104 protein-coding genes, 1 tRNA gene and 2 riboswitches (1 of these 107 running past the window's edge) are annotated in these 115343 nt (G+C 67.0%); of the genes, 73 read left to right on the top strand and 32 right to left on the bottom strand.

Annotation, left to right across the window (positions count from 1 at the left end; all coding sequences use genetic code 11):
- On the top strand, positions 1–186 hold a 186-nt coding region (locus AC1DBX_RS12065; RefSeq protein ID WP_476931835.1), incomplete at its 5' end, for an L-serine ammonia-lyase, iron-sulfur-dependent, subunit alpha.
- A gap of 108 nt (positions 187–294) precedes the next feature.
- On the opposite strand, the gene AC1DBX_RS12070 is transcribed toward AC1DBX_RS12065, so the two are convergent.
- On the bottom strand, positions 295–864 hold the full coding sequence (locus tag AC1DBX_RS12070; RefSeq protein ID WP_230007213.1) for a TspO/MBR family protein: 570 nt from the start codon (positions 862–864) through the stop codon (positions 295–297).
- Positions 865–978: 114 nt separating this feature from the next.
- Here AC1DBX_RS12070 and AC1DBX_RS12075 point away from each other — a divergent pair, with 114 nt between their 5' ends.
- Complete coding sequence (locus AC1DBX_RS12075; protein WP_476858012.1) at positions 979–2052, top strand: lipid II:glycine glycyltransferase FemX; 1074 nt, start codon at positions 979–981, stop codon at positions 2050–2052.
- A gap of 30 nt (positions 2053–2082) precedes the next feature.
- Positions 2083–3579 (top strand): threonine/serine exporter family protein, encoded by a 1497-nt coding sequence (locus AC1DBX_RS12080; protein ID WP_476858013.1) that lies wholly within the window; start codon positions 2083–2085, stop codon positions 3577–3579.
- An 82-nt stretch (positions 3580–3661) separates the two neighbouring features.
- Here AC1DBX_RS12080 and AC1DBX_RS12085 read toward each other — a convergent pair whose 3' ends face one another.
- Positions 3662–4501 (bottom strand): siderophore-interacting protein, encoded by an 840-nt coding sequence (locus tag AC1DBX_RS12085; RefSeq protein ID WP_476931836.1) that lies wholly within the window; start codon positions 4499–4501, stop codon positions 3662–3664.
- Positions 4502–4552: 51 nt separating this feature from the next.
- On the bottom strand, positions 4553–5359 hold the full coding sequence (locus tag AC1DBX_RS12090) for a uracil-DNA glycosylase (RefSeq protein WP_476931837.1): 807 nt from the start codon (positions 5357–5359) through the stop codon (positions 4553–4555).
- 203 nt (positions 5360–5562) lie between these two features.
- Here AC1DBX_RS12090 and AC1DBX_RS12095 point away from each other — a divergent pair, with 203 nt between their 5' ends.
- The 6 genes from AC1DBX_RS12095 to AC1DBX_RS12120 all read left to right on the top strand — a co-directional run bounded on the left by AC1DBX_RS12095 (position 5563) and on the right by AC1DBX_RS12120 (position 11363).
- Positions 5563–5826 carry a DUF3263 domain-containing protein gene (locus tag AC1DBX_RS12095; RefSeq protein ID WP_223915291.1) on the top strand — a complete coding sequence of 88 codons (264 nt, stop codon included), beginning with the start codon at positions 5563–5565 and terminating at the stop codon, positions 5824–5826.
- 93 nt (positions 5827–5919) lie between these two features.
- Positions 5920–6558, top strand: coding sequence for a LytR C-terminal domain-containing protein (locus AC1DBX_RS12100; RefSeq protein ID WP_476931838.1), 639 nt, complete (start codon positions 5920–5922; stop codon positions 6556–6558).
- A 158-nt stretch (positions 6559–6716) separates the two neighbouring features.
- Entirely contained in the window at positions 6717–6920 is a 204-nt protein-coding gene (locus AC1DBX_RS12105; RefSeq protein WP_230008017.1) for a cold-shock protein, read from the top strand.
- A 59-nt stretch (positions 6921–6979) separates the two neighbouring features.
- Entirely contained in the window at positions 6980–8248 is a 1269-nt protein-coding gene (locus AC1DBX_RS12110) for an ABC transporter substrate-binding protein (RefSeq protein ID WP_476931839.1), read from the top strand.
- Between the two features lie 295 nt (positions 8249–8543).
- Complete coding sequence (groL, locus tag AC1DBX_RS12115) at positions 8544–10181, top strand: chaperonin GroEL (protein ID WP_079555368.1); 1638 nt, start codon at positions 8544–8546, stop codon at positions 10179–10181.
- A gap of 135 nt (positions 10182–10316) precedes the next feature.
- Complete coding sequence (locus AC1DBX_RS12120) at positions 10317–11363, top strand: RNase H family protein (RefSeq protein WP_476931840.1); 1047 nt, start codon at positions 10317–10319, stop codon at positions 11361–11363.
- A 13-nt stretch (positions 11364–11376) separates the two neighbouring features.
- Here AC1DBX_RS12120 and AC1DBX_RS12125 read toward each other — a convergent pair whose 3' ends face one another.
- The 6 genes from AC1DBX_RS12125 to AC1DBX_RS12150 form a co-directional block, all read right to left on the bottom strand.
- Positions 11377–11664 carry a WXG100 family type VII secretion target gene (locus AC1DBX_RS12125; RefSeq protein ID WP_026538909.1) on the bottom strand — a complete coding sequence of 96 codons (288 nt, stop codon included), beginning with the start codon at positions 11662–11664 and terminating at the stop codon, positions 11377–11379.
- A gap of 190 nt (positions 11665–11854) precedes the next feature.
- The gene (locus AC1DBX_RS12130; protein WP_476931841.1) at positions 11855–13321 is read right to left on the bottom strand and encodes a sensor histidine kinase; all 1467 of its coding nucleotides are present in this window, start codon (positions 13319–13321) and stop codon (positions 11855–11857) included.
- 2 nt (positions 13322–13323) lie between these two features.
- Positions 13324–14034, bottom strand: a complete 711-nt coding sequence (locus AC1DBX_RS12135; protein ID WP_018775770.1) for a response regulator transcription factor — start codon at positions 14032–14034, stop codon at positions 13324–13326.
- A gap of 78 nt (positions 14035–14112) precedes the next feature.
- Positions 14113–15759 (bottom strand): DNA repair helicase XPB, encoded by a 1647-nt coding sequence (locus AC1DBX_RS12140; protein ID WP_476931842.1) that lies wholly within the window; start codon positions 15757–15759, stop codon positions 14113–14115.
- Positions 15756–18248 (bottom strand): helicase-associated domain-containing protein, encoded by a 2493-nt coding sequence (locus AC1DBX_RS12145; RefSeq protein ID WP_476931843.1) that lies wholly within the window; start codon positions 18246–18248, stop codon positions 15756–15758. The genes AC1DBX_RS12140 and AC1DBX_RS12145 overlap by 4 nt, the downstream gene beginning before the upstream one ends.
- 10 nt (positions 18249–18258) lie before the next feature.
- On the bottom strand, positions 18259–18492 hold the full coding sequence (locus tag AC1DBX_RS12150) for a hypothetical protein (RefSeq protein WP_079555362.1): 234 nt from the start codon (positions 18490–18492) through the stop codon (positions 18259–18261).
- Between the two features lie 177 nt (positions 18493–18669).
- On the opposite strand from AC1DBX_RS12150, the gene AC1DBX_RS12155 reads away from it, so the two are divergent.
- From AC1DBX_RS12155 to AC1DBX_RS12165, 3 genes are read left to right on the top strand one after another with little or no spacing between them, the layout of a single operon-like run.
- Positions 18670–19053, top strand: coding sequence for a cold-shock protein (locus AC1DBX_RS12155; protein ID WP_018776003.1), 384 nt, complete (start codon positions 18670–18672; stop codon positions 19051–19053).
- A gap of 8 nt (positions 19054–19061) precedes the next feature.
- Complete coding sequence (locus AC1DBX_RS12160) at positions 19062–19694, top strand: DUF3027 domain-containing protein (RefSeq protein ID WP_476931844.1); 633 nt, start codon at positions 19062–19064, stop codon at positions 19692–19694.
- 44 nt (positions 19695–19738) lie between these two features.
- On the top strand, positions 19739–21058 hold the full coding sequence (locus tag AC1DBX_RS12165) for an MFS transporter (RefSeq protein ID WP_223914288.1): 1320 nt from the start codon (positions 19739–19741) through the stop codon (positions 21056–21058).
- Positions 21059–21118: 60 nt separating this feature from the next.
- On the opposite strand, the gene serC is transcribed toward AC1DBX_RS12165, so the two are convergent.
- Positions 21119–22249 (bottom strand): phosphoserine transaminase, encoded by a 1131-nt coding sequence (gene serC / locus AC1DBX_RS12170; RefSeq protein WP_476931845.1) that lies wholly within the window; start codon positions 22247–22249, stop codon positions 21119–21121.
- A 359-nt stretch (positions 22250–22608) separates the two neighbouring features.
- On the opposite strand from serC, the gene AC1DBX_RS12175 reads away from it, so the two are divergent.
- The 9 genes from AC1DBX_RS12175 to AC1DBX_RS12215 all read left to right on the top strand — a co-directional run bounded on the left by AC1DBX_RS12175 (position 22609) and on the right by AC1DBX_RS12215 (position 33384).
- Positions 22609–23304 carry an iron-dependent transcriptional repressor DtxR gene (locus AC1DBX_RS12175; RefSeq protein ID WP_079555358.1) on the top strand — a complete coding sequence of 232 codons (696 nt, stop codon included), beginning with the start codon at positions 22609–22611 and terminating at the stop codon, positions 23302–23304.
- Between the two features lie 150 nt (positions 23305–23454).
- Positions 23455–23669, top strand: a riboswitch (cyclic di-AMP (ydaO/yuaA leader).
- A 4-nt stretch (positions 23670–23673) separates the two neighbouring features.
- Positions 23674–24495 carry a M23 family metallopeptidase gene (locus tag AC1DBX_RS12180; RefSeq protein ID WP_476851273.1) on the top strand — a complete coding sequence of 274 codons (822 nt, stop codon included), beginning with the start codon at positions 23674–23676 and terminating at the stop codon, positions 24493–24495.
- Between the two features lie 136 nt (positions 24496–24631).
- Positions 24632–24801, top strand: a riboswitch (cyclic di-AMP (ydaO/yuaA leader).
- A 295-nt stretch (positions 24802–25096) separates the two neighbouring features.
- On the top strand, positions 25097–25855 hold the full coding sequence (locus AC1DBX_RS12185; protein ID WP_230009730.1) for an NlpC/P60 family protein: 759 nt from the start codon (positions 25097–25099) through the stop codon (positions 25853–25855).
- 219 nt (positions 25856–26074) lie between these two features.
- Positions 26075–26575 (top strand): HNH endonuclease, encoded by a 501-nt coding sequence (locus AC1DBX_RS12190; protein ID WP_026266867.1) that lies wholly within the window; start codon positions 26075–26077, stop codon positions 26573–26575.
- Positions 26576–26669: 94 nt separating this feature from the next.
- Positions 26670–27341 (top strand): molybdenum cofactor guanylyltransferase, encoded by a 672-nt coding sequence (gene mobA, locus AC1DBX_RS12195; RefSeq protein WP_476931846.1) that lies wholly within the window; start codon positions 26670–26672, stop codon positions 27339–27341.
- A 21-nt stretch (positions 27342–27362) separates the two neighbouring features.
- Positions 27363–27650, top strand: coding sequence for a DUF6457 domain-containing protein (locus tag AC1DBX_RS12200; protein WP_476873484.1), 288 nt, complete (start codon positions 27363–27365; stop codon positions 27648–27650).
- The gene (locus tag AC1DBX_RS12205; protein ID WP_476931847.1) at positions 27647–29251 is read left to right on the top strand and encodes a molybdopterin molybdotransferase MoeA; all 1605 of its coding nucleotides are present in this window, start codon (positions 27647–27649) and stop codon (positions 29249–29251) included. Before AC1DBX_RS12200 ends, AC1DBX_RS12205 begins: the two co-directional genes overlap by 4 nt.
- A 134-nt stretch (positions 29252–29385) precedes the next feature.
- Complete coding sequence (fdhD, locus tag AC1DBX_RS12210; protein WP_223914284.1) at positions 29386–30258, top strand: formate dehydrogenase accessory sulfurtransferase FdhD; 873 nt, start codon at positions 29386–29388, stop codon at positions 30256–30258.
- Positions 30259–30348: 90 nt separating this feature from the next.
- Positions 30349–33384 (top strand): alpha-mannosidase, encoded by a 3036-nt coding sequence (locus AC1DBX_RS12215; protein ID WP_476931848.1) that lies wholly within the window; start codon positions 30349–30351, stop codon positions 33382–33384.
- Positions 33385–33642: 258 nt separating this feature from the next.
- Here the strand turns inward: AC1DBX_RS12215 and AC1DBX_RS12220 are convergent, their stop codons facing one another.
- Genes AC1DBX_RS12220 through AC1DBX_RS12230 form a run of 3 tightly spaced genes read right to left on the bottom strand, consistent with a single transcriptional unit; the run spans position 33643 to position 35904 of the window.
- The gene (locus AC1DBX_RS12220; protein WP_476851277.1) at positions 33643–34386 is read right to left on the bottom strand and encodes a hypothetical protein; all 744 of its coding nucleotides are present in this window, start codon (positions 34384–34386) and stop codon (positions 33643–33645) included.
- Positions 34387–34429: 43 nt separating this feature from the next.
- A complete protein-coding gene (locus tag AC1DBX_RS12225; RefSeq protein WP_476931849.1) occupies positions 34430–35161 on the bottom strand; it encodes a hypothetical protein in 732 nt (243 codons plus the stop codon).
- The gene (locus AC1DBX_RS12230) at positions 35158–35904 is read right to left on the bottom strand and encodes a hypothetical protein (protein ID WP_476851279.1); all 747 of its coding nucleotides are present in this window, start codon (positions 35902–35904) and stop codon (positions 35158–35160) included. The genes AC1DBX_RS12225 and AC1DBX_RS12230 overlap by 4 nt, the downstream gene beginning before the upstream one ends.
- A gap of 278 nt (positions 35905–36182) precedes the next feature.
- Between AC1DBX_RS12230 and AC1DBX_RS12235 the strand changes: the two genes are divergently transcribed.
- Both AC1DBX_RS12235 and AC1DBX_RS12240 read left to right on the top strand, forming a co-directional pair.
- Entirely contained in the window at positions 36183–37850 is a 1668-nt protein-coding gene (locus AC1DBX_RS12235) for an ABC-F family ATP-binding cassette domain-containing protein (RefSeq protein ID WP_223914280.1), read from the top strand.
- On the top strand, positions 37847–39760 hold the full coding sequence (locus AC1DBX_RS12240; protein ID WP_476858031.1) for an ABC transporter ATP-binding protein: 1914 nt from the start codon (positions 37847–37849) through the stop codon (positions 39758–39760). Before AC1DBX_RS12235 ends, AC1DBX_RS12240 begins: the two co-directional genes overlap by 4 nt.
- Positions 39761–39806: 46 nt before the next feature.
- On the opposite strand, the gene AC1DBX_RS12245 is transcribed toward AC1DBX_RS12240, so the two are convergent.
- The 3 genes from AC1DBX_RS12245 to AC1DBX_RS12255 form a co-directional block, all read right to left on the bottom strand.
- On the bottom strand, positions 39807–40214 hold the full coding sequence (locus tag AC1DBX_RS12245; RefSeq protein ID WP_223914278.1) for an NUDIX hydrolase: 408 nt from the start codon (positions 40212–40214) through the stop codon (positions 39807–39809).
- Positions 40211–40822, bottom strand: a complete 612-nt coding sequence (locus tag AC1DBX_RS12250) for a DUF6314 family protein (protein WP_476931850.1) — start codon at positions 40820–40822, stop codon at positions 40211–40213. The genes AC1DBX_RS12245 and AC1DBX_RS12250 overlap by 4 nt, the downstream gene beginning before the upstream one ends.
- 1 nt (position 40823) lies before the next feature.
- Positions 40824–40896 (bottom strand) — tRNA-Arg (locus tag AC1DBX_RS12255).
- Between the two features lie 82 nt (positions 40897–40978).
- On the opposite strand from AC1DBX_RS12255, the gene AC1DBX_RS12260 reads away from it, so the two are divergent.
- Positions 40979–41776, top strand: a complete 798-nt coding sequence (locus tag AC1DBX_RS12260; protein ID WP_476931851.1) for a DUF998 domain-containing protein — start codon at positions 40979–40981, stop codon at positions 41774–41776.
- Between the two features lie 75 nt (positions 41777–41851).
- Here AC1DBX_RS12260 and AC1DBX_RS12265 read toward each other — a convergent pair whose 3' ends face one another.
- A complete protein-coding gene (locus AC1DBX_RS12265; RefSeq protein ID WP_476931852.1) occupies positions 41852–43453 on the bottom strand; it encodes a chitinase in 1602 nt (533 codons plus the stop codon).
- A 519-nt stretch (positions 43454–43972) separates the two neighbouring features.
- Here AC1DBX_RS12265 and AC1DBX_RS12270 point away from each other — a divergent pair.
- The 3 genes from AC1DBX_RS12270 to AC1DBX_RS12280 are packed head-to-tail and all read left to right on the top strand — an operon-like array spanning position 43973 to position 48034.
- Positions 43973–46006 carry a glycosyltransferase family 2 protein gene (locus AC1DBX_RS12270; RefSeq protein WP_476860156.1) on the top strand — a complete coding sequence of 678 codons (2034 nt, stop codon included), beginning with the start codon at positions 43973–43975 and terminating at the stop codon, positions 46004–46006.
- A complete protein-coding gene (locus AC1DBX_RS12275) occupies positions 46003–46512 on the top strand; it encodes a DUF7793 family protein (RefSeq protein ID WP_476931853.1) in 510 nt (169 codons plus the stop codon). Before AC1DBX_RS12270 ends, AC1DBX_RS12275 begins: the two co-directional genes overlap by 4 nt.
- Positions 46502–48034 carry a putative bifunctional diguanylate cyclase/phosphodiesterase gene (locus tag AC1DBX_RS12280; protein WP_476860158.1) on the top strand — a complete coding sequence of 511 codons (1533 nt, stop codon included), beginning with the start codon at positions 46502–46504 and terminating at the stop codon, positions 48032–48034. The genes AC1DBX_RS12275 and AC1DBX_RS12280 overlap by 11 nt, the downstream gene beginning before the upstream one ends.
- 103 nt (positions 48035–48137) lie before the next feature.
- Here the strand turns inward: AC1DBX_RS12280 and AC1DBX_RS12285 are convergent, their stop codons facing one another.
- Entirely contained in the window at positions 48138–48287 is a 150-nt protein-coding gene (locus AC1DBX_RS12285; RefSeq protein WP_476887448.1) for a hypothetical protein, read from the bottom strand.
- Positions 48288–48606: 319 nt separating this feature from the next.
- Between AC1DBX_RS12285 and AC1DBX_RS12290 the strand changes: the two genes are divergently transcribed.
- On the top strand, positions 48607–49527 hold the full coding sequence (locus AC1DBX_RS12290; RefSeq protein WP_476931854.1) for a hypothetical protein: 921 nt from the start codon (positions 48607–48609) through the stop codon (positions 49525–49527).
- A gap of 258 nt (positions 49528–49785) precedes the next feature.
- Here the strand turns inward: AC1DBX_RS12290 and AC1DBX_RS12295 are convergent, their stop codons facing one another.
- The gene (locus AC1DBX_RS12295) at positions 49786–50436 is read right to left on the bottom strand and encodes a hypothetical protein (protein WP_476931855.1); all 651 of its coding nucleotides are present in this window, start codon (positions 50434–50436) and stop codon (positions 49786–49788) included.
- Between the two features lie 101 nt (positions 50437–50537).
- Between AC1DBX_RS12295 and AC1DBX_RS12300 the strand changes: the two genes are divergently transcribed.
- The 4 genes from AC1DBX_RS12300 (at position 50538) to sucD (ending at position 56779) form a co-directional block, all read left to right on the top strand.
- Positions 50538–51395, top strand: coding sequence for an inositol monophosphatase family protein (locus tag AC1DBX_RS12300; RefSeq protein ID WP_476857096.1), 858 nt, complete (start codon positions 50538–50540; stop codon positions 51393–51395).
- A gap of 361 nt (positions 51396–51756) precedes the next feature.
- The gene (pcrA, locus tag AC1DBX_RS12305; protein ID WP_476931856.1) at positions 51757–54300 is read left to right on the top strand and encodes a DNA helicase PcrA; all 2544 of its coding nucleotides are present in this window, start codon (positions 51757–51759) and stop codon (positions 54298–54300) included.
- A gap of 394 nt (positions 54301–54694) precedes the next feature.
- Positions 54695–55864 carry an ADP-forming succinate--CoA ligase subunit beta gene (gene sucC / locus AC1DBX_RS12310; protein WP_018776032.1) on the top strand — a complete coding sequence of 390 codons (1170 nt, stop codon included), beginning with the start codon at positions 54695–54697 and terminating at the stop codon, positions 55862–55864.
- 12 nt (positions 55865–55876) lie between these two features.
- Positions 55877–56779, top strand: a complete 903-nt coding sequence (sucD, locus tag AC1DBX_RS12315) for a succinate--CoA ligase subunit alpha (protein ID WP_028275595.1) — start codon at positions 55877–55879, stop codon at positions 56777–56779.
- A 183-nt stretch (positions 56780–56962) separates the two neighbouring features.
- Here sucD and AC1DBX_RS12320 read toward each other — a convergent pair whose 3' ends face one another.
- Positions 56963–57445 (bottom strand): SRPBCC family protein, encoded by a 483-nt coding sequence (locus AC1DBX_RS12320; protein ID WP_476873499.1) that lies wholly within the window; start codon positions 57443–57445, stop codon positions 56963–56965.
- Positions 57442–57804, bottom strand: coding sequence for an ArsR/SmtB family transcription factor (locus AC1DBX_RS12325; protein WP_223914265.1), 363 nt, complete (start codon positions 57802–57804; stop codon positions 57442–57444). Before AC1DBX_RS12325 ends, AC1DBX_RS12320 begins: the two co-directional genes overlap by 4 nt.
- A 245-nt stretch (positions 57805–58049) precedes the next feature.
- On the opposite strand from AC1DBX_RS12325, the gene AC1DBX_RS12330 reads away from it, so the two are divergent.
- The 9 genes from AC1DBX_RS12330 to AC1DBX_RS12370 all read left to right on the top strand — a co-directional run bounded on the left by AC1DBX_RS12330 (position 58050) and on the right by AC1DBX_RS12370 (position 68574).
- Positions 58050–58454, top strand: a complete 405-nt coding sequence (locus AC1DBX_RS12330; protein ID WP_223914264.1) for a tautomerase family protein — start codon at positions 58050–58052, stop codon at positions 58452–58454.
- A gap of 244 nt (positions 58455–58698) precedes the next feature.
- Complete coding sequence (iolC, locus tag AC1DBX_RS12335) at positions 58699–59700, top strand: 5-dehydro-2-deoxygluconokinase (protein ID WP_476931892.1); 1002 nt, start codon at positions 58699–58701, stop codon at positions 59698–59700.
- Entirely contained in the window at positions 59697–60647 is a 951-nt protein-coding gene (locus AC1DBX_RS12340; protein ID WP_223914262.1) for a Cgl0159 family (beta/alpha)8-fold protein, read from the top strand. Before iolC ends, AC1DBX_RS12340 begins: the two co-directional genes overlap by 4 nt.
- Positions 60648–60686: 39 nt before the next feature.
- Positions 60687–62615 carry a 3D-(3,5/4)-trihydroxycyclohexane-1,2-dione acylhydrolase (decyclizing) gene (iolD, locus tag AC1DBX_RS12345; protein ID WP_476931857.1) on the top strand — a complete coding sequence of 643 codons (1929 nt, stop codon included), beginning with the start codon at positions 60687–60689 and terminating at the stop codon, positions 62613–62615.
- Between the two features lie 47 nt (positions 62616–62662).
- A complete protein-coding gene (locus AC1DBX_RS12350; protein WP_476851294.1) occupies positions 62663–64171 on the top strand; it encodes a CoA-acylating methylmalonate-semialdehyde dehydrogenase in 1509 nt (502 codons plus the stop codon).
- Between the two features lie 91 nt (positions 64172–64262).
- On the top strand, positions 64263–65174 hold the full coding sequence (locus AC1DBX_RS12355; RefSeq protein ID WP_230010006.1) for a sugar phosphate isomerase/epimerase family protein: 912 nt from the start codon (positions 64263–64265) through the stop codon (positions 65172–65174).
- 16 nt (positions 65175–65190) lie between these two features.
- Complete coding sequence (locus AC1DBX_RS12360; RefSeq protein ID WP_476931858.1) at positions 65191–66204, top strand: Gfo/Idh/MocA family protein; 1014 nt, start codon at positions 65191–65193, stop codon at positions 66202–66204.
- Positions 66205–66286: 82 nt separating this feature from the next.
- On the top strand, positions 66287–67162 hold the full coding sequence (locus AC1DBX_RS12365; protein ID WP_476931859.1) for a sugar phosphate isomerase/epimerase family protein: 876 nt from the start codon (positions 66287–66289) through the stop codon (positions 67160–67162).
- Positions 67159–68574 carry a sugar porter family MFS transporter gene (locus AC1DBX_RS12370; RefSeq protein WP_476931860.1) on the top strand — a complete coding sequence of 472 codons (1416 nt, stop codon included), beginning with the start codon at positions 67159–67161 and terminating at the stop codon, positions 68572–68574. Before AC1DBX_RS12365 ends, AC1DBX_RS12370 begins: the two co-directional genes overlap by 4 nt.
- Positions 68575–68676: 102 nt before the next feature.
- Here the strand turns inward: AC1DBX_RS12370 and AC1DBX_RS12375 are convergent, their stop codons facing one another.
- Positions 68677–69126, bottom strand: coding sequence for a MarR family winged helix-turn-helix transcriptional regulator (locus AC1DBX_RS12375; protein WP_223915289.1), 450 nt, complete (start codon positions 69124–69126; stop codon positions 68677–68679).
- Positions 69127–69290: 164 nt separating this feature from the next.
- Here AC1DBX_RS12375 and AC1DBX_RS12380 point away from each other — a divergent pair, with 164 nt between their 5' ends.
- Complete coding sequence (locus AC1DBX_RS12380) at positions 69291–70556, top strand: MFS transporter (protein ID WP_476872068.1); 1266 nt, start codon at positions 69291–69293, stop codon at positions 70554–70556.
- Positions 70557–70602: 46 nt separating this feature from the next.
- The gene (locus AC1DBX_RS12385) at positions 70603–71430 is read left to right on the top strand and encodes an aldo/keto reductase (RefSeq protein ID WP_476931861.1); all 828 of its coding nucleotides are present in this window, start codon (positions 70603–70605) and stop codon (positions 71428–71430) included.
- A 27-nt stretch (positions 71431–71457) separates the two neighbouring features.
- On the opposite strand, the gene iolB is transcribed toward AC1DBX_RS12385, so the two are convergent.
- The gene (iolB, locus tag AC1DBX_RS12390; protein ID WP_476931862.1) at positions 71458–72354 is read right to left on the bottom strand and encodes a 5-deoxy-glucuronate isomerase; all 897 of its coding nucleotides are present in this window, start codon (positions 72352–72354) and stop codon (positions 71458–71460) included.
- A gap of 59 nt (positions 72355–72413) precedes the next feature.
- Complete coding sequence (locus AC1DBX_RS12395; RefSeq protein ID WP_223914252.1) at positions 72414–73154, bottom strand: GntR family transcriptional regulator; 741 nt, start codon at positions 73152–73154, stop codon at positions 72414–72416.
- A 348-nt stretch (positions 73155–73502) separates the two neighbouring features.
- Between AC1DBX_RS12395 and AC1DBX_RS12400 the strand changes: the two genes are divergently transcribed.
- The 6 genes from AC1DBX_RS12400 to AC1DBX_RS12425 are packed head-to-tail and all read left to right on the top strand — an operon-like array spanning position 73503 to position 79493.
- A complete protein-coding gene (locus tag AC1DBX_RS12400; protein WP_028275612.1) occupies positions 73503–74498 on the top strand; it encodes a substrate-binding domain-containing protein in 996 nt (331 codons plus the stop codon).
- Positions 74499–74550: 52 nt separating this feature from the next.
- Positions 74551–75600 (top strand): ABC transporter permease, encoded by a 1050-nt coding sequence (locus tag AC1DBX_RS12405; protein ID WP_028275613.1) that lies wholly within the window; start codon positions 74551–74553, stop codon positions 75598–75600.
- 15 nt (positions 75601–75615) lie between these two features.
- A complete protein-coding gene (locus AC1DBX_RS12410) occupies positions 75616–76533 on the top strand; it encodes an ATP-binding cassette domain-containing protein (protein WP_476851300.1) in 918 nt (305 codons plus the stop codon).
- A 31-nt stretch (positions 76534–76564) separates the two neighbouring features.
- On the top strand, positions 76565–77668 hold the full coding sequence (locus tag AC1DBX_RS12415; RefSeq protein ID WP_476851301.1) for a Gfo/Idh/MocA family oxidoreductase: 1104 nt from the start codon (positions 76565–76567) through the stop codon (positions 77666–77668).
- Positions 77668–78462, top strand: a complete 795-nt coding sequence (locus AC1DBX_RS12420) for a TIM barrel protein (protein WP_476931863.1) — start codon at positions 77668–77670, stop codon at positions 78460–78462. The genes AC1DBX_RS12415 and AC1DBX_RS12420 overlap by 1 nt, the downstream gene beginning before the upstream one ends.
- Positions 78459–79493, top strand: a complete 1035-nt coding sequence (locus AC1DBX_RS12425) for a Gfo/Idh/MocA family oxidoreductase (protein ID WP_476851303.1) — start codon at positions 78459–78461, stop codon at positions 79491–79493. The genes AC1DBX_RS12420 and AC1DBX_RS12425 overlap by 4 nt, the downstream gene beginning before the upstream one ends.
- A 21-nt stretch (positions 79494–79514) precedes the next feature.
- On the opposite strand, the gene AC1DBX_RS12430 is transcribed toward AC1DBX_RS12425, so the two are convergent.
- The gene (locus AC1DBX_RS12430; protein ID WP_476931864.1) at positions 79515–80288 is read right to left on the bottom strand and encodes a gamma-glutamyl-gamma-aminobutyrate hydrolase family protein; all 774 of its coding nucleotides are present in this window, start codon (positions 80286–80288) and stop codon (positions 79515–79517) included.
- A gap of 39 nt (positions 80289–80327) precedes the next feature.
- Between AC1DBX_RS12430 and AC1DBX_RS12435 the strand changes: the two genes are divergently transcribed.
- The 5 genes from AC1DBX_RS12435 (at position 80328) to AC1DBX_RS12455 (ending at position 85156) form a co-directional block, all read left to right on the top strand.
- Positions 80328–80822: an SRPBCC family protein gene (locus tag AC1DBX_RS12435; protein WP_230008250.1), complete on the top strand. Its 495-nt coding sequence runs from the start codon at positions 80328–80330 to the stop codon at positions 80820–80822.
- A 14-nt stretch (positions 80823–80836) separates the two neighbouring features.
- On the top strand, positions 80837–81544 hold the full coding sequence (locus AC1DBX_RS12440) for a FadR/GntR family transcriptional regulator (RefSeq protein ID WP_079550394.1): 708 nt from the start codon (positions 80837–80839) through the stop codon (positions 81542–81544).
- 192 nt (positions 81545–81736) lie between these two features.
- Complete coding sequence (locus tag AC1DBX_RS12445; protein ID WP_476851305.1) at positions 81737–83110, top strand: MFS transporter; 1374 nt, start codon at positions 81737–81739, stop codon at positions 83108–83110.
- 27 nt (positions 83111–83137) lie between these two features.
- Positions 83138–83914 (top strand): SDR family NAD(P)-dependent oxidoreductase, encoded by a 777-nt coding sequence (locus AC1DBX_RS12450; protein WP_476873511.1) that lies wholly within the window; start codon positions 83138–83140, stop codon positions 83912–83914.
- A 108-nt stretch (positions 83915–84022) separates the two neighbouring features.
- A complete protein-coding gene (locus tag AC1DBX_RS12455; RefSeq protein ID WP_476857110.1) occupies positions 84023–85156 on the top strand; it encodes an LOG family protein in 1134 nt (377 codons plus the stop codon).
- A 4-nt stretch (positions 85157–85160) separates the two neighbouring features.
- Here the strand turns inward: AC1DBX_RS12455 and AC1DBX_RS12460 are convergent, their stop codons facing one another.
- Together AC1DBX_RS12460 and AC1DBX_RS12465 are read right to left on the bottom strand one after the other, a co-directional pair.
- On the bottom strand, positions 85161–86120 hold the full coding sequence (locus tag AC1DBX_RS12460; protein ID WP_223914243.1) for a matrixin family metalloprotease: 960 nt from the start codon (positions 86118–86120) through the stop codon (positions 85161–85163).
- A complete protein-coding gene (locus tag AC1DBX_RS12465) occupies positions 86120–87412 on the bottom strand; it encodes a VIT1/CCC1 transporter family protein (RefSeq protein WP_476931865.1) in 1293 nt (430 codons plus the stop codon). The genes AC1DBX_RS12460 and AC1DBX_RS12465 overlap by 1 nt, the downstream gene beginning before the upstream one ends.
- A 234-nt stretch (positions 87413–87646) precedes the next feature.
- Between AC1DBX_RS12465 and AC1DBX_RS12470 the strand changes: the two genes are divergently transcribed.
- A complete protein-coding gene (locus AC1DBX_RS12470; RefSeq protein WP_079550403.1) occupies positions 87647–87883 on the top strand; it encodes a hypothetical protein in 237 nt (78 codons plus the stop codon).
- Positions 87884–87991: 108 nt separating this feature from the next.
- On the opposite strand, the gene AC1DBX_RS12475 is transcribed toward AC1DBX_RS12470, so the two are convergent.
- Entirely contained in the window at positions 87992–89515 is a 1524-nt protein-coding gene (locus AC1DBX_RS12475; RefSeq protein ID WP_476931866.1) for a sodium:solute symporter family protein, read from the bottom strand.
- 273 nt (positions 89516–89788) lie between these two features.
- Between AC1DBX_RS12475 and AC1DBX_RS12480 the strand changes: the two genes are divergently transcribed.
- From AC1DBX_RS12480 to AC1DBX_RS12545, 14 genes are all read left to right on the top strand, one after another.
- Positions 89789–90364 (top strand): helix-turn-helix domain-containing protein, encoded by a 576-nt coding sequence (locus AC1DBX_RS12480; RefSeq protein WP_018775913.1) that lies wholly within the window; start codon positions 89789–89791, stop codon positions 90362–90364.
- Positions 90365–90466: 102 nt separating this feature from the next.
- Positions 90467–91243 carry a hypothetical protein gene (locus AC1DBX_RS12485; RefSeq protein ID WP_476931867.1) on the top strand — a complete coding sequence of 259 codons (777 nt, stop codon included), beginning with the start codon at positions 90467–90469 and terminating at the stop codon, positions 91241–91243.
- A gap of 240 nt (positions 91244–91483) precedes the next feature.
- A complete protein-coding gene (locus AC1DBX_RS12490; RefSeq protein ID WP_476859695.1) occupies positions 91484–92929 on the top strand; it encodes an ammonium transporter in 1446 nt (481 codons plus the stop codon).
- Positions 92926–93267, top strand: a complete 342-nt coding sequence (locus AC1DBX_RS12495; RefSeq protein WP_230007931.1) for a P-II family nitrogen regulator — start codon at positions 92926–92928, stop codon at positions 93265–93267. Before AC1DBX_RS12490 ends, AC1DBX_RS12495 begins: the two co-directional genes overlap by 4 nt.
- Before the next feature lie 89 nt (positions 93268–93356).
- Entirely contained in the window at positions 93357–94436 is a 1080-nt protein-coding gene (gene speB / locus AC1DBX_RS12500; RefSeq protein ID WP_476851378.1) for an agmatinase, read from the top strand.
- A complete protein-coding gene (locus AC1DBX_RS12505) occupies positions 94433–96109 on the top strand; it encodes a thiamine pyrophosphate-binding protein (protein ID WP_476931868.1) in 1677 nt (558 codons plus the stop codon). Before speB ends, AC1DBX_RS12505 begins: the two co-directional genes overlap by 4 nt.
- Positions 96110–96324: 215 nt before the next feature.
- A complete protein-coding gene (locus AC1DBX_RS12510) occupies positions 96325–96810 on the top strand; it encodes a MarR family winged helix-turn-helix transcriptional regulator (protein ID WP_079550568.1) in 486 nt (161 codons plus the stop codon).
- Between the two features lie 103 nt (positions 96811–96913).
- Positions 96914–98917, top strand: coding sequence for an MDR family MFS transporter (locus AC1DBX_RS12515; protein ID WP_476931893.1), 2004 nt, complete (start codon positions 96914–96916; stop codon positions 98915–98917).
- A gap of 308 nt (positions 98918–99225) precedes the next feature.
- Entirely contained in the window at positions 99226–100959 is a 1734-nt protein-coding gene (locus tag AC1DBX_RS12520; RefSeq protein ID WP_028275633.1) for an ABC transporter ATP-binding protein, read from the top strand.
- Positions 100956–103031: an ABC transporter ATP-binding protein gene (locus AC1DBX_RS12525; RefSeq protein ID WP_476859698.1), complete on the top strand. Its 2076-nt coding sequence runs from the start codon at positions 100956–100958 to the stop codon at positions 103029–103031. Before AC1DBX_RS12520 ends, AC1DBX_RS12525 begins: the two co-directional genes overlap by 4 nt.
- Positions 103032–103180: 149 nt before the next feature.
- Positions 103181–103612, top strand: coding sequence for an acyl-CoA thioesterase (locus AC1DBX_RS12530; RefSeq protein WP_230007937.1), 432 nt, complete (start codon positions 103181–103183; stop codon positions 103610–103612).
- A 59-nt stretch (positions 103613–103671) separates the two neighbouring features.
- A complete protein-coding gene (locus AC1DBX_RS12535) occupies positions 103672–104016 on the top strand; it encodes a hypothetical protein (protein ID WP_476857119.1) in 345 nt (114 codons plus the stop codon).
- 68 nt (positions 104017–104084) lie between these two features.
- Positions 104085–106316 (top strand): McrB family protein, encoded by a 2232-nt coding sequence (locus tag AC1DBX_RS12540; protein ID WP_476931869.1) that lies wholly within the window; start codon positions 104085–104087, stop codon positions 106314–106316.
- Complete coding sequence (locus AC1DBX_RS12545; RefSeq protein WP_476931870.1) at positions 106309–107676, top strand: McrC family protein; 1368 nt, start codon at positions 106309–106311, stop codon at positions 107674–107676. Before AC1DBX_RS12540 ends, AC1DBX_RS12545 begins: the two co-directional genes overlap by 8 nt.
- On the opposite strand, the gene AC1DBX_RS12550 is transcribed toward AC1DBX_RS12545, so the two are convergent.
- The 3 genes from AC1DBX_RS12550 to AC1DBX_RS12560 form a co-directional block, all read right to left on the bottom strand.
- Positions 107673–107999, bottom strand: coding sequence for a hypothetical protein (locus tag AC1DBX_RS12550; protein ID WP_476931871.1), 327 nt, complete (start codon positions 107997–107999; stop codon positions 107673–107675). The genes AC1DBX_RS12545 and AC1DBX_RS12550 overlap by 4 nt on opposite strands.
- Positions 108000–108160: 161 nt before the next feature.
- On the bottom strand, positions 108161–108634 hold the full coding sequence (locus AC1DBX_RS12555) for a very short patch repair endonuclease (RefSeq protein ID WP_476931872.1): 474 nt from the start codon (positions 108632–108634) through the stop codon (positions 108161–108163).
- 71 nt (positions 108635–108705) lie between these two features.
- Entirely contained in the window at positions 108706–109140 is a 435-nt protein-coding gene (locus AC1DBX_RS12560; protein ID WP_223915503.1) for a pyridoxamine 5'-phosphate oxidase family protein, read from the bottom strand.
- Positions 109141–109407: 267 nt separating this feature from the next.
- On the opposite strand from AC1DBX_RS12560, the gene AC1DBX_RS12565 reads away from it, so the two are divergent.
- A complete protein-coding gene (locus tag AC1DBX_RS12565; RefSeq protein ID WP_476931873.1) occupies positions 109408–110001 on the top strand; it encodes a DUF6318 family protein in 594 nt (197 codons plus the stop codon).
- 440 nt (positions 110002–110441) lie between these two features.
- A complete protein-coding gene (locus AC1DBX_RS12570) occupies positions 110442–110942 on the top strand; it encodes a PKD domain-containing protein (protein ID WP_476873520.1) in 501 nt (166 codons plus the stop codon).
- A gap of 7 nt (positions 110943–110949) precedes the next feature.
- Here AC1DBX_RS12570 and AC1DBX_RS12575 read toward each other — a convergent pair whose 3' ends face one another.
- Entirely contained in the window at positions 110950–112287 is a 1338-nt protein-coding gene (locus AC1DBX_RS12575; protein ID WP_476931874.1) for a helix-turn-helix domain-containing protein, read from the bottom strand.
- Positions 112288–112492: 205 nt separating this feature from the next.
- On the opposite strand from AC1DBX_RS12575, the gene AC1DBX_RS12580 reads away from it, so the two are divergent.
- Together AC1DBX_RS12580 and AC1DBX_RS12585 are read left to right on the top strand one after the other, a co-directional pair.
- Positions 112493–114283, top strand: coding sequence for an NAD(P)-binding domain-containing protein (locus AC1DBX_RS12580; RefSeq protein ID WP_476931875.1), 1791 nt, complete (start codon positions 112493–112495; stop codon positions 114281–114283).
- 147 nt (positions 114284–114430) lie between these two features.
- A protein-coding gene (locus AC1DBX_RS12585) for a 2,3-butanediol dehydrogenase (RefSeq protein WP_476931876.1) crosses the window boundary here: on the top strand, positions 114431–115343 show its 5' portion. It continues 143 nt past the right edge of the window; the window shows 913 of its 1056 coding nt (coding positions 1–913); it begins with the start codon at positions 114431–114433; its stop codon lies off the right edge, out of view.

The following is a 115343-nucleotide window of genomic DNA, read 5'->3' on the forward strand; positions in this document are numbered from 1 at the left end:
GAACGCAACGCGATCGCCGCCGCCAAGGCCATCAACGCCGCCAAAATGGCGCTCTGGGGCGACGGCACGCACCGGGTCTCCCTGGACGAAGTTATCGTGACCATGCGCGAAACCGGCAAGGACATGAGCTCCAAATACAAGGAAACCGCTATGGGCGGCCTCGCCGTCAACGTCGTGGAGTGCTAGGAAGCTGACCGCCGCTGGCCGGGGCTGACGTGGCGCTGGCCGGCGGCTCCGGCTGTGCGGCCTACAGCCATGCGGCCTACAGTTGTGCGGCCTGCAGCTGTGCAGGCGCTAGTTGTGCAGTGCCGCCCACAGGTTCAGCGAGGATGCGTACACGATCCACGACAGGTAGGGCAGCATCAGCAGTCCTGCCGCCCGGCTGATCGGTCCGAAGAGCACCACCGTCGCGGCCACGGCCACGGCCAAAGCCACGATGATCCCGAACGCGATCCACAGCGCCGGCGTCCCGAGCGCCGGGTACAAGGCGAAGAAGACCGGCGTCCAGAGCAGGTTCAGCCCCAACTGCACGCCGTAGGCTGTCAGGGCCGCTTTGGACCCCGGGGCGCGGCTGCGCCAGACCAGCCACGCCGCGACGGCCATGGCGGCGTACAGGACCGTCCAGACGGGCCCGAAAACCCAGTTCGGCGGGGACCACGGGGCCTTGTCCGCGGTGGCGTACCAGCCGTTGACGTGGTTGGCCGTGGCCAGGCCGCCCAAGGCCGCAACGAGCGCCGACGCGCCGAGGAACAGAAGCAGCGCGACCACCTGGGACAAGCCGCTGCCCGCGCCGCTTCCGACGCCCTTAGAGTGGCCGCCGGGCGCCCCGGGACGGCCTTCCAGCGGTTGTTGCTGAGCCTGCATGAGACCAGCCTAACCGCCTGACCCGGACCGGCGGCAGGGTGCGGACCGATAGACTTGGGGCTGCATGTCCGCATGCCGCCGAAGCTCGTACCGCAATGATTGGATACCGCACCCTTGCGAGAATTCACTGCCCGTTTTGCCTCTGCCGAAGAGATTGCCAACTGGGATGCCCACGTCACGGCGAACCCCAACGGCGGCAATCTCCTGCAATCGGAAGCCTTCGCCGAGGTCAAACAGCACTTTGGCTGGAAGCCCTTGCACCTGGTGTACGAGTCGGCCGATTACACGAGCTACAACCTGATCCTGGAGAAGTCCTTTCCGGTCCTCGGCAAGCTCTGGTACCTGATCAAGGGACCCGACGTGGCGTCGGTCGAGGACATCCCCGGGATCGTCGCGGCGAACGCGGACTTCGTCAAAAGGGCCAAGCTGGGCGTCTTCGCGATCAAGATCGAACCGGATGTTGTCTTGTCCGACGACGCCGCGCGGATCCTTGAGGCCGCCGGACTGGTCAAGACCCACAACCTGCAGCCGAACGACTCCACGGCGCTGCTCGATATTGCGCCCGAGGAAAACCAGCTGCTGCGCAACCTGCACTCCCGGGGCCGCAACGCCGTGCGCCGCGCCATCCGCGAGGGCGTGGAAGTCCACAACGTCGAGCCCACGGAAGAGAACTTCCGGGCCATGTATGCCCTGATGACCACCACGGTGGAAGCCAAGTCCCAGGTCCGGGTGCGCGAGTACGAGTACTACCGCCAGTTCTGGACCAACTTTCTGAAGCGGGATCAGGGCAGGCTGCTCTTCGTGTACGAAAACGGGGTGCCCTCGGTGGGCGCATTCGTGATCAACTACGGCCGCAAGGGAACGTACAAGGACGGCGGCTCCCTGCAGAAGCGTGGCCAGTACGGCGACTCGCACCTGGTGCAGTGGACCGCAATCAACCAGGTCAAGGACCTTGGCTGCACCGAATACGACTTCTGCGGCACGCCGCCGAGCGACAAGCTCAAGGACACCTCAAACCCGTTCCATGGCCTGGGCCTGTTCAAGACCAGCTTCAGCAAAACCGTGACCGACTTTGTCGGCTGCTATGACCAGGTCCTGAGCCCGCTGAAGTACAAGGCCTGGATGATGGCGGGGGAGCGCGTGGCCCGCCAGGTCTACACCCGGCGCACGGGCCAGCAGTTTTACTAAACAGCCGACGAGGACAGTGAGGAGGCCGGAATGAATAACGGATACAGCGGCCACCGCAGGCCGCCCACGGACGGCCTGCCCCGAACGCAGCCGATGTCGCCGGTGGAGGTGCGCCAGAACGCCGCCGCGAAGCGCATGTTGCGCAGGTTGGTACAGGGCGAGAACCCGCCGACGGCGCCCATGAGCATCGTTGACCGGCTCGCCGGCAGCCCCTATGCGAACCCGATGATCCAGGTCGGCGGCGTCGACGCCTCGGCCCGCAAGACGATCGACTTTGCCTTGCATCTGGCGGAATCGATGTTCCGTTACGGCGCCGGAGCCCTGGAAGTTGAGACCAGCATCATCGCCATCACGGCCGCCCTGGGACTGAAGAACATCGAAGTGGACATCACCAACCAGTCGGTGGCCATCAACTATGCCCCCAAGGACCAGACGCCCATCACGTTGCTTCGTGTCGTGCGGTCCTGGACCAACAACTACGCGGGCTTGGCCAAGGTGCACCAGCTCGTCACGGACATCGTCTCCGGCGGCGTGGGACGTGAGGAGGCTGTGCGACGGCTTGAGGACATCACCCACAGTTCCAAGCCATTCCCGCGCTGGATGGTCACCGTGGCATTCGGCGTGTTCTCGGCCGTCTTCGTCGGTGTTCTCGGCGGCGACCTCGGAGCCTCTGCGGTCGCTTTCGTCTCCAACCTGCTGGTGAGCCTGCTGGCCAGGCAGCTAGGGCGGTGGCGCACACCTGACTTCTTCGTCACCGCCTCGTGTTCCTTCCTGGTCACCTTCATCGCCCTGCTGTTATGGCGTTTCGGCGGCATGGTAGGAATCCAGATACCGCCGGCCATCGTGGTGGTCGGCGGAATCCTGCTGCTACTGCCGACCGGCCGGCTCGTCTCCTCGGTGCAGGACGCGATCAACGGCTTCCCCGTCACGGCGGCCGGCCGTTTCCTCTCCACCATGCTGACCTTCGGCGCGCTCGTTGCCGGCATTGCCGTCGGCTTCGTAGTCGGGGATATGACCGGCATGGAGGCGATCAATGTCACCGAAACATTCCCTCCGGCGTATCCGTGGTGGGCCGTGGTCATCCTGATCGCCATCGCGGTGCTGATGATCGGCATCACGGAACAGACCAGCTGGAAGCTGCTGCTGCCGACGGCGGCCGTGGGGGTGGTGGGCTACCTGGTCCTCATCGGCGGCGACGCCCTGGGCATCGGATCCCGCTTCGCCCCGGCCCTCGCTGCCGTGGTGATCGGCCTGCTGGCCCGCGTCGTGGCCCTCCGGATGGGCGCCCCACAGTTGGTTGTGGCCGTTCCCGCCGCGCTGATTCTGCTCCCGGGGCTCACTATATTCCGGTCGATGTATGTATTGACCATCGAGGAATCGGAGATTCTCATGGGCGCCGGCGGCATGCTCAACGCCGGGGCCATCGTGCTCGGTGTCGCTGCCGGCGTCGTGCTCGGCGACACCCTGGCGCGGCCCCTGACGCGGAGCCTGGCGAGCAACGAACGGCGCAGGGCCCGCCGCCGCTAGCTGGTGCGGCTGGATCTAGCCGCTGGATCTGGTAACGCTAGATCTTGCGCTGCTAGATCTTGCGCTGTTGAAGCTTGCGCCGCTAGATCTTGCCGATGGGCAGCTTCTTCTCCGCCTGGAAGTCGTCCTCCACCCGGCCCTTGGCCCAGTAGCCCGAGAGGGACACCTGGGCCCGCTCCAGCCCGCGCTGCACGTAGAACACGTCCCGGAGGCCCTTCATGTAGCCCCGCTCGCCGTGGGCGAAGACCTGCACCCGGCCCTCGGGCCACTCGGCGTCGCGCACCGCCGTGACCAGCAGTTCGCTCTCACCGGCGGGTGCGCCGCCGCGCAGCAGCCAGCGCAATTCGACGCCGGCCGGCCCGGCGATGGCCTGGACGTCGGCGTCGCTGTCCACTTCGAGCAGGGCGAGGCCGCGGGCATCTTCCGGCAGGGATTCGATCGCCGCGCCGATGGCCGGCAACGCTGATTCATCGCCGGCAAACAGGTACCAGTCCGCGGCCGGATCCGGGTTGTACCCGCCGCCGGGGCCGGTGAAAGTCAGGCGATCGCCGGGCTGGGCCGAGGCCGCCCAGGGGCCGGCGAGCCCCTCGTCGCCGTGGATCACAAAGTCAATGGCCAGTTCCTGCGCCTCCGGGTCCACCCAGCGGACCGTGTAGGTCCGCGTATGCGGCCACTGACTGCGCGGCATGGTTTCCCGGATGGCCCACAAATCCAGCGGATCCGGGTATTCGACGCCGGGTTGCGGAAAGACGATCTTGACGTACCGGTCCACATAGTCGTTGTTGACGAACCCGGCGAAGCCGGGGCCCCCGGCGATGATCCGGACCATGTGCGGGGAGAGCTGCTCCCTGCGCAGGACCGTCAGATCGGTCTGGGGGCGCGAGTTCCGGGTGGCGGTGGAGGCTGCGGGGACGGATGTCATGCAGCTAAGCCTAACCAAGAACCCCCGGCGGGAGCTTTGCGCGGGGGCCTGTTACGGCAACGGCGGAAGCTCCCAGTCGACCGTCCCGTTGCCTTGTTGCAGCAGCAGGGCGTTGGCCCGGCTGAACGGCCGGGACCCGAAGAAGCCGCGCGAGGCCGATAGCGGGCTGGGGTGGGCGCTGGCGATCACGGCTGCGGACCCCAGCAGCGGCCGCACGGACTCGGCATCCTTCCCCCACAGGATCGCCACCACGGGGGCATGGCCCGCGCCGGATACGGACGAGCGGCCGGCGACTGCCCGGATGGCCGCCGCCGTCACAGCCTCCCAGCCCTTGTTCCGGTGCGAGCCCGCCGCGCCGGCACGGACGCTGAGCACCCTGTTGAGCAGCAGTACGCCTTGGTCCGCCCAGTGGCTGAGGTCCCCGTGGACGCGCGGGGGGAAGCCGAGATCGGCCTGAAGTTCCTTGTAGATGTTTGCCAGGCTGCGGGGGATCGGCCGGGTGGCGCCGTCCACGGCGAAGGACAACCCCACGGCGTGCCCCGGCGTCGGATACGGGTCCTGGCCCACCACCAGCACGCGGACGCCGGCCAGGGGCTGCCGGAAAGCCCGCAGCAGGTTTGCCGGCGAGGGCAGTACGCCGTGCCCGGCGGCCACTTCGCCCGCGACAAAGGCCAGGGCTTCGCGCAACTGCGCCTCCACCGGCGCCAGCTGTCCCGCCCAGTCCGGAGCAACCAGCGCGTCCAGCGGCCTGCGTGCCAGGTCCGCGAAGCTAAGGGTGTCCGCGGCTGCGGGCTCCAGCTCGAACAGCGCGTCGGGTTCACTGGCGGGGTCAAACTCGGCATCAAACACAGCACCCATTCTTCCCCAGCTGCGGCCCGTTTCTGCGCCCGCCCGAATGACAACCCTGTCATTCGGCCGTAGCATTGGGACTGACTTTTTAACAAATACCAGCCAGGTTTTTCGGAATCAACCAGGAGTGTGTCGTGGCCGAAACAGCGCAAGAGCACGTGCTCGCGGGGGATTCTGCCGGATTCCCAACCGCCGGCGCGGGCCCGGACGGGGTGTCCGCGGAGTCTGCGCTGAGCGCCCGCGACCAGCAGATGCTGGCCTTGGAGCGGCAATGGTGGAAGTACGCCGGGGCCAAGGAACAGGCCATCCGCGAGCTGTTCGATCTGTCCGCCACGCACTACTACCAGATCCTCAATGCCCTCATCGATACCGAGGATGCGCTGGCCCACGATCCCATGCTGGTCAAGAGATTGCGTAGACTACGTACATCACGCCAACGTGCCCGCACTGCCCGTCGTCTGGGAACAGATTCGTAAAGTCGCGTCACGAGCAGCCGGATGCGCACGTCCTGTTGCGTCCGTTCCGGCCTCGGGCACCCCGTATGAAATCAGCAAGGACGTCGTTTTACCATGACCAAATACGCTCGGGATGAATTTGATCGGGTCCCGGAGACCTCTACCCGGCAGGGAGTCCACCGGGCCGTCGCGGCATCACGGCGGCGGAGCCTGGCGCCGATCCTGGCGGCCGGCTGCGTAGCCCTGGCCATCGGCCTGGTGGCCTTCCTGATCCTGCCGAAGCTGGGCTTCTCCGCAGGCCAGGCCGCGGCCGTGACCGCCGGTGGCAGCGCGTCCGCATCTGCCAGCAGCAGCCCGTCCGCCACGAGCACCGTGAGCCCCAGTCCCACGCCGACGAGTCCGGAGCCGGCCGGCACGGATGCCGCCGCCGCGCCGGCGGCTTCGCCGTCAGCTACGCCGGGCGCCACAGCCGCCGCTGTCGACAAGACGCAGCCGGTGACGATCTACAACGCGACCACCACCGCCGGCCTCGCCACCCGCGTCGGCGGCACCGTCACCTCCGACGGCTGGGTCCTGGGCGAGACAGGCAACTGGGGCGGTGTCCCGCAACAGACGTCGGTGATCTTCTACAGCGGCGTCGAGCAGAAGGACAATGCGGAGGCACTCGGAGCCCTCCTCGGCGTCGACACCCTTGTGGACTCTGCCGAGTTCAACATGCCCCTTGTCGTCGTGCTCGGCCCCGGCTACCAGTAGTCAATCCGGTTACGCCTCAATAACTATTAGGCGGCGGCCCTGCCCGCCGCCGGCGTTCCTGGGGGACGCTGTGGGTACAGTATCTGCGGATTTCTCTTCGCAGTCCGCGGCGCACATCGAGGTGGGCCGCACGCAAGCTAGCTGAAAGTGTGGACACCATGGCACTGGGAACCGTCAAATGGTTCAACGCCGAAAAGGGCTACGGCTTCATCGCCGTGGACGGTTCCGAGAACGACGTCTTCGTGCACTGGTCCGCGATCGTCGGGGAAGGCTACCGCGCCCTGGACGAGGGCCAGCGGGTGGAACTGGAAGTCGGCGAGGGCGAAAAGGGCCCGCAGGCCGAAAGCGTCCGGCCCGCCTAGTGGTACTGGCTGCCGTCACGAACGCCCCAAGGAACGCGGCCGGGCGCCGCGGAGGACATTTGCCGCTGGGCCGCGCCCTGGCGGCGGGCACCGTAGCGGCCCTGGCCCTGACGGGGTGCCTGGGCCCCGCGGGCAGTGCCCGCGTGGCCAGCGGCGACGCCAGCGGAGACGGCACCCTGCGCATCGGCCTGATCCTGGACAACACGGGCAAGCAGCACTTCCTCAACGCCTCCGAGCTCGCGGCGGCCAAACTTGCCGTCAAGGAGATCAACGCTGCCGGCGGGCACAAAGGCAAACCGGTGGAGCTGCTGCCGGAAACCATCAGCACGGACACCGCCGCCCAGGCGAAAGCGCTGGTTGCCGCCAAGGCCGACGTCGTGATCGGCCCGACCGATTCCAGCCGTGCCCCGGCCGCCATCGACGTGCTGGCCAACGCCAAGGTAGCCGTGATCTCCCCGGCCAACACCGCCGCCGCGCTCAGCAACTACAAGAGCGGCGGCTACTATTTCCGCACCTCGGCCGCCGACATCGCCCAGGCATCCGTCCTCGCCAAACTGGTCAAAGACGGCGGCGCCAGGACCCTGGCGGTGCTGCATGAGGAAGGCGACTACGGCAAAGACGTCGCCGCCGCAGTCGTTGGTGCGGCGAAACAGTCCGGACTGGAAGTCGTGGCGGACTCGGAGTTCACCCCCGGCCAGGCGCAGCAGGCTGTCGCCGCCGCTAAGGCCGCCAACCCCGACGCCGTCATCCTGGTCTCGCGCGACGGCGCACAGGGCGCCATCGCCGAGCTGAACAACGCCGGCCTCGCCGGCAAGAAGCTGGTCCTCAGTGACGGAGCAGTCAGCAAGTACGGCTCTGGCCTGGGCGCCCGGGCGCTCGAGGGTGCACGCGGGATCCTGCCCGGCGTGTTTCCCTCCGCAGCCTTCCAGGCGGACCTCGTGGCCGTTGATCCCGGGCTGAAGGACATGGTGTTCGCCGCCGAGACGTACGACGCCGTCGTCCTGGCCGCCGTCGCCGCCGCCGCCGCAGAGGACGACGCCGGCACCTCCATCGCGGCGTCCCTCGTCGCGGTCTCCGGCGGAACCCCGGCAGCAGGCGGAACCGGGGCCGGCGGCAGCCAGCCGCCCAGCGAGTCATGCACGAGCTACAAGGACTGCGTCGGCGTCCTCCGGGCAGGCCAGCGGCCGGACTACGACGGCCAGTCCGGACGGATCAACTTTGATGCCCACGGCGACATCACCGAAGCGAACTACATGGTTTCGACCTACGGCGAGGACAACCTGCCCACGGTGGACGGCACAGAAGCCGCGAGCAGCAGCGGCGGCTGATCGCTCGTAGCGTATTGTGCCCGCGTGGCGGCCGGTTCCGGCCGGCCACTGCTTGCACTCTCCCCGGGGGAGTGCTAATTATTGATTTAGCACTCCAGCGCACTGACTGCTAACACGACGCCCGGTCCGCCCGGCCGCGAAGTGGGGCAGCCGGTCCAGGAGCTAAAGAAACACCTTGCTGGGGTGAGATCCCGGACCCGGCGGCATACAGAGGCCGCGGGGTTGGGATCGTCCGTCGCGGGCACCACAGCGAAGGTTCATTCTTAACGACTGTCCCGAAAGGACTACTGCCGTTATGGCCAAGATCATTGCATTTGATGAAGAGGCACGCCGCGGTCTTGAGCGGGGCCTGAACATCCTCGCCGACGCCGTCAAGGTCACCCTCGGCCCGCGGGGACGCAACGTCGTCCTCGAAAAGAAGTGGGGCGCCCCCACGATCACCAACGATGGTGTTTCCATCGCCAAGGAGATCGAGCTGGACGATCCCTACGAAAAGATCGGCGCCGAGCTGGTCAAGGAAGTTGCCAAGAAGACGGATGACGTCGCAGGCGACGGCACCACCACGGCAACCGTGCTGGCACAGGCCCTGGTCAAGGAAGGCCTGCGCAACGTCGCGGCCGGCGCTGACCCGCTGTCCCTCAAGCGCGGCATCGAGAAGGCTGTTGACGCGGTCACCGTCGAGCTCCTGGCCTCCGCCAAGGAAATCGAGACCAAGGAAGAGATCGCCGCCACCGCGTCCATCTCCGCCGGCGACAACGAGATCGGCGCCCTGATCGCCGAAGCCCTCGACAAGGTCGGCAAGGAAGGCGTCATCACCGTCGAGGAGTCGAACACGTTCGGCCTCGAGCTGGAGCTGACCGAAGGCATGCGCTTCGACAAGGGCTACATCTCCGCTTACTTCGTCACCGACGCTGAGCGCCAGGAAACGGTCCTTGAGGATCCGTACATCCTGATCGTCAACTCCAAGATCTCCAACGTCAAGGAACTGGTTGCTGTCCTGGAAAAGGTCATGCAGTCCAACAAGCCGCTGCTGATCATTGCCGAAGACATCGAGGGCGAGGCCCTGGCCACCCTGATCGTCAACAAGATCCGCGGCACCTTCAAGTCCGTCGCCGTCAAGGCTCCAGGCTTCGGCGACCGCCGCAAGGCGCAGCTGGCCGACATCGCCATCCTCACCGGTGGCCAGGTCATCTCCGAGGAAGTCGGCCTCAAGCTTGAGACCGCCGGACTCGAACTCCTTGGCAAGGCCCGCAAGGTTGTTGTCACCAAGGACGAGACCACCATCGTCGAGGGTGCAGGCGACGCCGACCAGATCGCCGGCCGCGTGTCCCAGATCCGCGCCGAGATCGAGAACTCCGATTCCGACTACGACCGCGAGAAGCTGCAGGAGCGCCTGGCCAAGCTGGCCGGCGGCGTTGCAGTCATCAAGGCCGGCGCCGCAACCGAGGTCGAGCTCAAGGAACGCAAGCACCGCATTGAGGACGCCGTCCGCAACGCCAAGGCTGCTGTCGAAGAGGGCATCGTCGCCGGCGGTGGCGTTGCCCTGATCCAGGCCGGCGCCAAGGCATTCGCGAACCTGCAGCTCTCCGGTGACGAAGCAACGGGCGCGAACATCGTCCGCGTTGCCATCGACGCCCCGCTGAAGCAGATCGCCTTCAACGCCGGCCTCGAGCCCGGCGTCGTCGTGGACAAGGTCCGCGGCCTGCCCGCAGGCCACGGCCTCAACGCCGCCACCGGCGAGTACGTCGACCTGCTGGCCGCCGGCATCAACGACCCGGTCAAGGTAACCCGCTCTGCCCTGCAGAACGCGGCTTCCATCGCCGGCCTGTTCCTCACCACCGAGGCCGTTGTAGCCGACAAGCCCGAGAAGGGTGGCGCCCCGATGGGCGGCGGCGACGACATGGGCGGCATGGGCGGCATGGGCGGTTTCTAACCACCCGCGCCAGCCATCACCGGCTGTTCGACGACGGCGGTCCCACCTTCGGGTGGGGCCGCCGTCGCCGGTTAAGCGCGGCCCCTGTCCAAGGGAGCGTCGGTGGGCGTCGGCGGGTTCTGGCAGGATAGGCCAGTGACGATTACAGCAGCGGCCGACGGTTCGGCCTTAGGAAATCCTGGCCCGGCCGGCTGGGCCTGGTATGTGAATGACGACTGCTGGCGGGCCGGGGGGTGGCCCCACGGCACGAACAACCAGGGCGAACTGATGGCGGTGCTGGACCTGTTCCGGGCAACGGCGCACATGCCCGGGGAAGACCTGCTGATCCTCTGCGACAGCCAGTACGTCATCAACGCCGTGACCAAGTGGATGCCCGGCTGGAAACGCAAGGGCTGGCGCAAAGCCGACGGCAAGCCGGTGCTGAACGTGGACCTCCTCAAGGACATCGACCAGGCGCTCGTGGGCCGCAAGTACACCTTCGAGTGGGTGCGGGGCCACGCGGGGCACGAGCTCAACGAGGCGGCCGACGTCCGCGCCCGGGCAGCGGCCACGGCGTACCAGCAGGGCGTGGCCGTCCGGCAGGGTCCCGGGTTCGGCACCCCGGAGGGCGAACCGCCAGCGAGCAAACCGCCAGCGGGCAAAACACAGCAGGACAAGACACAGCAGGACAAGATGCAGCCCGCCGCCCAGCCCGCCGCCCCACAGCCCGCCCCCGCGACCCGGCCGCAGGCAGCCCCGGCGCCAGCCGGCCAGCAGGAACTCTTTGGCGCGCCGGGGACCTACGACGAACCGGACCTCTTCAGCGAACTCGAAGAAGAACCTGCCGTAGACCGGGCGGAGGCCAGCGCCGAAGCCGTCGTCGAGTCCCTCGAACGCGAACTGCTCCGCCCCGAAACCCGGGCAGACCTGGGCCGCACGGGCGTGCTGCTCCACCCGGACTTCACCGAAATCGGCAGCTCCGGCCGGATCTGGACCCGCGACGCCATGATGATGTCACTCGAGGACAACCCGGGCGGAGCCGTGGAGCTGGAACTGTTGGGCGCGGACCGGCTGGGTGAGAAGACCATCCTGCTGACCTACCGCAGCCACACCCGTGAGGGATCAGCCCTGCGCAGCTCCCTGTGGGTCCTTGAAGGCGCCCAATGGCGCCTGCGCTTCCACCAGGGCACACCCGAGGCCTGAGGGCGCGTGCGGCTCACGTGAAGCGCTGCGCATTGCCCAGTTCCGCCTGCGCATAGGTGGCGGCCGCGGAGTTCAGCGCGAGGTTGATGGACGCCAGGGACGCCTCGACCCTGCCCTGGGTCAGCGTCCACTCGGCCACGAGGGTTTGGAAATTAGTCGCCGCGGAGCCCCGCCAGCTGCCCTGGAGCTCGTCCAGCCCCCGTTTCATGGCGTGGACGTCCGCGCTGATCCTCTCCACCGTGGCCTGCACGTTGGCGGACTTCAGCTGGAGGAGTTCGGTATCGACGGAGATGATGCTCATGGAAATGCCTCTCGAATGCTCGGGAGGCGGCCGCGGCCCGGCGAAGCACGGTGAACGTCAGCGGGTCTGCGGTGAGGTATTGCGGTGACATTTTCGGTGAGAGCTGGCGGGGAGCGGCTGCCTCATCCGGATCTTCCGGACACCTCGAGCGTAGGCGGGCGGCCCGCCGGCCGGACACCGCCGTCGGCCCCTATGTGGATAAGTCCGCTGTGGACCGTTCCGTGGCCTCTTCGTCCAGGAGCGGGATGCTGACCACCAGCGTGGCACCGCCGCCGTCGGTCTTCCCGACCCGCACGGACCCGGAATGCGAGCCGACGATGGCGGCCACGATCGCCAGGCCAAGTCCGCTGCCGCCGGTCTCCCTGGTCCGGGAGGTGTCGGCCCGGTAGAAGCGCTCGAAAATACGGGCCGCCTCCTCATCCGGAACCCCCGGTCCGTGGTCCCGGACCTCGATCACGGACTGCCGTGTTCCGTCCGGTGCGGTCCGGACCCCGACGCCAATTTCGACCGGGGTGCCCTCCGGCGTGTAGCGCAGGGCATTGCCGACCAGGTTGCTGACCACTTGGCGCAGTTTGGCTTCGTCGCCCAGCACCGGGGCGGCGGCCGGGGCCGCGCCGTCAATCCCGGTGAGGGTGATGGTGCGTTTGCGGTCGCTCGCCTGGGTGTCCACCACGGCGTCGTTGGCCAGCAGCAGCAGGTCTGCGGGCTTCTGCTGCAACGGCCGCTGTTCGTCGATCCTGGCCAGCAGCAGCAGGTCTTCGACCATGGCCCCCATGCGTTTGGCTTCGCTTTCGATCCGCCCCATCGCCGTGGCCACGTCTTCCGGGGTGGACAACGCCCCGTGCCGGTACAGCTCGGAGAACCCGCGGATGGTCACCAGCGGGGTTCTCAGTTCGTGCGAGGCGTCGGCGGCGAAGCGCCGCATCCGCGCCTCGGACGCCATCCTGGCGGCGAAAGCCGTCTCAATGTGCGCGAGCATGGCATTGAGCGAGCTCCCAAGCCGGCCCACCTCCGTGCCCGGGTTCTCCACCTCCACACGCTGGGACAAGTCTCCCGCGGCGATCGCGGCGGCCGTCTTCTCCACCCGGGCCAGCGGCCGGAAGGACCGCGAAACAGTCCAGGTGGCAATGAAGAACGCCAGCACAAGCGTCAGCAGGCCCACACCCACCACCACCAGCGCAGCGTGTTCCATCACCGAATCCACGGGGTCCAGCGGCAGCCCGATCACGACGACGGCGCCGCGGTTGTTGTTGTCCACCACGCTGACGGCCACGACCCGCCAGCTGCCGCCCTCGGATCCGCGGACCTGGAACGGCATCTGCTGGCGTTCCCGGGCCTCGACCGAGGAAAAGGTGCTGAGCGCGGGGTGGGATTCCTTGTCGCCGCCGAACGTGTAGGGCGGAAGACCGGGGCTGAAGAGCATCAGCGAGTAGTCGGTGGGAACGGTGGAGTTGGTCTCCTGCAACTGGCGTAAGGACTGCTGCTGCCGCGCGGATTCGACGGCGGCCCGGAGCTTGTCATCCACCTGGCCCTGCAGGAAGCTGTGCAGCAGCGTCAGCGTGCCCGCCCCGGTAGCCGTGAGGGCCACCAGCATGAGCGCCATCATGATGGCCACGAGCTGAGAGCGCAGCGACGCCGATTTCCAGCGGTACAGCAAGATCAGCGCTTCTCGGCAGTCCGCAGAACGTAGCCGACGCCGCGCTTGGTCTGGATCAGTGCCGGGGCATCGGGATCGATATCCACTTTGCGGCGCAGGTAGGAGATGTAGGATTCCACGATCGAGGCGTCGCCGTTGAAGTCGTACTCCCATACATGGTCGAGGATCTGGGCCTTGGACAGGACCCGGTTCGGATTGAGCATGAGGTAGCGCAGGAGCTTGAATTCCGTGGGTGAGAGCTCGATCACGGTCCCGCCGCGGCGGACCTCGTGGGCGTCGTCGTCGAGCTGGAGGTCATCGACCCGGATCACGGCGTCGTCGTCGACCTGGGGTTGCGTGCGCCGGAGTACGGCGCGGATGCGGGCCACCACCTCGTCGAGGCTGAACGGTTTGGTGACGTAATCGTCCCCGCCCACGGTCAAACCGGTGACTTTGTCCTCGGTGTCGTCCTTGGCCGTGAGGAACAGGACCGGGAAGTGCTTGCCGGCGGCGCGCAGGCGGCGGGTAACGGTGAAGCCGTCCATGTCCGGCAGCATGACGTCCAGCACCGCCAGATCGGGGGAGTGCAACTCAGCAGCAGCCAGCGCCTCGCGTCCGCTGCCGGCCGAGACGACTTCAAAACCAGCGAAGCGCAGGGACGTGGAGAGCAGCTCGCGGATGTTCGGTTCGTCATCGACGACGAGGAGCTTGGCTTCGGGACCGTTCTTCTTCATGTTCCCATGATGCTCCCAGACTCTGGGAGTTTTCTGAATGGAGGTTGTGTGTTGCATGGCCGCATCCCCGGCCCCCGCCTAGCCCGCGGTGCCGACGTCCTTGGCGTCCATGATCCGGTAGGCGTACCCCTGCTCGGCGAGGAACCGCTGCCGCTTCGCGGCGAAATCCTGGTCCAGGGTGTCCCTGGCCACGAGCGAATAGAACCGGGCGGAGCGGCCGTCCTTCTTCGGGCGCAGCAGCCGGCCCAGGCGCTGGGCCTCCTCCTGGCGGGACCCGAATGAACCGGAGACCTGGATCGCGACCGACGCCTCGGGCAGGTCAATGGAGAAATTGGCGACTTTGGACACCACCAGGGTCTGCACCTCGCCGGCGCGGAACGCGTCGAACAGCCGCTGGCGCTCCTTCACCGACGTGTCGCCCTTGATCACCGGCGCGCCCAGGCGCTCGCCGATCTCGTCGAGCTGGTCGATGTACTGCCCGATCACCAGGAGCTGTTCCCCGGCGTGTTCGGCGACGAGTTCTTCGACCACCAGGGTCTTCGTCTCGGAGGTGGCACACAGCCGGTATTTGTCGGCGTCCTCGGCCATGGCATAGGCCACCCGTTCGTCGCGGGGCAGGTCCACCCGGACTTCCACGCAATCGGCCGGGGCGATGTAGCCCTGGGCCTCGATGTCCTTCCACGGCGCGTCGTAGCGTTTCGGCCCGATCAGGCTGAAGACCTCGCCCTCCCGGCCGTCCTCCCGCACCAACGTGGCGGTCAGCCCGAGCCGCCGGCGGGCCTGCAGGTCCGCCGTCATCCGGAAGATCGGCGCGGGCAGCAGGTGGACCTCGTCGTAGATGATCAGGCCCCAGTCGTTGCCGTCCACGAGCTCCAGGTGCGGGTACAGCCCGCCGCGCTTCGTGGTCAGGACCTGGTAGGTGGCGATCGTGACCGGCCGGACTTCCTTGACGGAGCCGGAGTACTCGCCGATCTCCTCCTCGGTCAGCGACGTGCGTTTGAGGAGCTCGTCCTTCCACTGCCGCGCGGCGACGGTGTTGGTCACCAGGATCAGTGTGGTGGTGGAGCTGGTGGCCATGGCGGCCGCGCCGACCAGCGTCTTGCCGGCGCCGCAGGGAAGGACGACGACGCCGCTGCCGCCGGCCCAGAAGTTCTCCGCGGCCAGTTGCTGGTAGGGCCGCAGCTTCCAGCCCGATTCGTTGAGCATGATGGGGTGCGGGGTGCCGTCCACGTAGCCGGCCAGGTCCTCGGCCGGCCAGCCAAGCTTGAGCAGCAGCTGCTTGAGCTGGCCGCGCTGGGAGGAATGCACCACCACCGTCTCGCCGTCGATCCGTGGCCCGAGCAGCGGGGCGATCTTCTTGGCGCGGCTGATTTCCTCGAGCACCGGGTAGTCGGAGGTGCGCATGACCAGGCCGTGCTGCGGGTCCTTCTCCAGGCGGAGCCGGCCGTACCGGGACATGGTCTCTTCGACGTCGATCAGCAGGGAATGGGGCACGGGGAAACGGGAGTACGTGAGCAGGGTGTCCAGCACTTTTTCGGCGTCCAGCCCGGCCGCCCGGGCGTTCCAGAGCCCCAGCGGCGTCAGCCGGTAGCTGTGCACATGCTCCGGGGCCCGTTCCAGCTCGGCGAACGCCGCGATGGCGTGCCGGGCCTCCGTTGCGAGTTCGTGGTCGACCTCCAGCAGGATGGTCTTGTCACTCTGGACGATCAGGGGCCCGTCATTCACTGGAACAATTCCTCTGTAGCTTCTACGTCGATAATGCGGTGGATGGACAGGACCCGCTCGATTTCCTTGTCCGGATCGAACACCCGCACCCGCCCGCCATTCACAGCTACCGGAACAACCGTCTCGCGGGTGGCATTCCCCATGCTGTCCACGACATTCATGATGACCCGCTGCCTGAGGCGGATCGCCTTCAGCAGGGTCTCGAGGCCCAGCTGGGTCGCTTCCTCGCTGCCCGGTGCCGCGGGCGGGTGGGCGCCGGAGCCCGGCGCCCGGGACCCGTTGGTGCGCAGCACGGCGAGCTGGGCCTCGATGTCGGCCTCCGGCGGAGCGGTCCGCGGGGCGGTGTAGACCGGCCGGCCGCTGCCGGGCGCAGGGGTGCTGCGGCGCAGCCGGACGATGGCGGAGGCAGCTTCCTCCAGGACCGGGGCGAGCCCCAGACCCCGGAGGGCCTGGGCGGTTTCCCGGGGCGCGGCGTGGGAGACGACCACGGTGGGCGCGATGCGCACCAGCCCGAGGCCAGCCGCGGCCGGGGCGTTGAGCAGTTCCAGCAGGGCAGCCTCGTCCTCGCTTTGGATAAAGCTGGCCGCGGCCCCCACCCGGAGCCGGGAATGGCGCGCGGCGGTGTCTTCGATAAGGTACTGGAGGGGCTGCGGGATGGCGGTGGCCGAATGCTGGCGCAGGAAGTCCAGCATCGCCGCGGCGTCCTGGCCGGTGTCGAGGGCCCGGCGCACGGAGGTGACGGAGAACCGGTAGATGGTGGCCGGTCCCTGCCCTTCGGCCGTGGCCATGGTCAGGAGCCGTTCGCTCAGTTCGGGGTCGAGGTAGCCCGGCGCCACCGCCGTCAGGTCCGCCTGCAGCAACACGTGCTGCAGGGCCGCCGGCAGGTGTTCGCCCAGGATCCCCAGGGCGTCGTCCGGCTGCTCGGCGGCGATCGCGGCGCCCAGCTGGCTCAGCGCCCCAGAGCCGATCAGGCCAAGCATCTCGGCCTCCGCGAGGATGCCGCGGATCAGCGAGCTGAAGCGCCTGGCCATCCGGGGCTGCGTCCACTCGGCACGCTCCAGCACGGCGGCGGCATCGAGGACGGGGGCCTGCCCGTCGGGCGCCACGGCCTCAAGGGTGAGTTCGTGCAGGATTTCCAGGACCCTTTTCCGGACCACCGGGGCGTCCGGCCGCTGCGCCTCGGCGGAGAGCGCATTGATGGTGGTCCCGGCCGGGCCCCGGTGCCCGGCCGGGCCCGGGGCGGCAGCATTCACCGGCTGGCCCACGAGGGACGGTGCGCGCTCGCTGGCCAGCCAGGCGTTGACCAGCCACAGCCACTGCTCCTGCCGCGGCAGCGACAGCCACTCCAGCTGCGGCGGCTGCACCCACGCAGAACTGTCGACGTCCAGCCGCAGCAGACCGGCCATTCCGCAGAGCTCCGCGAGGACGCCGGCCTCGTGCACGTCCATCCGCAGGGAATCCGCCAGCCGCTTCATCTCCCGGACCCCGACGCCCCCGCTTCGCAGCGTCGCCAGCGGCTGTTCGCGCACGGTGTAGAGCACTTCGCCGACGAGCCGCAGCGTCTCGGCGATGGCGCCCAACGCGGCGTTCCGGCGCAGCCCCGCGCTCGTGTTGCCCAGCCGGGGGACAGGCGGCGTGAGCGAAAAGTTCTCGATGACAAACCCGCCGCGCAGCGACACTCCGACGCTGTGCGGCAGTTCGACGTGCGCGGCGTCCAGCGGTACCAGCAGCCCGCGCGCCAGCAGCCAGTCCACGGGGCCGACGTCGGCGCCTTCGTGGAGCACGGACGCCCGGCGCTGCGCCTGCGGGACGGCGCCCATGGCCCAGTTCCCGAACCGGGCCAGAAGGGCGGCGGTCCGGTCCGGTGCGGTGGCCAGGATTTGCTGGAGCGATTCCGGTGTTGCCGTCCAGTGCTGCAGGGACAGGGCGGCTTCCATCGGCGTCGTGGCGGGAGAGATGGACGCCCCGGCGCGGTGAAGTTCCCCCACCAGCTGCACCACGCGTTGCGCGAAAGCAGGCTGGAGCCGCACCAGTTCGGTGTAGCTGCGCCCCAGCCCCGCAGGGTAGATGCCAATCACGTCCTTGAGGCTGCCGACCGGAAGGTAGTGGCGCTGCTTGGCGGCGGCGGGGGTCGCGCCGTGCGGCGGATCTGCGCGGTGGACGAGGGCCAGTTCCTGCAGGGAATGGAGGAGCCGGTCGACGGCGGCAACCGAGGAGCCGTTGATCAGTTTCTTCAGCATCGCCGCCGACGCGCTGTGCCCGGTATCGGCGTTGGTGCACAGGTGCAGGGTTTCCAGGACCTGCATCTGCGGGCGGTTGAGCCGTTCGAGTGCCCGCTGGACGCTGACGCGTCCGCTGGCGCGGGCGGCGAGGGCGGCGAAGTCCGGGACGCCGGGAGAAATCAGGTCCGGCCGCGCGGAGAACAAGGCCCGCAACGATTCGTCGCTTCGTGCCTGAAGTTCCTTGCTGAGCGCGCGGATGAGGGACATCGCTCCAACGTTACCTTTCGCCGGGCCCGCGCGGGCGGCGCCGGGCTGCCACCGCGTCGACAACGAGGGCCAGCATGAGCAGGAATGCCACCGGGAGGCCGTAGAGGGCCGTCGAGGTAATCCAGGCGGGCGCCACGGCATTGTTGAAGGCCATCGCCATGACAGCGCCGACGGCAACGAGGGACAGCACAGCAAGGGTGGCCGCTACGATCATCAAAGGCCGCCGGTAACGCGTCAGTGTCATGGGGGCAACGCTAACAGTCCGGCATCGCCCGCGCCTCAAGCCGTTAAAGTGAACCAGGCAGGATAACCTTGGAGATACAGACCAACACGGTCCGGGCAGTCATACCCTGAACCCGCGTATCCATGCGGATGCGGTGACCGCCGGCCGTGTCCCCGCAGAACGAAGAAGGTTGATTACGTGCCTACCGGCAAGGTCAAGTGGTATGACAAGGAAAAAGGCTTCGGATTCCTCGCGGGCGAGGACGGCCAGGAAGTCTTCCTGCCCAAGTCCGCGCTGCCCGAAGGCATCACGGAGCTCAAGGCCGGCACGCGTGTTGAATTTGGTGTAGCCGACGGACGCAAGGGTGCCCAGGCCCTGGGCCTGCGCGTGCTGGACAAGACGCCGTCCATCGCCAAGGCAAAGCGGCCCAGCGCCAGGGACCTTGCCCCGCTGGTCCAGGACCTCGTCAGCGTGCTGGATAACCTGTCCGGGACCCTGTCCGCGGGCAAGTACCCGGAAGGCAACAAGGGCAAGGCGATCGCAGCGGCCCTCCGTAAGGTTGCCGACGAGCTGGACGTATAAGGCTTTTGATGACTCAGGAACCTGATCAGTTGCCGGCGCCGGATGCCGGAACCGCAGCGCCCACCGGGGCCAAAGCAACCGGCTCCAAGCAGGGAATCCGCCCGCGCGCCGGCGTGCCCGTCTGGCGCACCGGCAAGCCTGACGCCTTCCTGGCCGCCGCCGTCGACGTCGCCCGCACCGCGGTGGAGGGCATTGCCCCCGCCGAGCAGATCGGCGAGCACATCGGTGCCCGGAGCGAGGGCGACCGCCTGGTCACCCACCTGTTCGAATCCAGGCTCCCCGGCTACCTGGGCTGGCAGTGGTACGCCGTGCTGACACGCAACTCGCGCTCCAAGGTGGTCACGGTGGACGAACTTGGGCTCCTGCCCTCCGAGGACTCCATCCTGGCACCGGCCTGGGTTCCGTGGGCTGAACGGGTCCGCCCGGAAGACGCGCAGGCTGACGAGGCTGCCGAGGCGCCGTCCGGTTCCGAAGCGCCGTCACAGGCGTCCGACGCCGACCAGCAGGATGACACGGACGACGCCGACGACACTGACACCGACGACGACGACGACGACGCTGACGCCGACGACACCGACGCCGACGCCGACACTGACGCCGACGACGCTGAGCGGGAACGCTCAACGGGCGAGGCCGACTAGCGGTTGGAAGCGTCTGGGAGCGTGTCTGGGGAGGGCTGGGGCTGATGTCCACGTTCAAATCCCTGCACATCCTGAACTACCGGATCTGGTTCGTCGGCGCCCTCATTTCCAACGTTGGCACCTGGATGCAGCGCACCGCCCAGGACTGGCTGGTGTTCGCCCACCTGACGGCGCACGATGCCGGGGCGGTGGGAATCACGATGGCCCTGCAGCTGGGCCCGCAACTCTTCCTGGCACCCGTGGCCGGACTGGTCGCCGACCGGTTCAACCGCAAGCGGCTCCTAGTGCTGACGCAGTCCGCCATGGCGCTGCTGAGCGCGGGGCTGGGCATCCTGGTGGTCACGGGCGCGGCGCAGCTCTGGCACGTCTACGCCTTTGCCCTGATGCTCGGGGTGGTCTCCGCCCTGGACGCCCCCGTCCGGCAGACCTTCGTCTCGGAACTCGTCCAGGACGACTACCTGCCCAACGCCGTGGCCCTAAACAGCGCGTCTTTCAATGTTGCCCGGATGATCGGTCCGGCCGTCGCCGGCGTGCTCACGGCCGTCGTCGGGCCCGGCTGGGTCTTCCTCATTAATACGCTCACCTTTGTGCCCCTGTTGCTGAGCCTGGCGAAAATCCCGTCGTCGTCGCTGCGCCGGCTGCCGCGGGCACCGGCGGGCAAGGGCAGGATCCGGGAGGGGCTGCGCTATGTGAGGTACCGTCCGGATTTGGTCGTGGTGCTGGTGGCGATCTTCATCGTGGGAACCCTGGGGCTGAATTTCGCCCTGTTCATCGCGGCCATGGTGGGGACCGAATTCGGCCTGGACGCGGGGGCCTTCGGCCTGATGAATTCGATCATGGCCATCGGATCCGTAGCCGGGGCCCTGCTGTCCGCCGGGCGCGGCAAGCCACGGCTGCGGGTCATCTTCGGGGCGGCCGCCGCCTTCGGCGTGACCTCGGGCATCGCAGCGATGGCCCCGAACTACTTCTGGTACGGCGTCGCACTTGTGCCCGTGGGGCTGTTCGCGATCACCATGATGACGAGCGCCAACGGGTACGTCCAGACCACCACAGAGCCCGTAATGCGGGGCCGGGTGATGGCCCTCTACATGGCGATCTTCATGGGCGGAACCCCCCTTGGTGCGCCGCTCGTCGGCTGGGTGGCAAACACCGCCGGCCCCCGCTGGTCCATGGCGGTCGCGGCGGGCGCCGGCCTGCTGGCGGCCCTGATCGGGCTGGTGTGGATCATCCGCGCGAAGCACCTGCGGCTCCACTTCAACCGCCGCGCCCACGGGCTGCGGTACTTCCGCGTCGAAAGCCGGACCGGGGCGGCCGGTGCCGGCAGGGACGCGCTGCCGGAGGCACAGCAGGGCGGACGGACCTGAAACGACGACGGCGCCGTCACGGCTTAGGTTCTCAGGGCCGTGACGACGCCGGACGCGGGGCTACTTCTTCAGTTCCGCCACGACGAAATCGATGCACTCGAGCAGTGCCGAGACATCGTCGGGCTCGATCGCCACGAAGGTGGCGATGCGCAGCTGGTTGCGGCCCAGCTTGCGGTACGGCTCGGTGTCGACGACGCCGTTGGCGCGGAGCACCTTGGCGATGGCCGCGGCGTCGATCGAGTCATCGAAGTCGATCGTGGCGATCACGTTCGAGCGGTCCTCGGCCTTGGCCACGAACGGCGTGGCGTATTCGGACGCTTCGGCCCAGCGGTAGATGCGGCCGGCAGAATCCGCGGTCCGGCCGGCGGCGAAGTCCAGGCCGCCGTTGGCGTTGAGCCACTGCACCTGGGCGTCCAGGGTCACCAGGGTGGCCAGTGCGGGGGTGTTGTAGGTCTGGTTCAGCCGGGAATTGTCGATCGCCGTCTGGAGGTCAAGGAAGTCGGGAATCCAGCGGTCGCCGGCCTTGATCCGTGCCGCCCGTTCCAGCGCGGCCGGGGAGAACAGGCCCAGCCACAGGCCGCCGTCGGATGCGAAGTTCTTCTGCGGCGCGAAGTAGTACACGTCCGACTCTGCCACGTCCACGTCCAGCCCGCCCGCGGCCGAGGTCGCGTCCACGAGCACCAGCGACCCCTCGTCGGCGCCGGCCACCCGCTGGACGGGGGCGGCTACGCCGGTTGAGGTCTCGTTCTGCGGCCACGCATAGACGTCGACGCCGGCCTCCGCCCGGGCGGTGGGGCGGGTGCCGGGTTCGGCCTTGATGATGGAGGACTCGGCAAGGAACGGCGCCTTGTTGGTGGCGGAGGCGAACTTCGAGCCGAACTCGCCGAAGGACAGGTGCTGCGCTTTGTTCTCCACGAGCCCGAAGCTGGCAATGTCCCAGAACGCGGTAGATCCGCCGACGCCCAGCACGACTTCATAGCCTTCCGGTGCCCGGAAGAATTCGCTGAGGCCGCTGCGCACCGAGCCGACCAGGTTCTTCACGGGTGCCTGGCGGTGCGAGGTCCCCAGCAGCTTCGACGATGCCGCGGCCAGGGCGTCCATCTGTTCAGGCCGGACTTTGGACGGGCCGGCGCCGAACCGTCCGTCCTTGGGCAGGAGGTTGGCGGGGATCGTGATGCTGGTGTCGCTCACAGTGGCTCCAATTTTCGGCTGGTTCGTAGCGTGGCTGGGAGGTGGCGGGCAGGGATGAATACCACGGACACCCCTTTTCATTCTGCCTGTTTTATTCTGCCGGTCTTATTTTGCCTGACAGCTCCCGGCGATACGGAAAGAGGCCTGTCATAGTCCGGTCATTGAGACGCCGGGGACGGCCGGCCGGCTGGGGCTGGGACAATAGCTCCAGGTCGATCGAAAGATTATCCGGAGTAATTCAAAATAGGCTAGGCTGGCATGCGAACGTACGGCGGTTCCCGCCTGGGCGCATCCTGCATGCAGCCCGCACGCGGTACGGTGGGAATGACGCTAGGACTGCGCTCGAGGAGCTGAGCTGAATGACGGATCTGATCGATACCACGGAGATGTATCTTCGGACCATTCTGGAACTTGAAGAAGAAAACATCGTTGCCCTCCGCGCCCGCATCGCCGAACGGCTCCGCCACTCCGGCCCCACTGTGTCCCAGACGATCGGCCGGATGGAGCGCGACGGGCTGGTGGTCGTTTCCGGCGACCGGCACCTTGAACTGACGGAAACCGGACGGAAACGTGCAATCGGTGTCATGCGCAAGCACCGTCTGGCCGAACGCCTCCTCGCGGACGTGATCGGGCTCGACTGGGCCTACGTCCACGAGGAAGCGTGCCGCTGGGAACATGTCATGAGCGAACGCGTCGAGCGAAGAATCTTCGAGATGCTCAACCACCCGACGGTCTCGCCCTACGGAAACCCTATTCCGGGGCTTGCGGATCTTGGCGGCGTGCCCAATGGCGCCCCCGTGGACAGGCCTGTGAACCTGCTGGAGGCCATGGCCGGCTACGGGGTAACTTCCCGGGTTACGGTCAACCGGCTCGCGGAGCCGATCCAGGTGGAGCCGGAGCTTCTGGCCCAGCTCGACGAGGGCGGAATCAGGCCTGGCGCGCTTGTCTCGCTGGAGCGGGTGGGGGAGTACATCTCGGTCCGCGTCCCCGATATCGAAGGTGCCCTGGAGCTGCCGCCGGAGGTTGCCGCGCACGTCTTTGTAACAGTCGCCTGACCAGCCACTACGCGCCGGTCATGGGACGACCCATGAGTTGTCCACAATTGCGGTTACGGATTTATTACCGGGCGGCTTAATCGCCTATAGTTAGTGCCCAGTACCGATACCAAAGCGTTACCTGATCCGAAGCCGAGCCCTGCCAGCGGATCAGTCGCAGAACTACCTCCTGGCAGGGGCGGGGGAACCACTTTCGGCTGCTACTTCGGCAGCCTTGGGGTGAAGTCCGTCAGCGGCAAGCAGCTTCCACCGAAGGATCCCCTGGGGATGCATCTGTGCGTGGCTGCTTGCAACGGCGGACCGGGTCTTTGATCTCTCTGACCCGAATCCGACAGCTAACTTCGCAGGCCATCCAGAGAGGAACCGTTCTTGACCACCCAGACCTCCAGGGGCCGTCGCCGCGCGACCGGTCCCGCTCCGGAGCCGCGTCCCGTCGTCGCACACACGGCCGAACGCCCGCGGGACGTGCACCGGGATGAACGCCGTCGCCGTCGCAGTCCGTTCCGCCAGGTCACGGACTTTGCCGCGGCCAGCGGGGTCGGGCAGAAGGCCGGGATCGCCCTGGCCGCAACTGGTCTGGTTCTGACCGTGACGGTCCCCGTCACGAGCCCGGTGATGGCTTCGAATCCGGGCGGGTCCGGCGCGCTCTCCGCTGCCGTGCAGCCGGATGTCACCGCTGCCGCCGCCGCCAAAGTCGACTTCAACCGCACGGCCGTCACCACGAAGGGCGATCCGGACGGGAAACTCAAGCAGCTGCTGAGCGCCCAGTCTGTGGGCACCATCACCCGCGCGGCATCGGCCGGCACCCTGGGTGCGCCGCTCGACCAGCTGGTCACGGCCTCGCCCTTCGGCTACCGTGTCAGCCCCATTACCGGGGGCGCGGGGGAGTTCCACCGCGGCCAGGATTTCGCCGCCCAGTGCGGCACGGCGGTCCACGCGGCCGCCAGCGGCACCGTGACCTTCAACGGCTGGCATCCCTTCGGCGGGGGGAACCGCGTGGTCATCGATCACGGCAACGGCCTGGAGACCACGTACAACCACCTGTCCTCGGCCTCGGTCAAGGTCGGCCAGAAGGTTTCCCGCGGTGACGTCGTCGCCATGAGCGGAACCACCGGCGCCTCCACGGGCTGCCACCTCCACTTTGAAGTGATGGTCAACGGCGATGTCGTTGACCCGCTCGGCTGGCTCTGAAAAGACGATGGGCTGCTCTCAACTTCCTGTGACACGCCGTGATCTGAATGTGACATTGGATCCGGACTGCTGTAGGGTTTGAAGCACGCCAACTTTTCCGAAGTTGGCGCTCTTGAGTGGATTGCCTAGCTCTGCCACCGCTCAAGGTCCGTTCGCATTACATCGTCTGGCAGGGGCGGGGGAACCAATTTTGGCCTTCGAAAGAAGGCCTTGGGGTTAAGTCGCAAAGCTTCCCAGGAAGCAGCGCGGCCGGGTGACTCCCATCCGAATCCGACAGCTCACCTCGTAGGCATTGGGAGAGGCTACTTTCGTGTCTTCACGCCACAATTCTGCGCGCATGCGCACCGGCGAGGCTCTGTCGAGCCCGCTGGAATCCACATCACGTGCCGCCCTTGCCGGCGCCCGGATTGGATCACGTTCCGCAGGCTCAATCTCTAGCGAGCCCGGACAGCATGCAGTTTCCGCTTTTGGCGCGTCTTCGCAGTACACCCTTCGCTAAGTAACCCATTTCGGGGCGATCCGGCGTACCCCCAAGATGCCGGAGCGTCCTCAGTCCGCGCCCGAAAGCGCGCGGTCCAAGGATCACGAAAGAGAGAACTTAATGACTACTCGTGCAAACGTTGCACGGCACCGCGCCGAGGTCACCAAGACCAACTCGCTGGCTGTTATTGCTAAGGCTGTCGGCGACAACGCCGGCGGCGTGGGCCGTCAGGCTGCGGTCATCGCCGCAGCTTCCGGTCTGGTCCTGACCAGCGGAATCGCAGCCAACGCTGCTGAAACCAATGTTCAGCGCGAATCCACCTCCGCTTCGGCCCTGGAAGTCCAGTCCGCAGCTCCGGCCACCATCTCGGCCGCTTCCACCATCGCGATCTCCTACGAGAAGCCCGCCGTGACCACCACGCCGGCTCCCGTCGTCGAGGCTCCCAAGCCCGTCGTCAAGGTCCAGGACGCCACGGCCACCCGCGCCGGCGGCACCGAGCTTGGCGTTAGCGGCGGCGTCGCTGCCCAGGCCCCCGCCGGCATCGGAAGCGGCGCAGGCGCGACCATCGCCGCCGCTGCCTACGCACAGATCGGCGTGGCGCAGGACTGCACCGCCCTCGCCACCAACGCCCTGGCCGCGGCAGGCATCCACTACCACGGCTGGCCGGCAGGTTACCTGTCCCTGGGCCGCACCGTGAGCGCCGCCGAGGCACGCCCGGGCGACCTCGCTTACTACCAGAACGGCGGCGTGGGCATGGCTCACATCGCGGTCTACGTCGGCAACGGCATGGCAGTGCACGGCGGCTGGAACGGCGGCACCACCGCGCTGTACAGCGTCAACGTCGGCTCCGGCCCGGTCTTCATCCGCGTCGGCGCCTAAGCACGAACCCCAGCATTCCAAAAGACCCCCGCCTGCAGGCGGGGGTCTTTTGCGTTGCCGCGCAGTGAACTTTCCGCGCCGGGGACCGCGCCGGTGAAAAAATATTCGGTGATCCGGCACTTGAGTGTTTACTCTTGTGTTGTCGATCCATAGCCCGACCATGCAGAGGGCAGCCGGCCCTCGTGCCGCTGGCGGGTGCGGCCGTGAAGAGGTATGCGGATGCGCACTCTCGTTCTGAATGCTGGATATGAACCGCTGGCGGTCATCACCTTCCGCCGGGCGCTCGTCCTTGTCCTGACCGGAAAGGCCAGCGTGGTGGCCGAAGGGGACGACCCCGTGGTCGGCCCCCAGGACATTTTGGGCCGCCCGTCCGTGATCCTGCTGAACCGCTACATCCGGCCCAGGTACAACACGATGACTGCGGTGAGCCGCCGCGGCGTGCTGCGCCGGGATGCCCACCGCTGCGCGTACTGCGGCAAGGCTGCCCACACCATCGACCACATCCAGCCCAAATCGCGGGGCGGGGCCGACTCCTGGGAGAATCTGGTGGCGGCGTGCCTGCGGTGCAACAACGCCAAGAGCGACCATACGCCGGCGGAGATGGGCTGGAAGATCGGTTTTGTTCCGGGCCCGCCAAAGGGTGCCATCTGGCAGATCAAGGAACTCGAGAAGCCGACGCCGGCCTGGGATCCGTTCCTGCTGCCTGAATCGGCTGCCTGATCTGCCCCCTTGCTGATTGATCAGCCGGTGAAGACGCTGCCGGCGCACGTGACGGCTTGTTCGGTGGCCGCTGGCGCCGCGCTAGGCTGAAACGATGGAGTTCGATGCCATCATTCTCGCCGGGGGGCGGTCCTCACGCCTCGGCGGCGTGCCCAAATCCGGGCTGGTCTACGACGGCGCCACCCTCCTGGAGCGGTCACTGCGGGCCGCCGGCGCGGCGGGGCGCACCGTCGTCGTCGGCCCCGATCCCGGGGGCCTGCCCGGCGGCGTCCTGACCTGCCGGGAAGAGCCGCCCTTCGCGGGTCCGGCCGCAGCCATCGCGGCGGGGCTGGCCGCCCTGGCCGCCGATCACGCGAGCCGGCACGCAGCAGCCGCGCCCTATACCCTCGTCCTGGCGTGTGACATGCCCCGGTCGGCCGGCGCGGTCCGTGCCCTGGCCGAGGCGCTGGCCACGTCCGGTGCAGGCACGCCGGAAAGGGACGCGGCCGACGGCGTCATGGCCGTCTCGGCCGACGGCCGGAAACAGCCGCTCGCGGGCTTTTATGGCACGGCCGTGCTACAACGTTCTGTCGCGGACGCCGCGTCCCGGGACCGGCTGGAAAACGCGTCGGTGTTCGCCCTTCTTGCTAGGCTGGACGTGCGGGAAGTTCGCGTTCCCCCGGGTTCCACGGATGACGTCGACACCTGGGATGACGCGTTCGCACTGGGGGTATCCGGCAGGATTCCCGACGGCGGTCCGGGCTCCGGCCCGGCTCTGCACAGCTGAACTCGACCATGGAGGCAAACGGTGAAAAGCCAGGACGAAACACTGGAAGACTGGTGCCGTGCCCTGCTCCAGGCCCTGGAGCTGGACGAAGTTGAGATTGACGTGAATGAGGTCCTCGCCCTGGCCGGCGTGGCCGCCCATTCCGTGGTGCGCCCGGCGGCACCGCTGACCACATTCATTGCCGGCTTTGCGGCCGGCCTGGCCTCAGGCTCCGGGCAGGCCACGGACTCCGTGTCCATGGAGTCCGCGATGGCCGTGGCCCGCCAGCTCGCCAAGGACTACGCAGCCGCCGAAACTTCCGGGGCATGACGGCTGCGGCCCCGGACGGCAACGGCCCCACCACCGCCGCAGGTGGAGATGGCGTCAGAGATGGCGGTGAAGATGGCGTCAACGATACCGGCGGAAATGGCGTCGGAACTGGCGGTGGAGAGGCTCCCGTAGACGGCCCTGGTGGCCCTCACATCGCGGCGCACCAGGATGCAGCGGGCGAAGACACTGCGGACCAGGATGGAGCGGACGAGGAGGCAGGGGACCAGGGCGCCGCGGGCCAGGAAGCCGCGGACCAGGACGCAGCGGACGAGGACACTGCCGCGGAGCCGCACAGGCACCTGGCCCACACGTGGCAGGAGGCCCGGCAACTCGCGTTCGAGTGCGCCGTTCCCATCCCGGCCGCCCCTGTTCCGCTGCGGCAGGCGCTCGGCCGGACGCTCGCGGCGGACGTCGTTGCCCGGCAGGACATGCCCCATTACGCTTCCTCTGCCATGGACGGCTGGGCCGTCAACGGCAGCGGCCCCTGGATCCTGGCCGAACCCGGCCAGCGTCTGGCACCACATCAGGCCAGCCCGATTGCCACCGGCGGCCTCATCCCGCCCGGGGCCAAGGCCGTGTTGCGCAGCGAAAGCGGCATCATCGACGTCGACGAGGACGGCCTGCCCGTCCTGAAGCTGGGCGGCACCGCGAAGCCGGGAGACCCGCGCAACGGCGACCACATCAGGAAGGCCGGGGAGGAAGCCGCCGCCGGGGACGTACTGATCAAGCGCGGCACGGTCCTGAACCCGGCCCATCTGGCCCTCGCCGCGCTGGCCGGAAGTGACACCCTTCCCGTGCTCGGCAAGGCCGTGGTCCGCCTCGTTTTTACTGGCTCCGAGGTCGTGACGAGCGGGATACCGGCACCCGGGCAGGTCCGCGACACCTTCGGACCCCAACTGGCCGCCGTGGTGGGAATGCTCGGCGGGATCTGTACCGAAGAAGTGAAAGTCGGCGACACCTACGCCGAGTGGCTTGCCGCCCTCGAGGACACCGATCCTGCCGGTGAAAACCTGCCTGCCGACGTCGTGGTCACCACCGGCGGCACGGGGCGCTCCGGGACAGACCACCTCAGGCGCTCGGTCGCCGAGCTCGGTGGCCGCCTGCTGATCGACGGAATCGCCATGCGCCCGGGCCACCCCGCCGTGCTGGCCGAGCTGCCGGACGGCCGTTACATCCTCGGCCTGCCAGGAAACCCGCTCGCGGCCATGATGGCGCTGTCCACGATCGGTGCCCCACTCCTGGCGGCACTCGGGCACGGCGCGATCCCCCCGCTCAGCGAGGTGCCCTGTGGCTCGACAATTGACGCCGACCCGGGCCGGACCCGGCTCATGCCCTTCCGGCTGCTCTATGGCATGGCATCGCCGGCGCAGCACACCGGCCCGGGAATGATGCGGGGGCTGGCCGCCGCCGACGGTGTGCTGGTGGTCCCGCCCCATGGCGTGCAGCTGGGGGAACTGGTCCCCGCCTTCGCCCTCCCGTGGGGTGCGCCGTTGCCTGACGCGTCGGCAGCGGCCGCCGAACAGAAGCCGGCGGCGAAGCGGACCGCCAGGAAAACCTCGGCCAGTGACGGGCCGGTGGACTGGAGTGCCCTTTTGGGCTGAGTCCTGGCCCGCTGCGCCGGCGCGGAGACAAGGCACGCCGCCAGGATCAGGCACTTACAATGATGGAACCAGCCAAAGATTCAAACAGCCGCTAGCTTCAAACAGCGGCACACTATGTTGCTTAGGAGCACCGGATGGGCCGTGTGACACAGCGCCGCAAGGTGCACAAGATCGTCCTGGACGGGTCCCCGCAGGCCCTCGAATTCCCGGTCCGGCACCGAGAGGACGTCCTTGCCGTCGAGGAACCGCTGGAAATCCGGCTCGGCAACATGTCATTCTCCGTCACCATGCGAACGCCGGGCAATGACTTCGACCTCGTCGCAGGCTTCCTCGTCTCGGAGGGGATCATCTGGGCTCCCGAACAGCTGGTCTCGCTCAGGTTCTGCGCCGGCGAAGACGCCGACGGCATGCAGACGTTCAACGTGGTGGAGGCGCAGCTCAGGCCCGACGTCGTACGACCCGATACCGGACGCAACGTCTTCACCTCCAGTTCCTGCGGCATCTGCGGCACTGACTCGATCGATGCCGTACGGAAGTCCTCGCACTACAGCCCGGCACACGATCCGCTGACCGTCCCCGTCGAAACGCTCGCGGCCCTCCCGGACGCCCTGCGGTCCGCCCAGGAGGTCTTCGAAGTCACCGGCGGCGTGCACGCCGCCGGGCTCTTCAGGATCTCCGACGACGGCTCGGCCGAATTGCTGTGCCTGCGCGAAGACGTGGGCCGGCACAACGCGGTGGACAAGGTGGTGGGCTGGGCGCTCCGCGAAGGCCTGCTCCCGCTCCGGGGCACCGTACTGCAGGTGTCCGGCCGTGCATCGTTCGAGCTCGTCCAAAAGGCTGCCCTCGCCGGCATCCCGGTCCTCGCCGCTGTCAGTGCCCCCTCCAGCCTGGCCGTCGAGCTCGCCGAGGCCAGCGGGATGACACTGGCCGGGTTCAGCCGCGGGACCAGCCTGAACGTGTACGCGGGCCAGCAACGCGTAGCCGTTCCGGCGCCCGCGGCCGGCTAGGGGCAACAGTTGGCCAACGGGTTCTCCGCGGCGTAAGTTTTATCCATCGATTGGAGTCGATCGGACCCCCCAGCGCTGAAGAGGATCACATTGCACGACGACCGCCGTCTTACGGAAGTCCGGCTGGACCGCTTTCTGCGTGACCGGATCGGCCCGGCCGTCTACCCGCGCAGCGTGCCGCTGACGCTAAGCAACTGGGACGCGCCGGACGAACCCGTGCCAGTGCTCGAGGCCCTGCGGCAGGAGTTCACGCCCCAGGAACACGGCGTGGCCTGGGGCCGGCCCTGGAGCACCAAGTGGCTCCGGCTCCGGGGTGAGGTGCCGGACGCCTGGGGAACCGCGGCCGGAACCTCCGTGGAAGTCCTCGTGGACCTCGGCTTCAGCGGCGACCTCCCGGGATTCCAGTGCGAAGGCATTGCCTGGCGGTCCGACGGGACCATCATCAAGGCGATCTCGCCGCGGAACCAGTACATCCCGCTCAAGCTCCTGGGCAGTGGCATGGCCGTTGACTTCTACGTCGAAGCCGCGGCCAATCCCGACTTGTCCCAGAACTGGACTTTCGCCGCCACCCCCTACGGCGACAAGGCGACGTCGGGCAGCGAGCCGAAGTACCGCCTCGGCAGGATCGCCATCGCCGAACGCAACCAGACCGTCTGGGAACTGCAGCAGGACATCCTCACGCTCAGCGGGCTGATGCACGAACTGCCCATGGACCTGCCCCGCCGCCACGACATCCTGCGGTCGCTCGAACGCATGCTGGACATCATGGACCCCGACGACGTTGCCGGGACCGCGGAGGCCGGACGGGCCGCCTTGGCCGGAGCCCTGTCCCGGCCGGCCTATGCCTCGGCGCACCAGCTCGTGGCCACGGGCCACGCCCACATCGATTCGGCCTGGTTGTGGCCGGTCCGGGAAACCATCCGCAAGTGCGCCCGGACGTTCTCCAACGTCGTGGCCCTGATGGACGAGAATCCCGATTTCATCTTTTCGTGCTCCTCCGCCCAGCAGCTCGCGTGGATGAAGGAGTACTATCCGGAGCTCTTCGGGCGCATCCGGGACAAGGTCCGCGCCGGCCAGTTCGTTCCCGTCGGCGGGATGTGGGTCGAATCCGACTCCAACATGCCCGGCGGCGAGGCCATGGCACGGCAGTTCCTCGAGGGTAAAAGCTTCTTCCTGGCCGAATTCGGGGTCGATTGCCAGGAGGCGTGGCTGCCGGACACCTTCGGGTATTCCGCCGCCCTGCCGCAGATCATCAAGGCCGCAGGCAGCCGCTGGTTCCTGACCCAGAAGATCTCCTGGAACCAGGTCAACAGGATGCCTCACCACACCTTCAACTGGGAAGGAATCGACGGCACCCGCATCTTCACCCATTTCCCACCGGTGGACAGCTACAACTCCGACCTCAGTGCCCGGGACCTGGCGCACGCAGAACGGAACTACCGGGACCACGGACGCGGAGGCACGTCGCTGGTTCCGTTCGGGTACGGCGACGGCGGCGGGGGCCCAACCCGCGAGATGCTGGCCGCAGCGCAGCGAACGGCGGATCTGGAAGGATCCCCGAAGGTGCGGGTCGGCTCGGCGGCCAGCTTCTTCAGCCAGGCCCAGGCCGAGTATGAGCCCCTTCCGGTCTGGGTGGGGGAGATGTACCTGGAACTGCACCGCGGCACCTACACCAGCCAGGCCAAGACCAAGCTGGGGAACAGGCGCAGCGAGCACCTCCTCCGGGAAGCCGAGCTCTGGAGTGCCACCGCGGCTGTGCGGACCGGGCACCGCTACCCGGCTGCGGAGCTCAAGCGCCTCTGGCGGCTGGTCCTGCTGCAGCAGTTTCACGACATCCTGCCGGGAAGTTCCATCGCCTGGGTCCACCAGGACGCCGAACGGAACTACGCCGCCGTCGAACGGGGACTGGAAGCGATCATCACGAACGCCGCGGCGGCGGCCCTCGGCACCGGCAGCCGGAAATTCCTGCTCAACGCCGCCCCGCACGAGCGCCTGGGCGTGCCTGCCCTGGCGGCTGCTGAACCGGTCCGGCCCGGGCAGCCGGTAGAGGTCACTGAGGACGGCGGCGGCTACATCCTGGACAATGGCATCATCCGTGCCGTGGTGGATGCCCGCGGACTGCTGGTCTCCCTCACGGACCGGGCCACCGGACGCGAGGCGATTGCTCCCGGCGAGGTGGGAAACCTCCTGGAGCTGCACCGGGACACGCCCAATGAATGGGACGCGTGGGACATCGACGCCTTCTACCGCAGGAACGTGGTCCGTCTGGAACAGGCGCTTTCGGTGGCGCTGGAGCGCGACCCCCGGGGCGAAAACCCGGCCGCCGTCGTGGTGGTGGAGCGGATGGCCGGGTCCTCCGCGGTGACCCAACGGATTACACTAGCGCCGGGTGCAGACTCGCTCGCGATCACTACGGCCGTGGACTGGCAGGAGAGCGAAAAGCTGCTCAAGCTGGGTTTTGCATTGGATGTCAGGGCCGACCGGTCGGCGGCGGAGACGCAGTTCGGGCACGTGTTCCGCCCGACCCATGTCAACACGTCCTGGGAGGCCGCGAAATTCGAAATCTGCGCCCACCGCTGGATCCACGTCGCCGAGCCGGGCTATGGGGTGGCGATCTCCAACGCTTCCAGCTATGGCCACGACGTCACCCGCAATGTCCGGGAGGACGACGGCGGCACCACCACCACAGTGCGGCTCTCGCTCCTGCGGGCACCGAAGTTTCCGGATCCCGGCGCGGACCAGGGCAGGCACGAGCTGCACGTCACGGTCCGTCCGGGCGCCACGATCGCCGACGCCGTCGAAGAGGGCTACCGCACCAACCTGGCGCCGCGGATGGTGCACGGGGCGCACGGGGTGGAACCGCTGGTCACGGTGGTCAATCAGGCCCTTGTCATTGAAGCGGTCAAACTCGCTGAAGACGGTTCCGGGGATGTGATTGTCCGGTTCTACGAAGCACTGGGGGAGCGGTCCACCGGCGCGGTGAAGGCCAATTTCCCGGTCCGCGGGCTGCACGCCGTGGATCTGTTGGAACGGCCCGTCGATGCCCCGGGAGTGACGGCGGGCGGCAATTCCGCCGAGCTGACGTTGCGGCCCTTCCAGCTGGTCACGCTGAGGTTTGTGCGCTAACAGGCAGGGCCGCCTGACGCCGCCTTTCCCGCAGGGGAATCCGGCCGGCAGTGTCGGGGAATCCGAATACTGTCGGGAACAACCGGAAAACCCCTTAAACAGGCTGAGTGGGAGCGGTCCTACCGGACCGCTACCACTCATCCCCCCAATGGCGCTTGGACGGCTGCCTCTGCTTCGCACGGCTGACTTCCGTACACGAAGCGATTGCCGCATTCACACATTCATGATTCTCTCACGGTCTAATGATTTTGTGAATGCCTACTTTTGGTTCTTGCGAAATGTTGCGCGAGCGTTATGAGATTCTTTGGCGGCGAGCCCGGAAGCCCAGAACAGTCCCAGGCCCAGGACATAGCCCAGGACGGCCAAATAGTTGACCGTCTGCTGAGCGAGGGTCCACGCTTTCGGGGCGAAGGAGGCAGGTACGCTGCAGGCGGTGGCGAGGGCGCCGAGGCATGTCAGGAGGGCCGCGGCACGCACCAGCCGCGGCAGCTGGCTCCTGGTGGTGGCCACCAATGCCGGCAGCAGGGCGAGGGAGACGAAAGCAGGATAGGTGCGGCCGGCCGCGGCGTAGAACGGCGCCAGGGCGGCATTGCGTCCCCCGTTGTCCGCGATGTCCAGCATGCCGGCCGAGGACCCGCGGGTGTCCATGAAGAAGAAGGTCACCGCCACGACGACGGCGCTGAGGGCCAGGGCCCAGCGCCCTGCCGGCCCAGCGATGAGGCGGTAGCCGGGCTCGTCTGCCAGGCCCCGCGCCACGCGCAGACCGACCAGCAGGACCGCGGCGAATACGAGGAAGCGCAAGATCAGGTGGGCGAGGTTCCATCCCCCCAGCGCCCCATCGATCGCCTCATAGGGGCCGGGCACCGAGAGCAGGCTGCACAGGGTCGCGAGCACCAGGATCCAGAAGACGGTCCTGTTCCGCCCCTGGACCGCATCCGGAACGCGGAGGAGGAGCACCACGGTGCAGATGATCAGCGTGCCCCACTGGAGGGTTGCAATCATTCCCGGTTCTCCCACATCGCTTGCCTGCTCAGCCCCAAAGTGGTCAGATCATGCCAGCATGCTTCTTCGGCGCACGCTTCGCAAGCGTCTTAGCCAGCCAGATCATGCACAGTCCCAGGACCAGGCACACGACCGCCGAGTAGTTGATGACGAACCGCATGAACCCGAGGGGCGGAGGGATGACCGGGGAGAGCAGGCTGAGGCAGATGGCCACGGTGCCCACGGCCAGCAACCCGGCGCTGGACCGGACAAGGGCCGGAAGTCCGCTGCGCAGGGTCCGCAGCATCGCCGGAAACAGGGCCGCGGTGATGAACGCGGGGTACAGGCGCCCGGCGGCCCCGTAATACTCCACCAGGGCGGCATTGCGGCCGTCCTTGGCGAACACGGCGACCAAACCCGCCGAGGAGCCGGCGGTATCCATCATGAGGAAGACCACCACCACCACAGCCGAGGCGGCAGCGGCTACTGCGATGCCGATGGGGCCGGTGATGAGCCGCAGGGCGTCGCACGCGCTGAAGCCCCGGGCCATCCGGAGACCAAGGAAGAAGATGACGGCGAAAATGACGAAGCGCAGCAGCAGGTTGGCGACGTTCATGCCTCCCAGGGCTTGGTCCACGGCCAGATACGGGGCATCGATGCTGAGCAGGATCGCCAGGGTCATCAGCGCAAGGATCCAGAACAGGGACCGGTTTTCACCCCGCAGGACACTGGGCACGCGGACGAGCGTGGCGACGCAGCACATCGCCAGTGTGGTCCACTGCAGGATCGCGATCATCCGAGGTTCTCCCAAATCGTTTGTGTTTGTGCCTGCTCCTGCTCATGGCGCCGCAGCGATTTTCCGAGCGCCTGAAGACGTTCCCCGGCCAGGGCGCTAAGGTCGCCGTCGGAAAGAGCGTCCAACGCGGCTTGCTTCGCTCCGGCCGTCCAGCCGGCCTCAGCCTCAGTTATCAGGCCCGTGGCGACGAGCCCGCCCGTGAAGCCTACGCCCGCCGCGCGGGCCGTCGCGACCGCAAGCTCGGGGGACAGCCGGTTTGCCGTGAGCTGCGCGGAGTAATTTTGCGGTGCCACCCCGGTGGCGGCCGAAACCCGGTGGCGCAATTCACCATCGTCAATCGCATCCACCCAGTTCCGGACCGACGTGGCGTGCGGTGCGGGGCTCAGAGCCGGGGTCATTGAGCTGCCCTGGTCACCGTAGCCGCCGTAGGCCGGGGAAGAACGCGAAATGACGGCGCGCAACAGGTCCATAGTGGCGACCTGGCTGACGAGTTCGGCCGGGGTCGGCGGCTGCGGCGGGGCGGCCAGCTCCGCATAGTGCTCGAAGGAAGCGAGTTCCGCCAGCGGACTCAAATCCAGGGCCCGGCTGATGCTGACCAGGGTGGTTTCGGCCACCTTCCCGCGGACCAACTGCTGGGCGAAGGTGGTGCGCTTTATCCCGGAGATCCGGCAGAGATCGGCTGTGCTCGCGGACGGGGCAACCCGATGAAGCCAGAGTTGGAACGCCTTTGCGGGTAGTGGCATCTAGGGCTTCCTGCGGAGTCGACGGGCAGTATGGCTACTGGCATGCGGTGGGGCAGCGGCGATTGAGGCGGGGGGTGGCGGCGGTGTGGCGGTGTTGGCTGGGATTTTGCGTGAGGTCCTAATTCAACTATGCTAAATGGTCGAACCCGCTGGTCCGTACACCCCCCAAGTCCGGACCGGCGGGTTCTTCTATGCCCGGCCGGTTTTCTGTCCCGTCCGGACCCGCAGTTTCTCCCAGACGGGAGGCCCGTTTTGGGCCGCAGTGAGAGGATGAAGTAATGACTGCAACCCTTGTTGCCAAGGATCTTTCCGGTGGACACGATCACCGCACACTCTTCTCGAAGCTGTCCCTGACCGTAGCCCCCGGCGACGTCGTCGGCGTCGTCGGCGCCAATGGTGCCGGCAAATCAACCCTGCTGCGGCTGCTGGCCGGCGTCGACGGTCCGCAGGAAGGCACCGTGAGCCTGGCCCCCGCCGACGCCTTTGTCGGCTGGCTGCCGCAGGAACACGAACGGATTGCCGGCGAAACGGTCGCGGGCTACATCGCCCGGCGCACCGGCTGTGCCCAGGCGACCCTGGAGATGGAATCCACCGCGGAGGCGCTGGGCTCCGGCGCTCCGGGCTCCGACGACGCCTACTCCCTGGCCTTCGACCGCTGGATGGCCTCCGGCGCCGCTGACCTGGAGGACCGCATCCCGTCCGTCTTGGCGGACCTTGGCCTCGATGTGGGCCCCGACGCCGGAATGACTGGCCTGTCCGGTGGCCAGGCGGCCCGCGTGGCGCTCGCCGCCCTGCTGCTGAGCCGGTTCGACATCGTGCTCCTGGACGAACCCACCAACGACCTGGACCTCAACGGCCTGGCCAAGCTCGAGGCCTTCGTGCAGGGCCTGCGCGGCGGCGCCGTCCTGGTCTCGCATGACCGCGAGTTCCTGGCGCGCTGCGTCACCACGATCGTGGAACTGGATCTGGCCCAGAACTCGGTGGCGGTATACGACGGCGGCTACGAGGCCTACCTGGAGGAACGCGCCGTTGCCCGCCGGCACGCCCGGGAACGCTTCGAGGAGTACGCGAACACCAAGGCGGACCTCGTCTCCCGGGCCCGCACCCAGCGCGAGTGGAGCTCCCAGGGCGTCCGCAACGCGATGAAGAAGAACCCGGACAACGACAAGATCCGCCGGGCGGCCAGCACCGAGTCCTCCGAGAAGCAGGGCCAGAAGGTCCGGCAGATGGAGTCCCGCATCGCCCGGCTCGAAGAAGTGGAAGAGCCGCGCAAGGAATGGCAGCTGCAGTTCAGCATCGGGGCGGCACCCCGCTCCAGCGCCGTCGTGGCCACCTTGCGCGACGCCGTCGCGGTGCAGGGCGACTTCACTCTCGGCCCGGTGAATCTGCAGCTGAATGCGGGGGAGCGGATCGGGATCACGGGTCCGAACGGCGCCGGCAAATCCACCCTGCTCCGGCTCCTGCTCGGCGTCCAGCAGCCCGACTCCGGTGACGCGTCCATGGGCGCGTCCGTGGCCGTCGGCGAGATCGACCAGGCGCGCGGGCTCTTGGCCGGCGGACTGTTGCTTGCAGACGCCGTTGAGGCCGTCCTGACGGAGCAGACCCCGGCCGAGGTGCGCACCCTGTTGGCCAAATTCGGCCTCAAAGCCGATCACACCAACCGGGCCGTGGACTCCCTCTCCCCGGGGGAACGGACCCGGGCAGCCCTGGCGCTGCTGCAGGCCCGCGGCGTGAACCTGCTCGTTCTGGACGAACCCACCAACCACCTTGACCTGCCCGCCATCGAACAGCTCGAGGAAGCCCTCGACAGCTATGACGGCGCGCTACTGCTGGTCACCCACGACCGCCGGCTGCTGGAAAACGTCCGCCTGGACGTGCGCTGGAACGTCGAGAACGGCGTCGTCACCGAACTGCACGCCGATGCCCCGAAAGGCAACACCAAATGAGCATGGACCGGGTCGCCTGGAGCTCCCTCTACAACATCACCCGCGCCTCCAGCGGGTCCAAGCCGTTCTCGAAGGAGACCCTGAAGCGCGTCTTCAGTTTTGCCCGCCCCCACCGCGGCAAACTGATCGCCTTCGTGCTGCTGTCCATCGTGATGGCCTTCCTGGCCGTCGCGACCCCGGTCCTCGCCGGGCAGGTGGTCGACGCGATCATCGCCCACGCGGATGCCGGAACCGTGATCTGGCTCGCCGTCCTGATCGCCGTCGTCGCGATCGCCGAGGCCGGAATCGGCTTGGTGACGCGCTGGATGTCCTCCACGATCGGCGAAGGCGTGATCGTGGACCTGCGCACGAAGGTCTTCGACCACGTCCAAAAGATGCCGATCGCGTTCTTCACCCGGACCCGGACCGGGGCCCTCGTCAGCCGGCTGAACAACGATGTCATTGGCGCGCAGTCAGCCTTCGCCGGCACGCTCTCCGGCGTGGTCAGCAACGTCGTGGCCCTGGCGTTGACCCTCGCGGTGATGCTGAACAAATCGTGGCTTGTGACCGTGCTCGCCATGATCCTGCTGCCGATCTTCCTGATCCCGGCCCGCCGGATGGGCTCCAAGCTGGCCGATCTGCGGCGCGAAGCCGCCGAACACAACGCCACCATGGGCACCCAGATGACCGAGCGCTTCTCCGCGCCCGGCGCCACGCTGGTCAAGCTCTTCGGCCGCCCCGACGAGGAATCCCGCGAGTTCGCCCTCCGGGCCGGCCGCGTCCGGGACATCGGCGTCCGCACCGCCATGCTGCAGTTCACCTTCGTCACGGCGCTGACACTGGTCTCGGCCTTGGCCCTGGCACTGGTCTACGGCCTGGGCGGCTGGCTCGCGCTCGCCGGGCAGTTGAACGCGGGCGACGTCGTCGTGCTGGCACTGCTGCTCACCCGCCTGTACGCGCCGCTCACGGCACTTTCAAACGCGCGGGTCGAGATCATGAGCGCCCTGGTCAGCTTCGAACGCGTCTTCGAGATCCTGGACCTCAAGCCGCTCATCCAGCAGAAGCCGGACGCGGTGGCCTCCCCGTCCGGTCCGCTCTCGGTGGAGTTCGATAACGTCCGCTTCGCCTACCCCTCGGCGGACAAAGTCTCGCTGGCCTCCCTGGAGGACGTGCTGACCCTGGACACCCGCGGCGGCGAGGAAGTGCTGCACGGCATCAGCTTCCGGGTGGAGCCGGGCCAGACGGTGGCCCTCGTCGGCTCCTCCGGGGCGGGCAAGTCCACCATTGCGCAGCTCCTGTCGCGCCTGTACGACGTCGACTCCGGCGCCATCCGCTTCGGCGGCACGACGCCCGGCGCGGGCGTGGACGTCCGTGACCTCACGTTCGACTCGATGCGCGCGACCCTCGGCATGGTGACGCAGGACGGTCACCTGTTCCACGAGAGCATCGCCTCCAACCTGCGCCTGGCCCGGCCGGAGGCCACCGAAGAGCAGATGTGGGATGCGCTGCGCCGTGCCCGGCTCGAAGACATGATCCGGTCCCTGCCCGATGGGCTGGACACTGTGGTGGGGGAGCGCGGCTACCGGCTCTCCGGCGGCGAGCGGCAACGCCTGACGATCGCCCGCCTGCTGATCGCCCAGCCGCGGGTGGTCATCCTCGACGAAGCCACCGCCGCGCTGGATTCGACCAACGAGGCCGCCGTCCAGGAGGCGCTGGGCGCCGCGCTGGAAGGCCGTACCGCCGTCGTGATCGCGCACCGTCTCTCGACGATCCGTGCGGCGGACGCGATCCTGGTGGTGGAGGACGGCTCGATCGTGGAGCGCGGCACCCACCGGGAGCTTCTCGCCGCCGAGGGCCGCTATGCGGAGCTGTACCGGACGCAGTTCTCCGAGGCCAGCGCGGTGGCACAGGAATCCGTGCCCGGCTACTGAGCCGCCGTTTGGAAGCCGGCGTTGGAGGTCCTGGCCGGTGGAGGTCCTAGCAGGACGGCTTGGCGGACAGGGCCGGCAGCACATGGTCCGTCAGCAGCGGGGCGAGGTCGCCGGGCAGCTCGGCGGACAGGTCCAGCCAACGGATCTCGGCGATTTCCGCCGACGGCCGGGCGCTCCACACCCCGGGCGCCGTGAAGACCGTGGCCTCGATCTGGGTGGCCGCCTCGTTGGCGGCATCCGCCAGCCAGCAACCCAGCAGGTCCAGGCGGTCCGGGGCCAGCACGATCCCCACTTCCTCCTGGAGCTCGCGCGCCGCAGCCTGGGCCGCTGTTTCGCCGGCCTCGGGTTTGCCGCCGGGGTGCATGAACTTGTCCGTGCCGCGTTTGCGGACGGTCAGGAGGCGTCCGGAGCGATCGAAAACGCAGACGGCGGAGACGACGATGCGCGGGTTCACCCGGCGCGCCCTGAATCCGGCGTCGCATCGGGGGTCACATCCGGCATCACGCGTGGCTTTGTCTCCGGATCCGGATCCGGATCCGGGCCTGTTCCTGGTCGTGCCTCTGGTCTTGCGTCTGGTTTTGCTTTCAGCCGTCGCAGGACCGACTCCAGCAGCTGGTCCTTGGCCGGCCCGGTGACGTCCCAGCGGTAGCCGCATTGGTCCGGACCGCGGAAGGTGTACGTCACGCGGTACGTGTCCGGGTCGCACCAGTGCTCGTCCTGATTGGTTTGCCCGGCGAAGCCCATGCGGTGGAAGGGACGGCCGTCCGGGAAGTACACGTCCAGGACATCGGGGGTGTCCGCCGGCTGCAACAGATATTCCCGGCTCGCCGGGCCGGAGAACGGCGCGCCGCCCGGGGGTGCCCAGCGCACGGTGCCTTCTTCACGCCACCACAGGCCGCCGTCGTCGTCGGCAGTGAAGCGTACGACGCCGGTGAAGGTTCCGCTGGTGCCGGTGCTGCGGTCCAGCAGGGTGCGGTCGACGGACCAGGAGCCGCGCAGGTAGGCGCGGAGGTCAAAGCCCGGACCCGTGTCCGGGGTTTCGTCCGGGGCAGGAATGTTCAAGTGCCCTCGATTGGAATCGAACCAACGACACCGGCTTTAGGAGAGCCGTGCTCTATCCACTGAGCTACGAGGGCGGGTATCCGCGGGCGGCCGGGGCCGGTCCGGTCGGACACGGATATAAGCATACAAGGTGAGCGCGCGTACTACGCTCTTGGCATGACTGCAGGAACCACCGAGCTTTCCGCCGGAGCCCTCTACTACCCCGATGTGGCCGCGACCAGGTTTTACGTCGGGGCCCTGGCGAAGCTGAGCGTGCTGCAGTATTTCGTGGCCGAGTCGGCTGTGATCGGTGCCTGGGCGGGAGCGGAGCCATACAGCCGCCGCACGGGCTACATCAGCGACCTCGGCGCCGTGGCGTGCGGAGAGTTTTCCGGCCGGGACGTCTGCTCGCCGGCGCACCTGCTGATGAACGCGTCATTTGTGGTCCAAGGCCTTGGCATGGTGGTCGGCGCGCTGCTGCTCGGCTCGGCGCTCCTGTGCTGTGCCGCGCGGACCGGAGTGCCCCTCCGGCGCGGCCGGGTATCGGGGCGGCCGCACGGCCGCGCGCGCTGGGGCGCAGGGGTGGTGGCAGCGGCCGCCGCCCGGCTGCTGACCGGCGCCGCCGGGGCAGGAACGGTCATCGTGGGGCTGGTGCCCGAGGACACGGGATCGGCCTGGCACCTGGCCGGCGCCCTGATGTACTTCGCCGCCGGCGCCCTGGCCCTTCTGATCCTCGGTTGGCTTTGGCTCCGGCAGACGCCGCTCGGGTGGTTCATCCTGGGCTGCGGGGCCGTGTCCCTGGCGGCGCTCATTGCGGGCGGGCTGACGGGCATGCACGTGCCGGAACCCGGTGCCCTGGAACGGCTCATGGGCTATCCCATCACCGTCGGCGTCGCCGCGGCCGGCCTTGTCATCGCCCAGCGGGTCCAACACGAACGCACGGCGCGCAAGCTCGCCCGGGCCCAGGCCCGCTGAGGCAGGCACGTTGAGGCAGGCCCGTGCAGGCCACAGGGCCCGGGCTGGAGGGCCCGGGCCCGGTGAAGCGGGCCCTTAGGGCGCCGGCGCGGACGCCGTCGCGCTGGGAAGCGGGGTGGCAGTCGCCGTCGCCGGGGCCATGAGCTTCATCAGTTCCTCGTCCCGCAGCTTTGACCACGGCGATTCCGGCGATCCCTGCAGCGCAGCTTCGGGGCTGTCGGTCTGGGTCCACCATTTTGCTTCGAAGACCCGACCTTCGAAGAGCACCCGTGCGCCCTTGCGGTAGACCGTGGCCGGCTGCCACGCCGGGGCGGTCCCGGCCGGTGCCGTCAGCTGCGGGGTAGGCCGGTCAGCGGCCAGGACCGGACCGATAATGCGCCAGGGGGTCGCGGTGCCCTGGAGGACGGGATCATCCGGGGTGTCGGCGCGGGTCCACCATTTGGCCTCGTAGACGTTCGAATGCCATACGATCCGCTCCCCGGCGGTGTAGGCGGTGTTCTCGGACCACACCGGGTACGGGCTGGTGGAGGGATTGTCGCTGACGGCCGGGACCGGCGTCGGCGCAGCCGCGGCGGCAGGCGCAGACGACGGGCTGGCCATGACACCCGCGCCGAGGATCGTGGCGAAGGACGAGCTTCCCTGGTCCACGCCGCTGCAGCCATCGGAAACCTTCGTGACGTCCGGGAAGTTCTGGCTGCAGGTGCGGTCACGGTTCAGGGACCACATGGAAAGCCGGCCGATGCCGCGGGCACTGGCGTAGGCGCTGAGTTCCTGGGCGTCCTTGAGGGTGAAAATTTCGCCGGCGACGTCGTTCTGGCCGATCATCGGCGTCAACCCGACTTTGCGCCACACCGTTCCGCTGCCGAGTTCGGTGCCGGCGGCCCGGTACAGGCCGGTCAGTTGCTGATGGGTGGCTTCCGCGGCGGATACCGCGTTCTCGTACATCGACCGGCCCGGCAGCATGCTTCCGCCGTAGTCCATGGTCATGGCGTTCACGCCGGTGAGGTCGACCCCCGCAGCGATCATCTTCTGGACAGCGTCGCTGCCGGTCGCCGTGAGGCCGTTGGGATCCGCCGGCAGCGTCAGCCAGACGCTCAGGGACTTGCCCTCGCGCTGGCGCTCCTGCTGGAGCGCGGCGATGGCCACTGAGCGCCGCTGAAGGGCCGCGGGGTCGGACAGGGCCTCGCCTTCCACGTCCAGATCGATGCTGCTGACCTGGTAGCGGTCGACGACGGTCCGGTACGCCGACTTGAGCTGGGCAGGATCGGTGCACGTGACGGCCAACTCCTGGTTGGCCAGCCCGCCGAAGGACACCGCCACGCTGCCGCCGAGCTGCTGAAGCCGGGCCACCCGCCGGTCCAGGTCCAGTGAGGCCGCGGCGTCGGAGAGGGAGTAGGCCGCCCCCCAGGAAGGTGAGCACGGCTCCTTGGGATCAGCCACCACGAAGGACAGCACGACCTTTTCGGCTTCCTTGGACACCGGGTCCTCGAATGCGTACCGGGGCGTGGCCGTGACATCGACATATCCCGAGAAAACGGACGGGATGGCCTCGGCCGCCCGGACGTCCTGGAAGTTGCCCCATGCGACAACGCCGCCGCCGGCGGCCGCCACCACGGCGCCGATGAGTACACCCAGCCGGACCACAGATAGTTTGCGGCCTGGGAATCGTTCGGACACGGGGCCCCCCTTGTGCGTCTTTCGTTGGGCAGCCGGGCACGCGCCGGCAGCCGGCATCAGCTCGTGAAATTTCCGGGGTGTCTGATGTCCGGCAAGCCTCTGACCTTGCATTATCATAAGGGCACTCACCGGAACATTCCGGTGCGGCGTGCGGGTTTTGCCGTAGGCGCGCGCCAATATGCCGACTTTGCAGTCTTATGGGGACTAATGCCAGATCAGCTTGTCTTGCCGCGCTTGGATTCGGAAAGCGCGACCACCGAACAAAAAGGTGCGGTCCGGCGCCGTCAATGGGGAGCAGAGCGGCGTTCCGAGCCGCTGTCAATTGTTCATCCGAGACCGTCCCGGCGCAAAATAATCCTTGGCCGCCTGGGAATTCTCACGACGCTGGCGGCCTGGGTAACATACGTTATTTCCACCATTCTGAAAGAGCTCGCGGACAACCCCAATGCGGGTTTCCGGTTTCAGTTTGAGACGGTCTCCTACCTAATCGTCGTAACATTCCTGACGTTTTCCGCCCTCATGTACCTGATGGCCCGGCAGGGCGCCCTGTACCGGTTCCGGGACCATGCCAGGGTGCCGCGCGGCGAGCTTGACCGGCACTTCGCCGAGTACGCCGAGGGCATCACCGTGCTGGTGCCCTCCTACGCCGAAGAACCCCAGGTGGTGCGGGCGACGCTGTGGTCCGCGGCGCTGCAGGAGTTCCCGGACCTCAAAGTGGTGTTGCTGCTCGATGACCCGCCGCATCCCTCTGACCTTGGTGACCGGGTCCGGCTGGACAAGACCCGCGCACTGACCGCGGAGATCGCCGCAGAACTCAGCGTCCCGGCGTCGCGCTTCAATGCTGCCCTGGCCGATTTCCGCAACCGGGAAAAGGCGCACGGGCGCGGCACTGCCGCCGAGGTGGCCCTGCTGATCGCCGAATATGAGGCAGCCGCCGAATGGCTTGAATCGATGGCTGCTGCCGAAACGGTGGAGGACCACGTCGACGAGTTCTTCGTCGACCTCGTCCTGATGGGCCTGGCCCGCGAGCTGAGGCTCGTACTCCTGGGACTGAACGCTGCGCTGGCCCAGCAGACCTCGCCGCCGCGCACCCGGATCGAAGAGCTGTACCTCCGGCTGACCTGGATCTTCAACGTCTCCACCGAAACGTTCGAACGCAAAAAATACGAGAGCCTTTCCCACGAGGCGAACAAGGCAATGAACCTCAATGCCTACATTTCCCTGATGGGCCACACCTGGCAGAAGGAAACCACCGCCGACGGCGTGATCCTGCGCAAGGTGGGCGCCGGCGTCGCCCCGGAACTGGACTGCGAGATCATGGACGTCCGGGACACGACTTACCTGTTGACGCTCGATGCCGACTCGCTGCTTTTGCGCGACTACTGCCTCCGGCTGGTCTACTTCCTGGAATCGGCCGGCAACGAGCGCGTCGCGGTCACCCAGACGCCGTATTCCTCCTTCCGTGGTGCCCCCACCCGCATCGAGCGGGTCGCCGGAGCCACCACCGACCTCCAGCACATCCTCCACCAGGGCATGACCTACTACGGTGCGACGTTCTGGGTGGGCGCCAACGCCGTCATCCGCAAACGCGCCCTGGAGGACATCGTCGAGGTGGAAACCAACGGAGCCTTCGAGATCCGGACGTACATCCAGGACCGAACCGTCATCGAAGATACCGAATCCAGCATCGATCTCGGCCAGCACGGCTGGACCCTGGTGAACTATCCGGAACGGCTCAGCTACAGCGCCACACCCCCGGACTTCGGCTCCCTCGTAGTCCAGCGCAGGCGCTGGGCGAACGGCGGCCTGCTGATCCTGCCCAAGCTGTGGGTCCAGCTCCGCCAACACCGGTCCGAGCGCCGCGCGATCCTGTTCCGGGAGGTGCTGCTGCGGGTGAACTACATGGCCTCCATCGCGTGGGCCAGCTTTGGCCTCGTCTTCCTCCTGGCGTACCCCTATGACAGCCGGCTGCTAAGCCCGATCGTATTCATCGCCGCCCTGCCGTACTTCCTGGCCATGGGCAGCGACCTGCGCGACTGCGGCCACCGCTTCAGCGACATCCTCCGGATCTACGGCTTCAACCTCGTGCTGCTGCCGGTCAACCTGGCGGGCGTGCTGAAATCGCTGCAGCAGGCCGTCACAGGCGACAAGATTCCCTTCGCCCGCACGCCCAAGGTCAAGGACCGCACCGCCGCCCCGGCGATCTACGTCCTGACCCCGTACGCGATCGTCGCCTTCTCGCTGCTGACCGTATGGCGGGACGCGCAAGTGGGGAACTGGGGCAACGTGGCCTTCGCCTCCGTCAACGCCATCCTCGCTGCCGGCGCGATCCGCGCCTACATCGGAGTCTTCAACTCCGCGGTGGATGTCTTCCTCGGGGTGGTTAACTGGCTGTATGTCAGTCCCAGGCCCAAGAAAGTGAAGGAGAGTCCCGTGATTGCCAAGACAGCCGAGGAAGTCGACTGGGAAACGATTCTCTATCACGGCGACCGACGGCTGAACCGTGACCTCCGGGGCTCCGCGGACCGCCGCCGTCGAATTGCGGTCCGATGACTCTCGAGGCCCTGGCCGGGCCCGAGGGGCGGCTGCCGGAGGGCCTGCCGGACACGGCAGCGGCCTCGGCCGGCGTCGTTCTGGGGGCGGCGGCGGTCACCGCGGCCCGGGCGGCCGACGGTGCGCTCGCCGACGGCGGTGCCGCCCGTAGCATCGGGGTGCGGATGATCGACGGCGGAATCATCGAGGTCCTGTTGCCCGCCAACCAGGAGATCGAGGGTCCGGAAGCGCGCATCGCCGGCGACATCGTCCGCACGCTCGCCGCGGGACGGCGGATGCCGGTGCTCCTGGTGATCACCGGCGTCGTCGGTGTCAGCATGGAGGCCCGCCGGGTCTACAGCGGTTCCATAGCGGCGACAGCGTTCGCCCTGGTGGGCGAGAGCCCGGTGGACAGGGTCATTGCCCACTACCTCCTGCGGTCCCGAAGCGAGACGATCCCGGCCCAGTTCTTCACCTCCGAATCCGCGGCCGTTGAGTGGCTAAGGCAGTACACCCGTGAAGAATGAATCACCGGACCCCAGGCTGCACGCCCTCGTGGAAGGCATCGTGCGGATCGCCGGCGGCGATCTGAGCACCCGGATCCCGCATTCGGGAGCCCGCGACGACGTCGCCGCCGTCATCGCCGGCATCAACCTGATGGCCGATGACCTGCAGACCATCTACCAGGAGCTGGAAGAGCGGGTCGAAAGCCGCACGGCAATGCTGCGCGAGGCACAGGTGGAGCTCGAACGCATGGCGCTGACCGACCCACTGACCCAACTCGCCAACCGGACGGCACTGAACTCGGTCCTGAGCCATGCCCTCGCGGAGTCCTCGCGCGGCGAAATGCCGCCGGCCCTCCTGATTCTGGATCTTGATTCCTTCAAGGGCATTAACGACACCCTGGGGCACAGCGCCGGCGACGACGTCCTGCGGGCCATCGCACGCCGGCTCCAGGACGCCGTCCGCGAGACTGACACCGTGGCGCGCCTTGGCGGCGACGAATTCGCCGTCATGCTGCCGAAGTCCAATCTGGTCCGGGCACGCAGGGTGGCGAACAGGATCCTCAAGGCACTCAGTGAGAGCCTCGACGTCGGGGACCTGAAAGTCACCTGCGGAACGAGCATCGGCCTGCGGATCGCGGAACCCGGCCAGTCCGTCGATGACCTGGTCATGGAGGCCGACACGGCCATGTACGCGGCCAAGGCGCAGCAGCACAGCAGCATCAAAGTCTTCGAGCCGGCCCTGCTGTACGCGCGCCGGCTGCAGAGCGTCATGATTACGGAAATGCGCGAAGCCATCCGGCAGGACCAGCTGACCCTGCATTACCAGCCGGTGGTGGACCTCGCGACCGGCAGGATCGAGGGTGTGGAGGCGCTGGTCCGGTGGAACCACCCGGAGCGCGGTCTGCTCATGCCGGACCAGTTCATTCCCCTGGCCGAGGAAACCGGCATGATCGTGGACCTGGGCCACTGGGTGCTGCGCAATGCAGTGCGCCAATTGCGCAAATGGCAGCAGGACTTGCAGGTGGACAGCACCTTTAACGTCCGGGTCAACATTTCCACCACCGAACTGCAAAACCTCGAGCTGATCGAACATGTGCGGGACATCCTCAGGGAGACCGGCGTGGATGCATCAAACCTGATCGTGGAACTGACCGAGTCCATGGCGGTCAACGGCGGCGACGTCGACCAGTATTCGCTCAACGGCCTTCGCCGGCTCGGCGTGCAACTCGAGATCGATGACTTCGGGACCGGCTATTCCTCCATCAGCTACCTGCGCAAGCTGCCGGTGAACGTGGTCAAGATCGACCGAAGCCTGATCAGCGGCCTCGGCGACGACGAGCAACAGCGGGACTTCGTAGCCGCGGTGCTGCACCTCATCCACGCCTGCGGCCTAAAGGCGCTGGCCGAGGGGATCGAGACGGCGGAACAGGCGGAAGTCCTGCGCGAGATGGGCTGCGGCAGCGGGCAGGGCTACTACTTTGGCCGGCCCGCGCCGGCCGGCGAGATCGTGGCGTTGTTTGCGGGGGGTGGAAAGCTCTTGTAGCCCTGGGTTGATGGTTGTTGGGGCGGAGCTGGACGATGGTTAAACAGCGACGGCGGGTGCCGGAATCACTTCCGACACCCGCCGCCTGTCAATGCAGTCTCCGTTACTTCTTGATGGAGTCCGGCCACCAACCGATAGCGGCCACCGAGCTGTGTCCGGAGGTGTCAGCTGCAGCAGAAATCGCTGCGGAGGCGGACATGCCCGCGGTTGCCAGCGCACCGGCGACGAGGAGTGTTGCAAGGGTCTTCTTCATTAGGACTCCTGATACGTAAGAGGCTGATGTGACTCATGTGACTTGTGGTGCAGATTTAGTATAGGGCCAAACGACACGCCGCTGTATAACGATTCGCTCCGCGATCTGCGAAGTCGTGTTATTCGCGCGAAGCTTCGGAAGACCTGAGTCAATATTGCGCAGGTCTTGCTTGCGCGGTTTGTTCGTTTCCGCTCCCCCGGCAACGGATAATTGAGACATGCAACAAAGTTCCGTTTCACCCTCGTACGCCGCTGCAGAGCTGCAGGCGCGCGAGCTCCGGTCCAGCCACGACTTCCGCGAGGCCGCGAACGCCGCGCAGATGGCCGCGGACATTGCCGATGCTGAAGGTGATGCGTCGTCATGGTGGCACATGACGCTGTTCCGGGCCGAGAGCCTCATTGCCGCCGGAGAAATTGAAGCTTGCGCGGAACTTGCCGGCACACTGATTGCGGAACCCCGGGATGGGAACCGGCAGCTTCAGGCGCAGGTGCACATCCTCCTGGCCCTGACTCGCCGGGGCATGGGCCTGCTCGAAGAGGCCGCCGACGAGGCCAGAATTGCAGCGGACCTCATGGTTGACGAGGACGACGTCGAAATTGCAGTCAAGGCCAGGCAGGCCCTCATTGCGGCGCTTGCCGATAGTGGAAGGCTTGACGAAGCGTGGGCGGAAAGCCTCATCATGGCCGACATCATTTCGGGCGAAGTCGATGACCAGTTGGTGGGCAAAGCGTATTGGGTCATTGGGAACGTCGCGTTTCTTTGCAGCAAAGTCGCCGAGGGGCTGCACTATCACGAACTCGCCGCTGGCACCTTTTCACCGGCCAGGAACCTCACCGTTTGGGCAAAGTTCAATAAGGCATCCGCTGCCATGAGGCTCGCCGCTGATGTTGCGGACGCGGACACCCTTCGTTGCATTGAACGCGCGGAATTAGCCACGGATGTCATTGGCGGCACCGAAGAAGATCACATATTGCTCAAGCTGAACCGCGGCCACTGGAACTTCCTGGCGGGGGATCAAAAATCGGCGGTCGACACCCTGGTTGACATTTTCCCGGTCCCCGAAAAGACGTCCCCGCAAATATTGGGCGAGGCGTATCTTCTTCTGGGCCGGTCGCACGCCGCGTTGGGAAACGGGGCCGAAGCCCGGAAGTACCTGATGGGGGCCGCCGACTACTTTGAGAAAGCAGGAGCCTCCCAACGTGCGGAACAGGCCCTTGAATTCCTGACCGAACTGCCCTGACTTAGCACTGAACTGGACATGCTCTCCGCTGGACTTGAGGGATGGACATAATGGCAAGATGCCCACCGGCCGGGCCGAACGCTGGACATGTCCTGTGCTCGGGGCCGGGTGCGAGGGACGACTCCAGCCACCGCAACCAAGAATGGACATGTCCCGTGTCCTATGCCGCGGATCGGGAAACAGCCCTGCCGCCGCGACCAGGAATGGACATGTCCGGTGTCCTAAGCCGGGAATAGAGAACTAGCCCTGCCGCGCGAATCAGGACTGGACATTTCCCGGGGTGGCCGAAGCCGCGGCAGCCTTGCGTCCGAGTAACACGGCGGCGACGCCGGCCACGACGCTCAGCGCCAGAAGGACCCAGCCGGCCACGGTGAGCCCGGAGGCCAGGGCGACCTGACCGCCGTCGAGAGTGTCGGCGGACATCATTTCATCGATCACCGTGCTGCCCCACAGCCGGACCGCAGCAAAGAGCAGCGGCAGCGACCACAGCGCCCAGCGCAGGGATTTCCGGGCCACGTTGGTTCCGATCAGCAGCAGCCAGGTGAAGCCAAAGATCAGCGGGAAGAGCATCCCGGCCGTCTTGTGGACATAGTTCAGCTGGCCCCGGGCATCGGCGTCCATGGCCGCGCGCAAATGCTCCACGAACCCCAGGTCAAAGCCGCCCACCAACGAGTCGGGCATTGCCTGGCCGCCCGACAACTGGGTGAGTTGGTTGAGGGTGAGCAGGTGCAGATACCAGAACAGGAACAGGCTGGCCACGACCCCGGCGATGACAATCAGATTGCTGTTGCTCTGTGCCTTCTGCGGTGTCCGGCTGGCGGTTGGATTGATCACCGGAGGGAGATGGTGCTGGGGGACCGCCGCGTTGGCGCCGTGCTTTTTGATCCGCTGCGCGGGTGTCTTGGCCATGGCTCCATTATCGCCCGTCCTGCACACCCCTCCGCGCCGCCGTCTGCCCTGGTGCCCGCGCCGGCTGTTCACTGCCATCGGGCGCCGATAGTCTGGGACGCGTGACCGAACTAGGAAAACACCGGCTCGGCCGGCACAGCACCGCAGATCTCGACCCCTCACTGGATGACTACCAACTGGCCGAGGCCCTGGTCCGCGAGGCCGGCACCCTGGCGCTGTTGATGCGGCAGGCCGGGCTTGAAGGCAGGCAGAAGACGTCGGTCTCGGACGTGGTCACGGCCGCCGACCACGCCGCCGAATCCTACGTGCTGGAACAGCTTCGGCGCTGCCGCCCCGATGACGCCGTCCTGGGCGAGGAGGGCGCCTCTGTGGCGGGCAGCAGCGGCCGGACCTGGGTCATTGACCCCGTCGACGGGACCTTCAACTTCCTGCATGGATCCACGTACTGGTGCTCGGCCATTGCCCTGAAGGATTCCTCCGGTGCAGGGCTCGGCGCCATCTTCCAGCCGGAGGAGGACAAACTCTGGCTGGGCGGGACGTCCCGTGCGGCGACGCTCAATGGCGAAAAACTGGTCACCTTCCTGCCCGGCGCGTCCGGTGGCACCGGACGTTCCGACACGCCGCTGGCTGATCTCGGCGCGGCAACCTACATCCACCCGACGTGGCTTGCCGATCCGATGTGTGCCATGCCCTGGCACGCGGCAGCGACGTCGGCGGCCGCGCTGCGCATGTTCGGGTCCGGCTCCTGCGACCTCGGCCGGGTCGCGGACGGAGAGCTCGGCTGCTGGTTCCAGCACAGCTGCCCCGAGTGGGACTGGCTGCCCGGGAAGGCGATCGTGGAGGCGGCCGGCGGCGCGACCGACGTCGTGCGCGTCAACGGACTCGACTGGTTCATCGCGGGAGGCACGACGGCGGTCCAGCAGCTGCGCGCCGCGCTCAGCTCCGGGGGCGTCGGCTAGCTTCCCGCCTGCCGGACCTCCCCGCGGGACATGCTCATTTTTCGCGGCGGGGTCCGGGGGACATGCTCAGTTTTCGCTGTCAGGAGCGGGTACAAAGGGAGTATGTCCAGTGGGCACAGGTGGCGGAGGACATGTCCGTTGGGCAGAGCTGTGTCCGTAGCGCATGCTCATTTTTCAGAACAACCTCGGCGGTCTTCAGAACAACCCGGGTCTTCCCCGGGACAGCCTCCGCGGGGCATGCTCATTCTTCGAGGTCAGGACTGGGCGCAGGGGGATTATGTCCACTGGGCGCGGGCAGGGGAGGGCATGTCCCGACGGGCGGACACGGCTGTCAGCGCCACCGCCTAGACTTAGATACACCATGGATATGTTGTTTGACCCTTACGCCGACGGACCCTTCCAAGCTGCCTCCAAGGCGGCGGCAGGCACTAAATCGCGCTCCGGGTCCGGCCTGGCGGGCCTGGATTCCGGACCGGATTCCGCCCCGCACGGCGGAAGCCCGCACGGCGGCAGCGCGCACGGCGACGGCCCTGACGGCGGCTGGGACCGCCCGCAGCTTCCGAACGCCGGCGAACTCCTGGAGGGGCTCAACCCCGAGCAGGAAGAAGCGGTCAAGCACGCCGGCAGCGCCCTGCTGATTGTCGCCGGCGCCGGGTCGGGCAAGACCCGCGTGCTCAGCAACCGGATCGCCTACCTGATCGCCACGAGGCGGGCGCACCACGGCGAGATCCTGGCCATCACCTTCACCAACAAGGCCGCGGCCGAAATGCGGGAGCGGATCGAGGCGCTGGTCGGCGGCCGGGCCAAGACCATGTGGATCTCCACCTTCCACTCCTCCTGCGTCCGGATCCTGCGCCGCGAGGCCAAGAACGTCGGGCTCAACTCCAACTTCTCGATCTACGACTCCGCCGACTCGCTGCGCCTGATCACCCTGGTCGCCAAGAACCTGGACCTTGACCCCAAGCGCTTCGCGCCCAAGGCCATCCAGCACAAGATCTCCGCGCTCAAGAACGAGCTGATCGACGCCGACAGCTACTCCTCCAGCGCAAACTACAACGATCCCTTCGAGCAGGCCGTCGCCGAGGTCTTCAAGGGCTACACCCAGCGCCTGCGCCAGGCCAACGCCATGGACTTCGATGACCTGATCGCCGAGACCGTCTACATGTTCCGGGCCTTCCCGGCGCTCGCCGACTCCTACCGGCGCCGCTTCCGGCACGTCCTCGTAGACGAATACCAGGACACCAACCACGCCCAGTACGCCCTGGTGCGCGAGATCGTCGGCGAGGGCCCCGACGCGGCCGAGCTCACCGTCGTCGGCGATTCAGACCAGTCCATCTACGCCTTCCGCGGCGCGGACATCCGCAACATCGTGGAGTTCGAGAAGGACTACCCGGACGCCCGCACCATCAAGCTCGAGCAGAACTACCGCTCCACCCAGACCATCCTCAGCGCCGCCAACTCGGTGATCTCCCGCAACCCCAACCGGCCGGAGAAACGGCTCTGGACGGCCGAGGGCGACGGCGAGAAGATCGTCGGCTACGTTGGCGAGAACGAACACGACGAGGCCCAGTTCATCGCCAAGGAAATTGACCGGCTCCAGGACGAGGGCAACCTGCGCCCCGGCGACGTCGCCATTTTCTACCGCACCAACGCCCAGTCCCGCTCGATCGAGGACGTCCTGGTCCGCGTGGGCCTGCCCTACAAGGTGGTCGGCGGCACCCGCTTCTACGAGCGCAAGGAGATCAAGGACGCCCTCGCCTACCTGCGCGTCCTGGTCAACCCGGACGACGACGTCAACCTCCGCCGCATCCTCAACGAACCCAAGCGCGGGATCGGTGACCGAGCCGAGGGTGCCGTCGCCGCCCTGGCAGAGCGTGAGCGCACGTCCTTCATGGCCGCCGCGCGGCGCGCCGATGAAGCCCCGGGCATGGCGACGCGCTCGGTCAACGCCGTGCTGGGCTTCGTGAAACTCCTCGACGACCTCTCCGAGGTCGCTTCCGGCTCCGGCGCGGCCGCGGCTCTCGAAGCCGTGCTCGAACAAACGGGCTACCTTGCCGGGCTGCGTTCCAGCACCGATCCGCAGGACGAGTCCAGGGTGGAGAACCTCGCCGAACTGGTCGCCGTCGTCCGGGAATACGAACGCGACAACCCCGAAGGCTCGCTCGGAGCCTTCCTGGAGCAGGTCTCCCTCGTGGCCGACGCCGACCAGATCCCGGACGCCCCCGGCGGTGACGCCGAAAACCTGGCGGCCGCCGTCGCCGAAGCCAAGCGGCTCGGCGTCGTGACCCTGATGACGCTGCACACCGCGAAGGGCCTGGAATTCCCGGTGGTGTTCCTTACCGGCATGGAGCACGGGCTGTTCCCGCACCAGCGCTCCGCCACCGATCCCAAGGAACTGGCCGAGGAACGCCGGCTGGCCTACGTGGGGCTGACCCGTGCCCGCAAGCGTCTCTACCTGACCAGGTCCGAGGTCCGCAGCATGTGGGGCCAGAGCCAGTACAACCCTGCGAGCCAGTTCATCGAGGAGATCCCCGCCGAGCTCATCGAATGGAAGCGCGAAGGCGCCAGCCGCCAGAGCGGAGGCTGGGGGAGCGGTGCCGGGATCGGGTCCAGCCGCTACGGCGGATCGTTCTGGGGTGCCGGGACAGCCCGCGGCGCCGCGGCCAGCCCGTCCGCCGGCTTCAACGCCGACGTTCCCGCCGCGGTGGCCAAGAACAGGGTCCAGCCGCAGAAGGAAGTCGTCGCCGTCAGCGTGGGGGACAAGGTCAACCACACCAGCTTCGGCAACGGCACCGTCCTGGCGGTGGAGGGCGCCGGGGACAAGACGGTCGCCAAGGTCAAGTTCGACATCGGCGAGAAGCGGCTGCTGCTGCGCTACGCGCCGCTGACCAAGCTGGACGCCTAACTGACCGCGTAGCTGGACGTTTGGCTGAAGACCCAACGGGAGTCCGGAGACCGGTCCGCCAGCACCCCGTGCAGCCGGATGCACGGGCGTTCGCCGTACATTACGAACGCGGGTCTGGCACGCCCGCGCCGGCCTTCGGAGCGCCGTCGGACACCCCAAAAACCCCGTAATCTAGCGGTTTTTCTACGCTCCATAGAATAGTGTCCTTACTCACATAACCGGTACTCTGGAACGGGCTGGTCCGATCGAAGGACTAGAGTTCCCAAAGGAGCATTGCGCCGTGTGGCTCGTTTCCAAGCTTGTCGCAGGGTGCGTTTATTCCGCAGCCCGGTAACCGCGAGAACGTGGGGTCCGGCTGTACAGAAACTACTTCGACGTAGAAGGACACTAAACCGTGGACCTGTTTGAATATCAGGCGCGCGATATGTTCGAGGCGCACGGTGTACCCGTGCTTGCTGGCATCGTGGCGCACACCCCTGAAGAAGCAAAGGCAGCTGCCGAAAAAATCGGCGGCGTAACTGTCGTAAAGGCGCAGGTCAAGGCCGGAGGCCGCGGCAAGGCCGGCGGCGTCAAGGTCGCGAAGACCGCTGACGAAGCGTTTGAACACTCCACCAACATCCTCGGGATGGACATCAAGGGCCACACCGTGCACCGGGTGATGATCGCCCAGGGTGCAGACATCGCCGAGGAATACTACTTCTCCGTCCTTCTGGACCGGGCCAACCGCAACTACCTGGCCATGTGCTCGGTTGAAGGCGGCATGGAAATCGAGCAGCTCGCCGTTGAGCGCCCCGAGGCCCTGGCCAAGATCTCGATCGACCCGGCCGTGGGCATCGACCAGGCCAAGGCCGACGAAATCGTCGCCGCGGCAGGCTTCGCCGAGGAACTGCGTGGCAAGGTCGCCAGCGTAATCCTGAAGCTCTGGGACGTTTTCAAGAAGGAAGACGCCACTCTTGTGGAGGTCAACCCGCTGGTCCTGACCGGCGCCGGCGACATCGTTGCCCTTGACGGCAAGGTCTCCCTCGACGAGAACGCCGACTTCCGCCACCCCAAGCACGCCCACCTTGAAGACAAAGACGCTGCTGACCCGCTCGAGGCCAAGGCCAAGGCGCAGGACCTCAACTACGTCAAGCTGGACGGCGAAGTCGGCATCATCGGTAACGGTGCCGGCCTGGTCATGTCCACCCTCGACGTCGTTGCTTACGCCGGCGAGAACCACGGCAACGTCAAGCCCGCGAACTTCCTGGACATCGGCGGTGGAGCTTCCGCCGAGGTCATGGCAGCAGGCCTCGACGTCATCCTGGGCGACCCGCAGGTCAAGTCCGTCTTCGTCAACGTCTTCGGCGGCATCACCGCCTGTGACGCCGTCGCCAAGGGCATCGTCGGTGCACTGGCCGAGCTGGGCCACTCCGCGAACAAGCCGCTGGTAGTCCGCCTCGACGGCAACAACGTTGAGGAAGGCCGCCGCATCCTGGCCGAGGCCAACCACCCGCTGGTTACCCTGGCCGCCACCATGGACGAGGGCGCCGACAAGGCTGCCGAGCTCGCCAACGCAGCGAAGTAGAGGGACTCGACTATGTCTATTTATTTGAACAAGGACTCCAAGGTCATCGTCCAGGGCATCACCGGCGGCGAAGGCACCAAGCACACCGCCCTGATGCTCAAGGCCGGCACCAACGTTGTGGGCGGCGTCAACGCCCGCAAGGCCGGCACCACGGTCCTGCACGGCGACGCCGAGATCACCGTCTTCGGCACCGTCAAGGAAGCCATGGCCGAGACCGGCGCTGACGTTTCCATCGTCTTCGTGCCGCCGGCCTTCACCAAGGACGCCGTCGTTGAAGCCATCGAGGCCGGCATCGGCCTCGTCGTTGTCATCACCGAAGGCGTGCCGGTCCAGGACTCCGCCGAGTTCTGGGCGCTGGCCCAGTCCAAGGTGGACGCCAACGGCAAGCAGGTCACCCGCATCATCGGACCGAACTGCCCCGGCATCATCACCCCGGGTGAGGCCCTCGTCGGCATCACCCCGGCCAACATCACGGGCAAGGGCCCCATCGGCCTCGTCTCCAAGTCGGGCACCCTGACTTACCAGATGATGTACGAGCTGCGCGACCTCGGCTTCTCCACCGCCATCGGCATCGGCGGCGACCCGGTCATCGGCACCACCCACATCGATGCCCTCGAAGCCTTCGAGGCTGACCCGGAGACCAAGGCGATCGTCATGATCGGCGAAATCGGTGGCGACGCCGAAGAGCGTGCGGCCGACTACATCAAGGCCCACGTCACGAAGCCGGTTGTTGGCTATGTGGCCGGCTTCACCGCTCCGGAGGGCAAGACCATGGGCCACGCAGGCGCCATCGTCTCGGGTTCCGCGGGCACCGCCCAGGCCAAGAAGGAAGCCCTCGAGGCTGCCGGCGTCAAGGTCGGCAAGACGCCGTCCGAGACTGCCAAGCTCCTGCGCGAGGTTTTCGCGACCCTCTAGGTCCGAAGCGCCACGGCAAATAAGCGCCACTGCAATACAGCAACGCGGGGTCACTTACGGCCCATTCCACTCGGTGGGATGGGCGCGGAGTGACCCCGCGTTGTTTCTTTAGGTACGTCGGCGGCAGGCCATCTTCCCCGGGAGGTGACCTGCCGCCGTCGTACTCTTTAAGACCCGGAGGTCCTAGACCTTGGCCCCGCTGAGGACTTCCTCGAGCTGTTCGTAGGCTTCGGTCATGCCGCCCTCCATTCCGGACTGCGCCATGCCGTCGCGGGCCTCCATGCTGGGGTAGACCGCGTGGCCGCGGAGCCGCGAACGGCCGCCGCCCAGGTCCTCGAAGGTCAGGGACTCAATGCTCACCACGTCCGGGTAGCCATCGAATTCGAAGGTCTGGATGGCGAAATCATTCTCGCGGACAGTGTGGAAGACACCGGTGAAACCATAGGCGCTGCCGTCCGGCGCGGTGTGGGTGTAGCGGTAGCTGCCGCCGGTCCTGAAGTCGTAGTGGTCAACAGCCATAGTCAGCCGCCGCGGTCCAAGCCATTGGGCGACGAGCTCGGGATCCTTATGCGCCCGGAACACCTCGGACACCGGAAAATCGAATTCACGCTCGAAATCGATGAACGGCAGACCCTCGGGGACGGTCAATTTCAGTGCGTTGCTCATGATGCATCCTTTGCCTGTGTGCCGCTCTGGGCGGCGCGGATTTCAAGCACGGCGTCAAGGCTGCGGAACTGCCCCTCGCGGACCAGCCGGTACTGGTCGATCCAGGCGGTGAGCGCTTCCAGCCGTGCAGGGTTCAGGTGCACGGGCCGGCGCTGGGCGTCACGGGTGCGCGTGACAAGTTGCGCCTGCTCGAGGACCTGGATGTGTTTCGAGACCGCCTGCTTGGTGATCGCGAAGGGCTCCGCCAGTTCATTGACGGTGGCCGGGCCCCGGCTGAGCCGGGCAATGATGCGGCGGCGGACCGGATCGGCGAGGGCCAGGAAGGCCGCGTCGAGCTCGCTGTCGTCGCTGGAATCCACTTGGTGTCCCACCTCCCGTCCCGACCATAGATAATCAACCGCATTGTTGATCAATCTTTAGGTTGTTAACGCTATCCCGGGGCTCCGGCCTGCGCAATACCCCAACGCGGGGTCACTTAGCGCCCATTCCGCACCCGAGGATGGGCGCTAAGTGACCCCGCGTTGCTGTGTGCTGTCACGGAATCCTTGCGCAGCTCCAAATTACTTTGTTAGTATGTCAGGACAAACCAACGAAGGAGATGCGAGTGCCTCTCGTACGAATTGACGTCAACCAGGGCCGCGGCGCGGAGCAGCTCCGCGGGCTCAGCCAGGGCATCCACAACGCGATCGTGGCCGAATTTGGCATTCCAGAGCGGGACTACTTCCACGTGCTGACCGAGCATCCCGAGGGGCAAATTGTCGCCCAGGATGCCGGGCTCGGCTTCGAGCGGACGCCGGACGTGGTGATGATCCAGATCTTCACCCAGGCCGGGCGAAGCCAGTCCGCCAAGCAGTCCCTGTTTGCCGCCATTGCGGACAGGCTGGCCGCCGCGGGGGTCGCCGGCGAGGACGTTTTCATCGGATATGTCGAGAACACCGCGGGGGACTGGTCGTTCGGTTTCGGGCAGGCCCAGTACGTCACCGGCGAACTCGGCGTTCCCGCCAGGTAAACACCCGGGTATTTCCGGCGCCTGCCCCGCCGCCGCGGCGCCGCGCGGGGCATCATTTGAAGTCCCCGTGTCATGTTGTAAATATGTCAGTACAAACCTTTGACAGTACATGGATTCTAAGGCAAAGTAGTGGTTGTGGCCCGGCTCACGCCAGGCCCCAAAGCACTGAATAAGCACCGCAGAAACGCCGAAGCTCAGGCTGCGCAAAGGTATCGAGTCCACACCAGAAAGGTCCACGATGACCGTGACCCACGAACTGCTCACGATCGGGCGCATCAGTGTTGATATCTACCCGAACGACATCGGGGTGGATCTGGAGGATGTCACGTCCTTCGGAAAGTACCTTGGCGGATCCCCATCCAACGTAGCGGTCGCCGCTGCCCGCCATGGCCGCCGCACCGCCGTCATCACCCGCACCGGCGACGACGCCTTCGGCAAGTACCTGCACCGCGAACTGCGCAAATTCAACGTGGACGACTCCTTCGTCACGGCGGTCAAGGAATGGCCCACCGCCGTCACGTTCTGCGCCATCAAGCCGCCGGAGGACTTCCCGCTCTACTTCTATGGACGCGTCCCCACGGCACCAGACCTGCAGATCAAGGCCGAGGAACTGGACCTGGACGCCATCAGGGACGCCGGGATCTTCTGGTCCACCGTCACCGGACTCTGCCAGGAGCCCAGCCGCACCGCCCAGCTCACGGCCCACGAGGCACGGCCCCGCACCGGGCTCAAGGAAGGCCAGTTCACCATCCTGGACCTCGACTACCGGCCGATGTTCTGGGCCTCCGAGGAGGAAGCCCGGGAACAGGTCGCCAGGATCCTGCCGCACGTCACCGTCGCGATCGGCAACGACAAGGAATGCGCCGTCGCCGTCGGGGAGGGCACCCCGGACGAACAGGCGGACCGGCTGCTCGCGGCCGGCGTCGAAATCGCCGTAGTGAAGCTGGGCCCTGAAGGGGTCATGGCCAAGACCCGCACCGAGCGTGTGGTCTCTGCCCCGGTGCCCGTGGAAACTGTCAACGGCCTCGGTGCCGGCGACTCCTTCGGCGGGGCCTTCTGCCACGGCCTGCTCTCCGGCTGGCCCCTGGCCCAGGTCCTCGATTTCGCCAACGCCGCCGGCGCCCTCGTCGCCTCCCGCCTGTCCTGCGCCGACGCGATGCCGACGCCGGACGAAGTCACCGGCCTGCTCGCCGAACGCGGCCGGCTGCTGTCGGGTACCTACGCCACCGAAGGAGCAGCACTGTGAGTGCAAACCCAGCCGTCGCCACCCGTGGGGTGAACGATGATCCCCGCCGCTACGAGCACCTGAGCATTATCCGGCTCGAAGACCCGGAAGCGATTGCCCGCGCCGCCAAGGCCCGGCGCCGCCACCCCGGCGTCAGGGCCCACCGGCAGAACTTCATCGTCGCCGCCGACCACCCGGCCCGCGGCGCGCTCGCCGTCGGAAACGATCCGGTGGCCATGGCCGACCGCCGCCAGCTCCTGGACCGCCTGCAGATCGCCCTGGCCAACCCGGACGTGGACGGTGTCCTCGCCTCGCCGGACATCATGGACGATCTGCTCCTGCTCGGCGCGCTCGAGGGCAAGCTGCTCTTCGGCTCGATGAACCGTGGCGGACTGTCCGGCCTGGTGAACGAATTCGATGACCGCTTTACCGGCCACACCGCGGCCGCGCTCGAGGCCCTGGGCGCCGACGGCGGCAAGATGCTGACCCGCATCTGCCTCGGCGACCCGGACACTGTCGCCACCCTCGAAGCGACCGCGAGGGCCATCGACTCCCTCGCCGAACGCAGGCTGATCGCCATGGTGGAACCGTTCCTCTCCGTCCGCGAAAACGGGAAGGTCCGCAACGACCTCTCCACCAATGCCGTCATCAAGTCAGTCGCCATCGCCGAAGGCCTTGGCGCGAGCAGCGCCTACACCTGGATGAAGCTCCCCGTGGTGGCCGAGATGGAACGCGTCATGGCCTCCACCACGATGCCCACCGTGCTCCTTGGCGGAGACCCGGACGCTGGCCAGGACGAGGTGTTCGCCAGCTGGCAGACTGCCCTCGCATTGCCCGGCGTTCAGGGCCTCACCGTCGGCCGGACCCTGCTCTACCCGCAGGACGGCGACGTCGCCGGCGCCGTGGCAACCGCGGCCTCGCTGCTGCACCACACCGAATCCACCCGCACCAAAGAAGTATCGGAGTAGCTTCCCATGGGAATGAGCACGGCATCAGGAACACGCAGAATGACGGTCGCGCAGGCCGTCGTTGAATACCTGTCCAAGCAGTACACCGTCGATTCGGTCGGCGGCCAGGACTTCCGGGAACGCCTGATTCCGGGCACGTTCGGCATCTTCGGCCACGGCAATGTCGCCGGCGTCGGCCAGGCCCTCAAGCAGTACCAGCAGCTCGATCCGGCGATCATGCCGTACTACCAGGGCCGCAACGAACAGGCCCAGTCCCACCAGGCGGTCGGCTTCGCCCGCCACACCCGCCGCCGCCAGACCTTCGCGATCAGCACCTCGATCGGTCCGGGCTCCTCGAACCTGCTCACCGGCGCGGCGCTGGCCACCACCAACCGGCTGCCGGTCCTGCTGCTGCCGAGTGACACGTTCGCGACCCGCGCCGCCGACCCCGTGCTGCAACAGCTCGAACAGCCCTACGCCTACGACATCACCGTCAATGACGCATTCCGGCCGCTGTCGAAGTTTTTTGACCGCGTCTCCCGGCCAGAGCAGCTGTTTTCCGCGTTCCACCACGGACTCCGTGTCCTCACCGACCCGGCCGAGACCGGCGCCGTCACCATCTCGCTGCCCCAGGACGTCCAGGCCGAGGCCTTCGACGTGCCCGAGGAATTCCTGGCCGAGCGCGAATGGCGGATCCGCCGCCCGGACGCCGACGACGAGGACATCCGCCGCGCCGCCGAGGCGATCCGCGCCGCCAAGCGCCCGCTGATCATCGCCGGCGGCGGCGTGCTCTACGCCTACGCCAACGAGGAACTCGCGAAGTTCGCCGAGCTGACCGGCATCCCGGTCGGCAACACCCAGGCCGGCGTCGGCGTGCTGCCCTGGGACCACAAGTTCTCCCTCGGGGCCATCGGCTCCACCGGCACGACGGCGGCCAACGCCATCGCCGCCGAGGCCGACCTCATCATTGGGATCGGTACCCGCTACGAGGACTTCACCACCGCCTCCCGGACCGCGTTCCAGAACCCGGACGTGAAATTCCTCAACATCAACGTCGCCGCCCTCGACGCCTACAAGCACGGCACCTCACTGCCGATCGTGGCCGATGCCCGCAAGGCCCTGGTCAAGCTGAACCAGGCCCTCGGCGGCTACCGCATCGGCGCGGACCTCGAGCAGCGGATCGCGGCCGAGAAGAAACGCTGGGACGCCACCGTGGACGAGGCATTCGACACGCGGTTCACGCCGCTGCCGGCGCAGAACGAGATCATCGGCGCCACGAACCGCGCGATGGACGCCCAGGACGTCGTCATCTGCGCCGCCGGCTCACTCCCCGGTGACCTGCACAAGATGTGGCGCGTCCGGGACCCGTTCGGCTACCACGTCGAATACGCCTACTCCTGCATGGGCTACGAGATCCCGGGCGGCCTTGGGGTCAAGCGCGCCACCCTGGCCGAAGCCGCCAAGGGCGGCACGCAGCGCGACGTCGTCGTCATGGTGGGGGACGGCTCCTATCTGATGATGCACACCGAACTCGTCACCGCCGTCGCCGAGCGGATCAAGCTGATCGTGGTCCTGATCCAGAACCACGGCTACGCCTCGATCGGTTCGCTTTCCGAGTCCCTCGGCTCCCAGCGCTTCGGCACCCAGTACCGGGCGCTGGATGAGGAACACCACAGCTTCGACGACGGCGACCGGCTCCCGGTCGACCTGGCCCTGAACGCCGAAAGCCTCGGCGTGAAGGTGATCCGGATCGAACCGGGGGAGAAGGTCATCGCCGAGCTCGAGCAGGCCATCCGGGACGCCAAAGCAGCCCCCGAACGCGGCGGCCCGATCGTCATCCACGTTGAATCCGACCCGCTGCTGGATGCCCCCAGCTCCGAGTCATGGTGGGACGTTCCGGTCTCCCAGGTCTCCGAGCTCGACTCCACGAAGCAGGCCTTCCAGACCTACACCGACCACAAGGCCCGCCAGCGCAAGCTGCTCGGCTGACCCTCTTCATCACCACGAACAGCCACAGACCAAGGAAGTCCACCACTATGTCAACGACGACCGTCACCACCATCAGCCACTTCATCAACGGCGCCGAAACCGCCGGTGAGGGCACCCGCACCCAGCCCGTCTACAACCCGGCCACCGGCGCCGTCTCCGCGGAGCTGCGGCTGGCCAACCGGGAAGACCTGGACACCACCGTCGCCGCCGCCCGCGCTGCCGCCGATTCCTGGGGCGACATCTCCCTGGCCAAGCGCACCGCGGTGCTGTTCAAGTTCCGCGAACTCGTCGCCTCCCACGTGGACGAGCTCGCCGAACTGATCACCGCCGAACACGGCAAGGTCCTCTCCGACGCCAAGGGCGAGATCGGCCGCGGACTCGAGGTCATCGAGTTCGCCTGCGGCATCCCGCAGCTGCTCAAGGGCGACTACTCGGACCAGGTCTCCACCGGCATCGACGTCTTCTCCTTCCGCGAACCGCTCGGCGTCGTCGCCGGCATCACCCCGTTCAACTTCCCGGTCATGGTCCCGCTGTGGATGGCCCCGATGGCGATCGCCACCGGCAACGCCTTCATCCTCAAGCCCTCCGAGCGCGACCCCTCCGCCTCGATGCTGCTCGCCAAGCTGTGGAAGCAGGCCGGGCTGCCCGACGGCGTCTTCCAGGTCCTGCACGGCGACAAGGAAACGGTCGACGGCCTCCTGACCCACCCGGACGTGGACGGCATCTCCTTCGTCGGTTCCACCCCGATCGCGAAGTACGTCCACGAGACCGCCACCGCCCACGGCAAGCGCGTCCAGGCCCTGGGCGGGGCGAAGAACCACGCGATCATCCTGCCCGACGCCGACCTCGACAACGCTGCCGACCACCTGGCCGCCGCCGCCTTCGGCTCCGCCGGGGAACGTTGCATGGCCATCTCGGTCGCCGTCGCCGTCGGCGAAGCCGCCGACCTGCTGGTCAAGAAGGTCGAGGAGCGCGCCCTGGCCGTCAAGGTCAACAACGGCACCGTGCCCGACGCCGAAATGGGCCCGGTCATCACGCCGGCGTCCAAGGAACGCATCGTGAAGATCGTCACCGAAGCCGAAACCGCCGGCGCCGCGATGGTGGTGGACGGCCGCGACCTCGTGGTCCCCGGCCACGAAGACGGGTTCTGGGTCGGCCCGACCGTCCTGGACCACGTCACGGCCGGGATGACCGCCTACACCGAGGAAATCTTCGGCCCCGTCCTGGTCGTGGTCCGGGTGGAGGACCTCGACGCCGGCATCGCCCTGATCAACTCCAACCCCTACGGCAACGGCACCGCGATCTTCACCTCTTCCGGCGCCGCGGCCCGGAAGTTCCAGCGCTCCGTCACCGTGGGCATGATCGGCATCAACGTGCCGCTGCCCGTGCCGGTGGCGTACCACTCCTTCGGCGGCTGGAAGGCCTCGCTGTTCGGCGACAAGCACATCTACGGCCCCGAAGGCGTCTCCTTCTACACCCGCGGCAAGGTGGTCACCTCGCGCTGGCCCGAACCGACGCACGCCTCCGGCGCCTCCTACAACTTCCCGTCTAACTGACGCCTCGACTAACCACGATCGACTGCTCCGCAACCGCCGATTTGAGCGTCCAAAACGGCACCTGCGGAGCACTCGATGAGAAGGAATGGAAATGACAGAGAACAAGCTGATCATCGGCACCGCGCCGGACTCCTGGGGCGTCTGGTTCCCGGATGACCCCCAGCAGACCCCGTGGGAACGCTTCCTCGACGAGGTCGCCGAATCCGGCTACAAGTGGATCGAACTTGGCCCCTATGGCTACCTCCCCACCGATCCGGCCCGTCTCGCCGAAGAGCTCAAGCAGCGCGACCTCAAGATCTCAGCCGGCACCGTGTTCACCGCATTCCACCGCGGGGCCCATCAGTACGACGAAGCCTGGGAGCCGGCCCGCAAGGTCGCCGAACTCACGGCAGCCATGGGAGGCGAACACATCGTGGTCATTCCCGCGATGTGGCGCGACGACGTCACCGGCGAGGCCGTCGAGAGCGGCACGCTCACCGAGAAGGCGTGGAGCGACCTGTTCTCCGGCCACAACCGCATGGGCAAGACCCTCTTGGAGGATTTCGGCCTGAAGCAGCAGTTCCACTCGCACGCCGACTCCCACGTCGGCGCGCAGGAGGACATCGAAACCCTGCTCGCGGCCACGGACCCGAAGTACCTCAACCTCTGCCTGGATACCGGCCACGCCGAATACTGCGGGGCCTCCAGCCTCGACCTGATCAAGAACTATCCGGACCGGATCGGCTACCTGCACCTCAAGCAGATCAACCCGGACATCCTCAAAAAGGTCAACGAGGAAAACATGACGTGGGCCGCCGCCAACCTGGCCGGCGTGATGACCGAGCCGCCGAACGGGCTGCCGGACCTGCGCGCCGTCATCGAAGCCGTGGAGGCGCTCAACCGGCCGATCTTTGGCATTGTGGAACAGGACATGTATCCCGTGGCCTTCGACGTCCCGATGCCGATCGCCAAGCGCACCCGGAACTACCTGCTCTCCTGCGGCTCCCGCACCGCCGTCAACTAGAACTGAGGACAAGATCATGACCAAGACCCTCCGCGTAGCTGTCATCGGCGCCGGCCGTATGGGCGCAGACCATATCCAGCGGCTCAACACCCGCATCCACGGCGCCGAAGTTGCCGCCGTCGTCGACGTCGACCTCGCCCGTGCCCAGGCCGCCATCGAAGGCATCCCCGGCGCCGTCGCCCTCGCCGACGCCGAGGAGGCCCTCAACAACGGCGACGTCAACGCCGTCCTGATCGCCACCCCCGGCTTCCTGCACGAGGACATCCTGCTCAAGGCAATCGCCAAGGACATCCCGATCCTCTGCGAGAAGCCGCTCACCCCGGATGCCGAATCCTCCTGGAAGATTGTCGAAGCCGAACAGGAGCTGGGCCACAAGCGCATCCAGGTCGGCTTCATGCGCCGCTTCGACGCCGAATACGCCGCCCTCGGCAAAATCATCCGCGACTCCGAACTCGGTGAGCTGCTCATGCTGCACCACCAGCACCGGAACCCCACCACCCCGGCGGGCTTCACCAACGAGATGCTGATCAACGACTCCGTGGTCCACGAATTCGACGCCATCCGCTACTTCACCGGCGAGGAAATCACCTCGGTCCAGGTCCGTCTCGGCAAGGCCACACGGAACGCCCCGGCCGGTCAGCACGACCCGCAGCACGTGCTGATCGAGACCGAGTCCGGTGTCCTGGCCGACGTCGAGATCTACGTCAACGCGAAGTTCGGCTACGAGGTGGCCACCCAGGCCGCCTTCGAGGACGGCATCGTCAGCATCGGCGGCGACAAAGGCCCGTACACCCGCAGCAACGGCCGCTGGGGCGGCCACGTCACCCCCGGCTTCGAGGAACGCTTCGGGGCGGCGTACGACGCCGAAATCCAGTCCTGGGTGGACGCCGCCCTGCGCGATGAGATCGGCGGCCCCACCGCCTGGGACGGCTACGCCACGGCCGCCTGCTGCGAGGCCGGCGTCGAGGCGCAGAAGAACGGCGAAAAGGTCGCCGTGAAGCTCAACGCCAAGCCCGCCCTGTACCGCTAAAACCCCGCCGGCCGGCGCCTTCTACTGCAAAGAACGCGCCGGCCGGCCGCACGCCCGCCAGATCCACAATGGAGTGTTCACCGTGAAAATCGCCCTAGATCCCACGCCGTTCCACCACAGCCACGGACTCCTTGAGTTCCCGCGCGTGGTGGCCGACCTCGGCTACAAGTACATGCAGATGACCCCGCACGCCGATTTCATCCCCTTCTTCAACCACCCGAAGGCCGACGACGAGCTCGTGGGCAAGCTGAAGGCGGCCTGCAAGGACGCGGGAATCGAAATCGCGTCGGTGCTGCCCGTGCTGCGCTGGTCCGGCCCGGACGAGGACGCACGCGAGGCGGCCGTCCGCTACTGGAAACGCGCCATCCAGATCACCGTGGACCTGGGCGTTGGCACCATGAACACCGAATTCAGCGGCCGGCCGGAGAAGGCCGAAGAATCCGAGCGGGCCTTCTACCGCTCCATGGAGGAGCTGCTCCCCATCATCGAGCGGGAGGGGATCGACCTGCTGATCGATCCGCACCCGGACGACTTCGTCGAGGAGGGCCTGGCCGCGATCCGCGTGATCCGCGGGCTGAACTCGAAGAATGTTGGCCTGGTCTACGTGGCCTCGCACAGCTTCCACATGAGGAACGCACCGCTGGAGATCATGCGGGCCGCGGGCGACAAGCTGCGCCTGGTCCACGTGGCCGACACGATGGACCACCACGCCTCACACGGCCTGCGCTACATCACCAACCCGCCCGGCAACCCCGTCCGCGTGCACCAGCACCTGAAAATCGGCGACGGCGACGTCAACTGGGACGAGTTCTTCGGCGGCCTGCAGGAGATCGGCTTCCTGGACCGTGAAGATACGGTGATGGTCTCCAGCGTCTTCGCCGAGGACGACAACGCCGCGGACGTCTCCCGGTACCAGCTGGAGACCATGAAACAGCGCGTCGCGAAGGCGAGCCTATGACGGCGCCCGTCGCCGAGGTGACACGGCCCGTCAACCACAAACGGGCCCTCCGGACCGCGACGATCGTCTCCACTTTCGGCGGACTGCTCTTCGGCTACGACACCGGCGTGATCAACGGCGCTTTGCCGTACATGCAGGTGGACCTGGGCCTCACGCCACTGACCGAAGGGCTCGTGACCTCCTCGCTGCTGTTCGGGGCGGCCTTTGGCGCCCTCTTCGGCGGGCGCCTGGCGGACCGCCACGGCCGGCGCAAAATGATCATGGTGCTGGCCGTGGTGTTCCTCGCCGGCACCCTTGCGTGTACCTTCGCGCCGAACACGGAGGTGATGATCCTGGCACGCCTGATCCTCGGCCTGGCCGTGGGCGGGGCTTCGGTGACGGTGCCGGTGTACCTGGCCGAGGTCTCACCGAGTGCCCGGCGCGGACGAATTGTCACCCAAAACGAGCTGATGATCGTCACGGGCCAGCTGCTGGCCTTCATGTTCAACGCCTACCTCGGCAACAGCTTCGGCGAGGCCGGCGGGATCTGGCGCTGGATGCTGGTCATCGCAACCCTGCCGGCGATCGCGCTCTGGGTCGGCATGAACTTCATGCCCGAAAGCCCGCGCTGGCTGGCATCGATGGGCAGCTTCGGCGAAACCCTCAGTGTGCTGCAGCGGATCCGCTCCCAGTCCGAGGCCAGGGCTGAATTTGAAGAAGTCAAGGCCATGGCCGTGGAGGACTACAAGGCCAAGATGGGCTCCTGGAAGGACCTCAGTGTTCCGTGGCTCCGGCACATCTTCGTGGTGGGGATCGGGCTCGCGGTCATCCAGCAGATCACGGGCGTCAACTCGATCATGTACTACGGCACGCAGATCCTCGCCGAGTCCGGATTCGGCCGCGAAGCGGCCCTCACGGCCAACATCGCCAACGGGGTCATCTCCGTTCTCGCCACGTTTCTGGGCATCTGGCTGCTGGGCAAAGTGGGACGGCGGAGGATGCTCATCACTGGCCAGCTCGGCACCACGACGGCGCTGTTCCTGATCGGCGTCTTCTCTCTCATCCTCCCCGAGGGCCCCGCCCGGGGCTTCGTCATCCTGGCCCTGACCGTGACATTCCTGGCCTTCCAGCAAGGTGCAATCTCACCGGTCACCTGGCTGATGCTCTCAGAGATCTTCCCGCTGAAGATCCGCGGCCTGGGCATGGGCGCCTCGGCCTTCGTGCTGTGGATCGTGAACTTCCTTGTTGGCTTCGGCTTCCCGCAGCTCCTCGCCGCGATCGGACTGTCCAGCACCTTCTTCGTCTTCGCTGTGCTCGGCGTCGGGGCCATCGCCTTTGCCGCGAAGTACATTCCGGAGACCAAGGACAAGAGCCTGGAGGACCTGGAACACTTCTTCAAACAGGCGGCCGCCAGGGAACCGGTCACCGTCTAGCCGCAGTCAAGAAAGCCCTGCACGCACAAGCCCCGCCCGGGATTCGTCCCCGGCGGGGCTTTCTGCGTACTTTCTGCGTACTCGCGCGAGGCGGTTGCCGCGCTAGGCCGCGGCGTGCAGCCGGGGGAGGGCGTCGACCAGCGGCGCCAGTTCGGGGACCTCCTGGGCCTCGGCCAGCGCCCGCTCCAGCGTGGCGTCGTGGACCGGCCGGCTCTGCTCGAGCAGGGCGATGCCGCTGGGGGTGAGCTCGGTGTAAATTCCGCGGCGGTCATCCGCACACAGGATCCGGGTCAGCAGCCCGCGGTCCTCGAGCCGGTTGACCAGGCGCGTGGTGGCACTCGCGCTCAACGCCGTGGCACGGGCCAGCTGCTGCATCCGCATGTGCCAGCCGTCCTGCCGGCTCAGCGCGTCCAGCACGGTGTACTCCACGACCGAGAGCTGCGCCTCGGCCTGCAAGGACCGCTCCAGCTCGGCCTCGATCAGCCCGTGCAGGGCCGCCAGGGTCCGCCAGCCTTGCGCCCGGACCTCGACGGCGTCGTCCTTGATGCCCATCACGTGTTTCCCTTCAACTCGCGTGCCCGGCGGGGTGGTGACGGGCACATCAAATAATAGTTGCTTGCGCGCTGTATCTGCTTGTGCAAGAATAAATAACGCGTCTGCAACTACTAGCTTACGCGCCATACCCCATCCCGTACAGCTTTGTAAGGAGCACCTCCATGCCTGTTGGCCTGATAGCCCTCGCCCTCGGCGGGTTCGGCATCGGACTCACCGAGTTCGTCATCATGGGCCTGCTGCCGCAAGTGGCCGCAGACTTCCACGTCACCGAGGCGACCGCGGGCTGGCTCATCTCCGGCTACGCGCTCGCCGTCGTGGTCGGGGCGCTTGGCCTCACCGCGGCCGTGACGCGCTTCGAACGCAAGCCCGTGCTGGCCGTGCTGATGGTGCTGTTTATCGCCGGCAACCTCGTCTCGGCGCTCGCGCCGGATTACTCGGTAATGATGATCGGCCGCATCATTGCCGCCCTCGCACATGGCGCGTTCTTCGGCATCGGCGCCGTCGTGGCCGCGAGCATGGTGGCGCCCACTAAAAAGGCGGGTGCGATCGCGATCATGTTCACCGGCCTGACGGCTGCGAATGTGCTCGGTGTCCCGTTCGGCACCATGCTGGGCCAGGCCGCGGGCTGGCGCTCCACGTTCTGGGCGATCACCGTGATCGGTGTCCTCGCCCTGGCCGGCATCCTCGCCCTGGTGCCCAGAACAGGTTCGGGAGATTCAGCCCCTGGTTCTGCCTCCGGCGGTCTGCGCGGCGAGCTCCGTGCCTTCCGGTCCGGACAGGTCTGGCTCTCCATCCTCGTCACCATCCTTGGGTACGGCGGCATGTTCGGCGCCTTCACCTACATCGCCTTCACCCTCACCGAGGTCACCGGCTTCTCCGCCACCACGGTCCCATGGCTGCTGATCCTCTTTGGCGTCGGGCTCTTCATCGGCAACACCGTGGGCGGCAAGGCGGCCGACAAGAATGTGGACCGCACCCTGCTGGTAGTGCTCGCCATTCTGGTGGTGGTGCTCGTGGTTTTCGCCCTGACCGCCGGCAACCAGCCGTTGACCATCGCCTCCATGGTGTTGCTGGGCGGCTTCGGCTTCGCCACGGTTCCTGGGCTGCAGATGCGCGTCATGAAATACGCCAGCAGCGCTCCCACCCTGGCCTCCGGCGCCAACATCGGCGCATTCAACGTCGGCAATGCCCTGGGCGCCTGGCTGGGCGGCGTCACCATCACCGCCGGCCTCGGCTACACCTCGCCCATCTGGGCCGGCGCCGGGATCACCCTGTTGGGCCTGGCAGTGATGGCGTTCGCCGCGGCTCACGCAAAGAAGCACGACGCCGACCTGCCGGGAACCGGCGGATCAACCGTGCCCGCCGTTGCAGCGGCGGAAACCAGCACAGACCTTCCGGTCACCGAGGCTGCAGCCGTTGCCCGCTGACCGCTCGAACACAACAGACCGCCCGACCACAACAACAGGAGACACCATGAACTCAAGGCCCCATATCGTCCTCAACAACGGGGTGCGGATGCCGCAGCTGGGCTTCGGCGTCTTTCAGATTCCCGACGCCGAGACCACCGAGGCGGTAGCAGCGGCGCTCGCGGCCGGTTACCGGAGCATCGACACGGCCGCCATCTACGGAAACGAAGCCGGAACCGGCCGCGCGATCGCGGAATCCGGGATCGCCCGGGAGGAGCTCTTCATCACGTCCAAGCTCTGGATCGACGACCTCGGCTACGAACCGGCCCTTGCTGCCTTCGACGCGAGCCTGGACAGGCTGGGTCTCGACTACCTGGATCTTTACCTGATCCACTGGCCCGCGCCGGCATCGGACCGGTACGCCGACTCCTGGTTGGCCCTTGAGAAACTCCTTGCCGACGGCCGGGTCAGGGCCATCGGCGTCTCCAATTTCGAGCCGGGACACCTGCAGCGGCTCATCGACCTGGGCGGAACGGTGCCGGCCGTCAACCAGGTGGAGCTGCACCCGGCCCTTCAGCAGCACGCCGTGACGGTGTTCAACGCGGCGCAGGGCATTGCGACGGAGGCTTGGAGTCCGTTGGCCCAGGGGGCACTGCTGGCGGATCCGGCCATCACGGAGATCGCCGCGCGGCACGGCAGAACCCCGGCGCAGGTCATTCTGCGCTGGCACCTGCAGCAGGGGAGGATCGTCATCCCGAAGTCAGTGACGCCGGCCCGGATCCGGGAAAACCTGGAGGTGTTCGGCTTTGAGCTTTCCGCGGGCGAACTGGCGGCCGTGAATGCCCTTGAGCGGAACGGGCGCACCGGACCGCACCCGGCCACGTTCAATGGCTAGCTGTCAGCGCCTGAGCAGCCGAACGGCCTAGCGGCCGAATGGCAGCCGCGGGTCCAGGTCCTGGCCCTCCCAGGTCTGGCGGATCCAGCCGTGGTGCGGGTCATCGCTGATGAGCCAGTCGCGGACCGGGCCAGGGCCGGCCATGACGTTGAGGTAATACATGTCGTAGCCGGGGGCGGCCATGGCGGGTCCGTGCCAGCCGTAGGGCACCAGAACGACGTCGCCGGTCCGGACCTCGGCCGCAACGTCGATGGGCCGCTCGTCGGAGGCGTAGACGCGCTGGTAGCCGATGGCGTCGTCGGCGCCGGGGCGTTGCAGGGCGCCGGGCGTGACGCGGGTTTCGAAGTAGTAGATCTCCTCGAGGCTGGTCTCGCCGTCCTTTTCCTCGTCGTGCTTGTGCGGGGGATAGGAGGACCAGTTGCCGGCGGGGGTGAGGACCTCGCAGACAATGAAGCGGTCCGCCTCCAGCGCGGCGGGGGTGCCGAAGTTGTGGACCTGGCGGGAGCAGTTGCCCGCCCCGCGCAGTTCCACCGGCGTCTCGGCGGCCGTGATGAGGCGGGTCGGGTAGGAGGCTTTGGCCGGCGCGGTGGCGACTGCCACGCGTCCGCCGTCGGCCGAGGTGATGGTTACTGCCTTGCCGGCTCCGGTGTAGAGCACATCGCTGGGGCCGCTGAAGACGCTGTCCCGGCCGGCCAGGGGATAGTCCTGCCCGTCGACGGTCGCTACGAAAGAGCCGTTGAGCGGGATCACGATGCGTTCCTCCTCCGCCGCGTCCAGGCTGACGGCGCCGCCGGCAGCGAGCGTGGCAACCTTCAGCCCGGTATGCGCCCAGCCGTCCACCTCCAGTCCGGAATCGGACGTCCCGATGGAAATGTCCCACTTGCCTTCGGCTGCGGTGCCGAGCGGATAGACCCAGTTGGCCATGGAAGCTGCCCTTTCGTTGTCGCGCCGGAGAGACGCGCGTGTGTGCGTGGTTGGAGCGCCTATCTTTGAACCAGCGTCATCTCAAAGCTGTAGGAATCCGCCCGGTAGACGTGGTGGCCGGTTTCCACCATGCGTCCGGTGTCGTCCACCGCGGTCCGCTCCATGGTCACCAGGGCGGAGCCGGGGGTGGTCTCGAGCAGCGGCGCCTGGTAGTCGTTGGCGATCATGGCGCCGATCCGCTGTGAGGCAAGCCGGAAGTTCACGCCGCCGTTGCGGAGGATGGCGTAGAGGCCCTGCGAGCCCAGGCTTGCCTCGTCGATAGCGGTGATGTCGTCCCGCACCCAGTTCTCCATCAGGGCCAGCGGCTTGCCGCCCACTTTCCGGAGCCTGGTGAAGTGGTAGACCTTGGCGCCGGCCGGAAGCTGCAGTGCCGTCCGGATCGCGCCGTCCGCCTCCTCATGCGAGAAGCTGAGCACGTCGGTGGTGGGCTTGCTGCCGTTGTTGCTCAGGTCGTCGTAGAGGCTGGAGAGTTCCAGTGGGCGGCGGACCTGGCTGGACACCACCTGGGTGCCGACGCCGCGCTTGCGGACCAGGAGGCCCGAGCGGACCAGCTCGTCCATGGCTTTTCTCATCGTGGGCCGGGACAGGTTCAGCTGGGCGGCCAGGTCGATCTCGTTTTCCAGCCTGCTGCCGGGTTCCAGCAGCCCGGTGTGGATCGCTGCCTCGATGCCCTGGACCACTTGGTGGTACAGCGGCACCGGGGAAGAGCGGTCGATCCGCAGATTCAGTTGATTCGCCACTGGGCATGCTCCCTTGTGCTCCGCGGCGGTCGTCGTGCCGGCCTGCCCGCGTATGTCAGTGTATGTTCGCTTGATAGGACATACTGCCTTTTTCTGATAGTAGCAGGGCTGCCAAGAGGTGCCAAGGGCTGCTGTGACGGGCCTTGTTTGCGGGGGTCGGGCTGTCGGCGCTGGCCCGTCAAACCCCGCGAATGGGACATTCCGATCACACTTCGTTACGTCCAAACATCCTAATGTCAGGACAAACTATTGACAACTGTGATTGGAGTCACCATGATCGGTTGTAGATGGCTCATGGACCGACGCGATGAAGCGGCCGGCGTGGCCCGGAATCAAAGGAGATTGATCGTGACCAAGTTCTCGTGGCGGAAGGCGACCCTCGTGGCGGCCGTTGTACCCATGCTGGCCCTGAGCGCGTGTTCGAGCACCGGCGGCAAGCCCGCAGACTCAGGCAATGCGGCTGGCGGAGGCCAGGCAGCCAGCACCTCCCGCATCAAGGTCGCCCTTATCACGCACGCCGCAGCCGGTGACACGTTCTGGGATATTGTTCGCAAGGGCGCCGAGGAGGCATCGGCGAAGGACAATGTTGAGCTCCTCTATACGTCTGATCCCGAAGCCGGGCGCCAGGCCCAGCTCATTCAGCAGGCCATTGACCAGAAGGTCGACGGCATCGCGGTCACGCTCGCCAAGCCCGAAGCCCTCAAAGACGTCCTGAAGAAGGCCTCCGACGCCGGCATCCCGATTGTGAGCCTCAACGCCGGTGAATCGGTCTCCTCCCAGCTCGGAGCATTCACCCACTTCGGTTCCAACGAGCAGCTCGCCGGTCAAGCCGTGGGCACCAAGCTGGCCGCGGACGGCTACAAGCACCCGGTCTGCGTGATTCAGGAACAGGGCCACGTGGGACTTGAAGCACGGTGCGCGGGCGTCAAGGCGAAGGTTCCCGGAACGGAGATCCTTTACGTCGACGGCAAGGATATGACCTCCGTTCAGTCCACCGCGACTGCCAAGCTTCAGGCTTCCAAGGACGCCGACGTCATCATCGGCCTCGGCGCCCCCATCACCCTGACCCTCCTCAAGTCGGTCACTGACGCCGGCAGCTCTGCCAAGGTTGCCAGTTTCGACCTCAACGCGGAGCTCGCCCAGAAGATCGTGGATGGTGCAGTTCTGTTCACCGTGGACCAGCAGCCGTGGCTGCAGGGCTACGGAGCCGTTGACGCCATCTGGCAGAACAAGCGGGGCGGCTTCAAGATCGGCGGCGGCCAGCCTGTGCTGACAGGCCCGGCGGTCATCGACAAATCCAATGCGGCCGATGTCCTGACCTTCGCCCAGCAGGGCGTCCGCTAACAGCCCGCTGGCCGGGCCGGTTCGCGCCGGCCCGGCGGCAAGGAGACTTATCATGACCATCACCCAGACCAAGACAAAGTCGCCGGCGCCCGATGAGCGCGTCGCCAAGCGCAGTCCGTTCCAGAAACTGCTCGGACGTCCCGAGGTCGGTGCCCTGGTGGGCGCGATCGTCCTCTTCATCTTCTTCGCGTTGGTGTCCCCGACCTTTACCCAGCCTGGTGCCCTGGCAACCATCCTGTACGGGTCCTCCACGATCGGGATCATGGCGGTGGGGGTGTCCTTGCTGATGATCGGCGGCGAGTTCGACCTCTCCACCGGTGTCGCCGTGATCACCTCGGCGCTGACGGCGTCGCTGTTCAGCTGGTACTTCACCACGAACGTCTGGGTCGGCGTCGGCCTGGCCCTGGTGGTCTCCCTGTCCGTCGGGTTCATCAACGGCTGGATCCTGATCAAGACCAAGCTGCCGTCCTTCATCGTCACCCTCGCGACGTTCCTGATGCTGACCGGCCTGAACCTGGGCCTGACCCGGCTGATCGGCGGCTCGGTGTCCTCGCCCTCGATCTCGACCATGGACGGTTTCGCCTCGGCCCGGGCGGTGTTCGCCTCCTCGGTGAGCGTCGGCGGCGTCGACATCAAGATCACCGTGTTCTACTGGTTCGCGCTCGTCGCGGTCGCGACCTGGGTGCTGATGCGGACCCGGGTGGGGAACTGGATCTTCGCCGTGGGCGGGGACGCGAACGCGGCCCGCGCCGTGGGCGTGCCGGTCAAGGCCACCAAGATCGGTTTGTTCATGGCCGTGGGGTTCTGCGCCTGGATCCTGGGCATGCACAACCTCTTCGCCTTCGACACCGTGCAGTCCGGTGAGGGCGTGGGCAACGAGTTCCTCTACATCATCGCCGCGGTGATCGGCGGCTGCCTGCTCACCGGCGGGTACGGCTCGGCGATCGGCGGCGCGATCGGCGCGTTCATCTTCGGCATGGCCAACAAGGGCATCGTCTACGCGCAGTGGAACCCGGACTGGTTCAAGTTCTTCCTGGGCCTGATGCTGCTGCTGGCCACCATCGTCAACCTCATCGTCAAGCGCCGCGCGGAACTGAAGTAGAAGGGCCCCGGAACCATGAATGCCAAAGAGATCGACCAGCAGACCCTGCTGCAGAACGAAAACGATCCCCTCACCCACACCCCGGTGCACCTGCTCTCCCTCGACGGGGTCGGAAAGCACTACGGGAACATCATCGCCCTCTCCGAAGTGACCATGGCGGTGGACAACGGCCGCGTCACCTGCGTGCTGGGCGACAACGGCGCGGGCAAGTCCACGCTGATCAAGATCATCGCCGGCCTGCACCAGCACGACGCCGGGGTCCTGAAGATCATGGGGGAGGAGCGGAAGTTCAGCTCCCCCCGGGACGCCCTGGACGTCGGGATCGCCACGGTCTACCAGGACCTCGCCGTGGTGCCTTTGATGCCGATCTGGCGGAACTTCTTCCTCGGCTCGGAACTGACGAGCGGCTTCGGCCCGTTCAAGAGCATGGACGTCGAAAAGATGAAGGACATCACGCTCAAGGAACTCGCCGCCATGGGCATCGACCTGCGCGACGTCGAGCAGCCCATCGGCCAGCTCTCCGGCGGTGAACGCCAGTGTGTCGCGATCGCCCGGGCCGTGTACTTCGGCGCGAAGGTCCTGATCCTGGACGAGCCCACCGCAGCACTGGGCGTGAAGCAGTCCGGCGTGGTGCTCCGCTACATCCTGCAGGCCCGCGACCGCGGCCTCGGGGTCATCTTCATCACCCACAACCCGCACCACGCCTTCCCTGTCGGGGACCGGTTCCTGCTGCTCAAACGGGGAAAATCGATCGGCTATTACGACAAGAAGGACATCACCTTGGACGAGCTCACCGCCCAGATGGCCGGCGGCGCAGAACTCGCCGAACTCGCCCACGAACTCGAACAACTCGGCGGCCACAGCGACGTCGTCAAGGAAGTCCAGGGCGAAGTCGCCGACGTGTCCCAGACCACCGGCAAGACCTACGGGTAACGGCCGCCCCAACTCCTGAAAGGACAAGCCTTTGGCTTATCTCAACCGCAACGCCTCCGACGCCGTACTGCCGGTGCGGATCGGACTTATCGGCTCGGGCTGGATGGGCGCCTTCCACGCCGAGAGCATTGCCCGCCGGGTCCCCGGCGCCGTCCTTGCCGCCATCGCGGATCCGAACCTGGAATCTGCCGGGGCGCTGGCTGGCGCCCTGGGCACCGCGAAGGTGACCGCCGACGCTGCCGATCTCCTGGCCGACCCGGCGATTGACGCCGTCGTCATCGCCAGCCCCGCGCGTTTCCATTCCGCCCTGATCGGCCAGGCCGCAGCGGCCGGAAAACACGTCTTCTGCGAGAAGCCCGCCGGTCAGGGGCTCGAGGAGCTCGACGCGGCCCTTGACGCCGTCGACGCCGCCGGGGTGCACTTCCAGATCGGCTTCAACCGCAGGTACGCCGCAGACTTCCAAGCGGCCAAGAAGGACCTCGCCGCCGGAATCGTGGGGCAGCCGCAACTGCTTCGTTCGCTGACCCGGGACCCGGGCACGGGGAGCATCGGCCACGCCGCAAGGATCCCCGCGTGGACCATCTTCCTCGAAACCCTGATCCACGACTTCGACACCCTGAACTGGTTCAACGAAGGCGCCGAACCTGTGGAGGTCTATGCGGTTGCCGACGCGCTTGTGGAGCCGGGACTGCGGGACCAGGGGTTCCTGGACACCGCCGTCGTGACCATCCGCTACAGCAACGGCGCGATCGCCGTCGCCGAGGCAAACTTCAGCGCGCTGTACGGCTACGACATCCGCGGCGAGGTTTTCGGCTCCAAGGGCATGGTCCAGGCCGGCCGCGCCACCGAAACCGCCGCCCGCCGGTTCACCGCCGAGGGGATGTCCGCCGACACCCCACGGCTGAACGTCGAGCTCTTCCGGCAGGCCTATACAGACGAGCTGGCGGACTTCGCCGACGCCGTGCGCGCCCGGCGTGACGGTACCGCTCCGGAGTCGAAGCCCTTCACTCTCACTCCGGGAGCCAGCGACGCCCGGCGCGCACTGGCCGTGGCGTTGGCCTGCATAGAGTCCGTCAAGCGGGGGACCCCGGCAACGGTCAACACAGTGGCCGTCAACGAGAACGTGGTCCTCTGATGCGGCTCGCCGTGTGCGCTGAGATGGTCTTTACGGACTTGCCGTTCACGGAGCGGGTGCGCGGGCTCCACGAGGCCGGCTTCGACGTCGAACTCTGGGACTCGCGGCCCAAGGACATCGGCGCGCTCAAGGCCACCGGGGCGGTGTTCTCCTCCATGACCGGATACAGCTCCGGCAGCCTCGTGGATCCGGACACGGCGGACGAGGTGGTGCGGACCGCCGAGTCCCTGATCCCCACCGCCCTGGAACTTGGCGTCAGCCGTCTGGTGGTCCACCCGGCGGAACTCGTCGACGGCCACGCGGCGCGGCCTGTCTACCGCTCCAGCGGACACATGTGGGCCACCGGCGCCCGGACCCTGGAACGGCTCGGGAAGCTCGGTGAGAAGCACGGGGTGACGTTCTGCCTCGAGAACCTCAACACCATCCGGGACCACCCCGGCATCCCGCTGGCACGGGCCAAGGACACCCTGGCGCTCGTGCAGGCGGCCGGGCACCCGAACGCCAGGCTCATGCTGGATCTCTATCACGCCCAAATGGGGGAGGGGAACCTGGTCGAGCTCGTCCGGACCGCCCTGCCATACCTCGGCGAAATCCAGGTGGCAGACGTTCCCGGCCGTTGCGAACCCGGAACCGGGGAAATCAACTACGCGGCCGTGGCCAGGGCGCTCGCGGACGCAGGCTACGAAGGAACCGTGGGCATGGAAGCGTGGGCCAGTGGCGACAGTTATGCGGCCCTGGAGGCCTTCCGTGCGGCGTTCACCGTGCCCGCACCAAACATGAGAGTAGAAGTATGAAAGACGTAATCCTTGGACTCGCCGGCGTTGGGCGGATCGGGGTCATGCACGCCAACAACATCGCCGCCCTCAACGAGGTCCTGAACCCACAAGGGATCCGTGTCCGCCTACGCCTCACCGACGTCGCCGAAGAGCACGCCCGGACGGTGGCACGCGTTCTCGGTGCCGAATTCCTGCCCTCGGTCCAGGCGCTGCTGGCCTCGGGGCTGGACGGCCTGGTCATCGCCACCGGAACCGGAACCCACCCCGAGCTCATCAAGGCCGGCGTGGACGCCGGGATCCCGGTGTTTTGCGAAAAGCCCGTGGCCCTGAACGTGGCCGACGCCCTGCCGGTGCTCGACTACATCCGGGACCGGAACGGCGTGGTGCAGATCGGGCATCAGCGCCGGTTCGACGCCGGCTACCTGGAAGCCCGCCGCGCTTACCAGGCCGGCGAGCTGGGCTGGATCCATTCCCTGCGTGCCGTCACCTGCGACATGACGCCGCCCCCGGTCGAGTTCCTGGCCAGCTCCGGCGGGCTCTTCCGTGACTGCTCGGTCCACGATTTCGACATCCTGCGCTGGCTCACAGGCCGCGAAATCGTCGAGGTCTACGCCAAGGGCTCCAACAACGGGGATCCGGCCATCGGTGAGGCCGGCGATGTGGACACGGCCCTCGCGCTGGTGACGTTCGACGACGGCACCGTGGGAACGGTTTCGGCGACCCGCTACAACGGGGCGGGCCATGATGTCCGGCTGGAAATCCAGGGCTCCCGCGGCTCGCTGATGGTGGGCCTGGACGACAAGACGGCATTGGCCTCCGCCGAAGCGGGGATCGCTTTCCCCGCGGGGAAGCCGCATCTGACGTTTGCCGAGCGGTTCGAGACGGCGTACCGTTCCGAAATGGAGGCGTTCGTCGAACTGATCCTTGGCCGCCGGGAGAATCCATGCACTCCGGAAGACGCCGTCGCGGCCTCCCGGGTTGCCGATGCCGCCCAGGAATCGCTGGCCACCGGTGCCCCGGTCAAGGTGACGGTGAGCGTCGGCAGCTGATTACGGACCGGGGCGTCCGGCTCAGGGCCGGGTGCGGCACGCCTCGACGAAGGCCCGGAACGGCGCGAGCCGCTCCCCGGCCGGGAGCTCCAGGGCCTCGGGGTGCCACTGGACCGAGGCCACCCAGCGCTCCGGATCCTCCAGCGCCTCGACGGTCCCGTCCTCGGCCACGGCCGTCACCTGCAACCCTCCGGCCACCCGGGCCACGGCCTGATGGTGGCCGGAGGCGATCTTCACGTTCACGGCACCGGAACCGCCGCCGTAGAGCGCGGCCACCCTGGAGCCGGCCCGCACCGCCACCTCATGCCAGGCCCAGGGGCCGGCCCCGTGCACCGGCGCGGGCTCGCGGTGCGCCACCGTCCCCGGCGCCATGTCCTGGATGAGCGTCCCGCCGTAAAGCACATTGAGCAGCTGATGCCCGCGGCAGATGCCGAACACAGGCAGCCCGGCGTCGATCGCAAGACGCGCCACGGCGAGATCCAGCGCGTCCTGGGCAGGGCTGACGTCGTAGCAGACGTCACCGCGCAGCTCGCCGTAGAGGGCGGGGTCGAGGTCGCCGCCGCCGGGAAGGACGACGCCGTCAAGGCAGGCCATCGCCGCGGCGAGGCCGCCGTCGTCGGGCCCCGAAGCGTCGAGCAGCACCGGTTCGCCGCCGCCCTCGCGCAGCAGCCCCACGATGTACTCGAACAATGCGTTGGCTTCCGCCACGCGCGGGTCGGGATCGGAGGAACTGCTGAGGCGGACGGGAACGCCGATGCGCGGCCGGCCGCGAAGGGGGTTGCGGGAAGTCTGCATGCCTCATTCTGCAACACGATCGCGGACTAGGATTACTAGATGAATCCCCGCTATCTCGTGTCCCGCAGCCGGTACATCGCCGCCGCCCCCGAAGCCATCTTCGAGGTGCTCGCCACGCCTGCCCTGCACAGCGTGATCGACGGCTCGGACACGGTCAAGGGCGTCCAGCCGCGCGGGCCCGGACGGCTGTACCTCGGCGCCAGGTTCGGCATGCAAATGCGCATGCGGGTGAACTACAAGATCCTGAACAGGGTCTGCGAGTTCGAGGAAGGCCACCGGATCGCGTGGCGGCACTTCTACGGCCACGTGTGGCGATACCTGCTGGATCCGGCCACGGGCCCGGACGGTACCCCCGGCACGCTGGTGACCGAGCAATGGGACGCGCGGCGGGTCCGTGGAAAGAGCTTTCTCCGGCTGGCCGGCTACCTGCGCCGCCATCCGGTCAATTTGGAACAGACGCTTGCCAAGCTCGACGCCTACATGGCTGCGCACCCGGACATGGGTAATGTGGATGGCAGCACGAAACGAGACTGAAGGTGGGAACTGGGATGGGCCGCAGGACACTGGTCGACGATCTCGTCGACGGCCTGCTGACCGAAATCCTTGACGGAAAGCTCCTGCCCCACAACCCGATTCCGCCCGAGGCCGACATCGCCAAGGCCTACGGCGTTAGCCGGCTCACCGTGCGTGAGGCCCTCAAAGCCCTCCGGGCGCAAAACATCCTCTATGTGAAGGCCGGCCGGGGAACCTTCGTCAATCCCACGGACAACTGGACCGGCCTGGACGCGATCTTCAAGGCAGCCTCCCATGGCAATGCGGCCGACCAGGTCTCGGTGGGGCTGATTGAGATGCGCCGCATGGTGGAGACCGGGGCCGCGGCGCTCGCCGCCAAACGCTATACCCCGGAGCAGGCCGAGCGCATGCGCGAGTGCATCGCGGACATGAAGCGCTTCCACGACTCCGGCGACCTGGACCGCTTCGTGGAGGCGGACATTGGTTTCCACGACGCCGTCCTGAAGGCGTCCGGCAACCCCTTTGTCCGGGCCCTGTTCGCCCAGCTGGGCCAGCTGCTGTACGTGACCCGGCGCGAAACGTCGGCCGTCGAGGTGATCCAGCAGCACGCCATCGATTACCACCAGCGGGTCCTGGACAGCATTCTGAGCGGCGACGCCGAGCGCTCGCGGCAGGCGATGGATGAGCACATGGACCAGACCAATGCGGACTACGAGCGCTACGTCCGGGGCGCCAAGTCCTGACGTCCGCCTCCGGACTCTTGACGTAATCCGAATCACATTCTAAGATTTGGCTAGTTCCTGAATCAGATGTCTGACATCTGACTCAACAAGTATCCTGCAGCACACGCTTCCAGGCGGGCAGGATGACCACCCCAATCCACCGCTTTCCTCACCCGGCACAGCAGCAGGGCAGGAAAACACTTAAGAAGGTCGATGATGACTTCATTAACCCCCAAGTCCTTCGGACTCGGCGAACTGGGCGACCGCACGCTCCGCAAGGTCCGCCGCCGCGTCATGCCCCTGATTGTCCTGCTCTACTTCGTTGCCTACCTGGACCGCAACAACGTCGGATTCGCCAAACTCACCATGAGCGAGGACATCGGCCTGAACTCCGCCGCCTACGGTCTGGGCGCCGGCATCTTCTTCCTTGGCTACGCCCTCCTGGAGGTTCCCAGCAACGCCGGCATGTACCGGTTCGGAGCCCGGAAATGGCTGGCCCGCATCCTGATCACGTGGGGCATCTTCGCCACCGCCATGTGCCTGGTGAACGGTGAAACCACGTATTACATCGTCCGGTTCCTGCTCGGTGCCGCCGAGGCCGGGTTCTTCCCGGCGATCCTGTTCTACCTGACGCTGTGGTTCCCTGCCGCGCAGCGCGTCACCGTGCTGGGCATCTTCATCCTTGCCCAGCCCGTATCCAACGCGCTCGGCGCCCCGGTGTCCGGGCTCCTGCTGCAGATGGACGGCGTCATGGGCCTCCAGGGCTGGCAGTGGCTCTACATCATCGAAGGCATCCCGGCGATCGCCCTCGGCCTGCTGACACCCATCCTCATGACGGACCGTCCGCGGGACGCCAAATGGCTCGAAGCCGACGAGCGCAACTGGCTCACCGCCACCATGGACGCCGAACTGGCCGCCAAGTCCCAGTCGGGCAAGCACAACTTCATGGCCGGGCTCAAGGACAAGCGCACCCTGGTCTACTCCGCCCTGTACTTCGGCCTGGTGTGCGGGATCTACGGCCTGGGCCTGTGGATGCCCACCATCGTCGCGGCCCTGGGCAAGTTCTCCACGGCAGAGGTCGGCTTCATCGTCTTCATCCCCTATGCCGTGGCCGCAGTATTCGTCTACTTCTGGAGCAAGCGCGCGGACCGGACCGGCAAGCGTGCCTGGCACGCCTCGGTCAGCATGGTGCTTGCGGGCGTCGGGCTCGTGGCCGCCGGCTACCTGCTGCCGGTGAACCCATTCCTCGCGATGGTCGGTCTGACGCTCTCCGCCATGGGGATCTACGGGGCGATCGCCCCCTTCCTCTCGATGCCCTCCGCGGCACTGACCGGTGCGGCTGCCGCTTCCGGGCTGGCCCTGGTGAACTCCCTCGGAAACCTCGGCGGCTTCATCTCCCCGTACGCGGTCGGCCTCCTCAAGGACGCCACCGGAAGCAACCAGAGCGGGCTCCTGTTCCTGTCCCTGTGCCTGTGCATCACGGCCGTGGCCACCTACCTGTACGCCCGCCGGCGCCCCGAAGGCGACGCCAGCCTTGACCCCGCGGTCGCAGCGGCTGCCGCCGTCGACCCGGCCAAAGTATCCTGATCCGAAACCCCCGAAGGAATCTTCGTCATGACATCAAATACCCCGTTCCCCACTGAACGCACCGTGGTCCTGACCGGAGCCGCGTCAGCCCGCGGCATCGGCCGTGCCGCCGCCGACCGCCTGGCCAGCGAGGGCTGGTCCATCGCAATCCTGGACATCAATGCCGAGGACGCCAGCGCCGCTGCCGCCGAAATCGGTTCCAACCGTGCGGTCAAGGCCATCGGCGTCGGTGCGGACGTCTCCGACGCCGCGTCGGTTGACCGGGCCATCACCGAGATCGAGGGCTCGCTGCCCCCGATCGTCGCGCTGGCCAACCTGGCCGGCATCAGTTCCCCGACGCCGTTCATGGACACCACTGTCGAGGAATGGGACAAGGTCTTCGCCATCAACATGCGCGGATCCTTCATCGTTTCCCAGCGCGTGCTCAAAGGCATGATCGAGCGCAAGCTCGGCCGGATCGTGAGCATCTCCTCGATTTCTGCACAGCGGGGCGGCGGCACCTACTCAAAGGTCGCCTACAGCGCCTCCAAGGCCGGGATCATCGGATTCACCCGCGCCCTGGCCCGCGAGGTGGGCGAGTTCGGGGTCACGGTCAACGCCATCGCCCCCGGCCCCATCGACACCGACATCATGGGCGGCACCCTGAGCGAGGAACGCAAGGCGCAGATGTCGGAGGGCATCATGATGGGTCGGGTTGGCAGCCGCGAGGAGGTGGCGGCCCTGATCGCCTTCCTGCTCGGCCCGGACGCCGGTTACATCACCGCGGCCACCTATGACATCAACGGCGGCCTCCAGGTCTCCTAATCCGCACGCACCCCCGTTGCGCTATCACTTTTGGGCCTTAAGATCCCGGAATGGCCACCAAGAGTGATAGCGCAACGGGGGAGCTTGGCCACGGTCTAGGCTGGCTCCATGAACGCCGCCCGCAGCCTTCACCCCAGCCCCCGCACGTTGGAGGTCGAGAGCCTTGCCGGTTTCGACCGGCTGGTCGCGGCGGGGGCGCGCAGCATGCACGGCTGGCATGTCCAGTCGCTGGACCTGCGGGGCCGCCGGGCCCAGCTGGAGGCGCTTGAGGCCCAGGGCGCGGTCTTCCTGGGCTGCAGGTTCGACGACGGTGTGGAGGACTTGCTGCGCGGCCGGGGCGCCCTCATCTTTCCCCGGCTCACGGCCGTGCCGTTCAACCCCTACCGCGGGCAGCTGTACACGCCGCAGGAACTCTATTCCGGGATCGCCACCTCACCCTACGAGGACACGCTCGACGCGCGGGTGTACCAGTGGAGCATTCGGCCGGGCCAGCGCCGCCGGCTGGATGCGACACTGGCCGCCGCCCTGCATGACCACTCGATCGGCGTGGCCCTCGACGAACTGGCCGGCACCTATCTCCGCGCCGGCCGCACGATGGTGGGGGTCATGGGCGGACACATTGCCCGCCGCGGCACCGCCGTCTTTGAAGGAGCCGCGCTGCTGGGCCGGCTGCTGGCCCGCAGCGGCCGGGTGGTAGCCACGGGCGGCGGCCCCGGGGCCATGGAGGCCGCGAATCTTGGCGCCTTCCTCAGCGAGGCCCCCGAACCGGACTTCCGGCGGGCCCTGGCCGACCTCTCGGCGGTGCCGTCCTTCCGCCCCTCGGTGGCCGCCTGGGCGCGGACGGCCGCGGCGGTCGCCCAACGCCACCCGGAGGGTGTGCCGTCGCTGGGGATTCCCACATGGTTTTACGGCCATGAACCACCGAACTTCTTCGCCACGCATGTGGCCAAATACTTCGCGAATGCCATCCGGGAAGCCATCCTGCTTGAACTGTGCAACGGCGGCATCGTCTTTTTGCCGGGTTCGGGCGGCACGGTCCAGGAGATCTTCCAGGACGCCTGCGAGAACTACTACGCCGCTCCGGAAACCGTCACTCCCATGGTCCTGGTGGGGCACGAACACTGGCTGCGGCGATTCCCGGCCTGGCCCCTCTTACAGAGCCTGGCGTCAGGGCGCCGGATGGAGGGAAGGATCTTCCTGGTCGATACGGTCGAAGAAGCCCTTGAGGCGCTGGAGCGCTAGGGGGTCAGAGATCCTTGCGGCACTGGGCGTGGCCAAGCTCGTAGAGTCCGTTCAGGTCGCCGGCGGCAAGCCCGTCCGGGGCTCCGATCTCGGGGTACATCAGCTGGGCCGGGTCATCGACATGCTCCAGGCCCATCACATGGCCGAGCTCGTGCAGGATCACGGCAGTGGCATAGGCCGCTCCCTCGGAGCGGTCCAGGTCTTCCGCGATTTGCGGGGCATCCAGCTCCAGGCTGCCGGTGACGAAGCTCTTGGGGCCGTCGCCGAAACTGAAGTGTGTGCTTCCGCCTGTGCCGATCACCGGGCCTTTGAGCTGCGGCGCCTGCTCCGGGGTGGTCCAGGCGATCAGCAGCGGCGCCCACCGGTCCCCGTAGAGATCCTTTTGGTAGGGCGCACGTGTGGACGAGGGGGCCTCGGACGTGGGGCCGTCATTGATGAAGGTGATTCCGGTGGCCTCCGAGATCGTCCTGATCGAGTCGTCCACGAGCCGCTCGGCACCCGGCGGGGCCAGGGCGGCATTGATGACGTAGTGCAGCGGGCGGCACGGCGAGTAACCCACCGGAGTGCCGTCGTCATTCGTTGCGAGGAACTTGTACGAGGTGCTGGCGGCCTCCGGTTTCCGGGCCGCGCCGAGGGGGTGGTCCTGCTCCTCGAGCCCGGGCGGGGGAGTGTCCGTCCGGTCTTCGCCGGCCGGCACGGCAGGCTGGCCGGATTTCTGGCCAGCCTGGGGCTGTGCCTGCAGGTCACTGCCTGCTTTGTTTTCTGCACTGTGCCCTGCGTTGTTCCCCGTTCCTCGGGAGACCTCGAAGAGGCCCGTGAACCTCGGATCGCCGTAGACGAGTCCGGCGGTGAGGAAGGCGCCGGCGGCGATCACCGCAGCGGCGGCGAGGTTCCTGATGATCCGCAGAGCGGTGGCTGGCCGGCTGTGCCGAGGTCCGCGGTCCCGAAATTCAGGGCCGTCCACTAGCCAACCACGGCGCCGAAGGCCATGCCCAGCAGGTACGTCACGCCCGCGGCACCCATGCCGATGGCCAGCTGGCGCAGGCCGCGGGTGGCGGGCGAGGTACCGGAGAGCAGGCCCACGACGCCGCCGGTAAGCAGCAGCGCCAAGCCGACGAGGGACGCGGAAACCACCAGTGCGGCGAGTCCTGTCATGCCCAGCAGGAAGGGAATGATGGGCACGATCGCGCCCGAGGCGAAGAAGCAGAAGCTCGACGCCGCCGCGCCCCAGGCGGTGCCGACCGCCTCGTGCTGGTCCTCGCTTTCGGGCAGTTCCGGACGCAGGGACAGGCTGGGATCGCAGTCGCAGTCCAACAGGCCCATCCGCTCCGCGACGCGGTGCTCGGCGGCCGCCCGGGACATGCCGCGGGCCAGGTAGACGAGGAGGAGTTCGTTGTGCTCGATATCGAGCAGCGGCGCCGCCGCCAACGTGATCTGGGTGGGTCGGGTCGCGGCGAGGAGCTCCCGCTGCGACCGCACGGAAATGAACTCGCCGGCCCCCATGGACAGTGCGCCGGCCAGCAGCCCGGCGACGCCGCTGAGGAGTACCACCTGGCTGCCCACGCCCGAGGCCGCCATGCCCATGACGAGGGACAGGTTGCTGACCAGCCCGTCGTTGGCGCCGAAGACGGCGGCGCGGAACGTTCCGGCCAGCCGGTTGCGGCCCCGGGTGGCCAGCCCGCGGACCACTTCTTCGTGGATCTGCTCGTCGGCGACCATGGCCGGGGTGGCGAACGATTCGGTGGCGTACGGGGAGCGGCTCTCCGCCCGCTGGGCCAGGGCCAGGACGAAGACCGAGCCGAAGTGCCGGGCCAGGAAGCCCAGGAACCGGCTCCGGAGTGAGGCGTGCCGGTCCTTGCCGGCGTGATCGCCCAGCAACTGGAGCCAGTGCGCTTCATGGCGTCCCTCGGCCTCGGCCAGCGCCAGCAGGATGGCGCGTTCCTCCCCGGCGCGGTTCTGCGCCAGGTCCCGGTAGACGGCCGCCTCGGCACGTTCATCGGCGAGATACTGTCGCCAGCGCTTGATGTCCGCTGCGCTGGGCGCTGCGCTCGCGTCTGTTGCGGGCGACGGGCTCGGTGGGCTGACGGGAGCGGCAGTGGAGGGAGCCGCCGCGGGGGCAACAGAGGCGTGCGGCGAGGCGGGGCGCGGGTCCGTGTCGCGGACCGAAGAGGGCTGTGTCGGGTGGTGCTGCGAAGAATCGTTGCGGTCCGATTCGGTGTGCTGAGACACGAAAAACTCCTGGGTTTGGTCGGGCATGGTCCGGCCCCATTGCGACTCCAGAGTACCCCGTATTTCCGTGCTTTTCCGGCTGGCCATCCTCAGTGGAAAGTTTAGGGAGGCCGTAACTGCCCTGCCCCGGCGGGACCGTCCGCAGCCGCTTTCCGGCAGCAATTGTGAGCCCTTGACCGCCCGGGTCCGCGGTGTTCGAATGAAACCCAGGGCGGGCTCCCCGGGGCCTTGCCGCCACCGAAGCCGCATGGAGGTTGCATCATGGATAGCACCGCATCACATCCCATCCAGCCGGCCCGGGAGTCACTCGAGTCCGATCCCGCCTACGACTACGCCGAGGACGCGCCCGTCAGTGATGCCGCAGAGACCGAGGACGAGGAGCTTCTCGAAGAGGCCGACCGGCTCGTTCCCCTGGACGCGGAAGACTTCCTGGGCGACGAGAAGCCGGTGGTGCCCGTGGAAGGTGAAGAATTCCTTGCGCCGGAGGAAAATGAGTGATCCTCGCGCGGCCCGTTAAGTTGCCTAAAGGCCGACGGCGGCGCCCCCGAAAGGGGAGCGCCGCCGTCGACCTTTAACTTGCGGTCAAGACCCAGCCGGGCCTGGGCCCTAGTGCGTGAGGGCCGGGGCCTTTTCTTCCTCGGCCGCGCTGCCGGCGACACGCCGGCGCCAGTTCTGCATGACCGCGGGATCCGTCGGCTTGGTCAGCAGCGACACCGCGATGTAGACGACCGCGGAAGCCGCCAGGCCGTAGTAGATCGGCTCGTTGGCGTAGATGCCGTCCAGCGGAACCTCGGCGTTGATTTCCAGGATGATCATGGTGCCGAGCGTGATGACCGAGCCCACCGCCATGGACGCCGCGGCGGCGACGCCGGTGCCGCGCTTCCAGACCAGGCCGCCAAGGATGGCCACGAGCAGGCCGCCTACCAGGATGTCGTACGCAATGGTCAGGGCCGCGACAACGTCCTTGGTGACGATGGCGATCACGATTGCCACGATGCCCAGACCCAGGACCCACATGCGGTTGGCCTTGACGTCGTGTTCCGGGTTGTCGGTGTCATCGGTGTTGACCGTCTTGCCGAACCAGCCGGCAACGAACGGCAGCACATCGGCGCGGGCCACGGTGGCGGCCGCGATCAGGGCGCCGGAGGCGGTGGACATCATGGCGGCGACGGCGGCGGCCAGCACGAGGCCGCCGATGCCGATGGGCAGCAGGTGGGTGGCGACCTCGGCGTAGACGACGTCCTTGCCCAGGGCCTTGACGTCGATCTGCGGCAGGGCCACCCGGGCGCCGAGGCCGATCAGGGCACCGGCAGCACCGTAGAGGATGCAGTAGATGCCGGCCGTGGCGCCGCCCCAGCGGGCAACTTCAGGCGTCTTGGCGGTGAACACACGCTGCCAGATGTCCTGGCCGATCAGCAGGCCGAGGGTGTAGACCACAAAATACGTGATGATCGTCTGGGTGCCGATGCCGTCGATCTGGAAGAAGCTGGCGTCCACCCGGCTGCGGATCCCGTCGAGGCCGCCGGCGGCGTTGAGCGTGAACGGCAGCATCAGGAAGAAGATGCCGACCGTCTTGATGACGAACTGGACCTGGTCGGCCAGCGTGATGGACCACATGCCGCCGATGGTCGAGTACACCAGCACGATTGCCCCGCCGACGGCGATCGCGAGGGCGCGGTCCCAGCCGAAGAGCACCACGAAGATGGTGGCGTAGGCGCCCGTGGAGGTGGCGCAGAGCATCAGCGTGTAGGCAAGCATGACGATGCCCGAGGTCTGCGTGGCGTTGCTGCCGTAGCGCAGGGTCAGCATCTGGGAGACGGTATAGATCTTCAGCTTCTGGATGGTGCTGGCGAAGAGCAGGCTCAGCAGCAGGACGCCGGCGCCGATGGCGACGACGAGCCACATGCCGGAGATGCCGAACTTGTAGCCCAGGCCCACGCCGCCGACGGTCGAGGCGCCGCCCAGGACGACGGCGGCCATGGTGCCGGTGTAGAGGAACGGACCGAGGCGGCGGCCGGCCACGAGGAAGTCGCTATTGTTCTTGGTGCGGGACTTGCCCCACCATCCGAACGCCAGCATGGCGGCCAGGTACACCACCACGATTGCGATGTTGACGAAAGTTGCGTCCATATAAAGGCTCCTTGGAGCTGGTTGACAGCGGATGCGGGCCTCAACAGTATGTTCGGCAAGGCCGCTGCTGCGGGAAGTGGTTAGAGGAGGATTTCCGTCGGAACCCCCAGTTTTGCCTTATAGGCAACACATGTTGCCCAGAAGAGTATGCTGTGACTCCGGTAACAGTCAAGACGCCGGGCGTGGTGCCGCCGCCTCCGCGTCACGAAGGCCTGCTCCCGCTAGGATTGCTCCAATGATGGGGCCAAGCGGCCGGCCGTGAAAGGTTCCTAAATGAAGGCACTACCAGTTGAACCGAGCAATGTTCCCGTTGCCATCGGTTCGCGGATCCGCGCCGCCAGGCAGTCCCAGCGGCTCACCATTGAACAGGTCGCAGACGCCACCGGGCTCACCAAGGGATTCCTGAGCCGGGTCGAGCGGGATCTGACTTCGCCCTCGGTTGCCTCCCTGGTAACGCTCTGCCAGGTTTTGTCGATCTCTATCGGCGACCTCTTCGCCGCCCCCGAAACGCACCTCACGAAGCAGAATGAGGGCCCTCGAATCTCCCTCGGCGGCGAGGGGATCGTCGAGCGGCTGCTGACCGCGCGCTCCGAGCGCCGCGTCCAGATCATCCAGGCCGTGATCGAGCCGCGCGGGCGCGGCGAGTCCGAACTCTATGCCGTGGACTGCGACGTCGACGTCCTGCATGTGGTCAAGGGAAGCATCCGCCTGATCCTCACGAATGAGGAATTCGAGCTCAGCACCGGAGACACCGTAACGTTCCCCGGCCGGGAACCCCACACCTGGGTCAATCCCACGGACGACGCCGTCGAGGTGCTGTGGGTGCTCGTGCCCGCCGCCAGCCGCTGAGGGCATGAAAGCATCCGTAACCACCGCAAAAGTATCCGCACGGCGCACGCCGGAGATACACAGGACGAGCGGAAGCCGCTCGCGTCATCAACTGGGGGATCCATGAACCGCAACAACGTCTTTCTGTCCCTGGCCGTGGCCGCCGCGCTCGCGGCCGCCCTTGGCCTGAGCTCGTGCGCCGCCGCGGGCCAGCGGGCCGGCGAAACGGCAAGCGGTCCCGCCAGTGAAACCGCGGCCCCGGAGCAGCAGGAATCCGGTGCGGCCGCCACGACCGCCTCCTCCGCCGCTTCGGCCCTGCCCTCGCCCGCCCCGAGCGCCTCCGCTACCCCCGTCCCGGCCGCGCCCACAGCCACGGCCAGCGCGGTGGCCGGCGTGAAAACCTTCACCTTCCCGGACGGGCACCTCTCCTTCTCCTATCCGAGCGGCTGGTCCGTCCGGTTGGTGGGCTCGCCCGGGAACGCGGCCAAGCTGCGGGACGTGCAGGCGGTCATCGCCGACGCCACCGGCAACGAACTGGCTTCCGTCACCAGCAGCACCAGCGCCAGCAACGCTTCCGGCCCTGTGGCCCGCACCGTGCTGGACACCGCCCCGGTGCCGGGGCTGAAAGATGTGGACGGCGAGCAGCTGGCCTTCGGCTTCGCGTTCGATTCCCTCGCCGACCAGTCCGATTTCCACATGAGCGTCCGCAAGCAACGCGACTTCGCGCCCGCGGTCTCTGACTCCGGCTCCGCCTACGTCAGCTTCGCCAACGGCGGGGCGGAGGCCAAGGTGCTCTTCGGCAGCCCGGCGTTTGCCTCCGTCGACGCCGCCAAGGCCTGGATGACCACGGAGCAGTACAGCCAGCTCAAGCGCCTGCTGCTCACCCTCAAGTACAGCTGACGTCCCTTTCCTTGGTGAGATCGGCCCTGGTGAGATGTGCGTCACATCCTGGCAATCTGCCGGAAACGGCAATTTAATGCCCGGAGCCGGCACGTAACGTGCCCGCAAGAATGGGAAAGCCTTCCCGAAACACGCCGTGAGTAGCGTCAACGGCGGGGGGACGCTCGTCAGTCCCAAACGTCACATGGTCTCGCCGCATCGGCGCCCTCGGAGCGCCGGCACTCGAGGAAGGCTCCCGCTATGAAGTTCTCTGTGCTTGCAGTAGGAATGGCAACAGATCCGCAGGTCCTTGACCCCGGATCGACCGCGTGGATGCTCACGGCGTCCGCTCTGGTCCTCCTGATGACCCCCGGGCTTGCGTTCTTCTACGGCGGGCTCGTCAGAATGAAGTCCGTCCTCAACATCATGATGATGAGCTTCGGCGCCATGGGCGTGGTGGCCGTCGTCTGGGCCCTGTGGGGCTATGGCCTGGCCTTCGGTCCGGATGCGCTGGGCGGCTTCGTCGGGGATCCCTTCACCAACTTCGGCCTGAGCGGGCTGACCACCAGCATCGGCTCCAAGGCGGCAGGCCTGCCGGACATGATCTTCGTCGGCTTCCAGGCCACGTTCGCCATCATCACCGTCGCACTGATCAGCGGCGCGGTGGCCGAGCGCGTCAGGTTCGGCCCCTGGCTCCTCTTTGCCGCCCTTTGGGTCACGCTCGTTTACGCGCCGATCGCGCACTGGGTCTGGGGCGGCGGCATTTTCGGACCTACCGGCATCATCGGCAGCAAGATCTCGGCCCTCGACTTCGCCGGCGGCACGGTGGTCCACATGAACGCCGGCATTGCCGGACTGATGCTTGCCGTGGTTCTGGGCAAACGGCTCGGCTTCATGAAAGACCCCAACATCCGCCCGCACAACCTGCCGTTCGTGATGCTCGGCGCAGGGCTGCTCTGGTTCGGCTGGTTCGGCTTCAACGCCGGCTCGGAACTCGCCGCCGACGCCACGGCCGCCCTGGCCTGGACCAACACGCTGCTCGCCACCAGCGCCGCCCTGCTGGGCTGGCTGCTCGTGGAGCGGCTGCGCGACGGGCATGCCACCTCGCTCGGCGCCGCCTCGGGAGCCGTCGCGGGACTCGTGGCAGTCACCCCGGCCTGCGGATTCATCGACCCCATCGGCGCCATCCTGATCGGCGCGATCGCCGGGGCTGTCTGCGCGCTCGCCGTCGGGCTGAAGTTCAAGATCGGACTCGACGACTCCCTGGACGTCGTGGCCGTGCATTTCGTCGGCGGCCTGTGGGGGACCCTGGCCCTCGGATTTTTCGCGCTTCCGTCCACCAAGACGGCCGGCGGCCTGTTCTACGGCGGCGGCCTGGCGCAGTTCTGGCCACAGATTCTCACCGCCCTGATCGTCACGGCATGGAGCGCCGCCATGACCACACTGATTGGCTTCGCGATCCACAAGAGCATCGGCATGCGCGTTTCCGAAGCCGACGAGCTCTCCGGCATTGACGTGACGGAGCACGCCGAAACGGCGTATGAGCTCCTCATGGTCGGCGGCAGCTTCCACCCCGGTGACCCGCATGCCCGGACTGATGCGGCCGAGGCCCACGCGACGGCCCACGCCGGGACCCCGGCCGAAGTCCCAGCCGGGACCAACGCCGAGGCCGAGGGTGAGGCCGTCCGCGGCAGGGTGTCGTCATGAAGCTCGTCACGGCGATTGTGCGGCCGGAGCGGGTCGCGGCCGTTAGCGCGGCCCTGGAGCGGGCCGGGGTCAACGGCCTGACCGTGAGCCAGGCCAGCGGCTACGGCCGGCAGCGGGGCCATACCGAGGTGTACCGGGGCGCTGAATACAGCTCGGACCTGCTGCCCAAGGTGCGGCTCGAAGTCCTGGTCGACGAGGGCGCCCTCGGCGCCGTCATGGCTGCCATTGAAGAGGGAGGGCGCACGGGCCGCTTCGGCGATGGCAAGATCTGGATTATCGAGGTGCGCGACGCCGTCCGCGTCCGCACGGGGGAGCGGGGCGCGTCGGCCATCGCCTGAGGTTGGTAAACAACTGATGCGCAATACGAAACTTCGAGTGTATGATGGCTGTCACAACCGTCGGTCAATCCTCGAAGGAGAGGCTTCTTTTGGAAGAGCTGCGCATCGAGGCCAATGGCAACCTTGGCCCCATCGATTCATCCCGCGTCCCACGCTACGCCGGGGCTGCCACGTATGCCCGCCTGCCGCGCCTGGACCAGGTGGCCAAGGCAGACGTCACGGTGGTCGGCGTGCCGTTCGACACCGGCGTCTCCTACCGCCCCGGCGCCCGCTTCGGGGCCAACCACATCCGCGAGGCCAGCCGCCTGCTGCGGCCGTACAACCCGGCCTGGGACGTCAGCCCCTTCGAGAACATCCAGGTTGCCGACGCCGGCGACATGGCGGTCAACCCCTTCAACATCAACGACGCCATCGAAACCATCCAGCAGAACGCCTTGGACCTGACGGCGTCCGGCAGCAAGCTCGTCACCCTCGGCGGCGACCACACCATCGCCTTGCCGCTGTTGCGCGCCGCCGCCGAGCGCGCCGGCGGCCCCATAGCCATGCTGCACTTCGACGCGCACCTGGACACCTGGGACACCTACTTCGGCGCCGAGTACACCCACGGCACACCCTTCCGCCGCGCCGTCGAGGAAGGCATCCTGGACACCGAGGCCATCAGCCACATCGGAACCCGCGGTCCGCTCTACGGCAAGAAGGACCTCGACGACGACCACCGCTTCGGCTTCGGCATCGTCACCTCCGCCGACGTCTACTACCAGGGCGTCCTGGAGACGGTCGCCAAGGTCCGGGACCGGATCGGCAACCGCCCGCTCTATATCTCAGTGGACATCGACGTCCTTGACCCCGCGCACGCCCCGGGCACCGGCACGCCGGAAGCCGGCGGCATCACGAGCCGCGAGCTGCTGGAAATCATCCGCGGGTTCCGCGGCATGAACCTCGTCGGTGCCGACGTCGTCGAGGTCGCCCCGGCCTACGACCACGCCGAGATCACAGGCGTGGCGGCAAGCCACGTCGCCTACGAACTCGTAACACTGATGGCGGACCGCGCCGTCGAAGGGGACCGCTTCGGCGCCCCGAACGGCTACGCTGCCCAGGCCCTCGGCCAGGAATCCCGCCGACCCGCCGGCTTCAGCTCCTCTGTGGCTTCGCCGGTGGCTTCGCGATGACCGGCGTGCGCAACGGCGGGGACCTCGTCGTCGAAACCCTTGAGGCGCTCGGCGCCAAGACGGTCTTCGGCATCCCGGGCCAGCACGCCCTGGGCCTGTTCGACGCGATGGGCCGCGGGAACCTGCACTTCGTCTCCTCCCGGGTCGAGAACAACTCGGCCTTCGCCGCCGACGGCTACTCCCGCGCCACCGGCGAAGTCGGCGTGCTGTTCCTGTCCACCGGCCCGGGCGCGCTGACGTCCTTGGCCGGGCTGCAGGAGGCTTACGCCACCGGCGTTCCCATGGTGGTCGTGGCCAGCCAGATCCCGCTCGAGGGCCTTGGCGCCCGGCGCAAGGGCATGCTGCACCAGCTCGATGACCAGAAGGCCTCGGCCGCGAACGTCACCAAGTCCCAGCGGCTGATCCAGCACGCCTCCGGCATCCCCTCGGCCATCCAGGATGCCTGGACCGAGGCGATCTCCTCGCCGCAGGGCCCCGTGTGGCTCGAAATCCCGCAGAACGTCCTGCTGGACCCCATCATGGTGCCTCCCGTGGAGGACGCCCTCGCCGAAGCGGCCGACAACCCGCCCCGCGTGGAGCTGGTCCGCGAAGCCGTGAAATGGCTCTCGACGGCGGAACGTCCCGCCATCATCGCCGGCGGCGGCACCCGCCGCGGCCATGCCGAAAAGTCGCTGCTCTCGATTGCGGAGAAGCTGCGGGCGCCGGTCATCTGCACCCCGGGCGGCAACGGCGCGTTCCCGTGGAACCATGAGCTCTCCCTGCAGTCCTGGATCGAGGACCAGTACATGACGGAGGTGCTCGAGGACGCCGACGTGTTGATCGTCATCGGCTCCTCCCTGGGCGAGGTCACCTCCAACTACTTCACCTTTGAACCGCGCGGCCGGATCATCCAGATCGACGCCGAACCCCGCGTCCTGGAGTCCAACCGCCCGGGACTGGGCATCCGGGCGGACGCCGGCCAGGCCCTGGCCGCCCTCGACGCCGCCCTGACTGAACCGCACGGCGAACGTGCCGACTGGCACGGCACGGCTCCCGAGGTACTCGTCAAGGACACCCTGGCCAAGGTCAAGGCCCGGCTCGAGTCCCAGGACCTCGGCAAGGAACTGAAGTTCATGGCCGACATCCGCGAGGCCGTTCCCGCGGCCATGCAGACGTTCTGGGACATGACCATCTCGGCCTACTGGGGCTGGAGCTGCTGGGATGCCCGCGACGGCCAGTTCCACTCCGCGCAGGGCGCCGGCGGGCTGGGCTTCGGCTTCCCCGCGGCGATCGGCGGCGCCGTCGGGCTCGAAACCACCGGCGCATCCGCCGGCGCACCTGCCGGACACGCCAGAGTGCTGGCCGTCTCCGGCGACGGCTCGGCGATGTACTCCATCTCCGAGCTCGCCACCGCCAAGCAGCACAACGTCCCGGTCACCTGGCTCATTGTGGACGACGGCGGCTACGGCATCCTGCGCGAATACATGGTCGGCGCCTTCGGCAAGGCCACGGCCACCGAGCTCGCCCGCCCCGACTTCGTCAAGCTGGCAGAGTCCTTCGGCGTCCCGGCCGTCCGGGTTGCCCCGGAGGACGTCGGGGACGCCCTGAAGGCGGGCTTCGCCGAGGACGGCCCCAACGTCGTCGTCGTCGAAACCCTGCTCCAGATGTTCGGCCCCACCCACCTGGCCACATAGGCGCACCAATACCACAGCAGCACCACAGCAGCACCGCTGCACAGCGCGGACCGGCCGGGTCTGCCCCTCACCGCGAGGGGCAGGCCCGGCCGGTCCGCGTTTGCTATTTAAGGGTCTTCCGGGGCCGCGCGGCACCTCCCACGAGAGAGTTAGTTTCCCGAAGTAACCATTTTCGTATATAGTTGCCTAGGGCAAACAAAAGAGGGGTGTCCATCATGTCAGTTGAATCCAACGCTGCAGCCAGACTCGTCTACCAGATCTTCGATCTGCAGCGCGCGGTCCGTTGCGTTGCCGCCGCCAGCCTGCGGGGGCAGGACACCGGAGTGGCGCTTCAAGGCGTTCTGCGCTTTGTGGGGGAGGGCGAATCCCGGGCCACGCATCTTGCGGAGCGGCTCGGCGTCAGCGCCCCGGTCCTCAGCCGGCACATCGCCGACCTCGAAGAGCACGGCTATGTGGTCCGCCGGCCGGACCCGGAAGACGGCCGCGCGCAGCTGATCGCCCTGTCTGCCGCCGGCACGGAGAAACTGCGTGTCATCGAGGACCAGCGGACGGCCACCATCCAGGACCTGCTGCAGGACTGGAGCCAGGATGACGTCGAACTGACGGCGCGCACCCTCGAAAAACTTGCTGAGTCCCTCAGGACCTCAGCCCGGGCAACGACGGCCGGACCCACGAATACGACCGAAATTGTTGAGGAGTAGATATATGGCTAGCCACGCCGCCGCCACAGGGCCGTCCCCGGCCCCGTCGGACGTTCCGCAGGGGGCATCCCGCGCATCCCAGACCGCCGCAGAACCTGTGGCGATGACCCACCGCCAGATCATGGAGGCCCTCACCGGGCTGCTGGCGGCGTTCTTCACCGCCATCCTGAGCAGCACGATCGTCGCCAACGCGCTGCCCACCATCATGTCCGAACTCAAGGGCACCCAGACGGACTTCGCCTGGGTGATCACCGCCGCGCTCCTGGCCAACGCGGCAACCACCCCGATCTGGGGCAAGCTCGCGGACCTCTTCAACAAGAAGGTCCTCGTCCAGCTGAGCATCGTGATCTTCGTGGCGGGCTCCGTTATGGCCGGCCTGTCCGAGACCATCCCGCTGCTGCTGACCGCCCGTGTCATCCAGGGCATCGCCATGGGCGGCCTCACCGCCCTGGCCCAGGCCATCATCGGCTCCATGATTCCGCCGCGCGACCGCGGAAAGTACTCCGGCTACATGGGCGGCGTCATGGCCGTGGGCACGGCAGGCGGCCCGCTGCTCGGCGGCTTCATTGTCGACAGCCCGCTGGGGTGGCGCTGGACCTTCTTCGTCTGCGTCCCGCTCGCGGTGGTCGCGCTCATCCTGCTGCAGGTCACGCTCAAGATCCAGCACGTCAAGCGCCCCGCCAAGATCGACTGGCTCGGCTCCATCCTGTTGACCTCCGGCGTCAGCCTGCTGCTCATCTGGGTCTCCTTCGCCGGCAATCCCGACTACTACGACTGGTGGTCGTGGCAGACGGTCGCGATGGTGGGCGGCGGCATCGTGCTCCTTGGCCTGCTCGTGCTGGTGGAATCCAAGGTCGCCCAGCCCATCATCCCGCTCAAGATCATCTCTGAGCGGACCACCGCCCTCGCGATCCTCGCCTCGGTGGCCGTCGGAGTGGGCATGTTTGGCTCCTCGACCTTCCTTGGCCAGTACTTCCAGGTGGCACGCGGCGCCACCCCCACCGAGGCCGGCCTGCTTACGCTGCCCATGATCGCGGGCAACCTCATCGGGTCGGTCGCCTCCGGCATGCTCATCAGCCGCACCGGCAAGTGGAAGCGGTACCTCGTGGCCGGCGCCATCTTGCTGATCGGCGGCCTGGGCCTGGCCGGCAGCATGGACCACACCACTGACCTGTGGCTGACCGGTATCTACACCGCCATCCTCGGCGTCGGCCTGGGCCTGCTGATGCAGAACCTCGTCCTCGCCGTCCAGAACACGGTCCAGGCCAAGGATATCGGCACGGCCAGCGCCTCTGTGGCCTTCTTCCGGTCCGTCGGCGGTGCGATCGGCGTCTCGGTCCTCGGCGCCGTGCTGGGCAACCGGGTCAAGGAGCTCGTCGTGGAGGGGCTGGCTTCGGCCGGCATCCAGGTTCCCGCCGGATCCGCGGGGGCCAGCATGGACCTCAAGGACATGCCGGCACCGATCCGCGACATCATGCGTGCCGCCTACGGCGACGCGATCGCCGAGGTCTTCCTGATCTCCGCAGTCGTCGGACTCGTGGCGCTGGTGGCCATCCTGTTCATCAAGGAACGCCCGCTGCGCCGCACGGTCGACGTGCGGCCGGAACCCGCCGAAATCGCAGGGGACGCCCCGGATGCCGGGATGGCCGCGATGGCCGGTGCCACGGCCCCGGCTTTGGGGAACACGGGTTACACCAGGACCACAGGGAACGACGACGCCGGGGCAGCTTCGCCCGCCGGAACCGGCATCGTTGACCTGGACCGGGAATTCATCGAGGTGCTCAGCCGGGAGCGCGCCGAATCCCGCTTCCCCGATGCCGCCCGCCAGCGGACCCGGACCTTGGTGGCCGAGGACCGGCCCGAAGCCGCCGACGTCGTACCTGTGATGCTCCAGACCCAGAGGCTCCTCGCGGAGCAGCAGCTGCTGCTGGCGGACGCCCTGCGCGCGGTGCACGAGCAGGCCGCCGAGCAGCGTGCGATCGCCGCGGAACAGGCCCGGGTTGCCGAGGAGCTCACGGCCCTGCGCCGGCAGCTCGCCAAGCAGCGCAAGATGCAGCGCGCGGCTGCCGACTACATCGCCACCCACGGCCGGCACCGGACCGAGTAGCGCCGGCTCACAGTACCGGACCGCAGAGGCTCCGCGGCCGCCCGAGGGGCGGCTGCGGGGCCTTCGTGCGGCGAGACGGTTGCGGGGGAGACCACAGCAGCCGCTTAAGTACGCCGTTTGGATGATATTGAGCTCCCGATGTTCCTCCCGGGCGAGGGTTTTCGTAGAGTTGGGTGGCTAAGGCTGTCGGTCCCATGGGCTAGTCTCCAATCAGCCTTCCAATAATCTTCACTATTTAGCTCTCCCATACTTTGCTCTCCCCATAATTTGGTCTCCCTATAATTCAGTCTTCGTAAGGACTCGTGGGCATGCTCGTTACCCTCATGCGGCGCTATTCCAAGCCGTATCTGCCATACATCGCGGCTGTGGTCATCTTCCAGCTGGCCTCGACCATCGCGGCTCTGTACCTCCCCAGCCTCAATGCCCAGATCATCGACGAGGGCGTCTCCCGCGGCGACACGGACTACATCTGGCGCACCGGCGGCGTCATGCTCGGCGTCGCGCTGATCCAGGTGGCCACCGCGATCGCCGGCGTCTACTTCGGCTCGAAGGCGGCGATGGCGTTCGGCCGGGACCTGCGCCGCGGCGTGTTCCGCAAGGTGAGCAGCTTCTCGGCGCGGGACGTCAACCTCTTCGGTGCCCCCACCCTGATCACCCGGGGCACCAACGATGTGCAGCAGGTCCAGATGCTCATGCTCATGGCGCTGAACTTCATGGTGGCCACACCTATCATGTGCATCGGCGGGATCTTCATGGCCCTGCGCGAGGACCTCAACCTGTCCTGGCTCGTCTGGGTGTCCGTGCCCCTGCTCGTGGTCGTGGTGGGCTACCTCGTGGTCCGCCTCATGCCGCTCTTCCGTTCCATGCAGGAGAAGATCGACCGGCTCAACGGTGTCCTCCGCGAGCAGATCATCGGCATCCGCGTGGTCCGGGCCTTCGTGCGCGAACCCCACGAGGCCGAGCGCTTCGGCGCGGCCAACCAGGACCTCACCGACGTCTCGCTGAAGATCGGTTCCCTGTTTGTCCTGATGTTCCCCGCCATCGGCATGATCCTGCACATCTCCACGGCCGCCGTGCTCTGGTTCGGTGGCCAGCGCGTCGATGCCGGCGAGATGCAGGTCGGCTCCCTGACAGCCTTCCTCCAGTACCTCCTGCAGATCCTCATGGCCGTCATGATGGGCACCTTCATGGCCATGATGATTCCCCGCGCCTCGGTCTGCGCCGACCGGATCGGTGAAGTGCTCGACGTCGAACCCTCCATCCACGAATCGCTCACCCCGGTGGCGCCTGCGGCAAAGGCCGGCCGCGTCGAATTCCGCAACGTGACCTTCGCCTACCCCGGCGCCGAGGCTCCCGTGCTCAGCAACATCAGCTTTACGGCCGAGCCCGGACAGACCGTGGCGATCATCGGCTCCACCGGCGCCGGCAAGTCCAGCCTGCTGGCCCTGCTCCCGCGGCTCTACGACGCCGAGTCGGGCGAGGTCCTGCTCGACGGCGTCCCCGTCACCCAGCTGGACCGCGCCGAGATCACGCAGCGCGTGGCCATGGTGCCGCAACGGCCCTACCTGTTCTCCGGAACCATTGAGCACAACCTGCGCTTCGGCAAGCCCGAGGCCACGGACTCGGACCTGTGGGAGGCGCTGACGGTCGCCCAGGCCGCGGAGTTCGTGCGCGAAAAGAAGGGTGGCCTCGCAGCGCGGATCGCCCAGGGCGGCACCAACGTCTCCGGCGGCCAGCGGCAGCGGCTGTGCATCGCCCGCGCGCTCGTCACCGAACCCAAGGTCTTCCTGTTCGACGACTCGTTCTCGGCCCTTGACGTCGCCACCGACGCCAGGCTCCGCCGGGCGCTCAAGGCCAAGACGGCCGATGCCACGGTGATCATCGTCGGCCAGCGGGTGTCTACCATCGCCGATGCGGACCAGATCCTCGTGCTGGACAACGGCAGGATCGTGGACCGCGGAACACATGAGGAGCTGTTGGAAAGCTCCAGCACTTACCAGGAAATCGTCGAATCCCAGCTGAGCGCGGAGGCAGTGGCATGAGCACCAACGAGAAAGTCTCCACCACGCCGGCCACCGCAGCCGGCCAGGCCGCTGCCGATACGGACGCCACCGACCTGATCGAAGATGACTTCATCGAGGAGGAGTACACGCCCGGCGAGGCCGACGGCGGCATGTTCGGCGCCGTGCCGGCCAAGAAGGCCCAGCACTTCTGGCCCTCGGCCAAACGGCTCATGGGACTGCTGAAACCCGAGCGCGCCGGCATCACCGCCGTGCTCGCCATGGTGACGGTCGCCGTCGTCCTCAACGTCATTGCCCCGAGGATCCTGGGCCAGGCGATGGACGTGATCTTCGCCGGAGTGGTCGGCAAGCAGCTCCCGGCCGGGGCCACCAAAGAACAGTTCATCGAAGGACTGCGCTCCCAGGGCCAGGACAACTTCGCCGACATGCTCGCCAAGATGGACGTCGTGCCGGGCGCTGGCATCGATTTCCAGAAGCTCGCGTTCCTCATCAGCGTGGTGCTGGTGATGTATTTCGTCGCCAACATCTTTCTGTGGCTCCAGGGCTATGTCCTCAACGTGCTGGTCATGCGCGTGGTGCGCACGCTGCGCGATGACACCGAGAAGAAACTCAACAAGCTGCCGCTGAACTACTTCGATACCCGCCAGCGCGGCGACATCCTTTCCCGTGTCACGAACGACGTCGACAACATCCAGCAGGCGCTCCAGCAGGCCTTCGCCCAGCTCGTGAACTCGGCCCTGACGGTCATCGGGATCGTGATCATGATGTTCATCGTGTCCTGGCAGCTGGCCCTGATCGCCCTCGTCGCCCTGCCGCTCTCCGGCGTGGCCGCCGGCATCATCGGCGCCCGCAGCCAGAAACTCTTCGCCGCCCAGTGGAAGAACACCGGCGAGCTCAACGGCCAGATCGAGGAATCGTTCTCCGGCCACGACCTCGTCCGCGTGTTCGGCCGCGACGCTGACATGCTGGCCCGCTTCGACGAGCGCAACGAGGAACTCTACAAGGCCAGCTTCGGAGCCCAGTTCGTCTCCGGCATGATCATGCCGGTCATGCAGTTTGTCTCCTACCTCAGCTATGTCGGGATCGCCGTCGTCGGCGGGCTGCGCGTGGCTTCGGGCAGCATGAGCCTGGGCGACGCCACGGCGTTCATCCAGTACTCGCGCGAATTCACCCAGCCGCTGGGCCAGATGGCCGGCATGGCCAACATGCTGCAGTCCGGTGTCGCCTCCGCCGAGCGGGTTTTTGAATTCCTCGACGCCGACGAACAGGACGCCGAGACCGCCACCGAGCACCTCCCGGCGAAGACCGACGGGCACGTCGAGTTCAAGCACGTCACCTTCAGCTACACGCCGGACAAGCCGCTGATCGAGGACCTGTCCTTCACGGCCGAGCCCGGTCACACGGTGGCGATCGTGGGACCGACCGGGGCGGGCAAGACCACCCTGGTCAACCTCGTGATGCGCTTCTACGAGCTCAACTCCGGCAGCATCACCCTGGACGGGGTGGACATCACCCGGCTGAGCCGTTCGGAGCTGCGCGCCAAGGTCGGTATGGTGCTGCAGGACGCCTGGCTGTTCGGCGGCACCATCTACGAGAACATCCGCTACGGCAAGCTGGACGCCACCGAAGAACAGATCATGGCGGCGGCCAAGGCCACGTTCGTGGACCGCTTCGTCCGGGCGCTGCCGGACGGCTACAACACGGTGATCGACGAAGAGGGCAACAACGTCAGTGCCGGCGAAAAGCAGCTGATCACCATCGCCCGGGCCTTTGTGGCGAACCCGTCGCTGCTGATCCTGGACGAGGCCACGAGTTCCGTGGATACCCGCACCGAAGCCCTGGTCCAGAAGGCCATGGCGGCGCTGCGGACGGAGCGCACCAGCTTCGTCATCGCCCACCGCCTTTCCACCATCCGGGACGCGGACACCATCCTTGTCATGGAGGACGGGCAGATCGTCGAGCAGGGCCGGCACGCCGAACTGCTGGCCCTGCAGGGCGCGTACTACAGGCTGTACATGTCCCAGTTCGCCGGTGAGGACGCAGAGTCTGCCGTGGCGGATTCCGCGGAGGACGCGACGGCGGTGCACAGCTGAGCGCCGCAGGCCCCGCCGGGAACGGCGCAGCCGGCGGGAACGGGCCCGGCAGGGAGAGCGCAGGCACAGCCGCGGGCCCCGCCGGGAAGGGTGGACCCGCTGAGGAGAACACATCCACGGAGCCCTGGCGCCTCGAGGTGGAGGTGCCGATGCGCTGGAGCGACATGGATGCCTACGGGCACATCAACAACGTCCAGATTGTCCGGATCCTCGAAGAAGCACGGATCGCGGCTTTCGGGCCGCCCCGGGGTCCCGGGCTGCCGGGAACCGAACCGCTGGTGCCGCTCTTCAATGAAATTCCGGAAGGGACGCTGGCGCTCGTCGTCGAGCACAAGATCAGGTACGTCAGGACCCTTGAGTACCGGAACGTGCCCGCCGTCGTCCAGTTGTGGATCGGGGCGGTTAAGGGCGCCAGTTTCGACATCCACTACCTGGTGCAGGATCCCGTCACGCGGGAGGACTGTGTCCGGGCCACGAGCCATCTTGCCTTTGTGGACGAGGCAACCGGCCGGGTGTTGCGGCTGACGCCGGAGCAGAAGGACCGGCTGGCTCCCCACACCCGCGCCCACCCGGTCCCATAGCCTCTGTTCCGGTTCCCGGCACGGCTCCTAGAATGAACAATCCCGACGCATAAGGAGGCGTGGTCGCCGTGAACATGGGCAAAGACATGCACAAGAACATGCATCACAACCTAGGCAACACCTTGCACCAGAACATCCACAAGCAGCACACCCGCAAGAAGAAGTGGAACGAACTCTCGCCGATGGCACGGTTCGGAACCATCTCGGCTGGCATCGTCCAACTCTCGCTGCTGGTCGCAGCCCAGACGGACATCAGCCGACGCCCGGCTGCGCAGATCCGTGGCAGCAAGGCCATGTGGCGGCTCGCCACGCTGGTGAATTTCATCGGTCCGGCCACGTATTTCACCTTCGGCGTGAAGCGCCGGCCCGGCGCGAAACCGGGTCTGCTGCCCGCCCGTCCATAATCTACTGGCCGGTAGTTTAGGGGCGGCGTTAAATGGGCGCGTTCAGTTTAAGCCTGTAAATTGAACGTATGACCCCAACCAAGAAGCCTGCCCTGCACCGCGCCCTCGGTATCTCCAAGGAGATTGAAGACGCGGCGTGGTTTGTGCTGGGCCCGGGGTTGCTCGGCAAGGCGTCCCCCCTGGACGGCCGCACCAAAACGTGGTCCGTCCAGGCTGCCGCGGAGTTGCTGGAACGCCTCGAACGGGGCGTTCCGGATCCCAAGGCGCCGATGATGACTAACCTGCGCCAGAACCTGGAAGACGCCACCCGCGGGGCGAAGCAACTGGCCGTGGAGCTACTCTTCCTCCAGTCCCTGCCGCTGGCCCACGAGGTCAAGTCGCTGAAGGTCAAACGGGCCCGCGTCGCCGAGGCGGCATCCTGGCTGGAGCCTGACCTGGAGCTCCCCGACGAGCTCTACGCGGGCATGACGGACCACGGCGTGATCCGGGACCGCACCGCGGAATTCAACTGGACCATCTGGGACCACCTGAAATGGCTCTGCCGCTTCGTGCAGCATGTCGCACAGCGGCCGGCCCACGTCGTCCAGGCCGCGGTCAAGGATCCGCTGGCCTTCCACCGGCTGGTCGCCGGCACCCCGGATGACCAGCCGGCCATCCGCCGCAGCATTGAGTTCCTGGTCTGGCCCAGCTATTTCGAACCCGTGGTGGCCGATGTCGAACGGCAGGAGATCCGTGACGCTTTCGCTTCCCTCGTGGGTGGGGCCAAGGGGGACAGCGACGAGGACATTTCGGCGGACATCCACCGGATCCGCCTGCACCTGGACCAGCAGGCCGGGCAGCGGATCGACTGGTACTCACGCCAGCTGGTGAGCCAGTGGCGGAAGGTCGGCGACCCCGGCCGCCGCGCCTGGCTCCTGCGCACCCACCACGACAACGCCGAGCTGCTGGGCGAGTGGCGGGACGAGGAAGCGGTGACGCTCGACGTCGAACACCTCCGCCTGCTGGACCCCGGCGTCTCCGCGGGGCTGGTCCAGAATGCCGTTGACGAGGACTACAAGCACCTCGGCTACGTGGAGCGTGAGGACACCAAGACCGCAGTCTTCGCCTTCCTGACCGTCATGAAGCCGGGTGACCTTGCGCTCTACCAGAGCTCGGGCAAGGTCCGGATCGGCGTGGTCCTCGGCGAACCGGAGCATGCCAAAGACAACCGCCAGCTCCGCCGCAAGGTCCGCTGGTTCGATGAGGAACACGACGCCACCGGCCTGCCCCGCCACGTGCAGCGCCAGCTGACCACCTCCGGCAACATCGTGGACATCACCCGCGTGATCCAGGCGCTCGAGGCGCTGCTGCCGGCTGAAGCGGAAGCCGAGGACGGCGACGGCGCCGCGCCGGATGCCGCCGTCGAACCGGCCTGTGACGGGTTCCGGCCGCTGACGCCGGAGTTCGCCGCGTCCCTGCACATGGACCTGGAGCCGCTGCAGGAAATCGCCGAACTCCTCGAGGAGAACCGGCAGCTGGTGCTCTACGGTCCGCCGGGAACCGGCAAGACGTACCTCGCCAAACACCTCGCCGCCGAGCTCGCCGGCGACACCACGGACGAGCGGGTCAAGCTGGTCCAGTTCCACCCGTCGTACGCCTATGAGGATTTCTTCGAGGGCTTCCGCCCGGACAAGACGGACGAGGGACAGGTGTCCTTCAAGCTCGTGGCAGGACCGCTGCGCCGGCTCGCCGAGGAAGCGGCCAAGCCCGGCAACGAGAGCAAACCGTACTTCCTGATCATCGACGAGATGAACCGGGCCAACCTGGCAAAGGTGTTCGGCGAGCTGTACTTCCTGCTCGAATACCGCGACGACCGGATCTACCTTCAGTACAGCCCCAACGAGCCGTTCACCCTGCCGGACAATCTTTACATCATCGGCACCATGAACACCGCGGACCGCTCCATCGCGATGATGGACGCGGCCATCCGGCGGCGCTTCTCCTTCATCGAGCTGCACCCGAAGACGGAACCGGTGAAGGGCTCGCTGCTGCGCTTCCTCCAAGCCCGTGACCTGGACACGACCCCGGCCCTGCTGCTTGACGCTTTAAACGACGCGATCGACGAGTGGGACCGCGACCTCATGATCGGTCCCTCGTACTTCATGAAGAAGTCCGCGCAGACGCCTAAGGGCCTGCGCAGAATTTGGAAATACGAGCTCATGCCGCTGCTGGAGGAGCACTATCACGGGCAACTCAACCGCGCCCAGCTCGAGGAACGGTTCGGACTGGAACAACTCCTGGGCCGCCTGGCGCATGCCTAGGCTGGCCGGAGATGCCATAGCGCTGGACCGCAGTTCGTCGGACCGCAAGGCCTCGGACCACCGGGGTTCATCCGGAGCCGGTCCGGCCGGGCGCGGTTCATCAGGTCGCGGTTCATCCGGACGCGGCGGGGCGGAGGCCTGCCGGCACATTGTCCTCGACGAACTCTCCGTCGGCGTCGTGGAGCGGCTTGATCCGGACACTGCCGCCTACGTCAACGCCAGCGGCCTGGCGAAGGCCTCGCCGATGGGCATGGGCCTGTACCGGGTCGAACCGGTGGGGACCGTCGGCTCGGTGCGCACTCCCGCCGTGCAGCTGGAGGTGCGACCGAAAGGTCGGCTCGGTCTGAGCCGTTTGCTGTTCCTGCTCGGCTACGCGGGGGACCAGGGGTTCCGGGACGATTCTGTCGCCGCGGTGGAGCACTCTGACCTTTGGAGCGCCTTGGCCGAATCCCTGGCGCAGCTCGCTGACCGGGCGCTGAGCCGCGGCGTGCTGCAGGGGTATCTCATGGTGGAAGAATCCCTCCGGACCGTCAAGGGCCGGATCCGGATGTCGGACCAGATTTCCCGCCGGCCCGGCATGCTGGTTCCGCTGGAAGTCTCCTACGACGAGTTCACCGAGGACATCGCGGAGAACCGGATTCTGCGCGCCGCACTGGAACGGATGTCCCAGGTGCCGCGGGTTCGGCCGGAAGTCCTGAGCCGCCTGCGCCAGCTCAAGGGAAAGCTCGACGCCGTGACGCGCCTTCAGTCCGGCGCGCCGCTGCCGCAGTGGCGGCCCAGCCGGATGAACACCCGCTACCACGCCGCTCTTCGGCTCGCCGAACTGATCCTGCGGAACGCGTCGGCGGAGGCCGGCGACGGCAAGCAGCAGTCGGCGTCGTTCGTGGTGGACATGGCAAAGGTGTTCGAGGACTTCGTGGGAACAGCCCTGCGCGAAGCCATGGCCGCCTACCCCGGAGAAATGCGGTTGCGCTACAACGCCCTGCTGAACGAGGCCGTCCGCGACTCGGACCGCATTGTGGTGCAGCCCGGTGCCGTCCACTTCCTCGGCGGCCGGCCCGTGATGGTGTACGACGCCAAGTACAAGGCCGCGGCCGACGTCGGCGCATCCCTTTCGGGCGACCATTACCGGATGCTGGCCTACTGCACATCCTTGCGGGTGCCGACGGCGTGGATCGTTTACCCGGGAGCCGGGGAAATCAAGCTGCGCCGAATTCTCAATACCGACATCGACATTGTTGAGTTCCCGCTGGATCTGTCGCTACCGCCGTCGGAAATCCTGGCCGCCGTGGCAGATCTTGCCCAGCAGTCGTGGGGCGAAGTGCTCCGGCAGGCCAGTATCGACAGGTCCGCCAGCTAGGCGGATTCCTGCTGGTCGGCCACTGTCCGCAAATGTTCCAGGAGCGCCTTTTCCGGCTGGCCCGGGTTGTTGGCGACGTGCCACTGAAGTTTCTCCCGTACGTCAGCTTCTTCCGGGTTGGTGCCAGCCAGAACCTCATCAATGATCGAGGCCGCCTGCCGGCGCAGCGGCTCCAGATCCGGGTTCGCTCCGCGGAGCGGGCGGGGCCGGAAGCCGTGGAGCCTCGTGTGGCCGAGGCGACGGAACGGCAGAACTGTGGGGTCTGAATCTGTGGGACTGGAATCTGTTGGCGCAGCAGCCGTTTCGGGCTGGTCGTTGGACATCAGCAAGTGCGGCATCGTGCGCTCTCCCGTGTTTGCAGTACGCGTTGGTACTGACCGAATAATGCCTATCGCCCCCGGAGTCGAATATTAGCTGAGGTCGTTCAGCCTGCACCGGAGGTGGGCCCCGCGACACGCGGGGCGTTGCTGCTCAGCGAAGATCCTCAGGAGGGCTCGTCCCGGGCCGGGCTGTGCAGGAAAGGACTGTGCAGGGGAGGGCCCTGGAGGAAGGCATCGAGGCGGAGCTCCAACGCCGATCGGTCCTTCAGTTCGCACTCCCACACGGTGAGGACTTCCCATCCATCGAGTTCGAGCTGAAGACGCTGGGCGGCGTCGCGGTTCCGGGTGCGGGTGCGCTTGGTTTCCCAGAACTCGGCGTTTGCCTGGGGTGCGTGCTGGCCCACCCGGCAGTCGTGGAAGTGCCAGAAGCAACCGTTGACGAAGATGACTTTGCGGCGGCCGGCGAAGACGAGATCGGGGTTGCCCGGGAGTTTGCCGCCGCCCGCGCTGCCGTGCAGGCGGTAGCGGTATCCCTTCGCGTGCAGCAGCCTGCGGACCAGCATTTCCGGCTTGGTGTTCTTGCCCCGGATCCTGGACATGTTCCAGCTGCGCCGCTCCGGAGTCAGCTTGTCCGCCATTGTTTAAGTCTAGGCGGGTGCCAAGTCTTGGCGCCGGGCAGCAGCCGTCGGGCAGCAGCCGCCGTCGGGCGTTAGATTTCCCGCTCCGGGTGTTCGCCGAACTGGAAGTGGCGTCCGCTGAGCGACGTCGGCGTAATTTCGACGTAGAAGTCCTTCAACGTTGGAACCCACGGTTTCAGCCCGAGGGCCTCGGCGTCGGCGATATCCGCCGATTGGTCGAGCACGCGTGCAGTGCCGCGCAGGACTACTGACCATGCTTCGTCGGACAGGATTCCGTCGGTTTCGAAGAGTACCTTCGAGTTGATGGTGAGCTCGGCCAGTTTGTTTCCCGGGGCCGTGCGGAGGAACAGTTTCCGGCCGCTGGCCGCGTAGTTCACCGGGAAAATGTCGGGTTCTCCGGCCACGGTGACCACGAGCCTGCCGTGCTTTGTGCCCTCAATCAATGTCCAGGCTTGGTCGTCGTCAAGTGTGAGGATCGGATTGCCGTCTTCGTGTTCGAACATCATGGGTTCATTGTTCTGAATCAGGCCGTCGCTGGCTAGGGGCTAAAGGACCGGCAAGGACCGCCGGGGTGTTCTTCCGGTCCGACGGGTGGGCACATGCTGCCTGTGGATAATTTTGACCGACAAAATGTGATCTCGGTTACCCTTAACCCACAAATTGGCTTCAATCGTCTTGATTTTCTATCGGGGGAGTAGCTGACCATGACATCTCGCACTTCGCTTTCCGGTCCCTGGCGAGCCTGTGCGGTCGCTTGGCTGTCGATCTCCCTGATGTCGGCCACAGCGTGCAGCGAGGGTGGAACGCCGCCTCCCGGATCTCCACCTGCTGCTTCGCAGAGTCCCTCAGAGCCGGCCACCCCGAGCGCAACTCCGACACCTACTGCCAGCTACAAGCCCGCCGACGCGACCGGCAAGGCGCAGAACGTGCCAGTACCCGAGTTGCCGGAAGCTGCGAAGGCGGAGACGAAGGAAGGTCTGGAGGCGTTTGCGCGGTACTGGTTCAAACTCCTCAGCTACGGGTACGAGACCGGCGACGTGGGCCCCCTGGAAAGCGTCACCTCTACCGCATGCTCTCCATGCGGAGAGGCCAAGCGCGACATCATCCCTTGGCATCAAGACGGACGCTGGCTGATAGGTGGTCAGATCACCACTCCTGCTGTGGAAACGACATTTTCAGCTGGAGCCGACGGGCTTTACAAGGTTGCTGTCCAGGTTCATCAAGTCCCGTTGACATACGTCAGGGCCGACGGGAGTGTCGCGAAGAAGGGAGAGCAAAGAGACGATACGGGCAACCTTCTCCTCGTTGCATACCGCAACAACGCTTGGCATGTTGATGATGTCGGAAACATTGTCGGTAAGCAATGAGGACTCTTCGACCTCACCGTCTTGGGCGCGCACTCCTAGCGGTGTTCCTCTTGGTGTGCGCATCGGCTCCCCCAGCCTCTGCGGACGGAGCGGGGGACCCTTCTATTTCGGGTGGGTGGGGGCACAAGGACGCGCATGTAGGAGGTTGGGCTTGGGACCCAGCATTGAATGACTTCGTTCGAACCCAGGCTGGAGTTCAGAATTCAGACCCCTTCCAATACAAATACGAACTCCAATGCCATCTGGGCGGAGGCGACTTTGATGCGGATTGTCTTGCAGTCCTCGTCGATTGCAAGAACGGCCCCGGCGGCAAAGAAGGTATTCCGGTCGTTTGGCTGAAGGCGCCAGCTGGAATCGCGAACCCGACATGGTCATTTCACTCCGGCCCGACGTGCCTCTTCGATCCCCGGCCGGCGGATTTGCTGCCCAGAATTGCCGCAATGATCCAGAGGGAGTTCCAGCGGCTTCCGATAACTGCGGGACTGTCTACGGCCCAACCCAGCCCCAACACGCTCCGGGGCGCCGAGACCAATTTCTTCGCCAGCGCCGCAGATCAGCAGTTCGACATCACAATCCTGGCCCAGGCCGTCCACGTCACCGCTAAGCCGGTCCAGTACTCCTGGAGCTATGGCGACGGCACCTCGCTCGGCCCGCAAGCGGTGGCCGGCGGACCGCTTCCACAGGATCGCTGGGGCGAGAAGACCCTGACGAGTCACGTGTACACCCAGACCGGCGACTTCCCGGTGGTTTTGACGACGCATTTCCAGGGAACCTACTCCGTCAATGGCGGACCGCCGCTGCCCATCCCCGGCCAAGGGCAATTCAGCTCGCCGCCACAGACCGTCAGTGTCTGGCGGACGATCACCAGGAACTACGCAGACACGTGCCTGCAGAATCCCCGAGGCCAAGGCTGCCCGGGGGTCGCCCCGCCGCCTCCCTAGTCCGTGGCTAGGCTCGCAATTCCCGGTCCACCCGTTCCATCCGGGCATTCACGAGCTGGCAACGCGGGTCGTCCGGCCCCATAAAAGCAGCCACGGCAGCCGCAGTCGCCGTATCGAAGGACCCCATGTCGCTCGTGCACCACTGCAGCATCAGCCGGGTATCACCGCTTGACCGGACGGAAGCTCCCACGGCCGTGTTGAGCTCGTCGCGCATGAACCCGATCGCCAGATTGACCGAACGGGTGAGCAGTTTTGCCGGGTACGCCGCGAACGCCTCGGCAACCCGACCGTCCCGCAGATGACCGGCCACAACGGAAACGTCGGTCACGACGTTGAGGGTTGAAGAGAATCGGTAGGGGTTCGCTTCCAGGACATCGCCCAGAATGGCGCGGATCCGGTGCATCTCGGTCCGGATCGCCGCACCGGTGCCCGCATCGCCATGGATCTCGTACGCCAATTCTTCGGCACTCCAGCCCTGATCACGCGAGGCCAGCAGGGCCAGAATCTCGGCGCGGCGCACAGTCAGCGGACGGCTGATGCCGCCGTCGACCGCCGCGGATGGCGCGTACCCCAAGAGCCGCAGCACGAGCTGGGGTCGGGCGCCGCCGTCGCGCACTGCCCGCTCGCCACCCGGGGACCGCTGCCCCGAGCGCCCGACGCCGCCGTCGGGAAACGGGGCCGACTTCAGCAGCTCCTCTGCGAGCCGCACTCCGCAACGCACCAGCCGCAGGCTGTCCGGCGTGACCGATTCGAACGGGCCGGAGACGTCCAGGACGCCGACGATGTCGCCGGTCAAACGGTCGCGAATGGGGGATGCGGTGCAAGCCCAGTCATGGTGGGTCCGCACGAGGTGCTCGGCCGAGAAAAGTTGCGCCGGCGCACCGGTCACCAAGGCCTCGCTGATGGCGTTCGTGCCCACCCCTGATTCGGACCAGTCGGCGCCCTCCACGAACTCCAGCGAGTCCGCGAGCCGCAAGGCCTGCTTGCTGCCGACGCGCCACAGCACTTCGCCCTCGTGGTCGGTGACGATCAGCAGATGGCGTCCGGTCACGGTCTCATCGGCCAGAAGCTGTGACAGCGCCGGCATCACCGCAGCCAGCCGATGGCCGGCGCTGAGGGATCGCGCTTCGGAGACTTCATGCCGGTGCAGGGGCCGGTGCTTGTCCGGATTGATGCCCAGAGCCAGGGAACGCTGCCAGGACTTGATAAGCGACGGCGAGAGGTGCGGATCCGGAGTGCCAGAAATCGTGGTCTCGTGCGCCGCCCGGAGAATTCGGGCGTATTCCGCCGGTGCAGAAAACCTGAGGTCCGAGGGATGCGTGATGGGGCCGTTGCCCTGCCGCATGCTCATTCTCTCAACTCGCCCTCGAATCGTCGCACCCGGCTGGGTCCCTGCCGCCGTCGGCCAACCTGCGCGCCCGCCGACAGCTTGAGAGCTCCGTGTAACCCGATTGTAACCCCCTGCGACTTTTACTTGTGATGCGGGTCACTGCGTGGTCTATGCGCCACGCAACGGGAGCGGCCCCCTGTCAGCAATGGAAAGAGGAAACATGCCTGAGACACCAAACGGCGTCGTCGGGGCGTGGCTGGCGCAGTTCGATGAGGCACTGCGCAGCCACAACACGGACGCCGCACTGGAACTTTTTGACGACGACTCGTACTGGCGCGATTTCGTCTCCTTCACCTGGAACCTCAAGACGCTGGAGGGCAAAGAGGACATCCGGCGCATGCTCGAGGCGACCCTGGGCGACGTGCAGCCCAGCAACTGGACCCTCGCCGAGGACGCCACTGGGGACGCCGCCAATGCCGAGGCCTGGGTGAACTTCGAGACCGCCCAGGCCCGGGGCTACGCCCATCTGCGCCTCCGGAACGGCAAATGCTGGACCCTGCTCACCACCATGCAGGAACTGAAGGGCTTTGAGGAAAAGAAGGGCCCCAACCGGGACAAGGGGGTGGCCCACGAGATCACCAAAGGACGCAAATCCTGGCTGGAACTGAAGGAGGAGCAGGAGGCGAGGCTCGGCTACGAAGACCAGCCCTACACCGTCATCATCGGCGGCGGCCAGGGCGGGATCGGGCTGGGCGCGCGGCTGCGGAGGCTCGGAGTGCCCACCATCATCATCGAAAAGAATGAGCGCGCGGGTGACTCCTGGCGGAACCGCTACAAGTCCCTCCACCTGCACGATCCGGTCTGGTACGACCACCTGCCCTACATGAAGTTCCCCGACGACTGGCCGGTTTTCGCGGCCAAGGACAAGATCGGCGACTGGCTGGAAAACTACACACGGATCATGGAACTGAACTACTGGTCCAAGACCGAGTGCACCAACGCCCGCTTCGACGAAACGTCCCAGGAGTGGGTGGTGGAGGTGATGCGCGACGGCGAACCGGTCACCCTGCGCCCGAAGCAGCTCGTCTTCGCCCTGGGTGTATCGGGGTACCCGAGCGTCCCCACGTTCGACGGCGCCGAGTCCTTCCTGGGGGACCAGTACCACTCGTCCAAGCACCCGGGCGGTGGCGACTGGACCGGCAAGAAAGCCGTGGTCATCGGCTCCAACAATTCGGCCCACGATATCTGCGCCGACCTTTGGGAACACGGCGCGGACGTCACCATGGTCCAGCGGTCCTCGACGCATATTGCCCGCAGTGAATCCCTCATGGACCTCGCTCTCGGCGGGCTGTACTCCGAAGAGGCACTGGCCAACGGCGTCACCACGGAGAAAGCCGACCTGCTGTTTGCCTCCTTGCCGTACCGGATTCTGCCCGAAGCCCAGATCCCGGTTTATGCGGAGATGGCCCGCCGGGACGCGGAGTTCTACTCCCAGCTCGAGGCTGCCGGCTTTGACCTGGACTTCGGCGTTGACGGCTCCGGCTTGTTCCTGAAGTACCTGAGGCGCGGCTCCGGCTACTACATCGACGTCGGCGCCTCGCAGCTGATCATCGACGGCCAGGTCAAGCTGGCCAATGGCCAGGTCAGCAAGATCACCGGCAACTCCGTCGTGATGGCCAACGGAACGGAGCTGGATGCCGACGTCATTATTTACGCCACCGGGTATGGGTCGATGAACGGCTGGCTGACTGATCTGGTCTCGCCCGACGTGGCAGACGCCGTCGGCAAGTGCTGGGGGTTCGGATCGGATACGCCCAAGGATCCGGGGCCGTGGGAGGGGGAACTGCGCAACATGTGGAAGCCCACCAACGTCGAGAACCTGTGGATCCACGGCGGCAATCTGCACCAGAGCCGGCACTATTCGAACTATCTTGCCCTGCAGCTCAAGGCCAGGATGGAAGGACTGCCGACGCCGGTCTTCGAACTGCAGCCCACGCATCACGCGCGCTAACCGCACGCGCCGACTCACGGGGTCGTGACAATCTCAGGCACGGCCACCAGACTGGGGCTACGGCCCCGCTGTGAAAATCCAACTTTTATTCCGTGGATGCGCCTGACCGGGCGCATCCACGGTCCTGGACTGCGAAGGTGAAACACCATGAAAGCAGCACGATTCCACGCCCGCGAGGATCTCCGGATCGAAGACATTCAAGAGCCGGAGCTGCGACCGGGAACGGTGAAGATCGCCGTGGCCTGGTGCGGTATCTGCGGCACCGACCTCCATGAATTCCTGGAAGGACCCATTTTCACCCCGCCGCCCGGCCACCCCCACGGGCTCACCCACGAGGCCGCCCCGGTCACCCTCGGCCACGAGTTCTCCGGCACCGTCGAGGAACTGGGGGAAGGCGTCAGCGGTCTGGCCGTTGGAGACAACGTCGTCGTGGAGCCGTACTACGTCTGCAATGAATGCGGTCCCTGCCTCAGCGGCCACTACAACCTGTGCACCAAGTTGGGCTTCATCGGCCTGGCGGGCGGCGGTGGCGGCTTGAGCGAGAAGATCGTCGTCGACACCCGGTGGGTGCACCCTGTCGGCGACATCCCCCTGGACGAGGCCGCACTGATCGAACCCCTTGCGGTGGCGTATCACGCCGTCGGCCGGAGCGGCGTCAAAGCCGGGGACGTCGCCGTCGTCGGCGGTGCCGGACCCATCGGCCTGCTGACCGCCGCGGTCCTCAAAGGCATCGGCGTCACCACGATCGTTACCGAGCTGTCGGCCGCCCGCAAAGACAAGGCGACTTCGTCCGGGGTCGCGGATCACGTGCTCGATCCGAGTGCCCAGGACGTCAAGGCGCGCGTGCTGGAACTGACCAACGGTACGGGGGCCGATGCGGCGTTTGAATGTGCCGGTGTGAATGCGGTGCTGGACACCATGCTCGACGTCGTGAGGCCCGCCGGCGTCGTCGTCAACGTCTCGATCTGGGGGCACCCGGCCACGGTCGACATGCAGAAAGTGGTGCTGAAGGAAATCGACCTGCGCGGCACCATCGCCTACTGCGGCGACCACGAAGCCG

Source organism: Arthrobacter sp. 10N44_2, from assembly GCF_056394385.1.

Bases quoted from the DNA above. Each gene is read 5' to 3' on its own strand.
- AC1DBX_RS12070 (WP_230007213.1), bottom strand. From the start codon at position 864: ATGCAGGCTCAGCAACAACCGCTGGAAGGCCGTCCCGGGGCGCCCGGC.
- AC1DBX_RS12080 (WP_476858013.1), top strand. From the start codon at position 2,083: ATGAATAACGGATACAGCGGCCACCGCAGGCCGCCCACGGACGGCCTG.
- AC1DBX_RS12085 (WP_476931836.1), bottom strand. From the start codon at position 4,501: ATGACATCCGTCCCCGCAGCCTCCACCGCCACCCGGAACTCGCGCCCC.
- AC1DBX_RS12090 (WP_476931837.1), bottom strand. From the start codon at position 5,359: ATGGGTGCTGTGTTTGATGCCGAGTTTGACCCCGCCAGTGAACCCGAC.
- AC1DBX_RS12100 (WP_476931838.1), top strand. From the start codon at position 5,920: ATGACCAAATACGCTCGGGATGAATTTGATCGGGTCCCGGAGACCTCT.
- AC1DBX_RS12105 (WP_230008017.1), top strand. From the start codon at position 6,717: ATGGCACTGGGAACCGTCAAATGGTTCAACGCCGAAAAGGGCTACGGC.
- groL (WP_079555368.1), top strand. From the start codon at position 8,544: ATGGCCAAGATCATTGCATTTGATGAAGAGGCACGCCGCGGTCTTGAG.
- AC1DBX_RS12125 (WP_026538909.1), bottom strand. From the start codon at position 11,664: ATGAGCATCATCTCCGTCGATACCGAACTCCTCCAGCTGAAGTCCGCC.
- AC1DBX_RS12135 (WP_018775770.1), bottom strand. From the start codon at position 14,034: ATGAAGAAGAACGGTCCCGAAGCCAAGCTCCTCGTCGTCGATGACGAA.
- AC1DBX_RS12145 (WP_476931843.1), bottom strand. From the start codon at position 18,248: ATGTCCCTCATCCGCGCGCTCAGCAAGGAACTTCAGGCACGAAGCGAC.
- AC1DBX_RS12150 (WP_079555362.1), bottom strand. From the start codon at position 18,492: ATGACACTGACGCGTTACCGGCGGCCTTTGATGATCGTAGCGGCCACC.
- AC1DBX_RS12160 (WP_476931844.1), top strand. From the start codon at position 19,062: ATGACTCAGGAACCTGATCAGTTGCCGGCGCCGGATGCCGGAACCGCA.
- AC1DBX_RS12165 (WP_223914288.1), top strand. From the start codon at position 19,739: ATGTCCACGTTCAAATCCCTGCACATCCTGAACTACCGGATCTGGTTC.
- AC1DBX_RS12175 (WP_079555358.1), top strand. From the start codon at position 22,609: ATGACGGATCTGATCGATACCACGGAGATGTATCTTCGGACCATTCTG.
- AC1DBX_RS12185 (WP_230009730.1), top strand. From the start codon at position 25,097: ATGACTACTCGTGCAAACGTTGCACGGCACCGCGCCGAGGTCACCAAG.
- AC1DBX_RS12190 (WP_026266867.1), top strand. From the start codon at position 26,075: ATGCGCACTCTCGTTCTGAATGCTGGATATGAACCGCTGGCGGTCATC.
- mobA (WP_476931846.1), top strand. From the start codon at position 26,670: ATGGAGTTCGATGCCATCATTCTCGCCGGGGGGCGGTCCTCACGCCTC.
- AC1DBX_RS12205 (WP_476931847.1), top strand. From the start codon at position 27,647: ATGACGGCTGCGGCCCCGGACGGCAACGGCCCCACCACCGCCGCAGGT.
- fdhD (WP_223914284.1), top strand. From the start codon at position 29,386: ATGGGCCGTGTGACACAGCGCCGCAAGGTGCACAAGATCGTCCTGGAC.
- AC1DBX_RS12220 (WP_476851277.1), bottom strand. From the start codon at position 34,386: ATGATTGCAACCCTCCAGTGGGGCACGCTGATCATCTGCACCGTGGTG.
- AC1DBX_RS12225 (WP_476931849.1), bottom strand. From the start codon at position 35,161: ATGATCGCGATCCTGCAGTGGACCACACTGGCGATGTGCTGCGTCGCC.
- AC1DBX_RS12230 (WP_476851279.1), bottom strand. From the start codon at position 35,904: ATGCCACTACCCGCAAAGGCGTTCCAACTCTGGCTTCATCGGGTTGCC.
- AC1DBX_RS12235 (WP_223914280.1), top strand. From the start codon at position 36,183: ATGACTGCAACCCTTGTTGCCAAGGATCTTTCCGGTGGACACGATCAC.
- AC1DBX_RS12240 (WP_476858031.1), top strand. From the start codon at position 37,847: ATGAGCATGGACCGGGTCGCCTGGAGCTCCCTCTACAACATCACCCGC.
- AC1DBX_RS12260 (WP_476931851.1), top strand. From the start codon at position 40,979: ATGACTGCAGGAACCACCGAGCTTTCCGCCGGAGCCCTCTACTACCCC.
- AC1DBX_RS12270 (WP_476860156.1), top strand. From the start codon at position 43,973: ATGTACCTGATGGCCCGGCAGGGCGCCCTGTACCGGTTCCGGGACCAT.
- AC1DBX_RS12275 (WP_476931853.1), top strand. From the start codon at position 46,003: ATGACTCTCGAGGCCCTGGCCGGGCCCGAGGGGCGGCTGCCGGAGGGC.
- AC1DBX_RS12285 (WP_476887448.1), bottom strand. From the start codon at position 48,287: ATGAAGAAGACCCTTGCAACACTCCTCGTCGCCGGTGCGCTGGCAACC.
- AC1DBX_RS12290 (WP_476931854.1), top strand. From the start codon at position 48,607: ATGGCCGCGGACATTGCCGATGCTGAAGGTGATGCGTCGTCATGGTGG.
- AC1DBX_RS12295 (WP_476931855.1), bottom strand. From the start codon at position 50,436: ATGGCCAAGACACCCGCGCAGCGGATCAAAAAGCACGGCGCCAACGCG.
- pcrA (WP_476931856.1), top strand. From the start codon at position 51,757: ATGGATATGTTGTTTGACCCTTACGCCGACGGACCCTTCCAAGCTGCC.
- sucD (WP_028275595.1), top strand. From the start codon at position 55,877: ATGTCTATTTATTTGAACAAGGACTCCAAGGTCATCGTCCAGGGCATC.
- AC1DBX_RS12320 (WP_476873499.1), bottom strand. From the start codon at position 57,445: ATGAGCAACGCACTGAAATTGACCGTCCCCGAGGGTCTGCCGTTCATC.
- iolD (WP_476931857.1), top strand. From the start codon at position 60,687: ATGACGGTCGCGCAGGCCGTCGTTGAATACCTGTCCAAGCAGTACACC.
- AC1DBX_RS12350 (WP_476851294.1), top strand. From the start codon at position 62,663: ATGTCAACGACGACCGTCACCACCATCAGCCACTTCATCAACGGCGCC.
- AC1DBX_RS12355 (WP_230010006.1), top strand. From the start codon at position 64,263: ATGACAGAGAACAAGCTGATCATCGGCACCGCGCCGGACTCCTGGGGC.
- AC1DBX_RS12360 (WP_476931858.1), top strand. From the start codon at position 65,191: ATGACCAAGACCCTCCGCGTAGCTGTCATCGGCGCCGGCCGTATGGGC.
- AC1DBX_RS12370 (WP_476931860.1), top strand. From the start codon at position 67,159: ATGACGGCGCCCGTCGCCGAGGTGACACGGCCCGTCAACCACAAACGG.
- AC1DBX_RS12375 (WP_223915289.1), bottom strand. From the start codon at position 69,126: ATGGGCATCAAGGACGACGCCGTCGAGGTCCGGGCGCAAGGCTGGCGG.
- AC1DBX_RS12380 (WP_476872068.1), top strand. From the start codon at position 69,291: ATGCCTGTTGGCCTGATAGCCCTCGCCCTCGGCGGGTTCGGCATCGGA.
- AC1DBX_RS12385 (WP_476931861.1), top strand. From the start codon at position 70,603: ATGAACTCAAGGCCCCATATCGTCCTCAACAACGGGGTGCGGATGCCG.
- iolB (WP_476931862.1), bottom strand. From the start codon at position 72,354: ATGGCCAACTGGGTCTATCCGCTCGGCACCGCAGCCGAAGGCAAGTGG.
- AC1DBX_RS12405 (WP_028275613.1), top strand. From the start codon at position 74,551: ATGACCATCACCCAGACCAAGACAAAGTCGCCGGCGCCCGATGAGCGC.
- AC1DBX_RS12410 (WP_476851300.1), top strand. From the start codon at position 75,616: ATGAATGCCAAAGAGATCGACCAGCAGACCCTGCTGCAGAACGAAAAC.
- AC1DBX_RS12420 (WP_476931863.1), top strand. From the start codon at position 77,668: ATGCGGCTCGCCGTGTGCGCTGAGATGGTCTTTACGGACTTGCCGTTC.
- AC1DBX_RS12425 (WP_476851303.1), top strand. From the start codon at position 78,459: ATGAAAGACGTAATCCTTGGACTCGCCGGCGTTGGGCGGATCGGGGTC.
- AC1DBX_RS12430 (WP_476931864.1), bottom strand. From the start codon at position 80,288: ATGCAGACTTCCCGCAACCCCCTTCGCGGCCGGCCGCGCATCGGCGTT.
- AC1DBX_RS12435 (WP_230008250.1), top strand. From the start codon at position 80,328: ATGAATCCCCGCTATCTCGTGTCCCGCAGCCGGTACATCGCCGCCGCC.
- AC1DBX_RS12440 (WP_079550394.1), top strand. From the start codon at position 80,837: ATGGGCCGCAGGACACTGGTCGACGATCTCGTCGACGGCCTGCTGACC.
- AC1DBX_RS12445 (WP_476851305.1), top strand. From the start codon at position 81,737: ATGATGACTTCATTAACCCCCAAGTCCTTCGGACTCGGCGAACTGGGC.
- AC1DBX_RS12450 (WP_476873511.1), top strand. From the start codon at position 83,138: ATGACATCAAATACCCCGTTCCCCACTGAACGCACCGTGGTCCTGACC.
- AC1DBX_RS12455 (WP_476857110.1), top strand. From the start codon at position 84,023: ATGAACGCCGCCCGCAGCCTTCACCCCAGCCCCCGCACGTTGGAGGTC.
- AC1DBX_RS12465 (WP_476931865.1), bottom strand. From the start codon at position 87,412: ATGCCCGACCAAACCCAGGAGTTTTTCGTGTCTCAGCACACCGAATCG.
- AC1DBX_RS12470 (WP_079550403.1), top strand. From the start codon at position 87,647: ATGGATAGCACCGCATCACATCCCATCCAGCCGGCCCGGGAGTCACTC.
- AC1DBX_RS12475 (WP_476931866.1), bottom strand. From the start codon at position 89,515: ATGGACGCAACTTTCGTCAACATCGCAATCGTGGTGGTGTACCTGGCC.
- AC1DBX_RS12480 (WP_018775913.1), top strand. From the start codon at position 89,789: ATGAAGGCACTACCAGTTGAACCGAGCAATGTTCCCGTTGCCATCGGT.
- AC1DBX_RS12485 (WP_476931867.1), top strand. From the start codon at position 90,467: ATGAACCGCAACAACGTCTTTCTGTCCCTGGCCGTGGCCGCCGCGCTC.
- AC1DBX_RS12490 (WP_476859695.1), top strand. From the start codon at position 91,484: ATGAAGTTCTCTGTGCTTGCAGTAGGAATGGCAACAGATCCGCAGGTC.
- AC1DBX_RS12495 (WP_230007931.1), top strand. From the start codon at position 92,926: ATGAAGCTCGTCACGGCGATTGTGCGGCCGGAGCGGGTCGCGGCCGTT.
- AC1DBX_RS12505 (WP_476931868.1), top strand. From the start codon at position 94,433: ATGACCGGCGTGCGCAACGGCGGGGACCTCGTCGTCGAAACCCTTGAG.
- AC1DBX_RS12510 (WP_079550568.1), top strand. From the start codon at position 96,325: ATGTCAGTTGAATCCAACGCTGCAGCCAGACTCGTCTACCAGATCTTC.
- AC1DBX_RS12515 (WP_476931893.1), top strand. From the start codon at position 96,914: ATGACCCACCGCCAGATCATGGAGGCCCTCACCGGGCTGCTGGCGGCG.
- AC1DBX_RS12520 (WP_028275633.1), top strand. From the start codon at position 99,226: ATGCTCGTTACCCTCATGCGGCGCTATTCCAAGCCGTATCTGCCATAC.
- AC1DBX_RS12525 (WP_476859698.1), top strand. From the start codon at position 100,956: ATGAGCACCAACGAGAAAGTCTCCACCACGCCGGCCACCGCAGCCGGC.
- AC1DBX_RS12530 (WP_230007937.1), top strand. From the start codon at position 103,181: ATGCGCTGGAGCGACATGGATGCCTACGGGCACATCAACAACGTCCAG.
- AC1DBX_RS12540 (WP_476931869.1), top strand. From the start codon at position 104,085: ATGACCCCAACCAAGAAGCCTGCCCTGCACCGCGCCCTCGGTATCTCC.
- AC1DBX_RS12545 (WP_476931870.1), top strand. From the start codon at position 106,309: ATGCCTAGGCTGGCCGGAGATGCCATAGCGCTGGACCGCAGTTCGTCG.
- AC1DBX_RS12550 (WP_476931871.1), bottom strand. From the start codon at position 107,999: ATGTCCAACGACCAGCCCGAAACGGCTGCTGCGCCAACAGATTCCAGT.
- AC1DBX_RS12555 (WP_476931872.1), bottom strand. From the start codon at position 108,634: ATGGCGGACAAGCTGACTCCGGAGCGGCGCAGCTGGAACATGTCCAGG.
- AC1DBX_RS12560 (WP_223915503.1), bottom strand. From the start codon at position 109,140: ATGATGTTCGAACACGAAGACGGCAATCCGATCCTCACACTTGACGAC.
- AC1DBX_RS12565 (WP_476931873.1), top strand. From the start codon at position 109,408: ATGTCGGCCACAGCGTGCAGCGAGGGTGGAACGCCGCCTCCCGGATCT.
- AC1DBX_RS12570 (WP_476873520.1), top strand. From the start codon at position 110,442: ATGATCCAGAGGGAGTTCCAGCGGCTTCCGATAACTGCGGGACTGTCT.
- AC1DBX_RS12575 (WP_476931874.1), bottom strand. From the start codon at position 112,287: ATGCGGCAGGGCAACGGCCCCATCACGCATCCCTCGGACCTCAGGTTT.
- AC1DBX_RS12580 (WP_476931875.1), top strand. From the start codon at position 112,493: ATGCCTGAGACACCAAACGGCGTCGTCGGGGCGTGGCTGGCGCAGTTC.